The following is a 113108-nucleotide window of genomic DNA, read 5'->3' on the forward strand; positions in this document are numbered from 1 at the left end:
TCAAGGCGATCGCCGAACGCAGCATGGCCGACCTCCTCGCGCAGGTGAGCGCTGCCGTGGCGGATGCCGACACCCCGCGGGCCGCGCTCATCGAGGGCGGCTCCGCCTACGTGCGCTTCGCGGTCGAGCATCCGCACGCCTTCGACGCCGTCTACGACCCCACGGTCTGCGTTCCCGGATCGCCCACGGCCACCATGGCACCGCTCATCGACGGCCTCGAGGGGGCGCTCGCCGCGGCTGCCGCTTCGGCCGGCCTCGACCGACCGACCGATGTCGTGGCGCTGTGGGGACTGATCCACGGACTCGGCACCCTCGCCGCCGCCGGGCACTTCCCCCTCGACGACGCCCTCGCCGCGTACGTCGCATCGCTCGACCGGCTGCTCGCCTCGGTCTGAGCATCCGCTCGGGCGATCCGAACCTGGGAAGCCGTCAAAGGACTCTTCCACTCGATGCACAGGCGGGGTTTCGTAGCATTCTCGGATGCCCTATTCCGCCCACCGACCGGGTCGCTTCGACTCGCAGGGTCGGATCATCGTGGACGGCGACCCGAACGCCACCACCGATGACCTCGACTTCCTGCGCGAGTACGAGCCCACAGGATCCGAGTCCGAGCCGTTCATCGGCGTCACGAGCACGCGCCCCGCGGTGCCCGACACGACTGCCGAACCGGTCTCGGAGCCGGATGCCTCCGCCGACGCCGCACCGCCCGTGAAGCCGCCGCGCGAGCCGCGCGTGCGCAAGCCCCGCCGGCCCCGCGCCCCGCGCACGCCCGGCTCGCGCCTGCGGCAGCTCGCCATCCTCGGCGGCGCGGAGGGCGAGATCCTCGACCGCGTGCCCGGCGAGACGCCCCGCTTCGTGCAGATGTTCTTCGTGCTCGCCGGCACCGCACTGGTCTCGGCGATCTCGATGCTGTTCGCGCTGACCACCGGTGTGCAGGCCGCGATCTGGTTGGCCGTGCCGCTCGCGCTCGTATGGGCGCTCATCATCTTCAACCTCGACCGGTTCCTCACCTCGACCATGGCGTCGACCAAGAACGTGTGGCGGCTCATCGGCCTCGCGATCCCGCGTGTGATCATGGCCGCGATCATCGGCTTCGTCGTCGCCGAACCGCTCGTGCTGCAGATCTTCCACAACGACATCGCCCGCGAGGTCGCCGCGACCAACATCACGCAGTCGCAGTCCGACCAGGAGGCGCTCGAGTCCGGTCCCGAGAAGATCGCGCTCGACGCCGCCACCGCCAAGGTCGCCGAACTCGAGAACCAGGCCGCGACCGGCATCGTGGCAGGAACCGATTCGGCCTCGGCATCCGAATCCGCCGCGCAGTCGACGGTCGACGACCTCACCGCCAAGCTCGCCGAGCAGCAGGGCGTCATCGATCAGGCGCGCATCCTCTACCAGTGCGAGCTCACGGGTGAGGGCGCCGGAACCGTGCCCGGCTGCACCGGCGTGAACGGCGAGGGCGCGAGCTCCGACGCCGCCGAGGCGCAGCTCGCGCAGGCTCAGCAGACGTACGACGGCCTCGCCGAGCAGCTGCGCGTCGCGAACGAAGAGCTCGCCGCCGCCGGCACCGCCGCCAAGGCGAACACCTCGACGTCCGAGACCCAGAACCGCCAGCTCGCGCAGGACCAGCTGCCGTCGGCCCGTACCAGCTACGACCAGGCGCTCGCCGCGTACAACGCGCGGGCGGATGCCGTGGCCCAGGGCAACGCGGGAGCCACCGGTCTGCTCAGCCAGATCAGCGGGCTGAACCGGCTCAGCGAGAAGGAGCCGACGATCCTGTGGGCGCACATCCTCATCGCCGCGCTGTTCTTCATGATCGAGCTGCTCCCCGTGCTGGTGAAGGTGCTCACGAGCTACGGCGAGCCGAGCCTGTACGAGAAGGCCGCGGCGATCCGCAAGCAGGTGGCGCTCGACCGGGTGACCGCCGAGGGCTTCCGCGACCGCGCGGCGATCGTGACGGCGCCGGCGTCTCAGGTGGCGACTCCGGCGAGCTGAGTCTGCGGCATCCGTTCGTGGCGGGTGCGCGGGTGCGTTCCTGCCGCACCCGCGCTCGCCGCACGCATGTCGACGAGCTCGCGGACTGTGGTCGCCCCGAGAGCGGGCGACGTGCGTGCTGCCTCGACCAGCGATCGGATGAGCGCCACGGTCGAGGGGGCGCTTCGCCAGACCGACCCGGTCGCCGCCGCCTCGATGAGGGCGAGCGGATGCTGCAGCGCCGCCTCGTGCTGACGAGCGTCGTCGGCGAGCCATTCGATGAGCTCGTTGATGGTCCAATCGGGACTGATTGGCCCATATGTTGTGCGTTCGGTGGCGAATGGCGTGTCCATTGGTCCAGACTCGGTTCTCATGGGCGTCGAAGACAGTGCCAATGTGCGACCAGTGGACCAGCGATCGGGCAGTGGGCCGATCACCGGTGGTGCATCCGTGACGTTGGTGCGCGCGGGCGAAGTCTCGTCGGAGGGGCTCTCGGCGCGACTCGGTCGCTGGACCCACGGAGACGGCACGCTCGCGGCCCGACTGTCGCGGGGGATCGCCGACCTGATCGCCGACGGTGAGCTGCGCCCGGGCGACCGTCTGCCGGCCGAGCGCGCGCTCGCTGCTGCGAGCATGGTCTCGCGGGGCACTGTCGTGTCGGCCTATGCAGACCTCGCCGAGAACGGGCTGGTCGAACGGCGGCAGGGGAGCGGCACGCGCATCGCCGGAGTAGGGGCTCCGGTCGCCTCGCGTCAACGGCCGGGTCGGGGTGAAGCGCTGTTCTCAGCGCTTCCCAACGCGATCGATCTGCTGCGCACGGTTCCGCAGATCCCCGCGCTCGCGATGCAGCTGATCCGCGACCATCAACCGCGACTCGACCTCGCGCTGCTGCCCGAGACCGATCCCGCCGGGCTCCCCGTGCTGCGCGAGCTGATCGCCGACATGTACCGGGCGGAGGGCACGCCCACGACGCCCGAGCAGATCCTCGTGACGCACGGCGCGCAGCAAGCGATCAGCCTGGTCGTGAACGCCCTCGTCGAGCCGGGCGACGTGGTGCTCGCCGAAGAGGTCACCTGGCCGGGCGTGACCGACTCGGTGGGGCTGCGGGGCGGATCGGTGCACGGCATCCCGATGGGTCCCGACGGGCTCGACGTCGACGCGCTCGAGGTGGCGATCGCGCGGCTGCGACCGGCGCTGATCGCTGTGAACCCGCACCACCAGAATCCGACGGGTACGCGCCTTCCCGCCGCGGCCCGTCATCGGGTCGCCGAACTCGCTGCGCAGTACGGGGTTCCCGTGATCGAGGATCGCGTGGTCGCGGGCATCTCGTTCGACGGCGTCGTGCCGCCGTCGCTCGCGGCCGAGCGCCCCGATGCTCCGGTGATCGTGGTCGAGTCCGTCTCGAAGTGGGCATGGGCGGGCCTGCGGATTGGCTGGTTGCGCGCCGACCCCGTGCTCGTGCGCCGCCTTCGTGGGGCGCGGCAGCTCGCCGACCAGTCGACGAGCGTTCCCGCGCAGCTCATCGCGCTCGACCTCATCGCTCGCGCCGACGACCTGCGTCGCGAGAACAGCCGTGTGCACCAGCAGAGACTCCGGCTGCTCGAACGGTTGATGGCCGAGCACCTGCCCGAGTGGACGTACGACACGCCTCGCGGTGGCCTCTCGCTGTGGGCGGCGCTGCCGACGGGATCGGCCGCCGTCTTCGCCCGAGTCGCCGCGACGCATGGTGTCTCGATCGCGGGGAGCGCTGCGTTCGCGGCATCCGTCTCCCCTGACGACCACATCCGCATTCCCTACACGGCGACCGACGACATGCTCGCCGAGGGGGTGCGCCGGCTCGGCGCCGCCTGGACGGAGTACCGCAGGGAAGGCCTCTCGGCCGTCTGAGGCGGGGCGACCCGAGACCGGTCACGGAATCCGACCCCCGGTGTCCGTGACCGGCGCTAGCGTGGAAGCATGGTCAACTATCGCTACCTCGGCAACAGCGGTCTCAAGGTCTCTGAGATCACCTACGGCAACTGGGTCACCCACGCCTCGCAGGTCGGAGACGACGCCGCCGTCAAAACCGTGCACGCCGCCCTCGACGCCGGCATCACCACCTTCGACACCGCCGACACCTACGCCAACACGGCCGCAGAGGTCGTGCTCGGCAAGGCGCTCGAAGGTCAGCGCCGTGAGGGCCTCGAGATCTTCACCAAGGTCTATTTTCCGACCGGCCCAAAGGGCGCGAACGACACCGGCCTGAGCCGCAAGCACATCCTCGAGTCGATCAACGGCTCGCTGCAGCGACTCGGCACCGACTACGTCGACCTGTACCAGGCGCACCGCTTCGACTACGAGACGCCCCTCGAAGAGACCTTCCAGGCCTTCGCCGACGTCGTCCGCCAGGGCAAGGCGCTCTACATCGGCGTCTCGGAGTGGACCGCCGAGCAGCTGCGCGAGGGCCACGCGCTCGCGAAGCAGCTCGGCATCCAGCTCATCTCGAACCAGCCCCAGTACTCCATGCTGTGGCGCGTCATCGAGGGCAAGGTCGTTCCGGCGTCCGAAGAACTCGGCATCTCGCAGATCGTCTGGTCGCCGATGGCGCAGGGCGTGCTCAGCGGCAAGTACCTCCCCGGCCAGCCGGTGCCCGAGGGCTCGCGTGCGACCGACCCGCACAGCGGCGCCGACTTCATCAAGAGCTTCCTGCAAGACGACATCCTCACGGCCGTGCAGCGCCTGAAGCCGATCGCCGCCGATGCCGGCCTCTCCATGCCGCAGCTCGCCATCGCGTGGGTGCTGCAGAACCCGAACATCGCCGCGGCGCTGGTCGGAGCATCCCGTCCCGAGCAGCTCGCCGAGACTGTCAAGGCCTCGGGTGTGAAGCTCGACGCCGACACGATGACCGCGATCGACGAAGCCCTCGGCGGGGCGGTCAACCGCGACGCCGAGCACACGTACTCGGTGAGCCCGAAGACGCGTCTGGTCTGAGGCGCGGTCTTCTGCACGAAGCCCCCTGTCGCGTGATGCGGCAGGGGGCTCTTCTGTGTGCGGGGGCGGTGCGGGGGCTCGGTGTGTGGATGAGTCGGCGTGCTTCCTCGTTCGGGAGGAGATCCTCATTCGGGAGGATCGATCCGGGGGATTCGTCCTCCCCTCTGCGGATCTCCTCCCGAATGCCGCCGGCCCCTAGGCGAGGGTGATGTCGACCTGGATCTCGGCGGCCAGCTTCTCGAGGTCGGTGCGCAGTGCATCGAGATCGGCGGATGCCGGAACCGTCGCCGTGACCGTCGACTCGAACAGGCGTCCTCCGGCCATCGCGGCGTCGCGGGTCTCGGTCGCCATGCCGGTGATGCTGAGGGCGTGGGCGCTGAGCACACCCGAGATCTCGTGCACGATGCCGGCGCGGTCGTTGCCCAGCACCGAGAGAGAGATCGAGTTCGCGTCGGGGCGGGGCGCAGCATCCGATCCGGTGTGGATCGTGACCGTGAGCAGGCCCGTGAGCGCGCGCAGCGCGGCCTGCAGCTCGGCGACCCGGTCGGCGGCGACCGAGACCTCGATGACACCGGCGAAGGTGCCGGCGAGTTCGGAGAGGCGGCTGTTCTCCCAGTTGCCTCCGTGCGCGTCGACGGCATCGGCGACAGCGGCGACCAGGCCGGGGCGATCAGCGCCCGCGACGGTGAGGATCAGAGTAGTCATGCGGCCAGCGTAGCCCGCAGTGCTCTGCACGGCCGGGCGCGGGCCCAACTCAGGAAGAACGGATGCCGCGGCCCCCGAAACCGGCCGAATCGGCCGCTCTCGGCCGGTTTGTCCTGAGTTGTGGACAGGGTGCCGGGGTGTGCGCCTGCATAACTCCTCAAGAACGACCGATTCGGGCGCGAAACAGAGCGCTACGGCGTGATCGGGGCCGGATTTGAGGAGTTATGAACGGCGAGGCGAGGAGACGCGGGCCCTTCGACAGGCTCAGGAACCGACCGGGCTACTCGACCCAGAGGCCGGTCTCGAGGAACCCGTCGAGGCGGGCGCGGTGCGGGGCGAGGTCCCACCCCTGCTGCGCCACCCAGTCGTCGGAGTAGTACGTGCCGGCGTAGCGCACGCCGCTGTCGCAGATGAGCGTCACGACGCTGCCGGTCTCGCCGGCCGCGCGCATGCGGGCGATCAGCTGGAACGCCCCGTACAGGTTGGTGCCGGTCGACCCGCCCGCCCAGTGCAGCGTGCGCTCGCGCAGCATCCGGATCGCGGCGATCGACCCGGCGTCGGGCACCCGGATCATCTCGTCGATCACACTCGGCACGAACGACGGCTCGACGCGGGGGCGGCCGATGCCCTCGATGCGGCTCGGGCGCCCGGCCGGGGCATCCGGTGTTCCCGCCCATCCGTCGTAGAACGCCGAACCTTCGGGGTCGACGACCGCGATCTGCGTCTCGTGGCGGCGGTAGCGCACGTAGCGGCCGAACGTGGCGCTGGTGCCACCGGTGCCCGCGCCGACGACGATCCAGCGGGGGATCGGATGCCTCTCCTGGGCGAGCTGGCTGAACACGCTCTCGGCGATGTTGTTGTTGCCGCGCCAGTCGGTCGCGCGCTCGGCGAACGTGAACTGGTCGAGGTAGTGGCCGTGGCAGTCGCCGGCGAGGCGTCGGGCTTCGGGCGACATGTCTTCGGCGCGGTCGACGAAGTGGCAGGTGCCGCCGTAGAACTCGATGAGGTCGATCTTCTCCTGCACCGTCGAGCGCGGCACGACCGTGACGAACGGCAGCCCGAGCATCCGCGCGAAGTACGCCTCGGAGACGGCCGTCGATCCGCTCGACGACTCGACCAGCGTCGTGTCGCCGCGGATGTGCCCGTTGACGAGTCCGTAGAGGATCAGCGAGCGGGCGAGGCGGTGCTTGAGGGAGCCGGTCGGATGCACCGACTCGTCTTTCAGGTAGAGATCGATGCCCCACTCCGCCGGAAGCGGGAAGACGTGCAGATGGGTGTCGGCACTGCGGTTGGCGTCGGCCTCCAGCAGGGCGATCGCGTTGCTGGTCCAGGAGTCCACGGTTCGAGCGTACCCGGGGGCCACCGACCCCCGTCACCCGTCACGGTCACTCGGTCGTGTAACCGCCCTCGCCGGTGTCTCCGTCGTAGGTGAAGGTGCGATCGGAGAGCTTGATCGACACGCTCGTGCCGAGGGGTTCTCCGGCGAGCAGCCGCCGCTCGAGCTCGTCGGCCCGCTCGAGGTAGTCGGAGGTGTCGCCGCCGAACGAGGCCGCGAGCTTCATGTCGGTCATCAGGTAGAAGTACGCGGCCAGCGCGGTCTTGTTGAACTCGGTCTCAGGAAGCTTCGTCCACAGCGATCCGTCGTCGCGAGCCGCCTTGTACTCTTCGATCTTGCCCTGCAGGGTCGATTCGACCGAGTCGCCACCGAAGGGGTTGTCGTTCGAGTCGTCGGGCGCGGTCGTCTCCTCGGGCTCGTCCTGCGAGGGGGCGCTGGGCGCACTCGACGGGACAGGGGCGATGGTCTCGGGGCGGTTGCTCTGCGCGAGGAAGAACCCGACCGCCACGACCAGCACCAGCCCGATCAGGACGGCGCCGGCGATGATGCCGATGGTCAGTCCGGCGCGCGACCGGCGCGGGGCCGGCGGCATGGGGTAGCCGGTACCAGTGCCGCCGGGCTGCGGGTAGCCGCCGGGTTGCGGGTACGCACCGGGTTCGGGGTACGCGCCGGGTTCAGGGTACGCGCCGGGTTGGGGGTAGCCCGGGGTCGACGGTGCGGAGGCGGATGCCGGATACGACGGTGCCGCCGGGTACGAGGGGGCCGCCTGGTACGACGGAGACGCCTCGTGCGGAGCGGACGCCTCGTACGGAGCCGATGCCTGGTGCGGCGCGGATGCCTGGTAGGGCGCCGATCCTTCGTACGGCGCCGACGCCTGGTACGGAGCCGATGCCTGGTGCGGGGGCGCGGCCTGGTACGCGGCCGGGGGTTGCTGCGGTGCCGCCGCCGGAGGGGCGGGATACGCGGGCGGTGCCGGAGGCGCCTGGTAGGCGGCCGACGGGCGGTAGTCGGCGACCGGCTGATAGGCGGCGGGCGGCTGGTACTGTGCCGGCCGGTATCCCGGAGGCAGCGGTGCGCCCGCGGGGAGCGTCTGCTCGGCCGCCGACGAGCCGACGGGCGGCGCGAGGTGCGGCGTCGCCGGGCTCGGCGGCGCGTCGGGGGCAGGGGGCGCGGGGGCGACCACCTGCTCCTCGGGCACGTTCGCGGCGGGTGCGATCCCGCCGGACTCGTCGGTACCGGAGGTGATGTCGTCGTGGCCCGTGCTCATGGTGTAACTCGCTTGCTGCCGGCGAGGGTGATGCCCGCGCGGCCGTCGATGTGCAGGAGGGATGCTTGGGACTGCTCCTGCTGCAGTTGGAATTCGAAGCGTGAACGGTCGCCACGATGGTACGCGACGAAGTACTCGATGGGGGTGCCGTCGTCGGTGCGGCTCACGCTGCGCAGACGCAGCAGGGCGGACCCGGCGCTCACACCGAGGTGCTGCGCCTGCTCATGCGTCGCGACCGTCGCCTCGGCCGAGCGCACTCCGTGTGTCGCGATGATGTCGTTGTCGGCGAGCAACCGGTAGAGCGATGCTTCGGACAGGTCGACGCCGAGGGTGACGCTGCCGACGGCATCCGGCATCCACGTCGTCGACAGCGACCAGGGCTCCTCGTCGACGTGCCGCAGGCGTTCGAGAACGACGACCGGCGCTCCGACCGGGATGTCGAGGGCCAGCGCGATCTCTTCATCGGCGACCGTGCGCTCGTGGCGCAGCACGTCGCTGTGCACGTGACCGCCGCGGCGCTCGACGTCGTCGTACAGGCCGACGAGCGTGTGCACCAGGCTCTCGCTCGTGCGGGGGCGGGAGACGAACGTGCCCTTGCCCTTGACGCGTTCGACGAGTCCCTCGTGCTCGAGCTGCGCGAGCGCCTGCCGCACGACGGTGCGCGAGACGCCGTAGCGCTCGCAGAGTCCGTGCTCTCCGGGGAGCGGATCGCCCGGCTGCAGCCCCTCGCGGGCGATGCCGTCGATGATCAGCTGGCGCAGCTGGTCGTACATCGGCGCCGCGGAGTGGCGGTCGATCGCATCGGGGAGCACGGCGGACATGTTAGTACGCCACTCCCGCATGGAGGATGACGTTGGCGTACGGGGTGAACTCGCCCGACCGCACGAACGCGCGCGCTCCGTGCGTGAGCTTCTTGAACTCGACGTGCGGCACGAGCTCGATATCGAAGCCCATGCCGGCGAAGCGCTCACGCAGCGCCTCGAGCACCTCGGGACTCTTCTCGGCGACCTCGGCCGAGACCGTCGCGCCCTCGACGACGAGCTCGGCGAGCACCGTGTCGAGCACGTCGAGGAACGCCGGTGCGCCGGGCCGGTAGGCGAGGTCGATGCGCTCGGATGCCGGAGGGATCGGCAGGCCTGCATCCGTGACGACGATCAGGTCGGTGTGCCCCGTCTCGCTGATCACGCGCGAGAGGGCGGGATTGATGGTGGTCGACGTCTTGCGCATGAGGGCTCCGGTCTCTCGATGGACGGCTCGGTGGGCGAGTCGGTTCGCGGTCAGCTCGCGGGCAGTGCGGCTTCGCGCCGGGCGAGGAAGTCGTCGACCTCGGCGCGCAGCGGCAGGCTCGGCGACGCACCCTGCTTGGTCACGGTCAGTGCTCCGGCGGCGGTCGCCAGGCGCACGGCGTCGGCGAGCGACAGGCCGTTCGCGAGGGCCGCGCCGAGATAGCCGGCGTAGGCGTCGCCGGCGGCGGTGGTGTCGACGGCCTCGACGGGGAACGGGGGGATGACGGATGCTCCGTCGGCGGTGACCACGCACGAGCCCTGGCCGGCGAGCGTGATGACGGCCGCGCCGACGCCCTGGGCGAGGAACCAGCGACCGGCGAGTTCGGCGGATGCGGCATCCGTCACCTCGATGCCGCTGATCAGCGTCGCCTCGGTCTCGTTCGGGGTGACGATGTCGATGTTCCCCCACACCTCGGGGGGAAGGGGTGCGGCGGGCGCGGGATCGAGGATCACGGTCATGCCGTGCTCGCGGCCGCGCGCGGTGATGTGGGCGGTGAGCGCCGACGGCGTCTCGAGCTGGGTGAGCAGCACCGACGTCGTGGGGGCGAGTGCGGCGAGGGCCGCATCGATCTGCTCGGTGCTGAGCGCCGCGTTGGCGAGCGGCACCATGACGATGTCGTTCTGTGCCGAGGCGTCGACGCGGATGTGCGCGATGCCGGTCGGGCCGGGCACGGTGCGCAGGTGCGCGAGATCGACGCCGGCTTCGCTGAGCCCCGCGATGACGAGGTCGTGGAAGAGGTCGTCGCCGACGCAGCCGACGAAGCTGGTGCGGGCGCCCGAGCGGCCGGCCGCGACCGCCTGGTTCGCTCCCTTGCCGCCGAGCATCAGGGTGAACTGATCGCCGAGGATCGTCTCGCCGCGTGCGGGGAGCCGCTGCGAGAAGGTGGTCACATCGGCGGTGACGCTGCCGACGATGACGACGCCGGTACGGTCTGCGGGCTGTTCGAGGGGCATGTCACTCCTGGTCGTCGTCGACGGCGGTGTACGCGCGCCCGATGTCTTTGACATTCATCGGCGGCTGTCATTACATTAGCCGAAGCCCAACCTGTAACGACAGGTTGCCCTGCAAGGAGCCCCGATGACTGCGATCGCCCCCCGCCTGTACGTCGACAGCGCCGACGTCGACCGGGTCTCCCGGCTCCTCGCCGCCGGCGTCGTGCACGGCGTCACGACCAACCCGACGATCCTCGAGCGGGGCGGCCGCACCGCCGCCGAGATCCCCGATCTTTACGCGCGCTGGGAGTCCGAAGGCGCCGGCGAGATCTTCTTCCAGACCTGGGGCGGCGACACCGCCTCGTTCCTGCGCAACGCCGAGGGCATCCGCGCGCTGGGTGACCGGGTGGCCGTGAAGGTGCCCGCCACGGCCGACGGCTTCGCCGCAGCATCCGCCCTCGTGCGCGACGGCGCCACCGTTCTCGTCACCGCCGTCTACTCCGTCGCGCAGGCGCTGGCCTGCGCGAGCATCGGCGCGCACTACATCGCGCCGTACCTCGGACGCATGCGCGATGCCGGGATCGACGGCGACACCGTGATCGCCCGCATGCAGGAGGTCTGCGCCGGCAGCGGGTCGAACGTGCTCGCGGCGAGCCTGCGCTCGGCCGACGACATCACGGGCCTCCGCCTCGCGGGCGTGCCCTACTTCACCGCCGCGCCCGACGTGATCGACCAGGTGCTCTTCAACGAGGTCAGCGACAGCTCGGCCGCCGAGTTCGACGCCGCGATGGTGCGCCTCGGGGCGTGACGGCCCCCGAAGCAAATGCTCAGGCCGAGGCGGCCTGACGCAGCCAGCGCTCGACGCCCGCGATGTGCGCCGTGGCGAGAGAGGTGGCCAGGGCGGAGTCGTGCTGGGCGACGGCATCCGCGATGGCCCGATGCTCGGAGAGGGTGCGCTCGACCGCGTTCGCCTCGGTGAGTCCGCGCCAGACCCGGGCGCGCACCGTCTGGCTGCCCAGGTGCTCGATGAGGCTCGCGAGGTAGGCATTGCCCGCCATGCCGACGATCTCGCGGTGGAAGCGGATGTCGTGCTCGACGAGCTCCTCGATCGTGACCGAGGCGTCGACGCTCTCGACCTCGAGGGTGAGCCGAGCCAGGTCGTCGTCGGTGCTGAGCGTGGCCGCGAGGCCGGTCGCCTGGGATTCGAGCATCCGCCGCACGGCGAAGATCTCGAGCATCGAATCGTCGTCGTGCATGTCGACGACGAACGACATCGCCTCGAGCAGCAGGTGCGGTTCGAGGCTGGTGACGTAGGTGCCGTCGCCGCGCCGCACATCGAGCACGCGGATGACCTCGAGCGCCTTCACAGCCTCGCGCATCGAGTTGCGCGAGAGGCCGAGGCGCTCGGACAGCTCCTTCTCCGGGGGGAGTCGATCGCCGGGGGAGAGCTCTCCCGACACGATCATCGCCTTGATCTTCTCGATCGCCTCATCCGTCACAGCCATGGCGTCATCCTAGCCATTGATCGGATGTCTGAGGCAGGATGGTCGCATGCGCGTCCTCGATTCACACCTGCACCTGTGGGACAACGAAGTCCTCGCCTACACCTGGCTGGACGGGCCGCTGGCCTTCCGCTTCGCCGACCTCGAACTCGAGCATGCGCGCCTGGGCGGCGCGGCGAGAGAGACGGCGACCGGCGAGACCGCGAGCGACGAGAACGCGATCGACGAGACGGCGATCTTCGTGCAGGCCGAGACCGTCGAAGACGACTTCCTCGCCGAGGTGGAGTGGGTCGAGACGATGGCCTCCGCCCTCGGCATCGTCGGGATCGTGGCCGGCGCGCGGCTCGACCGCGGCGTCGACACGATCACGCACCTCGACGAACTCGCTGCGCATCCGCTCGTGGTCGGCGTGCGCCACAACCTGCAGGGCGAACCCGACGGGCTCGCGGTGTCGACCGCGTTCGTGACCGGCGCCCGCGAGGTCGCCGCCCGCGGATGGACCTTCGACGCCTGCGTGCGCGCCGACCAGCTGTCCGACGTCGCGCGCCTCGCCGGGGCGATCCCCGACCTCCGGCTCTTGCTCGACCACCTGGGCAAGCCTGCCGTCGGCACGGCATCCGCTCCGCTGCTTCCGTCGGCGGAATGGCTGCGCGACGTCGGCGAGCTGGCGCGGCATCCGCTCGCGTTCTGCAAGCTGTCGGGTCTGCCCGGAGAAGCCGGCGGCGACTGGACCGCGGCGCAGTTCGAGCCGTTCCTCGACGCGGCGGCCGACGCCTTCGGCATCGAGCGACTGATGTGGGGGAGCGACTGGCCGGTGTCGGTGATCGGTCCGGCGGAGGAGGGCGACCCGCACGCCCCCGCCGACGGCTCCGACACCTACCAGCCGACGGCGCGCACGCGGTGGGCGGATGCGGTGATCGCCTGGGCGCGGGATCGCGGACACGACGTCGATGCGCTGCTGTGGGCGAATGTCGAGAGCTTCTACCGCCTGGGCGCCCCGCACGCGATCGCTGTCGAACCCCCGCGCCGGAAGGGCTTCTTCGACCGGTTGTTCGGCGGGTAGGTGGTGCGTTCCGGTCGCAAAAGAACCCGGAATGGAAGCTTCATTCCGGTACTTTTCGAGACCGGAGCCGCGGTGAAGGCGTCAGCGGTTGAGCGCGACCTTGATCCGTGCGGCCAGCCGTTCGGGGTTTGCGAAGAGGGCGGAGGTCACTTCGATGACCGTCCACCCGGCGGCTCGCAGGGCGGCGATCCTTTCGACATCCTCCGCGTAGCGAGTGGCGTGCACGAGCCCGTGGTACTCGATCGCGACCTTCTTCTCGGGATACGCGAGATCCACGCACGCGATGAATCGATCGTCTTCGTAGACGTCGTGATTCAGGGTGGGTTCGGGCAGGCCGCGTAACACGATGTGGCACCGCACGGCAGATTCGCGGGGTGACCAGGAGTCCTCGCGGATCAGATCGATGGCTTCGCGAAGACGACGGATGCCGATGCGACGTCCTGCGTCGATGGCTGAGCGGAGTTCGGCAGGTGTGGTGAGCGGGGCTGCGCCCGCATTCGGGCGACCGTATCCCGCACGCCAGACGCGGCAGAAATAGTCACCGAGCGCCACGAGGTCGATCAGGGGCAGCGATCCGAGGCTGGCCCAGGTCGCTGCGGGTGTTGTCGCGGGCACTCCGTGAACTCGGGTGAGGGTGGTCGTCCGCGGCTGTGCCCGATGCGCCGAGACGCCCTGCGTTCGCACCAGCGGTGCGGGTGCCAGAGTGCTCACGTGCACCGCCAGCTCGTCGGCGCGCGCGATGCGGTCGTCGACTCGACTCAAGGGCAGCGGCGCGTGCCAGAGCGCGGCGGCCGTCTCGTGCGAGAAGAACTGCCCGGTGCGAAGGCGAAGGGCGTAGAGCCGTGCGGCGTCGCGTCGAGCGACGGCTTGGTGTTCATACGGGTCAGTGGTTGTGACGGCATCCGCGATTCCGACGGACCGAAGTCCGTGGAAGGGCGTCGTCAGGTCGCCACGGCTCAGCCGCCCGCGACTCACACCTGCATTTCGCGCCTGAGACACGGGGAAGGCAACGCCGAGCTCGGGGGGCAGTGGTCGTGGACGGCGCATCACGGCACTCTTCCACGCCGCGATCATCCGTGGCGGAGTTCTCCACAACCGAGTCCTGTCGTGCGTGTGAACTCGGCTCCGGTCGCGAAAAAGCCCGGTATTCGTGTGCAATACCGGGACTTTTCGCGCCCGGAATGCAGTCCGGCGGCTACTCGGCGCGGCTACTCGGCGCGCAGGCGCAGCTGCGCCATGCCGCCGTCGACCTCGATGAACGTGCCGGTCGTCGACCCCGAGGCGGGCGAGACCAGGTAGGCGACGGCGCCGGCGACCTCGTCTGGGCTGACCAGGCGGCCGTGCGGCTGGCGGGCGGCGAGAGCGGCGCGCTCGGCGGCCGGGTCGGATGCCGAGTCGAGCAGTCGCCCGACCCAGGGGGTGTCGGCGGTGCCGGGGTTGACGGCGTTCACGCGGATGCCTTCGCGCAGGTGATCCGCGGCCATCGCCCGGGTGAGGGCCGAGACGGCGCCCTTCGAGGCGCTGTAGAGCGCGCGCTGCGGCAGGCCGGTCGTCGAGGCGATGGATGCCGTGTTGCAGACCGCCGCCGACGGCGACTCGCGCAGCCAGGGCAGTGCCGCCGAGGTCACGCGGGCGATGCCGGTCACGTTGACGGAGAGCACGCGGGCCCACTCGGCGTCGTCGTTCGCCGCGATGTCGCCCTGGGCGCCGATGCCGGCATTGTTGACGACGATGTCGATGCGTCCGAACTTCTCGGCGACCGCGGCGATCGCGGCGTCGACGCTCGCGCGATCCGAGATGTCGGCCGTGAACGCGGCGAAACGCTCGTCGGCGCCCGACGTGTCACGGTCGAGCACGGCGATCTGCGCACCGTCGGCGTGCAGGCGCTGCGCGATCGCCGCGCCGATGCCCGCCGCTCCGCCGGTGACGATCGCGACGAGATCGTGCAGGGGTCCGGTCATTTCTGTGCCTCCCAGGCCACGAATTCCTGACGCTGGTGTCCCAGTCCGTCGATCTCGACCTCGACGACGTCGCCGGGCGCGATGTAGGGGTACTTGCCCGACAGGGCGACGCCCTGCGGGGTTCCGGTGAGGATGAGGTCGCCGGGCTCGAGCGTCACGTACTGCGAGAGGTGGTGCACGATCACCTCGACCGAGAAGATCATGTCGCTGGTGTTCGAGTCCTGTCGCGGCTCGCCGTTGACGAAGCTGCGCAGGCCCAGGGCGTGATGGTCGACCTCATCGGGGGTGACGAGCCAGGGCCCGGTCGGGTTGAAGCCCGGGGCGATCTTGCCCTTCGACCACTGGCCGCCCGAGACCTCCATCTGGAATGCGCGCTCGGAGACGTCGTTGGCCAGCACGAAACCGGCGACGTGGGCGAGCGACTCGTCGGGGGAGTCGAGGTATGAGGCGCGGGCGCCGATCACGATGCCGAGCTCGACCTCCCAGTCGGTCTTCTCGCTGCCGCGCGGAATCGTGACGGTGTCGTTCGGGCCGACCACGGTGTTGGGCGTCTTGAGGAAGATGATCGGGATCGTCGGCGGCTCGGAGCCGGACTCGGCGGCGTGGGCGGCGTAGTTCATGCCGATGCAGATGACGGCGCTGGGCCGCGCGATGGGGGCCCCGATGCGGAGGGATGCGGCATCCTCGAGCTCCGGGAGCTCGCCCGCATCGCGGGCGGCGGTGACGCGGGCGGCGAAATCGCTGTCGAGGAAGTCACCGTTGACATCCGATGTCACGGGGCGGAGGTCGAGGTATCGATCGCCCTCGATGAGGACGGGGATCTCACTCCCTGGGGTGCCGAGCCGCGCGAACTTCATGATTCTCCTGATCCGTCGGTGGGTCGCCCTGCGACGACGTGTCTCGTTGACAGTATAGACATCGGATGTTTACACTCCAAGAGATCTGCATGGTCTTCTTCCATGCCCGAGAGGAACCGAACCAGTGAGCCGCATCGTCGCACTCGACACCACCGACATCCGCTTCCCCACGTCGCTCAGCCTCGACGGTTCCGACGCGATGAACCCCGACCCCGACTACTCGGCCGCCTACGTCATCGTGCGCACCGACGCCGACGACGACATCGAGGGCCACGCGTTCGTCTTCACGATCGGCCGCGGCAACGATGTGCAGGTCGCGGCGATCGACGCGCTCGCCGGACACCTCGTCGGGCGGGAGATCGAACCGCTCCTCGACGACATGGGCGGCACGTTCCGCGAGATCATCGGCGACTCGCAACTGCGCTGGCTCGGACCCGAGAAGGGCGTCATGCACATGGCGATCGGCGCCGCCATCAACGCGCTGTGGGACATCAAGGCCAAGCGCGCAGGCCTGCCCCTGTGGCAGCTGCTCTCCCGCATGAGCCCGGAAGAGCTCGTCGACCTCGTCGACTTCCGCTACCTCACCAACGCCCTCACCCGCGATGACGCCCTCGAGATCTTCCGCGCGGCCGAGCCCGGCCGCATCGAACGCGAACGCGAACTGCTCGCCACCGGCTACCCCGGATACACGACCAGCCCCGGATGGCTCGGCTACTCCGACGAGAAGCTCGAGCGGCTCGCCCGCGAGGCCATGGCCGACGGCTTCACGCAGATCAAGCTCAAGGTCGGAGCCGACCTCGACGACGACATCCGCCGCTTCCGCAAGGCGCGCGAGGTGTGTGGCCCCGACTTCCCCATCGCGATCGACGCCAACCAGCGGTGGGAGGTGTCGGAGGCGATCGAATGGGTGAACGCGCTCGCCGAATTCAACCCCGCCTGGATCGAAGAACCCACCAGTCCCGACGACATCCTCGGCCACGCCGAGATCGCCCGCGGCGTGGCCCCGATCCGGGTCGCCACCGGCGAGCACGCGCAGAACCGCATGATCTTCAAGCAGCTGCTGCAGGCCGAGGCGATCTCGGTCATGCAGATCGACGCCGTGCGCGTCGCCGGCGTCAACGAGAACATCGCCAACCTGCTGCTCGCCGCCAAGTTCGGTGTGCCGGTCTGCCCGCACGCCGGCGGCGTCGGCCTCTGCGAAGCCGTGCAGCACCTGTCGATGTTCGACTTCGTCGCCATCACCGGCACCCGCGAGGGCCGCATGATCGAGTTCGTCGACCACCTGCACGAGCACTTCGTCGTGCCCACCGACATCGAGGGCGGCTCGTACATGGCGCCGACGGCGCCCGGCTCGGGCATGGAGATGAAGGCCGACAGCATCCGCACCTACACGTGGACGGGCGAGCATGTCGTCGCCTGAGCGCGTGGCGACCCTCTCCGACATCCCCCCGCTCGGGTACGGAGCGGCGAACGTCGGCAACCTCTTCCGCGAACTCAGCGATGACGAGGCCTGGGCAGTGCTGGATGCCGCGTGGGACGGCGGCATCCGCTACTTCGACACCGCCCCGCACTACGGGCTCGGCCTGTCGGAGCGACGCCTCGGGGCGTTCCTGCAGACCAAGCCCCGCGACGAGTTCGTGCTGTCGACGAAGGTCGGGCGGCTGCTGCGGCCGAATCCGGAATACGCCGGCGGCCTCGACACGGCAAACGACTTCCACGTGCCCGACGACCTGCAGCGGGTGTGGGACTTCTCGGCCGACGGCATCAGGGCCAGCCTCGACGAGTCGCGCGAGCGCCTCGGCATCGAGCGCATCGACCTGCTGTACCTGCACGACCCCGAGCGGCACGACCTCGACCTCGCGCTCGCCGAGGCTCTGCCCGCCATGGAGAAGCTGCGTGCCGACGGCGAGGTGACGGCGATCGGCATCGGATCGATGGTGTCGGATGCCCTGGCCGCCGCCGTGCGCTCGGCCGACCTCGACCTCGTGATGGTCGCCGGCCGGTACACGCTGCTCGAGCAGCCCGCGGCTACCGAGGTGCTGCCGGGATGCCGGGAGACCGGCACGGGGATCGTCGCGGCATCCGTCTTCAACTCCGGCCTGCTCGCCGTCAGCGAGCCGCGCCGCGACGGACGCTACGAGTACGGGCAGCTGCCCGACGAGCTGTGGGACCGTCTCGTGCGCATCGCCGCCGTCTGCGCAGACCACGGGGTGCCGCTGCCCGCCGCGGCGATCCAGTATCCGCTGCAGGCATCCGAAGTGCGATCGGTCGTCGTGGGTGGCAGTCGCGCGGCGCAGCTGCAGCAGAACACCGAATACGCGGCGCTGGCGATCCCGTCGGCGCTGTGGCGGAACCTGGCGGACGAGGGACTCATCCCCGCTGTCTGACCGCCGGTCACCCGATCGAGAGGAGCATCCGTGCTCGAAGGCATCCATCCCCTGCTCACCGGAGAGCTGCTGCTGCACCTCGACCGGATGGGTCACTCCGACGCCGTGGTCATCGCCGACGCGCACTTCCCGGCCTGGGGACTGGGCGCGCGCGTGATCGACCTGCCCGGAACGACCACCCCCGAGGTCGTCGCCGCGATCCGTACGGTGCTGCCGCTCGACGATGCGCCCGGGATCGACCTGATGGACTCGGCCGACGGCGAAGTGCTCGACGTGCAGCGCGAGCTCATGGCCGCGGCCGGAACGGTGCTCGAGACGACCCGGTTCGTCGAGCGCTTCGCCTACTACGAGGTCGCGGCGTCGGCATACCTGATGGTGCGCACGGGCGAGACCCGCAAGTACGGCAACGCACTGCTGCGCAAGGGCGTAGTCGGGCACGCCTCAGCGTGACGCAGCACCGGTTTCAGCGCCCGACGGTCGACTCGCGCACGATGAGTTCGGCGGCGAAGGGCGTCATCGCGGGTGGCGCAGCGGCAGGGTCGGCGAGCTGCTGCAGCAGAGCGGCCCCAGCCGCGCGCCCGATCTCGTAGCCGGGCTGCCGCACGCTCGTGAGCGGCACCACGCTCTGGTGAGCCTGGTCGACGTCGTCGAACCCGACGAGCGCGATGTCGTCGGGAACGCGGATGCCGTGGCGCACGAGCTGCGTGAGCACGCCGAGCGCCACCATATCGTTCGCGGCGAAGATCGCATCGGGGCGGTCCGCGGGCGCCAGGGCGGCGATGCGGGCGCCGGCCTCCATGCCGTCTTCGGTCGCGAGGTGCGGCACGTCGAGCACCTCGACCGTCGCGGTGCTGTCGGCGACCGCGGCTCGGAGTCCGGCGAGCCGGTCGTTCGACTGGCTGACGGCGGGATTGCCGAGGAACAGGATGCGTCGTCGCCCGATCGACAGTAGGTGCTCTCCGGCGAGCCGTCCTCCGCCGGTGTCGTCGAAGAGCACCGAGGCGACCTTCGTCGACGCCGGGATGGGGCCGACGACCACCGAGCGGATGCCGCGATCGGCGAGTTGTTCGAGCCGGGGCACGACGTCATCGAGCGGGTAGATGATGATGCCCTGCACGCGGTGCGCTTCGAACATGTCGATGTTGCGGCGCTCCTGCGCGCCGTCGCGGTTGCTGTTGCTGAAGAAGAGCGACCAGCCGCCCTCGCGGGTGACGTCTTCGACGCCGCGCGACAGTTCGTGGAAGTAGGGGAGCCAGGCGTCGAGCAGGATGAGGGCGAGGGCCTTGCTCGACCCCGCGCGCAACTGCCGCGCGGATTCGTTCGGCACGTACCCCAGGCGTTCGATCGCGTCGCGCACCCGCTCGCGGCTGGAATCTCCCAGTACGTGCGGGTGGTTGAGGTAGTTCGACACCGTCGACGACGAGACACCGGCGAGGGCGGCGACATCTTTGACGCTCGCGGGCATCGATCCTCCGTGATCTGGTCCGGCGTCGTGCGAGCCGGAAAGGTGGGATCAGCGTAGCCGACGTTATTGGCACGTTACAAGAAAGTTCTTGACAGCGATCCGGTACGCCGCATAGCGTGACCTGCACATCGACTTGGCACGTGCCAATCGGTGCGGGCGACGGTGCCGCACACCCGCCTCCGAGGGATCACATGAACATCGGTTGTCACGGGCTCGTCTGGACCGGGAACTTCGATGCCGACGGCATCCGTCTGTCGGTCGAGAAGACGAAGGCTGCCGGCTTCGACCTGATCGAGTTCCCTCTCATGGATCCGTTCTCGTTCGACGTCTCGGCCGCGAAGGATGCTCTCGAAGAGCACGACCTCGCCGTGAGCGCCTCGCTCGGACTGTCGGAGGCGACGGACGTCACCAGCTCCGACCCCGCGATCGTCGCGGCGGGCGAAGCCCTCCTTCTTCGTGCGGTCGACGTGCTCGCCGACCTCGGCGGCACGCACTTCTGCGGCGTGATCTACAGCGCCATGAAGAAGTACATGGAGCCGGTCACCGCCGAGGGACTCGAGAGCAGCCGCCGGGCGATCGCGAAGGTCGCCGACCACGCCGCCGAGCGGGGAGTGTCGGTCGCGCTCGAGGTCGTCAACCGCTACGAGACGAACGTGCTCAACACGGCGCGCCAGGCCATCGACTTCGTGGGTCGCATCGATCGCCCGAACCTCGGCATCCACCTCGACACGTACCACATGAACATCGAGGAGTCGGATATGTTCGCGCCGGTCCTCGACGCCGCTCCGCAGCTGCAGTACGTGCACATCGGCGAGAGCCACCGTGGGTACCTGGGTACCGGCTCGGTCGATTTCGACACCTTCTTCAAGGCGTTGGGCCGTATCGGCTACGACGGTCCGATCGTGTTCGAGTCGTTCTCGTCGGCCGTCGTCGCCCCGGACTTGAGTCGGATGCTCGGCATCTGGCGCAACCTGTGGACCGACAATGTCGAACTCGGCGCGCACGCGAACGCGTTCATCCGCGACAAGCTCGTCGCGGTCGATTCGATCCGGCTGCACTAGCCCGCAGGGGCGCCGGAAGGATGCCGGCGGGAAGCTGTGGCCAAGATGTTATTACAGGTCTTCCCATCCGGTTCCTCCTTAGATACATTTAGATACAACTTGCGCGGGAGACTGCGGAACGACAGAATTGATCCGATGTTTAACCCTCGGGTCGAACAGCAGTGATTCAGGACCTTCAAGGAAGCAGGTGAGACACGTGAGTGATCCCATTCTCAAAGTAGAGGGCATCAGCAAGGGATTCCCCGGTGTCCAGGCGCTCAAGGACGTGCACCTCGACGTGCGCAGCGGCGAGGTCCTCGTGCTCGTCGGAGAGAACGGCGCCGGCAAGTCCACGCTCATGAAGATCCTCTCCGGGATCTACACCAAGGACGAGGGCACCATCTCGTTCGAGGGGCAGGAAGTCGAGCTGACCAGCCCGCTCCAGGCGCAGGAGCTCGGCATCACGATCATCCACCAGGAACTCAACCTGATGCCCGATCTGACCGTCGCGCAGAACATCTTCGTCGGTCGTGAGCCCACCACGGGCCCCTTCCTGTCGGAGCGCAAGCTCAACGCGCAGACCGCCGAACTGCTGCAGCGCCTGGGCATCCGCCTCAACCCGCGCCAGCTCGTCGGCGAACTCACGGTCGCCGAGCAGCAGATGGTCGAGATCGCCAAGGCACTCTCGTTCAACGCCAAGGTCCTCATCATGGACGAGCCGACATCGGCGCTCACCGACTCCGAGGTCGAGACGCTGTTCGTGCTGATCGAGCAGCTCAAGGCATCCGGCACCGGCATCGTCTACATCTCGCACCGCATGGACGAACTGCGCCGCCTCGCCGACCGCGTCACCGTGCTCCGCGACGGCGCATACATCGGATCACTCGAGAAGTCCGAGGTCAGCGTCCCGAAGATCATCGAGATGATGGTCGGCCGCCCGATCGACGAGGGCACCCGCCCTTCGGCACGTGAGCACCTGAACGACCCGGTGGTGCTCGACGTGCAGGATCTGTCGACCAAGGCCCTGCTCAAAGACGTCTCGTTCCAGCTGCACAAGGGCGAGATCCTCGGCTTCGCCGGCCTCATGGGTGCCGGTCGCACCGAGACCGCCCGCGCGATCATCGGCGCAGACCCCAGCGACGGCGGCACGGTCACCATCTCCGGTCGGTCGGCACGGATCAGCCAGCCCGCGGATGCCGTCAAGCACGGTGTCGGCTACCTCTCCGAGGACCGCAAGCTGCTCGGTCTCATGCTCGAACAGGACGTCACCTTCAACACGGTGCTCGCCTCGCTCGGCTCCTACGCCAACGCGATCGGTTGGATGGGCGACAGCAAGGCGAAGAACCGCACCAAGGAGTACGTGCAGCAGCTGCGGGTCAAGACGCCCTCGGTCAACCAGGTCGTCAAGCTGCTCTCGGGCGGCAACCAGCAGAAGGTCGTCATCGCCCGGTGGCTGATGCGCGACTGCGACATCCTCATCTTCGACGAGCCGACCCGAGGAATCGACGTCGGCGCCAAGGAAGAGATCTACCGCCTGATGCAGCAGCTCGCTGACCAGGGAAAGTCCATCATCGTCATCTCATCGGAGCTCCCCGAGATCCTCCGTGTCGCGAACCGCATCGCGGTCTTCGCGAACGGCCGGATCACCGGGACGCTCCGCAACGAGGAAGCCAGCCAGGAGAAGATCATGCAACTCGCAGCCCACGGGGAGGAAGACTGATGAGCACCCCACAGCAGCCCGGATCGTCGACGACGACGATCATCCAGACCGCAGTGAGTGAGAACACCGACAAGCGCGACTTCGGGGGATTCCTCAAGCGTCAGGTGCAGCAGTCACTGGCGTTCGGCACGCTCGTCGTGCTGTTCATCTTCTTCTCGGTCGCCAACTCGAACTTCCTCACCTGGAGCAACGTCTCGGGCATCCTGCTCTCGACCGCGGTGATCGGCATCCTCGCCCTCGGCACCACGTTCGTGATCATCACCGGCGGCATCGACCTGTCGCTCGGCACCGGCATGGCGCTCTGCTCGGTCATGACCGGTGTGTTCATCACCAACATGGGACTCCCGGTGATCGTCGGCGTGATCGGCGGCATCGTCACCGGTGTGCTGATGGGCCTCATCAACGGTCTCAACATCGCGTTCCTGCGTCTGCCCCCGTTCATCGCGACCCTCGCGATGATGATGATCGCCGGCGGTCTCGCCCTCGTGATCTCGGGCGTCGCGCCGATCTACTTCTCGTCGTCCGCACCGGACTTCAAGCAGATCGCCCTCGGCACGCTCATCCCGGGCCTGCCGAACGCCGTGCTCATCACGCTGGTGCTCGCGATCGTCGCGTACCTCGTGCTGTCGAAGACGCTGCTCGGCCGCTACACGTTCGCGATCGGCTCCAACGAAGAGGCCACCCGCCTCTCGGGCGTCAACACGCGGCGCTGGACGATCTTCGTCTACATGTTCGCTGGTGCCTTCACCGGGATCGCGGGCGTCATCATCGCCTCCCGTCTCGACTCGGCCCAGCCGCAGATCGGCACCGGATACGAGCTGCAGGCCATCGCGGCCGTGATCATCGGCGGCACCTCGCTGCTCGGCGGACGCGGCTCGATTCTGGGCACCGTGATCGGCGCGCTGATCATGAGCGTGCTCGTCAACGGCCTGCGCATCATGTCGATCCAGTCCGAATGGCAGAACATCGTCGTCGGCGTCGTGATCCTGATCGCGGTGTTCTTCGACTCGCTGCGCAACCGTTCGCGCACCTGACCTCGGAGGCGGCGACCGTGCCCGCCGCCCTCCGATCGGCGAACCCGGCCGATACCTGCGGAGCGATCCGCGCCGGCACACAGCACCAAGAGAATCCCTCGTCGACCCTGGTCGACGGCCCACCACAAACAACGGAGTTTCCATGAAGTTCGGCAAGAAGACCGCATTCGCGGCACTCATCGCCACTGCGGCGATCGTCGTCGCAGGGTGCTCGAGCAACACCGGTGGCGACGCCGGCGGCGACGATGCAGGCAGCGGCGACGAAATGTACATCGCCCTCGTCTCGAAGGGCTTCCAGCACCAGTTCTGGCAGGCCGTCAAGAAGGGCGCAGAAGACAAGGCTGCCGAGCTCGGCGTCAAGATCACGTTCGAAGGCCCCGCGGCCGAGACCGAGGTCGACGCCCAGCTGCAGATGCTGCAGACCGCCATCGACAAGAAGCCGGCCGCCATCGCGTACGCCGCGCTCGACCCCGAGGCCTGCGTCCCGTACCTCGACAAGGCCAAGGCCGCCGACATCCCGGTCGTCTACTTCGACGCTCCGTGCGACGGCGACGTGGGCCTGAGCCTCTCGGCCACCGACAGCAAGGTCGCCGGTGCACTGGCGGCCGAGCACATGGCCGAGCTCATCGGCGGCAAGGGCGAGGTCGCCATCGTCGGCCATTCGCAGATCAACTCGACCGGTGTCGAGCGTCGTGACGGCTTCGTCGACAAGATCGAGGCGGACTACCCCGACATCGAGATCGTCGACATCCAGTACGGTGACGGCGACCACCTGAAGTCGGCCGACATCGCCAAGGCCATGATCGCGGCGCACCCCGACCTCAAGGGCATCTACGGCACCAACGAGGGTTCGGCGATCGGCGTCGTGAACGCGGTCAACGAGCTCGGCCTCGAAAAGGGCAAGCTCACGATCATCGGCTTCGACTCCGGTGCGGCCCAGATCAACGCGATCAAGGACGGCACGATGGCCGGCGCCATCACGCAGGACCCGATCGGCATCGGCGCGCAGGTCGTTCAGGCCGCGTTCGACGCCGCCAACGGCGACACGGTCGAGAAGTTCTACGACACCGGTTCGTACTGGTACGACAAGGAGAACCTGGAAGACCCGAAGATCGCTGCAGTCCTCTACGAGTGATCTGCGTGATCGGGTCCCGGTGACCGGATCGGATCTGATCTGATCGAATCGAGAAGCCCCTCACCTTCGGGTGGGGGGCTTCTTGCTGTGTCACGGCGTCCGTCGAAGGGGCCCCGGGCATCAAGAAGGCCCGGTGTCCGAGGGGGCACACCGGGCCTTCTCCCGACCGGAGTGAGGGGGTGCTCCGGTCGGTCCGCGCGTCAGAGACGGCGGAGGAATGTGAGCTGCGACGAGGGCTCGACGATCAGCTCCTGCAGCGCCGCGTTGAACGGTACCCCGGCGGGCGCGGCGATGTGCGCCTCGAATGCGGCGCGGTCGCGGTACACCTCGTAGACGAAGAACCGGTCGGGGTCGTCGACCAGTCGCGTCGCGTCGAAGACGACGTTGCCCTCTTCGGCGCGCACGACCTCGGCGAAGAAGCGCAGCATCTCGGCGACGCGATCGCCCTCGCCGGGACGCGCGGTGAACGTGGCGTGCAGGATGGTCGGCTCGGTCATGCGGGCTCCTCGGGGAGATCGGCGGTGGGCGCTCGGCGCGCGAGGTCGAGCAGGCGTGCGGGGTTGGCGACGAGCATCCGTTCGACGGCGTCGTCTCCGACGAGCTCGCGCAGACGCGGCACGTAGCGGTCGCCCAGGTAGGCGAGTCCCGGCATCCCGCCGTAGGCGATGTACCGGGTGCGGCGGGCGACGTCGCCGCCCAGCACGATGCGGTCGCCGGCGCCGCGGTCGACGACCGCGGCGGTCAGCGCGAGCAGCTCGGCGTCCGACCGGGTGCGCGGGCGCGCCATGCCGTCGTAGCCGAGGTACGCGCCGCGTTCGGCGAGAGACGTGTGCAGCCCCGGATCGGGATCACGATCGGCGTGCGCGAGCACGACGCGGTCGGATGCCACGCCCTCGGCCGCGAGCAGATCGAGCACCTCGTGGGCGGCCGTGCAGAACTCGAGGTGCACCATGATCGCGGCACCGGTCTCGCGGTGGGCGGCGGCGAGGGCGTCGAGCGTGGTGCGTTCGAAGTCGCTGATGCGCCAGTAGTCGATGCCGCCCTTGAGCATGCCGGCGCGCACGGCCGCGCCGTCGGGCGCGGTGGCCAGCGGGGGTTCGGGTGAGGCGAACACCAGGGCGTCGTCTGCCGGCATCCCCTCGGCGATGTCGTGCACGAAGAACCGGGTGAGGCGGTCGGTACTCCATTCGCGGATCGGATGCTCCGCCGCATAGTGCGCCTCGCGGTGCCGCCCGGTCGTGGCGACGACGCGAAGTCCGGTCGCCGCGCTGATGCGGGCGACCGCCTCGGGGTCGCGTCCGATGCCGAAGGGGGTGGCGTCGACCATCGCGGCGAATCCGCTGTCGCGCAGCAGCGCCGCCTCGTCGCCGGAGCGCGCCTCGTCGTCGAGTTCGTCGCCGGGCAGCAGCGGACTCACCTGGAACAGGTGCTCGTGGTAGTTCGTCGCCCCGAGCAGCGCCGGGTCGATGTCGCCGAGGACGGTGCGGATCATCGCCGTGCGAACTCCGCGGCCTCGGCGAGCCGTTCCACGATCTCGGGGGTCAGGTCGAGCTCGAAGACGTCGGCGACGACCTGCGACCAGCCGTGGATGAAGTACCGCCAGCCGTCGACCACGTGCAGCGAGCGCTCGGCCTCCTGTGCGCGGGCCTGGTGCAGGAACTCCAACGAGCCGCGGTAGTTGAACTCCCACACGTAGGCATTCGCGGGGAAGACGATGTCATCGGGCAGGGGAGAGCCGGGGCGGTCCTTGCCGAGGCCGGTCGCGTTCACGATGACCGAGCCGGCGGGCGCGGCGGCCACGAGCGCGGCCGCTTCCTGCGGGGTGTCGGTGCGTACGTACCGGATGAGTCCTTCGGGGGTGCCGTGCTGCGCGTGAACCGCTTCGAGGTGCTCCAGCGCGTCGTCGGTGCGGGCCGTCACGGTGACGCGGGCCGGGGCATCCGCTCGTTCGGCGAGGGCCCAGCTGAGGGCCGTGCCCGATCCGCCGGCGCCGAGGATGACGACCTCCGCACCCGTGCGGGCGAAGTGATCGGCGGGCAGGAAGTCGTTCAGCGCGAGGTCGACCGTGATCGGGTCCTTCGCGCGGCCGATGAGCCGGTCGCCGCGCTTCGAGATGCTCGAGATCTCGCTGCACGAGACTGCGAACGGGTCGAGCTCGTCGAACAGGTCGGATGCAGCGGCGAACACGTTCATCTTGTGCGTCGTGACGAGGGCGCCGCGGTGGTTCGGGTCGTCGCGGATCTGCTCGACCATCGCGACGTACTGGGCGGGCGTGGCATCCATCGGCAGGTCGTGGCCGACGAGTTCGCGGGTCGGGAGGCCCAGCACGTCGGCCCAGCGCGGGAAGACCTGCATGATCGACGACGAGCCGGTGCTCACGCCGACGAAGCCCATGTACCCGGCGGTGTCTTTGCCGGTGTCTTTGCCGGTGTCTTTGGCGGTGCCTGCGGTAGCGGTGCCGCCGGTGTCTGCCGTGTCGACGGCGGGGGAAGTGGTCATCGCGGTCTCCTAGCGAGCGTTCACGGGGTGGCGGGGGTCGGCGCCCTTGAGTACGGCGATCACGTCGTCGAGCGAGAGCGAACCCATGTTGTCGACCGCCTGGGTCGTCTGCGCACCCAGGTGCGGGGTGACGATCACCCGGTCGGCGAGGGTGTCGGCCAGCAGCGGGCTGTCTTTCGCGGCGGTGTCGCCGTCGAGGGTGTCGGCGGCGTATCCGGCGAGGATGCCGTCGTGCAGGGCCTCGGCGACGGCGGCCTCGTCGATCAGGTCGCCGCGGGCGGTGTTGACGATGATGCTGCCGCGGGGCATGTGGGTGAGGCGCGTCGCGTCGACGAGCAGCTGCCCGCCCGGGGCGTGCAGCGACACCACGTCGGCCGTCTCGAAGAGGGCGTCGAGGTCGACGGGCTCGGCGCCGTTCGCGCGCACCGTCTCGGCGGACAGGAACGGATCGGCGGCGAGGATGCGGCAGCCGAATCCGCTCAGGCGCTTCGCGACGCCCTGGCCGATACGGCCGAAGCCGACGATCCCGACGGTCGCCGCTCCCAGTTCGCGGCCGCGGCGCACGCCCCAGTCGCCGTCGCGCACCCGGCGGTCGCCGTCGGGCACGAACCGCAGGGCGGCGAGCATCAGGCCGATCGCGTGGTCGGCGACGGCATCCGCATTCGCACCGGGTGTGTTCGAGACGGGGATGCCGCGGTGACGGGCCGCGTCGAGATCGACGGACTCGGTGCCCACGCCGTAGCGCGCGATGATCCGCAGCTTCGGCGCGGCGGCCAGGTGCTCCTCGGTGATGGGGCCGGTGCCGGCGATCCAGGCATCCGCGCCGTGCAGCAGCACGCGCAGCTCGTCGAGGTCGTGGTGCGCCGGGCCGCGCAGGATGCGATGCCCCGCGATGGCCGCGCGCTCGACGAGGTCGAGGTCGCCGTCGGAGAAGGAGCGACTGGTGACGAGGATGACGCCCATCAGCTGCTCGTTCCGGCGGCGGGGCGAGCGGCGGCGGGAGCGGCGGCGGCGGGGCGTCCGGCGAACCAGGGCGCGAGGGCCGTGTACGCGTCGGTGAACCGGGCGTGGCGCTCGGCGTACACCGCGTGGCGGGTGGGGTCAGGGGCGAACTCGGCGGTGACCTCGCTGAGCGCGCGGGCCGCCGAGAACTCGGCGAGTCCCAGGCCGACCGCTCCGGTGACCGCGGCGCCGAGGCTGTTCGCCTCTTCGACGATCGTGCGTCGGCGCACGGGCACGCCCCACACGTCGGCGAGCACCGACAGGTAGACGTCGCTCTGGGCGCCGCCGCCGACCGCGTCGATGCGGTCGATCGTCGCGCCCGAGGCGCGGAACGCCTCGATGCAGGTGAGCAGGTTGAACGCCGTGCCCTCGAGCACCGACCGCACGAGGTGCGCCCGCGTGTGGTGGCGGGCGAGTCCCACGAAGGCGCCGCGGGCGTCGGGATCCCAGAGGGGAGAGCGCTCGCCCAGCAGGTAGGGCAGGAAGTAGAGGTCGTCGGTGTCGACGTCGGCGGATGCCTCGGCCGTCAGGCGCCCCGTATCGGGGTGGGCAGGGTCGGGCGAGAGGGCTTCGGCGATCCACTGCACGGATGCTCCGCCCGCCTGCATCGTGGCGGTGGGCACGAACGAGCCCGGCACCACGTTGTCGAAGGTGAACGTGCGCATCGCGGGGTCGTGCAGCGGAGCATCCGCCGCGAACGAGATCCACGACGAGGTTCCCAGGCACACGTAGGCGCCGTCTTCCGGCGCGACCACGCCCGAACCGACGGCGGCGAGCGGGCCGTCGCCGCCTCCCATGACCACGCGCACACCCGTGTGCAGGCCGAGGGCGTCGGCTGCGGCATCCGTCAGCGATCCCGCGATCGCGGTGGAGTCGAGGATCTCGGGGAACAGCGCCGGATCGAGGCGAGCCGCCTGCAGCACCTCGGTCGACCAGGAGCCGGTGCGCTGGTCGTAGGCGTTGGTGCCCGAGGCATCGGAGCGGTCGGTGGCGAGGCGGCCGGTGAGGCGCAGCACGATGAAGTCCTTCGCGATGCAGAACCGGCGCACCCGCGCCCACACGTCGGGCTCGTTGTCGCGCACCCACATGATCTTCTCGACCGAGTAGGTGGGATTCAGGCGGTGGCCCAGGATGCCGTAGGCGTGCTCGGCGCCGAGGGCCTGTTCGAGTTCGCGCTGCTGCGCGCCCGAGCGGGTGTCGGCCCAGATGATCGCGGGGCGTGCGGGCTCGCCGTCGGCGTCGAGCAGCACGGCGCCCATCATCTGCCCGCCGACGACGAGGCCGGCCACGTCGGACGGTTTCGTCTCGGTCTTCGCGAGCAGGGTGCGCGTGGCTTCGACGACGGCGTTCCACCAGTCGTTCGGGTTCTGTTCGGCGATGCCGCCCGCGGCGAAGTGCGCCGGGTAGGGCACCGTCACCGACGAGACGAGGCGGCCGTCGTCGTGATGCAGGGAGGCTTTGTTCCCCGTGGTGCCGAGGTCGTGGGCGATGAGCATGATCGGGTCAGGCCGAGGGGGTCGGCGTCGTTGCGGTCGACGTCGGGGTTGTTTCTGAGGTCGTTGCCGGGGTCGTTGTCGGGGTCGTTGTCGGGGTTGTCGCGTAGGGGCGCAGGTCGACGGTGGCTGCCGTGCCGTCGGTGGCTGCCGTGTCGTCGGTGGCGCTCGGGGTGGCGCGGTAGGCGCGGGATCCCATGCCGTTCTCGAGCACCCAGCCGTAGTCGTGGCCGGCGCCGCCGGGGTAGACCGCGAGGAATGCGTAGGGCTCGTCGCCGGTGTTGACCGAGCGGTGCGCCCAGCCCGGCGGGATGTAGCCGATGGTGCCGGGGAGCATGTCGAGCCATTCGGTGCGCTCGCCGTCGAACATGAGCAGTCCGCCGCGGCCCTTGAGGGCGAGGTAGATCTCGCCCTGGTGGTTCGGGTGCTGGTGGCCCTTGGTCATCCAGAGTTCGCCGGAGGTGTCGCCGGGCATGATCGTGGTGATCGACTGGGGGAGTTCGCGGTCGATCTCGGGGACCGGCGAGCTGACGACGCTGTAGACGACCGGGTTGTCGCCCTCGGCTGCGGTCTTCCATGCGTCGTGGTCGAGGAAGAGGCCCTCGAGGTCCGACATCCGCCGCGTGAGCGTGGGGCCCTCGGGGGAGAGGGTCAGCTTCTCGGCATCGAAGGCGATGGCCATCGGCGAGATCGGCGGAGTGTGGAACGCGGGCATGGGTGCTCCTTGTCGCGGTGTGCGTCGTTGCACAGGCGCGAGAACCGCAACCTGTAATAACAAGTGAGCATACCTGTTATGACAGGTTCGCGTCCAGTATCGGGTGCGCATCCGCGCGAGAGAAGGTGCGCGGGAGAGCGGTGGGGGTGGGGGCGTGATTCATGCGGCCCGGTGCAGCGCGCGGCTGCGCCGCCCGTCGGATGCTCCTGTGGATAACTCGAACGTGGGAGCTCATATTCGGGCTACTTTGTGGCGGTGATCTCGAGACTGACCCGTGCCGTGCCCATGCTGCTGCTCGCCCTGGCGGCGACCACGATGAGCGGATGCGCTCCCGAACCCCAGCCCAGCCCGACGCCGACCCCCGCATTCGCGTCGGAAGAAGAAGCCTTCGCCGCGGCGGAAGAGGTCTATCGGGCGTATAACGAGGCGGGGAACGCGCGAATCGCCGGCGAGTCAACACCGGATCCGCAGGACTATCTGATTGGTGAGGCGCTGGAGGCCGACATGGAAGGCCTCAGGTTCTTGAGCGAGCAGGGACTTCGCTTGACCGGCGAGGGGGTCCTCGCCGCCTTCAGCGGGATCGACGTCATGGACGCTGAAGGCAGTGTCACGATCACCGCGCTAGTTTGCCTAGATGGCACCGCCATCCACGTGCTCGACGCAGGAGGAATTGACGCGACGCCAGAAGGCAGGGAGGAGATCGTCGCTCAGGTTGTGACATTTATCGGGAGTCAAGCCGAGATGCAGATCGCGAAGGAGTCTGCGGCGGCGGCCGAGCAATGCTGATCGGACGAACTGCCGCAGTCACCTTTGCGCTGGCGCTGCAACTAGCTCTTCCCGCGACTCCCGCAATTGCTTCGTCCCAGGACTGTTCAGCGGCGATCAAGCTCGCAGGCCTTTGCTCATCGAACAACGGAACCTCCGTCACCGTCTCGAGCGACCGCTCGACACCTCAATCTCCTGGCCGGTCCGCGGGGCCGTCGAACCCCGGAGGATCGGGCTCGCCTGCTACCGCGGGACCGACTGCAGAAGAGCGGGAGCGCGCCGGAAGTGCGACGTGCGTCGTCGCGCATCTCGGAGACGGCAGCTACTGCAACCTCCGATTCCCCGCCGATGCCCCGACTCCGACGACTGCTGCGGCGCCCGCCGCGGCTCCTGCTGTCACGATCACGGACCTCGCCAGTTTCTCTCCGGCGACCGCGACGGCGACGGGCGAACCCTCGAATCTTGGAGTCGCCGGTCTGCCGATGAACTTCGTGGCGTCGGCATCCGCCCATGTGCGCACGGGGACGCTCTTCGGTGCTCCGATCAGTGTGCGTTTCACGCCGGTCGGTTTCGACTTCCGCTATGGCGATGGCGGCACGGCCAACCTGTCTACCGGCGGCAGCACCTGGACCACGCTCGGTCAGGCGCAGTTCACGCCCACTGCCACGAGTCACGTGTATCGCGACCGCGGCACGTACGACGCTGACGTCACCGTGCGCTATACGGCCGAAATCGATGTCGGAGCCGGCTGGATACCCATTGATGGGGAGCTGTCGGTTCCCGGCCCCACGCAACAGATCCGCATCTACGAAGCCCACACGGCCCTCGTCGAGTACACCTGCTCCGAACGTCCGACGGCGAGGGGCTGCTGACCAGCGGAAGGCGGTCATTGCGGAGGACGCGGAATGGATCAGCGCGGAGGGCGCCGGCCGCCATCACGATGCGGGCCGCCCTCACGATGCGGGCTCGGCTGTGGTGATGGCGGTCGGGGGGGGGGGGGGGGCGGCGGTAGTCGTCTCGGTGAGGCTCGCGGGCCCGGTCGCGATGGCGGTCTTCGTCTCGGACCCGGGGGTGGCATTCTTGATCTCGGTCGCGAGGGCAGCGGTGGTTTCGGGGAGGGCCTGATCTAGGTCTAGGTCTAGGTCTAGGTCTAGGTCTAGGTCTAGGTCTAGGTCTAGGTCTAGGTCTAGGTCTAGGTCTAGGTCTAGGTCTAGGTCTAGGCCTCGGCGGTTGTGGCGATCGGGTGAGGCGGTGGGGCTCGGCGGGACCGGGCTCGATGCGTAGAGCCGCCTCGGAGGCCATGCAGCCCAGCCCAGCCCAGCCCAGCCCAGCCCAGCCCAGCCCAGTCCAGTCCAGTCCAACGCAGCCCGGCCAGGCCCGGGTGCCTGACGCTGCCCAGCCAGTTCGGCCCGGTTCGGGGTGCACCGGGCTGCTCCTCACGTTCGGCTCACGACCCGGACGCGCTCTCGCGAACCCGACTGCCTTGCGGGTCGTGGTTGTCGCCATCGTCGGTGGGGGTCCCACCAGGCGGGGCCGCGGACTTGGGGTGTCCCGTTCTGCATGCGGATTTCCCACCCGGAGGTGTCGAGGGTGCGGTGGTGGTGCCAGCACAACGCGACACCGTTGTCGGTGGACGTGGGGCCACCGCGGGCGTGCTCTTCGACGTGGTGGATCTCGCACCACGCGGCGGGAACGTGGCACCCGGGGATGAGGCACTCCTGGTCGCGGAGGGCGATCGCACGGCGTTGGGGTGTGGTGAAGATCCGGTCGCTGGTGCCGATGCCGATGATCCTGCCCTCGGGGTCGAACAACACCCGCTGGATGCTGCCGCCGCAGGCGGTGTGGCGGGAGGTGGCGATCGAGACGGGGGTGTCGATGCCGTCGACGTGTGCCCATCCGCGCCCGGTGGCGTAGTCCTCGGCCGTCACGGAGACGATGAGTGTGGGTGCGGCGCCGCCGAGACGGGGCGTGTCGTCGTGGCGTGCGGCGATCGCGAGGGCTGCGGCGAGGGCGTCGTGCTGTTTCTGTGGACGGGTGCGGGTGTCGATCATCTGCCCGGGGTCACCGCTGGGCAAGAGCGCGTGGTCGGCACGAGACGCGGAAACACTTTCATCGAGCGCGTCGTCAACCGCGTGACTGTGCGCGTCGACCGCGTCTCCAACGACGTGACCGTAAGCATCGAGCGCGTCTCCATCGCCAACCGCACCCCGGTGCCCCTCCCCGTGACCATCGGAGGGCATGAATCGCACGCCGGGCAGGGGTGGCCCGTCGACTTTGGGGTTGAGGTACGCGTCCAAGATGCGCTGCAACTGTCCGGCCGCTTCGGGGAGCAGTGCACCACGAATCGGGATGACTCCATCTTTCGCGCGCCCGAGCGTGATCCCGCGGGCGCGCATCGCGCGCTCGTGCGCGGGCTCTGCACCGTCGGGGTCGAGATACGCGACGATCGCCTGCGCGAGGAACCGGAGATCCTCGGGCGTTGCCGGGGGAGCGGCGTCGCCCTCGCGGGCTTCGGGAGCGTCTGCGTCCGCAGCGTCGACCGCGGCCAGCCCGCGTGCATACCCGGCCAGTTCCGCATCGGCCGCCCACCGGTCCGCGGCCCCGACCCGGGGTCCTGCCTGTTCGATCGGTGTCGTCGCGGCCAACAACCCCGCGACCCCGATCGCCCCGCCCAGCATCGCTTCCCGCAGCGCGGGCCACCGCGCAGGCAAGGGGGCCCCGGTGGTGAACTCCACATCGCGGTGCACGATCTTCGCCGCTTTCACGATTCGCGCGGCCCCGGCGGTATCGGTGCGCAGTATGCGTTGGAGGAGGTCGTTCGTGGTGCGGCATCCGAATCCTGCCGCGAACGTCACCTCTCCAGGCCCCGCCGGCCGCGAATCGACGGATGCGACCGTCTCGACGATCACCGCATCGACGCGCCGCTGCACCTCACCCGCAACGCGAAGGACCCGCATCGCCTCGGCATCCGACACTCCCGCAAACCCCACCGACGCCCCGTCAACGCGCAGCAGCAGATCGAGGTCGGCGACGACTCGATCCAGCACATCCGCGGCGTTCTTCATACCCCGAAGTCAACCCGCAACCACCGACATTCCGACCCGCAAACCCCAGATCAGAAAAGATATCCCCACAAACCGTGGACAACCCCGAAACGACCCCCACCCGTGCAGGACAGGTCCAACCACGCGCCCGACGAACACCTACGAACCCACACGAACTCGCGCACCCGACGAACCCTGACGAACCCAGGCGAACCCCCGACGAATCCGGCACCCCCCACGAGCGCCGTCGGCCCCCGCGAACCCGACGAACGCCTACGCACCCGATGAGCCCCACGCACCCGACGAACGCTCGCCGATCGCACGAACGAACGGGCAACCAAAACGAACGCGCGAACGAACGAACCCGCGAACGAACGCCCCCGCGAACGAACGCCCTCGCTCTACCCCTCCGCCTGCCGGGCGCGATACGCGGCGACGGCGTTGCGATTCGCGCACGCCGTCGAGCAGTACCTCTTCGACCGATTGCGGCTCAGGTCGAGCGCGATCGCCTCGCAGGTGTCGTCGTCGCAGATCGACAGACGCGAACCTTCGTCTTGCCGGATCACATCGATCAGCGCCATGGCCGTCTCGATGAGCACGCGCTCGGCGAGGGGGCGCTCGTCGCCGACGGCGTGCAGGTGCCAGTCGGTGTCGCCGTGGCGCACGAGCTGCGCGTCGAGTCGGGTCTCGGTGAGCACGGAGTTGACCCGCGTGGCCATCTCGTCGCGCGGGGCGAGCAGCAGCCCGCGCAGCCGCGGCCGGATGGCGCGCAGATCTGCGAGCTCGGCGTCATCGCGGTCGATCCGCCCGGTGTAGGGGAACTCCTCGAGGAACTCCCGCTCGTCATCGAGTGTGGAGAGGGTATCCGGATGCTCGGCCGAATTGACGAGCCAGACGGATGCCTGCAGAGCATCCGCCGTGTCATCGGTGAAGATCATGTTGACATCTTACATCGCACGCGAGTAGCGTCACACCCCATGAGCACTGTGACCGATGACGTGCGCACGGCGCGGGGTGTGAAGCTGGGCCTTCCGCTCGCGATCGGCGCCGCCTTCGCCTTCGGCATGTCGGGCGGCTGGGCGCGCGGGCTCATCGACCCGGGCTGGACTCCGGGCGCCGCCGTCACCGCCCGCATCTGGGTCGCCGCCCTCGTGCTGCTGATCCCGACGATCCTCTCTCTGCGCGGGCGCTGGGGGCTGCTGCGCCGCAACGCCGGCATGATCGCCGCCTACGGACTCCTCGCCGTCACCGCCACGCAACTCTTCTACTTCCAGGCCGTTGCCGTGATGGACGTCGGCATCGCCCTGCTCATCGAATACACCGCGCCGGTCGCGGTGATCCTCTGGCTCTGGATCCGCCGCGGCGAGAAGCCCAGCCGCCGCAGCATCCTGGGCGCGATCATCGCGTTCGTAGGCCTCGTGCTCATGCTCGACGTCGTGACCGGCGCCGCCGTGAACGTGCCGGGCGTGCTCTGGGCACTCGGCGCCATGGTCGGCGCGGCGACGTACTTCGTGCTCTCGGCCAAGGCCGACACCGGTCTGCCACCCCTCGCCCTCGCCGGCAGCGGGCTTCTGCTCGGTGCCCTCGGCCTCACGATCGCCGGCGCGATCGGCGTGCTCCCGCTCGCCTGGACCACCGACGACATCGCCTACCGCTTCGGCAGCGTGCCCTGGTTCGTGCCGGTGCTCGCGATGGGCGTGCTCGCGACGGGGCTCGCCTACGTGCTCGGCATCGCCTCGACGCGGATGCTCGGATCCCGCCTCGCCTCGTTCGTCGCCCTCGCCGAGGTTGTCGCCGCACTGCTGTTCGGCTGGCTGCTGCTCGGCCAGTTGCCCGATCTGTTGCAGGCGCTCGGTGGTGCGCTCGTGCTCGCCGGCGTGATCGTCGTGAAACTCGGCGAGCCCGCGCCGCCGGAGTTCGTCGAGCCGGTGCCTGAACGGTCGTAGGTCCTTCGTCTCGCTGCGCTCGCTCGGGAACCGGTGAGTGCGAGAGCTGCGCTCGCTCAGGAACCGGTGAGTGCGAGAGCTGCGCTCGCTCAGGAACCAAGACGTCTGTGCATACGAACGGATGCTCAAACTCAACCCAAGGCCCGAAACTCGGCACTTGTGTATACACTCGAACCATGACCCTCTCCGTCGAGCGCACTGCGGGCGACCGCGCCTACGCCGCCCTGCTCGACGGCATCCAATCGGGAACCCTCCCCGCGGGCACCGTGCTGGGCGAGGTCGAACAGGCCGCCCGCCTCGGCGTGAGCCGCACGCCGCTGCGCGAGGCCCTGCGCCGCCTGGCCGCCGATGGACTCGTCGTGCAGCAGTCGCCGCGCGTCACCGTGGTCGCCGATCTCGATGCCGACGATATCCGCGAGCTCTTCGAGATCCGTCGAGCGCTCGAAGAGACATCCGCCCGCCTCGCCGCCACCCGCGGAGACGCCGCCGCCTTCGCCGCCCTCGCCGACGAGTTCTCGCGCGTCGACCTCGAAGCCGGCGAGGGCCGTGACGCCTACTACGCCCTGATCGCCCGCTTCGATGCCGCCCTCGACGGGGCCGTCGCCAACGACTACATCGCCTCGGCGCTACGCACCGTGCGCACCCATCTCGTGCGCGTGCGGCGGATGGCCCGCGACAAGCCGGCCCGGCTCGCCGCATCCGCCGCCGAGCACCGCACCATCGCCGAGGCGCTCGGCGCCCGCGACGGCGACCTCGCCGCGCACGCCACGCACGTGCACCTGCACAATGCGCTCACCAGCATCCTCGACTCCCTCCCCGACCCGGAAACAGACAGTGAAGGACGATCATGACCGTCACCCACCACGTCCGCGTGCACCGCAGCGACGAGAACCTCGCCCGTGAAGACCAGCTCGCCTGGAAGATCGCCGAGGTCGCCGCCGACCCGGTAGAGGTCGAACAGCCCGTCGTCGACATGATCATCAACCGCATCATCGACAACGCCTCGGTGGCCGCGGCATCCCTCACCCGCGCCCCGATCAACGCGGCGCGCGCACAGGCCTTCAGCCACCCCGTCTCGACCGGCGGTGTCGGCGCGAACCTGTTCGGTGCAGCCCTCGACCGTCGTACCAGCCCCGAGTGGGCGGCCTGGGCGAACGGCGTCGCCGTGCGCGAGCTCGACTACCACGACACGTTCCTCGCGGCGGAGTACTCGCACCCGGGCGACAACATCCCGCCGATCCTCGCGGTCGCACAGCACGTCGGCGCCGACGGGCGGGCGCTGGTGCGCGGCATCGCGACCGGCTACGAGGTTCAGATGGATCTGGTGCGAGCGATCTGCCTGCACAAGCACAAGATCGACCACGTCGCCCACCTCGGCCCGTCGGCCGCAGCCGGCATCGGCACCCTCCTCGGACTCGACGTCGAGACCATCTACCAGGCCGTCGGGCAGGGGTTGCACACCACCACCGCCACGCGGCAGAGCCGCAAGGGCGAGATCTCGACCTGGAAGGCGCACGCCCCGGCTTTCGCGGGCAAGATGGCCGTCGAGGCGGTCGACCGCGCGATGCGCGGACAGACCAGCCCCGCCCCCATCTACGAGGGCGAAGACGGCGTGATCGCGTGGATGCTCGACGGCAAGGATGCCGCGTACGAGGTGCCGCTGCCCGCCCCGGGCGAGGCGAAGCGCGCCATTCTCGACTCGTACACGAAGGAGCACTCGGCTGAGTACCAGGCCCAGGCGTGGATCGACCTGGCCCGCAAGCTCGGCACCGAGAACCCGGCGCTGCGCGACCCCGCCAACATCGCGTCGATCGTGCTGCACACCAGCCACCACACGCACTACGTGATCGGCTCGGGCGCGAACGACCCGCAGAAGTACGACCCGACGGCGTCGCGCGAGACGCTCGATCACTCGATCCCCTACATCTTCGCGGTGGCGCTGCAGGACGGCGGGTGGCACCACGTCGACTCCTACGCCCCCGAGCGCGCGGGCAGGGAAGACACCGTCGCCCTGTGGCACAAGATCACCACGGCGGAAGATGCCGAATGGACGCGCCGCTACCACTCCGAAGACCCCGATGTGAAGGCGTTCGGCGGTCGCGTCGAGTTCCACCTGACCGATGGTTCGACCGTCGTCGATGAGATCGCCGTCGCCGACGCGCATCCGCTCGGTGCCCGTCCGTTCGCCCGCGACAACTACATCGCGAAGTTCCGTCTGCTGGCCGAGCCCGTGCTCGAGCCCGCCGAGATCGAGCGCTTCCTCGCCCTCGTGCAGCGGCTGCCCGAGCTCACCGCCGACGAGGTCGGCGAGCTGTCGATCATCGCGAAGCCGGGTCTGCTCGACGCCGCACCGTCGCCTGCGGGGCTGTTCTGATGGGTTGGGGCCGCGCGTGCCCCCGCACAACTTCGGAGTTCGAGGCCGACACGCCGCGCTCAGCATCCGATCTCCGGCGTGCCGGAGCGAATCTCCGAAGTTGTGCTCGGCAGCCGAAGGCGAAGGGGACGAACTGATGCTGTACTCCACGACCACGCCCGCCGAGAAGCGGCGGATCTTCCGCGAGCGCCTCGCGAGCGGCGAACTGCTGCGGTTCCCCGGCGCGTTCAACCCGCTGAGCGCGCGCCTCATCGAGCAGAAGGGCTTCGACGGCGTCTACATCTCGGGCGCTGTGCTCTCGGCCGACCTCGGACTCCCCGACATCGGCCTCACGACCCTGACCGAGGTCGCCGGGCGGGCGAAGCAGATCGCCCGCATGACCGAGCTGCCCGCGATCGTCGACGCCGACACCGGCTTCGGCGAGCCGATGAACGTGGCCCGCACCATTCAGGAGCTCGAGGATGCGGGCCTCGCCGGCACCCACATCGAGGACCAGATCAACCCCAAGCGGTGCGGTCACCTCGACGGCAAGAGCGTCGTCGACGAGAACACGGCGATCAAGCGCATCCGCGCCGCCGCCGATGCTCGCCGCGACGAGAACTTCCTCATCATGGCGCGCACCGACATCCGCGCGATCGAGGGGCTGGATGCCGCGATCGATCGGGCGAAGGCGCTGGTGGATGCCGGGGCCGACGCGATCTTCCCCGAGGCGATGCGCGACCTGGCCGAATTCGAGGCGATGGCGAACGCGCTCGACGTGCCGATCCTCGCCAACATGACCGAGTTCGGCAAGAGCGAGCTCTTCTCGACGTCGCAGCTGCAGAGCGCCGGCGTGAACATCGTCATCTGGCCGGTGTCGCTTCTGCGCACCGCGATGGGCGCGGCGGGCCGTGCGCTCGATACGCTGAACGACGAGGGGCATCTGACCTCGAAGCTCGGCGAGATGCAGCACCGCGCCGACCTCTACGAACTGATCGACTACGAGTCGTACAACCACTTCGACTCGGGCGTCTTCAACTTCACCATCACGAAGGAGTGACCATGACCGAGCCGGACATCAAGAAGGGCCTCGCGGGCGTCGTCGTCGACACGACCTCGATCTCGAAGGTCAATCCCGAGACCAACAGCCTGCTCTACCGCGGGTATCCGGTGCAGGAGCTCGCGGCGACGCAGTCGTTCGAAGCCGTCGCCTACCTGCTGTGGAACGGCGAGCTGCCCACGCCTGAAGAGCTGGCGGCGTTCCGCGTCGAGGAACGCGCGCACCGCGCGCTCGCCGACAACGTGAAGGCGGCCATCGACCTCGTTCCCGTGACCGCGCACCCGATGGACGAGGTGCGCACGGCCGTCAGCCTCATCGGGGCATCGGATGCCGGTGCGGGAGGTTCGGTGCTCGATGCGGGCGGCAGCCCGGAGGAGAACCTCGAGCGCAGCATCCGCCTGTTCGCCGCACTGCCGGCGATCGTGGCCTACGGTCAGCGCCGCCGCCGCGGGCAGGAGATCATCGCACCGCGCGACGACCTCGACTACTCCGCGAACTTCCTCTGGATGACGTTCGGAGAACTGCCGGATCCGGTGGTGGTCGACGCGTTCAACCGCTCGATGATCCTGTACGCGGAGCACTCCTTCAACGCCTCGACGTTCACCGCTCGCGTGATCACGTCGACGCTCAGCGACCTGTACTCGGCGGTCGTCGGGGCGATCGGCGCCCTCAAGGGCCCGTTGCACGGAGGAGCGAACGAGGCCGTGCTGCACATCTTCGACGACATCGGTTCGGCCGAGAACGTCAAGCCGTGGCTCGACAAGGCGCTCGCCGAGAAGCGCAAGATCATGGGCTTCGGCCACCGCGTGTACAAGAAGGGCGACTCGCGGGTGCCGACCATGAAGGCGGCCCTCGACACGCTCGTCGAGCACTACGGTCGCGACGATGTCGCCGATCTCTACTCGGCGCTCGAATCGGAGTTCGTCGCACGCAAGGGCATCTACCCGAACCTCGACTACCCCTCGGGCCCCGCGTACAACCTGATCGGCTTCGACACCCTCACCTTCACGCCGCTGTTCGTCGCGGCGCGGGTCACCGGGTGGACGGCCCACGTGATCGAGCAGGCCGGGGCGAACGCCCTGATCCGCCCGCTGTCGGAGTACGTCGGACCCGATGAGAGGCACGTCGCGGTCTGAGCATCCGCTCACGCGCGGAAGGCTGGGCCCTTCGATGAGTCGAGGGACCCAGCCTTCTGCGCAACGGCGGATGCCGTCAGCCGATGTTCTCGACGGCGGCGCGGGCGCGCGACCCGGCCTGTGAGGCGGTGCCGTCGTTGCCCTCCATGGTGCTGCGGAGCACGGTGATGATGGTGCGCACCTCGTCGGCGGCGCGCTTCCACCGGATCTCCTTGCTCTGGTACTCGTCGGAGACGCCGTCGGCCGAGTAGTCGGACATGGCGTTCTGCACGGCCTTGTCGCGGTCGGCGATCAGGCTCTCGAGCAGCCCGGCGACGCGGTTGAATTCTCCCTGCACCTCTTGCGAGGCGGCGACGCTGTAGGCGCGGCGGTCTTCATGTGCCATCTGTGGTTCTCCTCGTCGTCTCAGCGGGATCCGCCGAAGCGGGCGGCGTCGAACGCGGCCCCGCTCTCGGCGCTGCGGGTCTGGTCGACCATCTCGGATTCGCCCTCGCGGAAGGCGCGGTCCATGCCCGAGATGCCGCCGAGCACCGCGGCCAGCGAGCCGTTCAGTTCGGCCGCGACCTCGTCGGTGCGGTTCTTGAAGCTGTCGAATGCGGCCTTCGCCGCGCCCGCGTGCACCTGCATCAGGGGATCGGCGGCGACCACGAGCTGCTTCACGAGCGCTCCGAGATCGTCGCTCGAGCCTGACGTCTGCTTCGTGAGGACGCTCAGCGTCTCTGCCCCCATGTCGAATTTCATGCCGGTCATCCCTTTCTTCACGGCCGTCGTCTCGCGTCTGCGAGCCCTCGCCACCCTGTGGGCGAGATGAGCGTAACAGCCGGATCGGACGCCGGAGAAGGGTTTATCCACAGCACGCAAAAGTATCCTGATATGCCATAAATGAGGACACTATGATCTCTTTCGAGGGAGCACGCGACGGTGCTCGGAGGAGGGGATGATGGCGAGCGCCGAGGCAGTTTCGGGCACGGTGGATGCCTTCGTCTTCAGCGTGCGCGCCGAGCCGCGAGCCCGCGCCATCGCCGCCGCGATCGACGTCGTCGTGATCGGTGGAGCGGCCGGAGCATCCGCCGTCGCCCTCTCCCGCGGCGCGGCACCGATCGGTCTGCTCCTGCTGCTGTGCGCGCTCGCCGCGGGCGTCGGCACGGCCGCGTCGCTGGCGATCACGGGGCGCTCGCTCGGCGCGCTCGCCACCGGCACCCGAACCGTCGAACGATCGACCGGCGCCCCACCCGGAGCCCGCCTGGTCGCCGATCTCCTCGCCGGCGTGCTCGTCGCGTGCGACATCCGGCGCGGGCGCGACCCGATCGCCCCCGCCATCGCGCCGTTCCACTTCCCGCAGCGTGCCTCGACCGAGAACACCCCCACCCACGCGCCGAAGAACGCGGTCGCGCTGCTCGACTCCGGGCAGCGTCTTCCCTTCGCGCGGGCGCTCGTGATCGGCCGCAATCCGATGACCGATGCCCGAGGCGATCAGCGGTTCTCGTGGCCAGACCTCTCGCGCACCCTGTCGAAGACGCACGCACGACTCACGTGGGACGGGCGCGACGTGTGGGCGACCGACCTCGGCTCGGCCAACGGTTCCGCGCTGCAGGTGGGCGGCGAGCTCGTGGCGCTCGCATCCTTCGTGCCGAGGCGGATGCCGGCCGACGCGGTGCTCTGGCTCGGAGACCGCAGCATCACGATCGCGGGCGCCCCGGAGCATCCTGCCTCCGACGTGCACGAGCCCCGGGGAGGAGCGGATGCCTGACCTCCGCGATCGCACGCTGATCGAAGAGGCGCGCACGCAGCGCATGCGACACGGATCCGCCCTGCTGCACGGGCGCATCGACGAGCGGCGCACGGTCAACGACAACGTCGGCCGCTTCGTCGGATCACTCATCGTCGCGGCTCTCGCGTGCGCGATCTGCGTCGGCATCTCGTTCGTCACCGACCTGCTCGAGAGGCAGGCCGCCGAGAAGCAGGCGCAGCAGAACGCGTTCGTCGTCTCCTTCACCGAGGAGCGCGCATGAGCGAGTACACCCGTCTGACCGTGCGCGGAACAGCCCGTCGCGCGGAGATCGCCGTGTCGAGCGACGACCCTCTCGGCGCCGTGCTGCCGCAGTTGATCGATGCCCTGCGCGAGCCCGGGGGTGCCGCGGCCCGTCCGCTCGCTCTTCTGACCTCGGTCGGGGAGCCACTCGATCTCGAGCGATCGGCGCGGGAGATGGGTCTCGTCGACGGCTCGGCGCTGCGTCTGCTGCCGTTCGATTCCGCACCGCCGCCCCCGCTCGTCATCGACGTGGTCGATGTGGTCGCCGAAGAGCTGGGGGTGCGTCGCGACCGGTGGGACGGCCGGGCGCGCGGTGCGGTGACCGGTGCGCTGATCGCACTGGCGGCGGCGACGGCATCGGCGGCGCTGCCGCTGGGGGCGGATGCGGGCCTCGTCGCACGCCTGTCGCTTTTCGGGCTCCTGCTGGCCGGGGCGATCGGATTCGGCCTCGGCGGTGCCCGGCGCCCTGCCGTCGCCTTCGCGGTCGCCGCCGCGGGTGCTGCCGTGCCCGCGGCGGTGCACGCCGCGGTGGTCGTCGCGGTGCACACCGCGATGGTCGTCGGCGACCGGTCGGGCGACACGGTGACGGCCGGCACTGCCGCGATGGGGACTGCGGTGGCGACGGTGGTGACGGCGGTCGCACTCGCCGAGGCGGTGGTGCTGATGCTGGGGGTCGGCGTCGCGCAGCGGTCGCGGGGTGCGCTGGTGGGAGGTGCGCTGGGGATCGCGCTGCCCGCACTGCTGTTGCTGTCGAGTACCTGCGGCGTGCCGCCGGTGCGCAGCGCGGCGGTGGTGGGGGTGCTCGCCGTGCTGCTGGTCGGGCTCGTGCCGTGGATCGCCCTGTCGGCGTCCGGGCTGACGGGACTCGACCATCGGGCGGCAGGCCAGGGTGATGTGCGCAGGTCCGCGGCGCTGGGGATCGTGGACGACGCGTACCGCACTCTGACCGGGAGCGTGGCGGCGCTCGCGGTCGGTGCGACGATCTGCGGGGCGCTGCTCTCGACGGCGGGGACCGTCTGGAGCACGTTGCTCGCCGTCGCGCTGGCTGCCGTACTGGTGCTGCGATCGCGGGCGTTTCCGCTGCGCTCGCAGGGGCTGCTGCTGTGGGGAGCAGCGGTCACGATCGTGGTGTGCGGCGCGGCGTCGGCACTCGGCCGGGGCGGGTCGGATGGGGGGATGCTGACCGCCGCCGTGCTCGTGGGCGGCACGGCGGCCGTGGCGGGGATGGCGCGACCGCGCGCGCATCAACGGGCGCGTCTGCGCGCGCTCGGCGACCTGCTCGAGGCGATCGTGGTCGTGGCGCTGCTGCCGCTCGTCGTCGGGGTGTTCGGCATCTATGCCGACCTGCTCGCGCTGTTCGGCGGTGGCGCGTGACGGCGGTCGACGCCCGCGGAGTGCCGGGAGCGCTGTTCGGGAGCATCGCCGGCGTCGGCGCACGCCTCGTCTCGTGGGACGACGCGATCCGGCGACCGGTCGGCGCCGTGCACCGCATCGGGTTCGTACAGCTCGTGGCCGGGGTCGGTGCGACGACGCTGGCGGCCGAGGTCGTGCGGGTGGTCGCCGCGCGCCGAACCGGTCCGCTGCTCGCGATCGATCTGTCGGACGATGGCGGGCTGGCGAACCGCCTCGGCGTCGACGAGGCAGCGGTGCGGGGCGACGGCCGCGCCGTGCGCACCAGTGCGGATGCCGCCGCATCTCTGCAGCGCATCGCGGCGAGTACCTGGGGTGCTCGGCCGTCGGATGCCGCGGCGCACCCCGTAGCCGCCTGGGCGCAGCAGGTCGCGCCCGTGATGCGCTTCCACGAACTGCTCGTCGCGGACTTCGGCCCCCGCGATCCGCAGGGCGACCTGGCGGGTGCGGCCGCACTGTGCGACGTGGTCTGCCTCGTCGCCCCCGCGGAGCGCGGTGCGGGGGAGCGGGCGCGCGTCCTCGCGGAGGCGATCACCGAGATGCCGGAGCATCCGCGTGCGGTGGTCGCCCTGGTCGACGCGGGGCGGGCATCGCGGCGCGTGCCCGCGGTGATCGCCGCGCAGACCGCGCACCCCGTGATCCTGATCCCGCACGATGCGGGGCTGCGCAGCGGTGGCCCGGCGCGGGGGCTGCGCGCACGGCAGGCGATCCTGCATCTCACGAGCCTGCTCGTGGGGGAGTCGACGCCGCCGGAGTCCGGGGCATGACCCAGACGATCGTGCACCGACCCGCCCGCACCTCGAGCCCGCCGGAGGCGCCCGAGACCGTCGTGCTCACCCCGCCACCCGCCAGCAACGATGCGGCCGCCGGCTTCCCGTTGCAGTCGGTGCTCCCCATCGTCGGAAGCCTGTCGTCGATCACGATGATGGTGCTTCTGCGCGGCAATCCGATGTTCGTCGTGATCGGTGCCGTCATCCTCGTCGTCGCGCTCGTCGGCGGCGTCGGCATGCTCTTCACGACGCGGGGCAACGCGGTGCGCCAGCGTCGCCTCCAGCGCGAACGCTATCTCGACCATCTCGAGCAGATGCGCACCGCTCTGCGCGAGCGGGCCGCCCGCACGAGAGAGTCGGCGCTGCGGCGGCATCCGTCGCCTGCGGCACTGATCGAGATCGGTCACGATCCGGCGCGACGGTGGGAATGCCGCCCGACGGATGCGGACTTCCTCGTGGTGCGCGTCGGCACCGGCGATCTCGCGATGCTGCCGATCGTGCTTCCCGAGGAGTCGAATCCGGTCCAGCCGTACGACCCCATCATGAAGGCCGCCGCGGAGCGTCTGGTGCGCGCGGGCGGGGTCGTGCAGGGCATGCCGGCGACCATCGACCTCTCCGCGGGCGGCCAGTACGCGATCGTCGGAGACCGCGCCGCCGCGCTGCAGGTCGCTCGGGGCCTGTCGGCGCAGATCGCGACCTTCCACTCTCCCGACGAGGTGCATCTCGCGGCGGTGGTTCCGGCATCCGCTCGTCGGGAATGGAGAGGGTTCGACCTGCTTCCGCACGTCAACGCTCCCCGCCGCGACGCCGGCCGACCGCTCGCACGACGCATCGCGCCGACCCTCGACGCGCTGCTCGCGGCGATCGGCCCCGAGCTGCGCGATCGGGTGGCGGCCACCACGGCGGCACGGCGGGCAGGGCGCCGCACCCTCCCGGTGCGACTCGTGCTCTTCGTCGACGAGGGCGCCGGCCACGCGACCCCGCTTCCCGCGTGGGATTCGCTTCTCGGCACCGCAGACCTCGGCATCACGGTCGTGCACATCGTCGACGATCGGGTGAAGGAGCCGGGAGCGACCGTCGGACGCATCGTGATCGGGGCCGAGGGGATCGCGATCGAGGGGGTCGCGACGGTCGCGTCGGTGCAGGGAGTGAGTGTGCAGGGAGTGGGTGTGCATGGAGTGGTGGCGGATGCCGTCGCGCCCGCCCTGCTCGAGACCATCGCGCGTCCGCTCGCCGCGCTGCGCATCACGCGGGCGACCGCCACCGAGGCGGCGGATGCCGGGGCGCTCGATCTGTCGGAGATGCTCGGGGTCGGCGATCTGGCCACGATCGACACGCGTCGGGCCTGGCGGCCCCGCGCGCCCGCCGACTTCCTGCGCGTGCCGATCGGCGTCGACGACGCGGGCGGGGCGGTGCTGCTCGATCTGAAGGAGTCGGCCCAGCTGGGGATGGGCCCGCACGGGATCTGCATCGGCGCGACCGGATCGGGCAAGAGCGAGCTGCTGCGCACGCTCGTGCTCGGTCTTGCGGCGACGCACGGGCCCGACGACCTCAGCATGATCCTCGTCGACTACAAGGGAGGGGCGGCGTTCGCGCCGTTCACGCGTCTGCCGCACGTGGCCGGCATCATCGACAACCTCGCCGACGATCCGCAGCTCACCGAGCGGGCGAGAGCGAGCATCCAGGGCGAGGTCGTACGGCGGCAGCGCCTGCTCAAGAGCGCCGACAACTCGGCGTCGATCACGCAGTACCGTCAGCTGCGTGAGACGCGCGGCGACCTCCCGCCGTTGCCGCACCTGTTCCTCGTGATCGACGAGTTCGGCGAGCTGCTCACCGCGGAGCCCGAGTTCGTCGACCTCCTGCTCACGATCGGTCGGATCGGCCGCTCGATCGGCGTGCACCTGCTGCTGTCGAGTCAGCGCATCGAAGCCGGAAAGCTGCGGGGACTCGAGACCTACCTCTCGTACCGCATCGGCATGCGCACCTTCTCGGCGGCCGAGAGTTCGATGGTGCTCGACAGTGCGGATGCGTTCCACCTTCCCGCGATTCCCGGATACGCCTATCTGAAGGTCGACACGTCGGTGTACACGCGACTGCGGGCGGGGTACGTCTCCGGGGCGCTGGCAGACACCGACGACCGGAGTGCGGATGCCGGTGACGACGGTCCGCGACTGCACGTCATCTCGGGCTACGACACCGCGCCCGAGATCGCCGCCGGTTTCGATGGCGGAGAGGAGCGGACGTACGCCGTCGCCCCGCGACCCGAACGCACGCTCGTCGACGCGGTCGTGGAACGCCTGGCGCGCGGGTCGCACCGTACGCGTCCGGTGTGGCTCGCTCCGCTGCCGGATCGCCTCACCCTCGGGGCCGTGCTGCCGTCGAGCGCCGAGGGAGATTCCCCGGATGCCGTCGAGGGCCTGCGCATCCCCCTCGGACTCCTCGACGAACCGGCGCATCAGCGGCAGCATCCGTGGGTGCTCGACCTCGCCCGCTCGGGAGGCCACGTCACCGTGCTCGGTGCTCCGCAGTCGGGCCGGTCGACGTTCCTGCGCACCCTGACGGCATCCGTCGCCTTCACCCGCACGCCCCGCCAGGTGAGCATCTACGCGCTGGACCTCACCGGCGGAGGGCTCGCGCGCGTCGAGGGCTTCCCGCACGTCGGCGACGTCGCGACCCGTGGGCACCGCGAGCGTGCGGGACGGATGCTCGAAGAGCTCGACGCGATGCTCGACATGCGCGAGCGCGTGTTCCGGACGGAGGGTATCGACTCGGTCGACGAGATGCGCCGACGGCATGCCGCGGGGTTGCTCCCGCAGCTCCCGTCGGCCGACATCGTGCTGCTCGTCGACGGCTACGGGGCCCTGCGCTCCGACTTCGACGAACTCGATGAACCGCTGAATCGGCTGCTGGAACGCGGTGGGGGCTACGGCATCCACGTGGTTCTCACGATGACGCGCTGGAACGAACTGCGCGGCACCCAGCAGAGCCTCATCGGCACCCGCGTCGAGCTGCGACTGAACGATCCGAGCGAGTCGCAGGTGTCGCGCAAGCTCTCGGCGACGCTGCGCACCGACGAGCCGGGGCGCGTGCTGACCGACGGATCGGAGTTCGCGCAGATCGCGTTGCCGGTGCTCGAGGAGCACGAGACCTTGGGCATCGGAGACGCGCTCGAGGTGCAGGCCCGACAGGTGGCCGAGGCCTGGGCAGGGCCCGGGGCCACCCCCATCCGCCTGCTGCCGGAAGAGCTGCGCCCCGCCGACCTGACGCATTCGGGCCCGGTGCCTGCGGGGGTTCCGCTCGGTCTGCGTCAGGACACGATGGCCGAGCTGACGCTCGATCTCGCGCGCAACGATCCGCACCTGCTCGTTCTGGGCGACAACGGCTGCGGCAAGACGACGGTGCTGCGCGGGGTCATCGCCGGAGCACTCGCACAGCACACGCCCGACGAGCTGGTCATCGCACTCATGGACGTGCGGGGCGAGCTCGTCGACCGCGTGCCCGAGCCCTATCTCGGCGGGCATGCCGGTTCGGCATCGCTCGCTCGACAGCTCGCCGAGTCGATCGCCGCGGAACTCGCGAAGAGGCAAGCGGCGAAGTCCGGGGGCCCGCGCATCCTGGTGATCGTCGACGACTTCGATGTGCTCGCCGCCGGCGGCACCGAACCGCTTCGGCCGCTGCTGCCCTATCTCGCATCCGCGCGCGATCTCGGACTGAACGTGGTGCTCACGCGTCCGGTGCTCGGGGCATCCCGCGCCATGTTCGACGCCTCACTGCAGGCGCTGCGCGACACCGGTGGATCGACGCTGATCATGAGCGGCGACCGCGCCGAGGGAGCGCTGCTGCCCAAGGTCTTCGCGGAGCAAATGGTGCCCGGCCGCGGCCGGTTCGTGCGCCGCGGCACCGGTGCGACCCTCGTGCAGGTGGCGAAGTTCGAGTAGGTGGGGCGTCGAGCTGCTCGCCGGGGTGCCTTGCGGGGGTGCCACATGCAGGGAGAAAGTACACGTGCAGGGCGGATGCGGCGGATGCTCCCGGCAGGTGTAAATCCTCCCTGCAGGTGACGCGTTGCCCCTGGCGTAAGGGGGAGAAATCGCGGCGTGGTCTGCGGAATCCGTCGCCGGGCCGGTCTTGAGCGGCGGGAAGCGAAGGGTCGCATCGGCATGCCAATATGCCACGCATGACTACACTATGCTACCCGAGTGACTGAACACGAGACACCGGAGAACCCGCCGCAGACCGGGCCCGCGACGCCGAACGAACAGCCCGAGACCGCAGCCTCGGAGGCCGGCGAGCAGGCCGCCCCGCCGACCATCCCGGCCGCGCAGCCCGCCTCGCTCGAGGAGTCCGCCTCGTCCGAGGAGCCCGCCTCGTCCGAAGACGGGGCGCCGGGATATCCGGTCATCCCGCCCGCACTGGCCGATCCGCTGCAGACCCTTTCGGCGCCGAACACGGCGGGATTCTTTCCCGGCGGGCATCAGCTTCCGCAGGGAGTGCCCCAGCCGACGCCGTTCGATCCCGACCGCGGATACGCGCCGGGCCCCGTGCCAGCTCCGAGCCCGCTCGATCCGGCGCTCGCGCCCGGCCCGCTTCCCGAGCAGACCCCTGACGGCTTCGGCCCGAACAAGAAGCTGCCGACGGGGGCGCTGATCGGCGTCATCGCCGGAGGGATCATCGCGGCCCTCGTGCTGGCGGCGGTGATCATCATCCCGCTCGCGAATCGCGGCGGGGGAGCGAGTGGCGACTCCTCGGCTCCGGAGTCCTCGACGCCGGAGGAGTTCGTCGAGGGATACCTGAACGCCGTCGCCGAGGGTGACGCCGATGCGGCGATCACGTACCTCGACACCTCCTCCTACAGCACGGATCTCCTTACCGATGAGGTGCTGAAGTCATCGCTCGAGCTCGGGCCCATCGACGACATCGAGGTGGGCGAGGCGACGGCGGGCGACTACACCCACGTCATCGTGCCGGCCACGTTCACGATCGGCGGCGAGGAGGTGACGCGCGAGTTCGAGATGTATCAGAGCGAGTACAACGGTGACATCACGATGTACAACGGAGCGGCCCGGGTGGCGAACTTCGGTTTCGGCGACATCGGTCTGACGGTCAACGGGGTGGAGGTGCCCGACGATGCCCTGGTATTCCCGGGAACGTACGAGCTCAACACCGCCCTCGAGGAGTTCACGATCGAGGGGGAAACGACGCTCGTGTTCGCCGATGAGAAGAGCGAGGAGGCGTTGCTCTACCTCCGCCCCGAGCTGAGCGACGCGGGTGTAGCGGCGTATCGCGAACTCGTGACGACCTCGCTGCGCGAGTGCCTGGCGATGAAGACGCTGAGTACGCCGTGCGGACTGGACGTCACCAGTGTCGAGCATGACGGCTACGTCGCCGTCGACGGCACGGTGACGCGCGTTTTGAGCACGCAGGGTGAAACGGCGCTCGCCGGCCTCACGGGTAAGGTCGTCGACCGAGCGGTCGTCTCGAAGTTCGGGACCCTCAGCGTCGACATGACGCTCGAGGGGCAGAACGCGGCCGGGCAGCGGAGTCAGATCAAGGTGTCCTGGGGTGCGCAGACGCTCTGGGGGTCGCAGATGCTCGCTCCGAAGGTCGACTTCGCCGCCGAGACCCCGACGGTCGTCTGGGAGTAGTCCCCGGCATCCGCCGTCCCGCAGCGCTCAGGCCGCGAAAAGGCCCGGTATCCACTTCGGATACCGGGCCTTTTCGCGACGGGAACCGTCGACCGGTGCAGGCTCAGGCGCGCGTCACCTCGAGCTCGATGACCGACCACGACAGCGGCGGCAGCGTCGCGCGCACGGCGCCCTCCACGACCTCGGCGCCCGCGAGCGGCACCATGTGCACGGTGTCGGGAGCCGTCTCGAGGTTGGCGGTGCGGCGGTCGCCGCCCTCGGGGATCGTGAGGGTCTCGGCCTGCCGCACGTGCAGATCGCCCAGCCCGTGCAGGTCGATGGTCAGATCGTTCGCCTCGGTGAGCGAGCGGTTCGCGACGAACACGACCACGCGTCCGGTCTGCTCGTCCCAGGTGGCGGCCGCATCGACCGAGTCGACGCCGCCGTAGCGCTTCGTCTCGATCTGCGAGGCCGAGACCGCGAGGCGCAGGATGCGTCCCTTCGCGAGCCGCGCCATGCGCTCGAACGGCCAGAAGCTGGTCTGGCGCCAGGCCGGACCGTTCTCCTCCGAGCGGATCGGTGCGATCACGTTCACGAGCTGCGCCTGGTTGGCGATGCGCACGCGGTCGCCGTGCCGCAGCAGGCTGTTGAGCAGGGTACCCACGACGACGGCATCCGTCACCGAGTAGGTGTCTTCGATGAGTCGCGGATGCTCCCGCCACCCGGCCGCGGCCACCTCGGCGGCCTCGTGGTCGTTGTAGCGCACCTGGTCCCACACGTTCCACTCGTCGAACGAGATGTCGACCTGCTTGGTGTGCTTGCCCGAGGCCTTGACCGCGTCGACGGTGGCGATGACGCCATCGATGAAGCCGTCCATGTCGACCGATTCCGCGAGGAACGACTCGGTGTCGCCGTCGTGCTCCTGGTAGTAGGCGTGCATCGAGACGAAGTCGACCTCGTCGTACGCGTGGGTGAGCACGGTGTGCTCCCACGAACCGAACGTGGGCATCGACCGGCTCGACGAACCGACCGCGACGAGCTCGATGGTGGGGTCGACGAGCTTCATGGCCTTCGCCGACTCCTGAGCCAGGCGCCCGTACTCGGCTGCCGTCTTGCCGCCGATCTGCCAGGGACCGTCGAGCTCGTTGCCCAGGCACCACAGCTTGATGTCGAAGGGCTGCTCGGCACCGTTCTTGCGGCGAAGGTCAGACCAGTACGTGCCGCCGGGGTGGTTGGCGTACTCGACGAGCGCCCGGGCCTCTTCGACGCCACGGGTGCCGAGGTTGATGGCCTCCATGACCTCGACGTCGGCCTCTTTCGCCCAGTCCATGAACTCGTGCAGTCCGAAGGCGTTGGTCTCGATCGTGTGCCAGGCGCCGTCAATGCGCACCGGACGCTCGTCGACCGGGCCGACGCCGTCTTCCCAGCGGTATCCCGAGACGAAGTTGCCGCCCGGGTAGCGCACGACCGTCGGGCCCATCTCCTTCACCAGGGCGAGCACGTCCTGACGGAAGCCGCGCTCATCGGCCTGCGGGTGCCCCGGCTCGTAGATGCCGGTGTACACGCAGCGCCCCATGTGCTCGACGAACGACCCGAAGAGCCTCCGGGGGACGTCGGCGATGGTGAAGTCGCGGTCGATGGTGATGCGGGCGTGAGACATTGCTCTCCTTGATTGCGCCGGTGGATGCTGCGGGGTGGATGCTGCGGGGTGAATGCTGCGGGGTGGGATGCCAGAGCGGGGGTCACTGACCGCCGAAGCCGCTCGTCGCGACTCCCTTGACGATCTGCTTCTGGAAGATGAGGAACACGACGATGAGCGGCAGTGCGGCCAGCACCGCCTGGGCCATGACCTGCGCGTACTGCACGCCGTAGGCGCTGATCACGGTCTGCAGTCCGACCGGCAGCGTCATGAGCGTGGTGTCGTTGATGACGAGGAACGGCCAGAGGAAGTTGTTCCAGGCGCCGATGAACACGAAGATCGCGACGGAGGCGAGGATCGGCCGCGACAGGGGCAGCACGATCGACCAGAACACGCGCAGGCGACTGGCGCCGTCGACGCGCGCCGCCTCTTCGAGTTCGATCGGCACCGCGTCGAAGAATCGCTTCAAGATGAACACCATCGCGGGCGCCACGACCTGCGGCAGGATCAGGCCCCAGTGGGTGTCGATCAGGTTGAAGGCGAGCATCTCGTAGAACAGCGGGATGATCAGCACCTGCGGGGGCACGACGATCGAGGCGATGATCACCACGAACAGCCACTTGCGACCCGTGAAGTCCAACCGCGAGAACGCATAGGCGGCGAGGGCCGAGATCGTGAGAGTGATGAGGGTGACCGCGAGGGCGGTCCACAGGCTGTTCCACGCCCAGATGTAGACGTTGCCCTGCGAGAGGATCGCGACGAATGCCTCGATGGTGGGGCCGGTCGCGCCGATCCATCCGGGGTCGCCGGATGCGGCATCCGTCTCGGTCTTGAACGCGGTCGCGACCGCCCAGAGGAACGGCAGCAGCCAACCGATCGCAAGCAGCGCGAGCACCACGAAGGCGGCGACGCGCAGCGGCGAGAACGCCTTCTGGCCGGGCAGCTTCGGACGAACGGTGCGGCGGTTCTTCGGAACGGTGAGGGTGCGGGTGTGGTCGTCGTTCGGGGCGCCCGTGGGCACGAGGGTGGTGGAGGACATCACTGCTCCTTCTTGCGACGCGTGATCAGAGCCTGCGCGACGCCGATGATGACGATGAGGGCGAAGAAGACGTACGAGATGGCGGCCGAGTAGCCGAACCGGTAGCTCACGAAGCCGGCTTCGTAGATGTACTGCACGATCGAGCGGGTGGTGTCGCTCGCGACGCCGCCGAGCATCTGGTACGCCTGGTCGAACAGCTTGAGCGAGGCGAGGATCTGCAGGATGAGGATCAGCACGGTCGCAGGTCCCAGCTGCGGAAGCGTGATCGACCAGAACTGACGCCATGCGCCCGCCCCGTCGAGCGAGGCCGCCTCGTACTGCTGCGGCGGGATGTTCTGCATCGCGGCCAGGTAGAGCAGGAAGTTGAATCCGACCGTCCACCACACGGTGGCGATGACGATCGAGAGCATGTTCGTCTCGGGGTTCTGCAGCCAGGCGAGCGGTTCGAGCCCGAAGAACTTGAGGATGTTGTTGGCCGCACCGATCTGCGGATTGAAGATCCACACCCAGATCTGCGAGATCACGGTCGAGGCGAGCAGGTATGGCATGAAGAACGACAGCCGCCAGAGCCACTGACCGGGAAGGCCGCGGTCGACGAGCGCCGCCATGAGCAGCGCGATCACGATGAGGGGAACGGTCGACAACAGGGTGAACCAGACGGTGTTGCCCATCGACTGCCACATGATCGGGTCGGTGAGGGCTTCGGCGTAGTTCGCGAATCCGACGAAGCCGCCGCCGGCCCCGGTGAGCGACTGATCGGTGAAGCTGAGGTAGATACCGTGGATGATCGGCCAGGCGAGGAAGAGCACGAACGCGATCAGGAACGGGGCGAGGAACGCCCAGCTGATCAGCTGCTCACGGGAGCCGCTGCGCCGGGGGCGGAAATCGGATGCTCCGCCGGTGACGATGGCGCGCGTGGTGGTGGCGGTGGCGGTCATGGCTTCCACGTCCCCTCGGGGTCGGCGGGGTTGGGTTGGCGCAGGAGCGTGTTGACGCGTGCTTCGAAGCGGTCGATCGCGGCTGCCGGGTCGGCGCCCGAGAGCAGCACGTTCTGCACGGCGGCGCCGAACTCGCCCTGGAAGCTCGAGCCGGAGCCGGTGAACCAGGCGGTGGGGTCGTAGACGACGTTGTCGGCGGCCGAGGCGTAGTGCGCCTGCGGCACGAGGTCGTCGTAGGCGGGGGAGGAGGTGACCGGGAGGTAGGCGGGGATGTGCCCGGCCTCGGCCCAGTCGAACGAGCCCTTGAGCATCTCGGCCACGAAGCGATAGACGAGGTCGCGGCGGGCGTCGTCGGCGTTCGCCTGGTGCGGCAGCACGAACGAGTGCGAGTCGGCGTAGACCGCCGGCGTGCCGTAGAGCGTCGGGATGGTGGTCGCGTCGAACGGAAGGTTCGCCGCCTGCATCGTACGCAGCTCCCACACGCCGGTCATGAGCATGCCGCTCTTGCCGGTCGCGAACTCCGCGATCGCCCCGCCGTAGTCGGCCCGTGCCGCGGCGATCTCGCCGTCGAGCAGGGTCTGCATGAGGGTGAGGGCCTCGACCGCGGCATCCTTGTCGATCACGGCCTTGCCGCCGACCGGAAGCTCGATCTCGAGGCCGTGCTGCGCGTAGAGGCCGTAGAAGAGGCGCCACATCTGCGCGCCGTCGCCGAGGTACCCGTACGAGAGGGCATGCCCGCTGGCCGAGCCGCCGACCTGACGCAGCTGGTCGAGGAACTCCTCGGGCGACGAGGTCTGCTGCAGTTTGCCGTCGGAGTCGAGGACTCCCGCTGCATCGCAGATGTCGGTGTTGAACATCAGCACGAACGGGTGCGCGTCGAGGGCGACGCTGTACAACCGGTCGCCGACGAAGCCCTTCTCCCAGATGGGTCCGGGGAAGGTCGAGCGGTCGACGCCGAGCTCGGCGAGACGGTCGACGTCCCACGTGTCGAGCAGCCCGCCGGGCGCCCAGCCGTTCACGCGGGTGGCGTGCATGATCGCGACGTCGGGGGCGCGGCCGCCGGCGCCCGCCATGGCGAGCTTCGTGTAGTACGGGGTGCCCCAGGCGAGCACGGTGGGGCGGATGCGGTAGTCGGACTGCGCGGCGTTGACCCCGTCGAGCAGCGCCGACATGGTCACGCCGTCGCCGCCCGAGAGCAGATGCCAGAACTGCAGGGTCTCGGTGCGCGAGCTCAGCGGAGAGCCCGGAGCGCACCCGGCGAGAAGCGCCGCGCCGGCGGCGAGTGAGGCGGCAGTGAGGAACTGCCTTCGGGACAGATCGAGCGGGGGCGTCATCGTCACTCCTTCGTGACCGTGGGCGAATGCCCCATCATTACATCGATGTAATCGGGAGCGCAAGCATTCGATCCAGGTGGATGCTTCGCCCCTCAGGGCGTGTAGCCGAGGGGTGTCGCGCCGGTGCTGGCGCGCTCGAGCAGTTGGTGCGACAGCGTCAGCGCACGCGGGGGAGCGGTGCGATCGTCCATGCGGCTCTCGAGCAACCCGAGGGCGGCGACCGCGAACGCCCGGCGGTCGAAGGCGATGGTCGTGAGCGAGGGCGAGGTGAACTTCGAGAACTCCACGTCGTCGAACCCCGTGACGATCACGTCCTCCGGCACCCGCACCCCGCGGTCGTGCAGCGTGTGCAGCGCGCCGAGCGCGAGGGAGTCGGTGAAGGCGACGATCGCATCGAACGCGACGCCGCGGTCGAACAGCGTGCGCACGGCATCCGCTCCGCCCGCCATCTCCCACGGCAGGCGATTCACCTCGAGGCGCGGATCGCGGGCGATGCCCGCCTCGCGCAGTGCGTCGTGCACGCCCTCGAGGCGCAGCCGGCTCGTGGCGGTCGCGATCGAGGGGTCGTCGTCGGCGCCCACCACGGCGATGCGGCGGGCGCCGCGCGAGAGCACGTGCCGGGTGGAATCGGCCGCGGCGCGGCGACTGTCGATGCGCACGTGGTCGGCCCGGTTCTGCTCGACCTCGCCGATCACCACGAGCGGCGGCAGCCGGTCGGCATAGCGCAGCACGCTGTCTTCGAGGCGGATCGGGTTGAGGATCAGCCCGTCGACGAGGTGGGCGCGGGCGCGCGAGACGAGTTCCTTCTCGCGGTCGGGATCGGATGCCGTCTCTTCGATCTGCACCGCGAGCCCGCGGGCGTGCGCGGCCTCGACGACGCGATGAACCAGCTCGGCCGAGAACGCGGTGGCGAGGTCGGGGAGGGCGACGGCGATGATGCCCGAGCGACCCTTGCGCAGACCGCGGGCGCTGAGGTTCGGCACGAAATCGAGCTGCGCCATCGCAGCCTCGACCTTGGCGCGGGTGTTTTCGTTCACCGGGACCGTGCCCGTGACGACGTTCGAGACGGTCTTCGTCGACACGCCCGCGAGAGCGGCGACATCCTTCATCGTCGCGCGGGGCGGCGGCATGGTCGTCATGCGGTCAGCCTAGTCGCGCGTCTGCGCGCCGGCGTCTGATCGCTCGGTGGAATACAACGATGTAGAACGGCGAGGTCTGGCTATGCTGGCGCGATGGGAATCGAACGCAACTGGGCGGGCAACCTCGAATACCGGGCGTCGACGGTGACGCATCCGGCCTCGATCGACGAGCTGCGGCGACTTCTCGCACACGACGGACCGATGCGGATGCTCGGTTCGCGCCACTGCTTCAACGACATCGCCGACACCGACGGTCAACTCGTGGCCCTCGACCGGCTGCCCGTGGTCTTCGAGGTGAACGAGGCACGCGACGCCGTGCGCGTCTCGGGCGGCCTGCGATACGGCGACCTCGCGCCGCTGCTCGCCGCCGAAGGGCTCGCGCTCGCCAACCTCGCCTCGTTGCCGCACATCTCGATCGCCGGGGCCGTCGCCACCGGAACCCACGGCTCCGGCGACGCGATCGGCTCGCTCGCGAGCGCCGTGCGCGCCCTCACGATCCTCACGCCCTCCGGCGAGACGCGGCATCTCGTGCGGGGTGACGACGACTTCGACGGTGCCGTCGTGAGCCTCGGCGCCCTCGGTGCGGTCGTCGATCTCACGCTCGACGTCGAGCCCACCTACGACGTCGCCCAACACGTGTTCGAGCATCCGTCGTGGGAGGCGATCCTCGCTGATCTCGACGCGGTCACCGGCGTCGGCACCAGCGTCAGCATCTTCTCGACCTGGCAGCGCACCGACATCGCCGACCAGATCTGGGTCAAGCAGCGCGTGCCCGAGGCGCACGAGGCCGCCCGGGAATCGCTGTTCGCGAGCCTGGGCGCCGAGGCCGCGGTGAGCAAGCGGCATCCGATCCTGGGCGTCGACCCCGTCGCGTGCACCGAGCAGCTCGGCGTCGCCGGCCCCTGGTTCGAACGTCTCGCGCACTTCAAGCTCGAGTTCACGCCCTCGGCCGGCGCCGAGATCCAGAGCGAATACCTCGTGCCCCGGGCCGACGCCGTCGCGGCGATCCAGGCCGTGCGGGGCCTCGCCGGGCAGATCGCGCCGCTGCTGCTGGTCAGCGAGATCCGCACGATGAAGGCCGACGATCTGTGGCTCAGTTCGTCGTACGGGACGGATGCCGTCGGCATCCACTTCACCTGGAAACCCGACGAGGCCGCCGTGCGCGCGTTCCTGCCCACGCTCGAGGCGGCCCTGCCGCCCACGGCGCGCCCGCACTGGGGGAAGGTGTTCACGCTCGACCCCGCCGAGGTGCGCGAGCGCTATCCCCGCTTCGACGACTTCGCGGCGCTCGCCGCCCGGTTTGACCCCGAGCGGCGACTCGTCAACGGGTTCCTGGAGCGGTTCGGGTTGTAGGCGTTCGCGGGGCGGGCCTTCGACCGACTCTTGCCTTCCGGAAACTGTTACCGGTAACATCCAGGCAGGAGCAACCGCCGTTCCCCTCACGCGCCGTCATGGAACCGTGTGACGAGCGGTTCCCGGCATCTCAAGGAGGAGAGCGCATGGACATCTTCGGAGCAACCCCAGACCGTCGACGAGACCGGCACGCGCCCGGTCGTCGATCCGGTGCGCGACCCGACCCTCGCGACTGAGGCGCTCGGCTCCCACCCCACCCCCGAACCCACGAGGAGGCCGGCGCCCGCTCCGCGGTGATCCGCCGCGGTGAGGTCGTTCGCGGCCGCATTCCACCCCCGTCGCCCGAGGTCCAGGTTCCTCGGTGCTCGCCCGTCGGCGCGCACCGATGCGTTCGTGCGCCCTCATGCGATCGAATCGCAAGGAGATACGCAGTGAAACCACGTCAGAGATCCACCGATCGTTCTCGGGCTCGATCAGCCCCTCGGGCCACGGCCGTGCTCGGCATCGCCGCGCTCGTCGCCTCGACGGTCACGGCCGTCGGCATGGGCGGCGCGGCGCAGGCGGCGCCCACGGCCATCGTCGAGAACGGCACCTTCGAGACAGGCATCACGGGATGGTCGACCCCTCTCGGAGGCACGCTCTCGCAGAGTGCCGACGCCAAGACCGGGACGAAGTCTCTCGCCATCAGCGGTCGCACGTCGTTCCAGTCGGGACCGACCGCGACCGTCACCGGGTTGCTCAGCACAGACACGACGTACGACCTGAACCTCTCGCTGAAGTTCGACACCGGGCGCGCCACGCAGAACTTCAACGTGGTGCTCTGCACCGCGTCTCGCAGCCAGTGCGACGTCGTCGCCTCGACCACCGCCACAGCCGGCGCGTGGTCGACCATCGAGAAGACGTTCACGCCGCTGTCGTCGAGCTACGACCTGATGTTCATCGAGACGCCCTGGAACACCGACGTGCAGTCGTTCGTCATCGATGACGTCTCGCTCACGGCCGACAGCGGTCCCTCGACGTCGACGGAACCCCCGGCGGTTCCCGGGAACCTCTTGCCCGACGGCCGGTTCGTCTCCGACCTGACGGGCTGGAGCAACCCGCGCGGTGGCACCCTGGCCCTGAGCCCGGATGCCGCGAGCGGTGCGAACTCCCTGCAGGTGAGCGGGCGCGAGAACACCCAGTCGGGTCCCTTCGCGAGCGTCACCGGCAAGATCGAGCTCGGAGCGTCGTATCGCGTCACCGGCAAGCTCAAGTACGACGAGGGCGCGGCATCCCAGCAGTTCAACTTCACCTTCTGCCCGGCAAACTTCAACGGATGCGCCGACTACGGCCACACGTTCACGAAGGGTGAGTGGGGCACGTTCTCGCAGGAGTTCACGGCGGAAGCGCGCCACGCGGCGGCGGACTGGTTCTTCGTCGAGACCCCCTGGGGATCGACCGCACTGCAGGACTTCGCGATCGACGAGGTCTCTCTCGTCAAGATCGCGGATGCTCCCGCCGGGCCGGAGTTCACGAGCCTCGAGAAGGTGCAGACGAAGCCGATCGGCGACCACAACCCGCTCGTCGGGCACAAGTTCGGCGCCGACCCGCACCACCTCATCTACAACGGTCGGCTCTACATCTACTCGACAGACGACACGCAGCAGTACGACCTCAACACGAAGGACGCCAACGGTCTGCCGACGCAGTCGAACGGCTACGGCGGGATCACGCGACTGAACGTGATGTCGACGAGCGACATGGTCAACTGGGTCGATCACGGCACCGTGCCCATCGCCCGTGAGGGCGGCGCCGCCCCGTGGGCGCGCAACTCCTGGGCGCCCGCGGCGATCGAGAAGGACGGCAAGGTCTACCTGTACTTCTGCGACAGTGGAACCGGAACCGCCGTGGTCGTCGGAGGCTCGCCTCTCGGACCGTGGGAAGACCCGCTCGGCAAGAAGATCATCCCCGACACGGTGTCGCGCGACTACATCGCCGGCGGCGGATTCCCCGCGGGCATGTGGCTCTTCGACCCCGAGGTCTTCATCGATGACGACGGTCAGGGCTACCTCTACTTCGGTGGCAACTCGCAGATCGGCACCTCGCCGAACGTGCAGGGCCCGCAGAACCCGAAGTCGACCCGCGTCGTCAAGCTGAAGGACGACATGGTCACCCTCGACGGCGACCCGGTCGAGATCGATGCCCCCGGCATGTTCGAAGCGTCGAGCATGTTCAAGCGCGACGGCAAGTACTACTACTCGTACTCGTCGAACTTCCAGGTGAACGAGGCGCCAGGGCTGTACCCGTCGCGCGGCGCGATCGCGTACATGATGACCGACGACCCGATGAAGCTGAAGGCGCCGGAGTACGCAGGCGTCGCGTTCGTCAACCAGGGCACGTTCTTCGGCGCGGGCAATGGCGGCAACAACCACTCCGACATGTTCACGTACAAGGGCGAGACCTACTTCACCTACCACGCGCAGACGCGCGGGGCGGCGTGGGCCGCGGCTCTCGGCACCCCCGGCGCGACGCAGGGGTATCGTTCCGTGCACATCGACAAGCTCGACTTCAACGCCGATGGAACGATCAAGCCGATCACCGGTACGCGCGGGGGAGTGGATCAGGTCGAGAGCTTCGACCCGTACCGCACCTTCGAGGCCGAGACGCTGGCATGGCAGCTCGGCATCACCACGGCGTCGACGGACACGGCGTCTGTCGAGTTCGCCGAGCACAACGGCGGCGGCAACATGGTGCTGTCGGGTGTCGATGACGGCGACTTCGCCGGCATCTCCGGTGTCGACTTCGGCGCGGGTGCGAAGACGGTCTCCGCCACGGTGAAGCCGCTCGTCGAGGGCGGATCGATCCAGGTGCGTCTGGACGACGTCGACGGCCAGGTCGTCGCCGAGATCCCGGTCGACGGCACGGTCGGCGAGTGGACGCAGGTCACCGCCGAGGTCACGGGAGCGACCGGAGAGCACGACCTGTTCTTCGTGTTCGCCGCGCCCGAGGGTGCCGAAGCCGAGACCGACCTCTTCGAGATCGACAACTGGTCGTTCGCCGGAGAGGGCGAGGGGCCGGGCGCGGAGCTCGCAGCGCAGCTCTCGCGCACCGAGGTTCCCGCCGGTGGTTCCGTCACGGTGACGGCGACCGGCGTGACATCGGCCGAGGTCGAGATCGGCATCGAGAGCACCTACCGTGCGCTCGCGACCGTGGCCGTGGTCGACGGCCGGATCGAGGCGACCGTGGTCGTTCCCGCCGACGCCGAGGCCGGTGCCCACCACATCGTGCTCCGCGACGGCGATACCGAGCTGGCGCGACTGCCGCTCACGGTGACGCGCGCGGCGAGCGGCGGTGGCGGCTCGGTCGACGGGGGTGGTTCCTCGGGTGCCGGCGGAGGCGCCCTGGCCGACACCGGCGGTGACATGGCAGCGACCATGAACGCGGTCTGGCTGGCGCTGCTGCTGCTCGGGGCGGGATCGGGGCTGTGGATGCTCCGGCGACGCCGGCAGTCGCAGCGGGCGGTCAGCGTGGAATGACGGAGGTCGGCGTCTTCATGAGCTGACCGCGATGTCGGTCCGCTCCCTCCTCGCCTGGGCGGGGAGGGGGTGGACCGGCATCCGCATCATTGCGCCACCGGTCTTGTTCTCGGTAACATCGCCTCCAGGCGCGGCCGACGGAGGTGGGTATGGTGAACGTCGGTTCGGACAAACCCAATATCCGGCAGGTCGCGACGATCGCGGGTGTGTCGCACATGACCGTGTCACGCGTGCTCAACGACCACCCGAACATCAAACCCGATACCCGTCGCCGAGTGCTCGAGGCGATCGAAGAGCTCGACTATCGCCCGAATCTCGTCGCCCGCGCACTCGCGACGCAGCGTTCGAGGCGCATCGGTGTGCTCGTCGAGAGCTCTGTCGCCTTCGGGCCCTCGAGCATCCTCCGCGCCGTGGAGCTCGCGGCCCGCGCCGCCGACTATTCGGTCACCCAGATCGCCCTGCACGAGGGCGATGGCACCACGCCGCAGGACGCCGTCGAGAACCTGATCACTCAGGGTGTCGATGCGCTGTGCGTCATCGCGCCCCGATCGTCGTCGGTCGCCGCCCTGCGCCGGGTCGCCATCAACGTGCCCATGCTCGTGGTCAAGGCCGATGCCGACCCGACCTTCTTGACCGTCTCGATCGACCAGCATGCGGGCACCACGCTCGTGGTCGATCATCTCGTCGCGCTCGGTCACCGAGACATCCTGCACATCTCCGGCCCTCTCGACTGGCTCGACGCCCGTGCGCGAGAGCGCGCCTTCCACACCCGGGCGAAATCCTGGGGCATCCGCGAACGGCCGATCGTCGTGGGCGACTGGACGGCCGACTTCGCCTACGACTTCGCGATGGGACTCCACAAGCTCCCCGAATACACGGCAGTCTTCGCGGCGAACGACGACATGGCCATCGGCCTGATCCACGGCCTGCACGACAAGGGCTTCGAGGTGCCGAAGGATCTCAGCGTCGTCGGTTTCGACGACGTGCCCCTCGCCCGCCACTTCCTGCCGCCGCTCACGACCGTCCGACAGGACTTCCACGCGCTCGGCGGAGCGGTCGTCGAGATGCTGCGGGCAGCGATCGAGGAACGCGAGATCCCGGCTCTCACGCGCATCCAGACCGAGCTCGTGCCCCGGGCATCCACCGGTCCGCCTCGGGAGGTGCGCTGATGACCGCGCCCGACCGGCAGCCGCTGGTCGAGCTGTCGGGCATCACGGTCGACTTCCCGGGAGTCCGCGCGCTCGAGGACGTCGATTTCCGCCTCTTCCCCGGAGAGGTGCACGCGCTGATGGGCGAGAACGGTGCGGGAAAGTCGACGCTCATCGCGGTGCTCACCGGCACCTGCATCCCCGTCGCCGGGAGCCTGACCGTCGCGGGAGTGCCGCGTCGGTTCTCCGGCGTCGCCGACAGCCGAGCCGCGGGTATCGCGACGGTCTTCCAGGAGACCCAGCTGAGCCCGAACCTCAGCGTCGGCGAGAACGTCATGCTCGGCCGCGAGCGTCGTGGGCGGTTCGGTATCGACTGGCGACGCACACGGGTGGATGCCGCAGCTGCACTCGCGCGTCTGGGCCTCGACGACCTCGACCCGAAGACTCCGCTGGCTCTGCTCTCGCCGGCGCAGAAGCAGCTCGTCGCCCTCGCCCGATCGGTGGTCGACGATCCGACGGTGCTCGTGCTCGACGAGCCGACCTCGAGCCTCGACCAGGCCGAGGTGGCCACGCTCATGCGCGTCATCCGCGGCCTGCGCGAACGCGGAGTGGCGATCCTGTTCGTCTCGCACTTCCTCGAACAGGCGTTCGCGATCAGCGACCGCATGACGGTGCTGCGCGGCGGCCGGCTCATCTCGGAGCACGCCACGCGCGACCTCGAACGTGCCGACCTCATCTCGCAGATGCTCGGCAAGGACATCGAGAGCCTGCGGGCCCTCAAGTCGGAGCGCAAGGCGCACCACTACGCCACCGACGGCGAGCCGGCGATCCAGGCATCCGACCTCGGGCGCCGCGGCGAGATGGGGTGCACCGACATCGAGGTGCAGCGCGGCGAGATCGTCGGGTTCGCGGGGCTCCGCGGCTCGGGGCGCACCGAACTCGCGAGCCTGATGGGCGGACTCGTGCGCGCCGACAGCGGCGAGCTGTGGATCGACGGGCAGCGGGTGGACCTGCGCAGCCCCTCGGTCGCGTTGCGCCACCGGATCGCGATGTCGACCGAAAGTCGCCGCTCGCAGGGGATCATCGCCGAGCTCACCGCGCGGGAGAACATCGTTCTGTCGTTGCAGGCGTTGCGGGGCTGGTCTCGCCCCCTGTCGCCCGCAGAGTCGGCGGAACTCATCGACACCTATGTCGAGGCGCTGCACCTCGACCCCGCCGACATGGATCGCCCGGTCGGTGTGCTCTCGGGAGGGACGCAGCAGAAGGTGCTGCTGGCCCGCGCCCTGGCCACCCGACCGCATGTGCTCATCCTCGACGAGCCCACCCGCGGGATCGACATCGCGGCGAAGCTCGAGATCCAACGGCGCGTCAGCCAGCTCGCTGCGAGCGGCGTCGCGGTCGTCTTCATCTCGTCGGAGTTGGAAGAGGTGGTGCGGTTGAGCGATCGGATCATCGTGTTGAAGGACCGCGAGAAGATCGGCGAACTCAGCAACGGGCCGGGTGTCACCGTCGACACCGTCGTCGAGATGATCGCTGCCGACTTCGAATCCGGGGGTTATGTGTCCGGTAACACGATGGGTGCCGCCGAGAAAGCCTGATTTTCAAGAAGACGTTGTGTTCCATCGATTGTTCCCGGTAACATCGCCACCAGGACGCCCGATACGACGTCCTGCAATCACCAGGGACCATGTCGGTCTCGACGGTTCGCCGGGTCGGTCCCGGCTTCTCAAAGAGGAGAGAACATGTTCGCGAAGAAGCGCATCCGCACCGCGCTCGGTCTGGCCGCAGCAGGAATGCTCGCGATCGGACTCACGGCCTGCGCCGGTGGAGGATCGGATGCCGGAGGAGACACCGGCGGCGATTCCGGAGAGCTCACGACCGTCGGCTTCGTCGCCGTCGGCCCCGAGGGCGCATGGCGGGAGGCGAACGAGGCCAACATCCAGGACACCTTCACCGAGGAAGCCGGATTCGACCTCAAGTACGCGCCCGCCACCAACCTCGACCAGAAGTCGCAGATCGACGCATTCACGTCGTTCGTCGACGCGGGCGTCGACGTGATCCTGCTCTCGGCCACCGAGGCATCCGGCTGGGAGGACTCGCTCAAGCGTGCGCAGGAGGCGGAGATCCCCGTGATCCTGCTCGACCGCGGCGTCGAGCCCGACGACACCAGCCTGTACGTCACACGTATCGCGCCCGACAACGTCGAGGTCGCCAAGGAGGTCGGTGCGTGGGCCGCAGCGACCTTCCCCGACGGCGGCAACTACGTCGTGCTCGAGGGTCCGGCGGGCGTCGGCGTCGTGAACGAGCGCAACGAGGGCTTCGACGAGGGCCTCGGCGACTCGTCGCTCACGAAGCTCGACGCGCAGACCGCCAACTGGTCTGCCGAAGAGGGCAAGAGCGTCTTCGAGACCATGCTCAAGGCGAACAACAACGACATCCAGCTCGTGTTCGCACAGAACGACGAGATGGGTCTCGGGGCCGCACAGGCGGCCGAAGAGGCCGGGCTCGTCGTGGGCAAGGACGTGCAGATCGCCACGATCGACGGCACGAAGAACGCCATGCAGGCGCTCGCCGACGGTCAGCTGAGCTACGTGCACGAGTACAACCCTCTCTTCGGTGAGACGGCTCTCGACGTCGTGAAGAAGACGCTCGCCGGCGAAGAGGTCGAGTCGTACATCGTGGTCCCCAGCGAGGCATTCGACTCGGCAGAGGCAGCGAAGGCCGTTCTGGCCGACCGTAAGTACTGATCACCGGAGCCGGCGCAGCAGCCGGATCCAGGCTCGGGTGGTGCAGCAGCTGCAGCACCACCCGAGCGCACCTCGGACTGAGAGACAGAGATGAACGAAGAACTGCCCATCGTCGAGATGCGCGGGATCTCGATCGAGTTCCCCGGCGTCAAAGCCCTCGACGGCGTCGACTTCCGCCTGTTCCCCGGTGAGGTGCATGCCCTGATGGGCGAGAACGGCGCCGGCAAGTCGACGCTGATCAAAGCGCTGACCGGCGTCTACTCGATCGACTCCGGGTCGATCGTCGTCGCCGGACGCGAGCGCAGCTTCGCCGGTACCGGCGATGCGCAGGCCGCGGGCATCTCGACGGTCTACCAGGAGGTGAACCTGGCACCCAACCTCTCGATCGGCGAGAACGTGATGCTCGGTCACGAGGTGCGCGGGCTGTTCGACATCAACTGGCGGGCGACGCATCGCGCCGCGACCGACGCGCTCGCCCGTCTCGGGCTCGAGCATCTCGATACCCATAAGCCCCTCTCCACCCTGTCGATCGCCGTGCAGCAGCTCGTCGCGATCAGTCGCGCGATGGCCGTCAAGGCCAAGGTGCTGATCCTCGACGAGCCGACGTCGAGCCTCGACGCCGCCGAGGTCGAGAACCTCTTCACGGTCATCCGCTCTCTGCGCGACCAGGGCGTCGCGATCCTCTTCGTCTCGCACTTCCTCGACCAGATCTATGCGATCAGCGACCGACTCACGGTGCTGCGCAACGGACGGTACGAAGGCGAGTTCATGACTCGCGAGCTCGACCGTCACGCCCTCATCTCCACCATGATCGGCAAAGACCTCGACACGCTGAAGTCGCTCGGCGGCAATCGTCGGGTCGAACCCCGCGACCCCGACGAGAAGCCGTTCCTCGCCGCTACCGGCATCGCACGTCGCGGTGCGGTCGAGCAGACCGACATCGAGGTGCGCCGCGGCGAGATCGTCGGCTTCGCGGGTCTGCTCGGTGCCGGCCGCACCGAACTCGCTCGTCTGCTCTACGCCGCCGATCGCGCCGACGAGGGGCGCATGGAGATCGATGGCGAGCGCGCCGATCTCAAATCGCCGTCGGATGCTCTCGCTCGCCGCATCGCGTTCTCCACCGAGAACCGCCGCGACGAGGGCATCATCGGCGACCTGACCGTTCGCGAGAACATCATCCTCGCCGTGCAGGCCAAGCGCGGCTGGGCGCGGCCGATGCCGCGCAAGGAGCAGGACGCTCTCGTCGAGAAGTACATCGACGCGCTCAACGTGCGCCCGGCCGACCCCAACCGCATGATCAAGAACCTCTCGGGCGGCAACCAGCAGAAGGTGCTCCTCGGCCGCTGGCTCGCCACGGAGCCGGAGCTGTTGATCCTCGACGAACCCACGCGCGGGATCGACATCGGCGCCAAGGCCGAGATCCAGGAGACCGTGGCGAAGCTCGCCGAAGAGGGCGTGGGCGTCGTGTTCATCTCCTCCGAACTCGAGGAGGTGGTGCGGCTCTCGGAGCGCATCATCGTGATCAAGGACCACCGCAAGATCGGCGAGCTGCAGAACGGTCCCGACGTGACCGCGCAGGAGATCGTCGACATCATCGCCGCTCACGGCGTCGACGCGGCAGCGGAGACGCTCGACGACGCCGAAGGGTCGCTCGTCGATCCTGTCCCCTCGACCGACAAGGAAGGCGCGCGATGACCTCCGCAGCCGGCACGTCCCTCTGGCGTGACCTGATCCACAAACCCTTCTTCTGGGGGATCGTCGCGATCCTCGCGCTCCTGGCGTTGAACGTGATCAAGGACCCCACCTACCTCGCCCTGTCGATCAACCCGAACAACGGCAACCTGGTCGGGAACGTCATCGACATCCTGCGCCAGGCCGCACCGGTGATGATGATCGCCGTCGGAATGTCGTTGGTGATCGCCACCGGTGGCATCGACCTCTCGGTGGGGTCGCTGATGGCGGTCTCCGGTGCCGTGTCGATGGAGTTCCTGCGCGCGGCCGGCGAATCCGAGTCCGTGGGTGTCGCCTTCGCCGCCGTGGGTCTCGCGCTCCTGGTCACCGCCATCCTCGGAGCGGTGAACGGTGTGCTGGTCGCCTACGTGGGGCTGCAACCGTTCATCGCGACGCTCGTGCTGATGCTCGCCGGGCGCGGCATCGCCAAGGTGATCACCGGAGGGCAGAACACCTCGGCCACCAACGCGCCGTTCCGCTGGATCGCGAACGGCTACGTCATCGGCATCCCGGTGGTGTTCATCCTCGCGGTGCTGCTCGTCATCGCCGTCGGCCTCGTCGTCAGGCGCAGTGCCCTCGGGCTCATGATCGAGGCGATCGGCATCAACCCCAAGGCCAGCCGCATGGCCGGCATCAAGCCGGCGGGCCTGCTGCTGACCGCCTACGTGCTCAGCGGCATCCTCGCCGGTATCGCGGGCATCATGTCGGTCGGCAGCGTGATGACCGTCGACATCTCGCGCACCGGATATCAGCTCGAGCTCGATGCCATCCTCGCGGTGGTCATCGGCGGCGCCTCCCTCGCCGGCGGCAAGTTCTCGCTCAGCGGTGCCTTCGTCGGCGCCCTGCTGATCGCGACGCTCGACAAGACCGTGCTCTACCTCGGCGTCTCGTCGTCGGCCACCCCGGCGTTCAAGGCGATCGTGATCGTCCTGCTGTGCCTGCTGCAGTCCGAGCGCGTGCGCAGTTGGTTCCGCACTCGGCGGAAGGCGCGCCCCGCAGGCCCCGTTGCAGAGACCATCAAAGAGGAGGTGACGGCATGACCGTCCTGACCGCGACCCCCACGCAGCACGAGCCCGCCGACCTTCTGGCGCGGGTGCGCCGCATGATCGGCGCCAACCCCTCGGTGCTCCCGACGATCGCATCCGTGGTCATCTTCGTCGCGATGGTCGTCTACGGCGAGATCGCCTACGGGCGCATCGTGCAGTTCAACACGCTGTCGAACCTGCTGATCAACAACGCGCACCTCATCGTGCTGGCCGTCGCCCTGACGTTCGTGATCATCACCGGCGGTATCGACCTCTCGGTCGGCTCGATCATCGCCTTCTCGTCGGTGGCGGGGGTGATGCTGGCGAACGCCGGATGGAATCCACTCGCGGTCATCGTCGCGATGATCGGCGCCGGCGCGGCGTTCGGCGTCGTCTCCGGGGTGCTGATCAGGTATTTCAACGTGCAACCCTTCATCGCCACACTCGCCATGATGTTCCTCGGTCGTGGTCTGGCCTCGCTCCTCAGTACGACGCCGGAGCGCCTCGACGAGGACTCGCCGATCCGCTGGCTCGGAGCGCAGCTGAAGGTGATCGATGGTCCCAAGGTGAACGACCTCGTCATCACACCGGGCGTGATCATCGCGGCCGTCGTCGTGCTGGTGGCGTTCTTCGTGCTGCACCGCACGCGCACCGGACGCACCGTCTACGCGATCGGCGGTTCCGAGAACTCCGCCCTGCTCATGGGTCTTCCGGTGCGGCGCACGAAGGTGCTCGTGTACGTGATCAGCGGCGCCCTCGCGGGGCTCGCCGCCGTGCTCTACACGGCACGCATCGGTACGGCGCAGAACATCACCGGCATCGGCTGGGAGCTCGATGCCATCGCCGCGGCGGTCATCGGCGGCACGGTGCTCACCGGTGCCTACGGGTACGTGCTCGGCTCGGTGATCGGGGCGCTCGTGCTGGGGCTGATGACGGTGCTCATCACCCGTGACGGCGGGATCCCCCCGGAGATGACGACGATCATCACCGGCGGCATCCTGCTGGTCTTCGTGCTGCTGCAGCGGGCGGTGACTCGCAAGAAGGAGTAGCGGGGGCGGGGCCTGCCTAGCAAACGAAGGATGGTCGCGGCAAGGGATATCGCTGCGGCTCCTGCGAGGGTTAGAAAGGCATCATGCAGTTGATCAACTACGCCGGAGACGAGTACCTGACGGGTGACGCTATCGCCAGTGCGCTGCTGGCCTACAGCCGTGCGCTGGGCGATGGCGAGCGGGCGGAGATCGTCGAGATCCCGGTGCGCGAGGGTGACGGCTCCGTCGTCACGGCGAAGTTCCTGATCGGTCCCGCGAGCCAGATTGTCTCGAAAGCGGTGAACGACGGCGGGTCCGAGCTCGAGGATCCGGAACTCGTGGAACGGCTGCTCCGTTTGGCTCGCGCCGTCGAATCTCCCGAGGGCGCTCAGCTCGACCTCTCCGGTGACGAGTCCTACGAGATCCGCTAGCTCGACTCGGCGTCGGCCTTCGTCCCGCTGCGCGGTTCGGGAGACGAGCGCGGCGACGACACGAAGGGCGCCCCGCCCCTCCCGCCCCTCAGATCGTCGGCACCCAGACCCGCATGGTCGAGGGGCCGCGACGGGCCCAGTCGTGGTACGCCACGAGGGGGGTCTCGACGACGTCGCCCGTCGAGCGATGAAGCACTGGCAGCACCACACGCCCGTCGCTCTCGACCGGGTCGCCGGCGACGACGGCATCGCCGATGTCTGACCCGAAGTCGACCGATTCGAGCGCCAGCACCTCGGGTCCGCGCTCGATGGCGACGCTTCCGCGCACGGCATCGACCATCGGATGCGGCGCCGTTGCGCGCACCGTGAGCGGCAGCACCAGTTCGACGATGTCGCCGGCCCGGAATGCGCGCGCGACCTCGACGGTGCCCGGGGCGGCCGGATGCTCCGCCAGCCCGTCGCCCGAGTGCACCCGCAGCACGGCATCCGTCGCCCACGCCGGAACGCGCAGGCTCAGGGTGAACGCGGCATCGTCGACGATCGTGACGCGGATGCTGCCATCGACCGGGTAGCCCGTCTCGATGTCGAGCGCGACGACTCGCCCGTCGGGCAGGGTCGTGCGCACCGACGCGGGCGCGTACTGGTGCAGCTGCACGCCATCGTCGTCGGCCGTGGCGAGGTAGGCGGCGAGGCTCGCGAACGTGCGGGCGACGTTGGGCGGGCAGCACGAGACCTCGAACCACGGTGCCCGCAGCGACGACGAGGCGCGCTTCGAGGTGCCGTCGGGATCGGCGGGGACGCCGGGCACCCGCTGGTGCAGGGTATTCGCGTAGTAGAAGCCCCGGCCATCGGAGGCGGGTGAGGTCGCGACGACGTTGAACAGGGTGCGTTCGATGAGGTCGGCGTGCCGCGCCTCGCCGGTCGCGAGCAGCAGGCGCCATGAGAACATGATCGAGCCGATGCCCGCGCACGTCTCGGAGTAGGCGCGGTCCGGCGGCAACTCCCAGTCGTCGCCGAACGCTTCGTCCTGGTGGTGCGAGCCCTGCCCGCCGGTCACGTAGGTGCGGCGTTCGACCGTGCGATCCCACTGGGCGCGCAGCGCGTCGAGCAGCGCGGTGTCTCCGCCCTCGACCGCGACATCCGTCGCGCCCGACGCGAGGTAGTTCGCCCGCACGGCGTGCCCGCGCAGGGCCTCGGCGTCTCGCACCGGCACGTCGTCCTGGAAGTACTCCTGCCCCCACTCGATCTCGCGCAGCGAGCCGTGCCCGTGCCGCTCGACGAAGAGGGCGGCCTGAGCGATGAAGCGTGGTTCGTCGAGCGCCCTGCCGAGCTCGGCGAGACCGACCTCGACCTCGGCGTGCCCGCAGATCGCGTCGCGCCCCGCAGGGCCGAACTCCCGGCAGACCAGCTCGGCTGCGCGTCGGGCGACCTCGACGAGGCCGTCGTCGGCATCGGGTCGGGTGCGGTGCCGGGCGACCGCCGCCTGGAAGAGGTGCCCCAGGCAGTACAGCTCGTGCCCCCACTCCAGATCCGACCAGCGCGGCGCCTGCCCAGGCCGCCCGAACATCGTGTTCAGATAGCCGTCCGGCTCCTGGGCGGCGGCGACGCGGGTGACGACCCGACGGAACCGCTGCTCGAGAGGGGCATCGGCCGCGGCATCCGTTCGGGAGATCTCCCACGCGAGCGCCTCGAGGTACTTGTACACTTCGGAGTCCGCGAACTCCCGGCCCCGACGGCCCTCCGGCAGCGTGCCGGCGACCGCGAGGTCGTAGTTGGGCAGCCACCCCTCGCTCTCGAGACGGGACTCGATGTGCGCGAGGGTCGCCTCGCCGTTGATGGCCTGACGGTCGCCCCAGAATCCTCCGGTGATGCGCACCTCGTCGAGGCCGAGGGGGCGTAGACGCCCGCGGGTGGGTACGACCGGTGCGGCCGGTGCAGTGGTGTCGGACATGGTCATCCCTTGAAGGCGCCCGACATGAAGCCGCGCACGTAGTGTCGTTGGAGGATCAGGAACAGCAGGATGCAGGGCAGTGCGAGCACGACGACCCCGGCCTCGGTGGCGCCGTAGTCGACGACGCCCTGCACCTGGCCGCGCAGGTTCGCCACCGCGAGAGGCAGCGTCATGCGGTTGGTGTCGTTGATGAGGATCAGCGGCGCCATGAAGTCGTTCCATGCGGTGAGGAAGGCGAACAGGCCCACGGTCACCAGGCCCGGCTTCACCGCGGGGAGCAGCACCCGCCACAGGGCGCCCCAGCTGGAGCATCCGTCGACCATCGCCGCTTCGTCCATCTCTTTCGGGATCGACTCGAACGAGATGCGCATCATGAACATCGAGAACGGCAGCTGGAACATCGTGATCACCAGCGCCACCCCGACGAGCGAGTTCTGCAGGCCGACGGCGTTGAGGATCACGTACAGCGGGATCAGCAGGGTCGCGTACGGCACCATCAGGATCGCGAGCGTCAGCAGGAACAGCGCGTTCTTGCCGGGGAACGAGAACCGGGCGAACGCGTAGCCGCCGAGCAGCGAGATGAACAGGGTCAGCGCGACGGTGAGCACCGAGACGAACAGCGAGTTGCCGAGGTAGACCCAGATGCCGGCCTGGTACTCGCCGAGGGCGGCGTAGTTGCCGAAGCCCCATCCGTCGGTCTGGCTGGTGCCCGCCATCGGGCTGACCGACGAGACGCCGGTCCAGATGAGCGGATAGAGGAAGATCACCGCGAGAGCGGTGGTGAAGACCCAGTAGGGGATGCCGTAGACCACGCGGGCGGCCTTCGACCGGTACCGCGGGGCGGTGGGCTGATGCGCCGGAGCGACGATCGTGCGGGTGAGTGTCTGAGACATGGTCGGCTCTCGATTCAGTTCTCATCCGGACGCCGGAAGGCGCGCAGCTGGAAGACGTTGATGACGATGAGGGCGAGCAGCACGATCACCGAGAGCGCGCCGGCGATGCCGAGGCTGTTCTGCCCCTGGAAGGCCACGTTGTAGATGAGCTGCACGACGGTCATGGTGCTGTTGTCGGGTCCACCCTTGGTGAGGATGTAGAACTGCTCGAAGGCCAGCAGCGACCCCGTCACGCACATCACGGTCGTGAGCGCGAAGGTCGGCTTGAGCAACGGCACGGTGATGTAGCGGAAGGTGTGCCAGCGGCCGGCGCCGTCGATGCGCGCGGCCTCGTAGACGTCGTCGGGGATGCCCTGCAGGCCCACGAGCATCAGCAGCATGTAAAAGCCGGCGTAGCGCCAGACGATCAGGAAGATGGTCGACCACAGCGCCCCTTCGGGGGTGCCGAGGAACGTGATGCCCCACGACTTCATCAGCCCGGCGAACGGGCCGGCGATGGGGGAGTACAGCACGTAGAAGAGGAGCGAGGCGGATGCCAGGCCCAGCGCGCTTGGGATGAGGAACGCCGTGCGCAGGAAGCCCTTCCAGCGCGTCGACTCCTGCACCAGCAGGGCGAGCCCGAGACCCAGGCCGATCAGGATCACGGTCGTGATGACGGTGTACAGCAGGGTGAAGCGTATGGAGTCCCAGAACAGGCGGTGGGTGACCGCATCCACGTAGTTCTCCGGGAAATTCGGGCCGCGGTTGCCGCTGAGCAGCGGCCAGTCCGATCCCGACATCTGCAGCACCAGCACCAGCGGCACCACGAACAGCAGGGCGACGAAGGTCGCCGTCGGGGCGGCGTACAGCCAGCCCTGCACCGGGCCGCCGAATCCGGTGCGCGACCGGCGGCGGCGCAGCGGGGTTGCGGTCGAAGTCATCACAGTCTCTTTCGATGGGGTCGGACGAGGCGGGTGGGGTGGGGCGGCCTTTCGGGCCGCCCCACCGCGCATCACCGGGGGATCACTGCGAGAGGATCGCGGTGATCTCCTCGTTGTCGGCCGGCACTGCGTCGTCGCCGTTCAGCACCGCGTTGCGCACGAGCGTGAGCCACGGGCTTCCGGGAGCATTGAACGCCTGCTGGAAGTTGAGCGAGAAGGGCGTCTTCCCATCGGCGGCGACCTCGTTGATCGTCACCAGGCGCGGGTCGGCGGCGGCGTACTCGTTGTCGGCGAGATCGGTGCGCGAGACGGCATTGCCGTCCTTCGCGAGCACCTCGACCTGCGCCTCCTCCGACATCATCCACTGCAGGAAGTTCCACGCCTGAGCCGACTGCTTCGAGTCCTTCGAGACGCCGATGCCGTCGCCGCCCACGAACGTCGAGGCGCCACCGTCGACACCCGGGATGCCGGCCACGCCCGCGTCGAACTCGAGCGAGGGGAGCAGCGTCGCGGGGAACGGCATGAGGCCGACCTTGCCCTCGCTGAACGCGGCGGTCCAGGTGGGTCCGGCCTCGTCCGTCGACGACGGGAGTACGGCCCCGGCATCCTGCAGTCCGGTCCACGTGTCGTAGACCGCCTGTGCGGCGTCGCCGTCGAGCAGCGATTCGGTGCCGTCCTCGTTCATGACCTCTTCACCGGATGCCCAGATCGAGGGGAACCAGGTGAAGACGAGGCATCCGCCGCAGTTGAGGCCGGTGGCGGTGCCGTAGGTGTCGGGCTTGTCGAGCGCCTGGATGGCGAGCGCGGCGTCGGAGAACTCCTCGAGGGTGGCGGGGGCCTTCTCGGGGTCGAGGCCGGCCTCGGCGAAGAGCTCCTTGTTCCAGAACAGCATCGACAGGTCGAGGGCGAACGGCAGTACGTGCTCCTTGCCGTCGAGGGTGCCGGCCGAGAGGTGGCCCTGGTTGATCTCGTCCTTGTAATCGAGGCCGTCGATCTGCTCGGAGATGTCCTGGAAGAGGCCCTGCTCGACCCAGTTGGGCACGTAGACGATGTCGGCGGCGAAGAGGTCGGGGAGGCCTCCGGAGCCGGCGGCGGCGCCGACCTTGGCGACGTAGTCGTCGTTGGGGACGACCGTGAGCTCGACCTGGTTCTCGTGCGAGGCGTTGTACGCGTCGACGAGCAGGTTGGCCTGATGCTCGATGGGGGCACGCGTCCAGAGCGTCAGCGTGGAGCCGTCGTCGATGCCCTCGGCGGGGATGTCCTCGGCGGGGCCGGCATCGGGCGTGTTCGCGGCGCATGCCGCCAGGGGAGTGACGAGCAGGCCGGTGACGGCGAGCGCGGTGACCGTGCGGCGGAATGCACGGCGTCGGGTGGTGTGCATGGGATTGCCTCCAGGACTCTTCGGTGAGTGGATGCTGTCGTCGGGCGACGGCGGTGTCGAGCTGAGGGGCGGTTTCGAAAACTCCGAAACCCCTTTCGAAAAGGTATATCGTGAATGATGCGCAGCGGTCAAGGATCGTTCCGATAACCTTTCAGCAATGTTCAGGGGGCGTGATGGCAGGGAATGAATCAGTGGGAAGGGCGTCGACGCTCAGCGACGTCGCCCGTCTCGCCGGAGTGTCGATCGCGACGGCATCCAAAGCGCTCAACGACCGCGGCGACGTCGCCGCCGCGACCCGCGCCCGAGTACTCGCCGCCGCCGAAGAGATCTCCTTCACCCCCAACGCCATGGCCCGCGGCCTGCTCGCCGGTCGCACCGGCACCGTCGGCCTGCTCACGAGCGACCTCGAAGGCCGCTTCATGATCCCGATCCTCATGGGCGCCGAAGACGCCTTCGGCGCCGGCCGCATCAACGTGTTCCTCTGCGACGCCCGGGGCGACGCCATCCGCGAGCAGCACCACCTGAAGGAACTGCTCAGTCGCCGCGTCGACGGCATCATCGTCGTGGGGCGGCAGACCGACCCGCGCCCCTCGCTCGGGCAGGACATCCCCGTGCCCGTCGTCTACGCGTACGCGCCCTCCGACGACCCCCGCGACCTGTCGCTCACCCCCGACAACTACGCCGGCGGACGCCTCGCCATCGAGCATCTGCTCGCCTGCGGACGCCGACGCATCGCGCACATCTCGGGCGAACCCTCGTACGCCGCCGCCCAAGACCGCCTCGCCGGAGCCAGGGCGGCGCTCGCCGAAGCCGGGCTCGAACTCGTCGGCGAACCCATGCTCTCGGAATGGACCGAGCACTGGGGGCGCGACGCCGGCGCGCTGCTGCTGCAGCGGCATCCCGACATCGATGCGATCTTCTGCGGATCCGACCAGATCGCCCGCGGGGTGCTCGACTCGGCCCGCGACCTGGGGCGTTCGGTGCCCGACGACCTCGCCGTCATCGGGTACGACAACTGGGAGGTGCTCGCCACCAACGCCCGTCCCGAGCTCACCAGCATCGACGCCAACCTGCAGCAGCTGGGGCGACAGGCCGCGCAGCGCGTGTTCGATGCGATCGACGGCGTCGACATCGGAGAGGGCTCGCACCACCTGCCGGTGCGCCTCGTCATCCGCGGCTCGACCATCGCCCGGCGGTAGCGCGTGGGGCTTGCCCGTCGCGCGTCAGGCCTCGTCGCGCCAGGAGTGCTGCGGCTCGAAGCCCAGCACGCGCCGCGCCTTGTCGATCGACAGCAGCGTCTCGTTCGCGCCGACCTCGCGCGTGACCGGCACCCCGGGGAAGACCTCGGCGATCAGCTCGGCGTTCGGGCGCGACATCACGGTGTCGGCGGCGGCGATGATGAACCGGTCGAATCCGGGAGCGGCGACCTCGAGTGCGCGCTGCACGGCCTGGGCGCCGTCGCGGGCGTCGATATAGCCCCACAGGTTCCATTTGCGCAGCGTCGCGTCGGCGTCGAACGCGGGGAAGGCGGTGTAGTCCTCGGGGTCCATCACGTTCGAGAACCGCAGGGCCGTGATCGACATCTCGGGGTGCCAGCGCACGATCTCGGTCGCCAGCTGCTCTTCGAGCGTCTTCACCAGCGAGTACACCGACTCGGGGCGGGCCGGGTACTCCTCGTCGACGGGGATGTAGGGCGGCGGCACGTCGAACGGCAGGCCGAGCACGGTCTCGCTCGACGCGTAGACGATGCGGCGGATGCCGAGGCGCACCGCCGCCCAGAACACGTTGAACGTGGCCGGCATGTTGTTGTGGAACGTGGCGACGTCGGTGCGGATGCCGGGAGCGGGGATCGCGCCGAGATGCACGACCGCGTCGATGCCGTCGTGCCGGTCGCCGACCGCGGTGAACGCGTCGATCACCTGGCCGTAGTCCGTCAGGTCGACCTGCACGAAGTCCGGGCCGCGCACCCCCGTGACGTCCATCCCGATGACCTCGTACCCGTTCGCCCGGAGTTCCCTCGCGACGACGCGGCCGAGCTTGCCCGATGATCCGGTGAGAGCGATGCGCATGTCACTACAGTGCCACGGCATCCGTCCCCCGGTCTGCCCGTTGACTTTCAGCGCGCGAGCCAGCGGCGCAGGCGACGCGTCACCCACGGCAGCACGAGGTACGCCATGATCGGCGTGAGCACGAGCGTCGTCACCAGCACGCGCACCCAGATCGGGAAGGCATCCCATCCCGGCACCGGCGACATCGCGTAGGTGAAGGCGAGATTCACCGGGAAGAACCCGAGCCAGATCGACACGGCCTGCTTCCAGCGGGGCGGGGCGCTGTTGCCCACGGTCACCTCGGCCGTGCCCTCGGCCGTCTGCACGGTGATGGTGCCGGTCGTCGGCTCGTCGAACCAGCCCTCGATGCCGGTGCGGCGCCGCGAGCGCTCACTGCGCACGAACCCCTCGCCCATCGACAGCCACCAGCCCCGTTCGCCGGACTGCTCCCACGCGACCAGCGTCGGCTCGTCCGCGAAGCGGTAGAGCATGTGCCAGACGTTGGTCTCATCGCCCGACCTCACCCACCCCGACCCGAGGAATCCCGGGTACTTGTTGGCGAGGTTCACGCCGGTCTGCACCCACGCGGTCGCCTCGGCGACGCGCTCGGGGTCGACCTCGCGGCGGATGGACACGGTGATGGGATCGCTGGACATGGTGGGGTCCTCGGAGAACGGGCGGCCCGGGTTGCGGGCCCGCCGGGAAAGCGGATGCGCCGGGGTTCTGGCGCATCGTCGATTGTATTCGCGGCGTGTGACGGGCGGGTTACGGCGGCGGGAGCGCGCCTCCGGCGCAGAATGGACGCATGAGCACACGCAACGAAGCGGTTCTGGTCGACATCGTCCGCACCCCGGTGGGTCGCGGCAAGCCCGGTGGGTCGCTGTCGGGAGTGCACCCGGTCGACCTCGCCGCCGGCGTGCTGCAGGCTGTGCTCGAGCGCACCGGCCTCGACTCGCGTCAGATCGACGACGTGCTGCTCGGCTGTGTGAGCCAGGTGGGCGAGCAGTCGATGAACATCGGCCGTCAGGCGGTGCTCGCCGCCGGGTTCGACGAGAGCGTGCCCGCGGCGACGATCGACCGGCAGTGCGGGTCGAGCCAGCAGGCGGTGCACATCGCGGCGCAGGGCATCATGGCCGGCGCCTACGACATCGTGATCGCGGGCGGCGTCGAGTCGATGAGCCGGGTGCCGCTCGGGTCATCGGCCGCCGGTGGCTCCCCGATCTCGCCCCGGCTGCGGGCCCGCTATCCCGAGGGGTTGGTGAACCAGGGCGTGTCGGCAGAGCTGATCGCTCAGCGCTGGAACCTCGACCGCGACGCACTCGATGCGTACGCTGCCGAGTCGCACCGGCGGGCGGCGGATGCCTGGGCCACGGGCTTCTTCGATCGCACGGTGGTCGGGGTCGACGAGGCTCCGGATGCCGTCACCGACGAGACCGTGCGGCCCGGCACCACCGCCGAAGGTCTCGCGGGCCTGAATCCGGCGTTCCGCACGGATGCCCTCGCCGCGCGCTTCCCGGATCTCGACTGGCGCATCACGCCGGGCAACTCCTCACCGTTGACCGACGGGGCGTCGGCCGCCGTGCTGATGAGCGCCGAGAGGGCCGCATCGCTCGGGCTGGTTCCGCGCGCCCGCATCCATTCCTTCGCCGTCGTCGGCGACGACCCGCTGATGATGCTGACGGGCCCGATTCCCGCGACCCGACGCATCCTGCAGCAGACCGGGCTCACGGTCGACGACCTCGATGCGTATGAGGTGAACGAGGCATTCGCGTCGGTGCCGCTGGCCTGGGCGGCCGAACTCGGCGCCGACCCGGCAAAGCTCAACCCGCGCGGCGGGGCGATCGCGCTCGGGCACGCGCTCGGCTCGTCGGGCACGCGCCTGCTCGGCACTCTCGTCGATCAGCTCGATGCGGTGGGCGGCCGCTACGGTCTGCAGACGATGTGCGAGGGCGGTGGCATGGCCAACGCGATGATTGTGGAGCGGTTGTAATCCCGGGAGCAAAAGGAGAGACCCCCGCCGACCCGATTTCGGCGGGGGTCCGGGAGCGCGAGGCGCTCACCGTGGCGCGGAATCCTGTGACTACCCGATCCGGTCTGAGGCGATCCGCGCACCTGCAGTTGTAGTTCGCCGAGATGACGCGGCGGTGAACGCCGCCTCAACATCCGTCGCTGCCCGACGCGCGGTGGATCGGTGCGAAATGTCACTTCTCGGCGCTCATTTCGAGCATTTCCCACCGATCGACCCGGGCTCGCACCCCCGCGACTGCGCATATACAAGGACGCCCTAGTAAATACGCGGATGCCGAAGTAAACTCGCGATGTGCCAATGACGGCACGAAGGGACGTCGCAAAATGACTCGTACCATCCCGCACTTCGTGGGCGGATCGCACCTCACCCCCGACGGGGGACGCTTCGCCGACGTGTTCGACCCAAGCTCCGGAGCCGTGCAGGCCCGCGTGCCGCTCGCCTCGGCCGACGAGGTGCGCGCCGTGATCGCGAACGCCGAGGCCGCCCAGCAGCAGTGGGCAGCGACCAACCCGCAGAAGCGCGCCCGCGTGCTGCTGCGTTTCCTCGACCTGGTGCAGCGCGACCTGCAGTCGCTCGCCGAGCTGCTCGCGAGCGAGCACGGCAAGACGGTCGACGATGCGAAGGGTGACATCCAGCGAGGCATCGAGGTCATCGAGTTCTCGGCCGGCGCGCCCCACCTGCTTAAAGGGGAGTACTCCACGGGCGCCGGCGCGGGCATCGACGTCTACTCGATGCGCCAGCCGCTCGGAGTCGTCGCCGCGATCACCCCGTTCAACTTCCCCGCGATGATCCCGCTGTGGAAGGCGGGTCCCGCGCTCGCCGCCGGCAACGCGGTGGTGCTCAAGCCCAGCGAGCGCGACCCCTCGGTGCCCGTGCGTCTCGCCGAGCTGTTCCTCGAGGCGGGGCTCCCGGCCGGCGTGCTCAACGTCGTGCACGGTGACAAAGAGGCGGTCGACACGCTGCTCACCGATGACCGCATCCGTGCCGTCGGGTTCGTCGGCTCGACCCCGATCGCCGAGTACATCTACGCGACGGCTGCTGCGCACGGCAAGCGCGCCCAGTGCTTCGGCGGGGCGAAGAACCACATGATCGTGATGCCCGATGCCGACCTCGACCAGGCGGTCGACGCCCTGATCGGCGCCGGCTACGGCTCGGCGGGCGAGCGCTGCATGGCCATCTCGGTGGCGGTGCCGGTGGGGCAGGAGACGGCGGATGCTCTCGCCACCAAGCTCACCGAACGCGTCGCTCAGCTGCGTGTCGGCCCGTCGCTGGCGCCCGACGTCGACTACGGACCGCTCGTGACGCGCGCCGCGGTCGAGAAGGTCGAGGGGTACATCCAGCAGGGCATCGACGAGGGCGCGACGCTGCTCGCCGACGGCCGCGGGTTCGCGGTCGACGGCTTCGAGAACGGCTTCTACCTCGGACCGACCCTGTTCGACCACGTCACCACCGACATGGCGATCTACCGCGAGGAGATCTTCGGGCCGGTGCTCGTGATCGCCCGCGCCGCCGACTACGAGGAGGCGCTGCGCATGGCCTCCGAGCACGAGTACGGCAACGGCGTCGCGATCTTCACGCGCGACGGCGATGCGGCCCGCGACTTCGCCGCCCGCGTCGAGGTGGGCATGGTCGGCGTGAACGTGCCGATCCCCGTGCCGATCGCGTATTACACGTTCGGCGGATGGAAGCGCAGCGGGTTCGGCGACCTCAACCAGCACGGTGCCGACGCCTTCCGCTTCTACACGAAGACCAAGACCGTGACGAGCCGCTGGCCCTCCGGGATCAAGGATGGCGCGAGCTTCGTCATCCCGACCATGCACTGACCAGGCCACGAGCCGAAGGAGTCGATGATGACCATGACCGACGTCACCACCACCACTGCCGAAGAGCGCGAGGCGATCCTCGAAGCGGTGCGCGAGTACGCCGACGCCGAGCTCGCCCCGCACGCGCTGGAGCGCGACGAGAAGCACATCTTCCCGCGCGAGTCGCTCGGCCGGGGCGGCGAGCTGGGCCTCGGGGGCATCTATGTGCGCGAGGAATCCGGCGGCACGGGCCTGAGCCGCGCCGACACGGTCGCGATCTTCGAAGAGCTGGCCAAGGCCGACCCGGCGGTCGCGGCGTACATCTCGATCCACAACATGGTCGCGTGGATGATCGACACCTACGGCACCGACGACCAGATCGCCCGGTGGATGCCCGACCTCGCGGTCATGGCGCAGTTCGGTGGCTATTGCCTCACCGAGCCGGGGGCGGGATCGGATGCCGCGAACATCGCCACGACCGCGGTACGCGACGGCGACGACTACGTTCTGACCGGCGTGAAGCAATTCATCTCCGGCGCCGGCGAGGCCGCGGTGTACGTGGTGATGGCGCGCACCGGCGGACCGGGTGCGGGCGGCATCAGCGCGATCCTCGTGCCGGGTGACGCCGACGGGCTCAGCTTCGGAGCGCTGGAGAAGAAGATGGGGTGGCACGCCCAGCCCACGCGACAGGTGATCTTCGACGGGGTGCGGGTGCCGGCATCCGCTCTTCTCGGCGAGGAGGGCCGCGGGTTCGCGATCGCGATGTCGGCCCTCAACGGCGGCCGTCTCAATATCGCCGCGTGTTCGCTGGGCGGCGCGCAGTGGGCGCTCGACCGGGCCGTGCAGTACGTGCACGAGCGGGTCGCGTTCGGCGAGCCGCTGGCCGAGAAGCAGTCGATCCTGTTCCAGATCGCCGACATGCGCACCGACCTGCAGGCGGCTCGCCTCATGGTGCGAGACGGTGCGGAGGCGGTCGATGCGAAGGCGCCGGACGCCACGATGCGCTGCGCGATGGCCAAGCGCTTCGCGACCGACGCGGGCTTCGACGTCGCCAACCGCGCGCTGCAGCTGCACGGCGGCTACGGCTACCTGCAGGACTACGGCATCGAGAAGGTCGTGCGCGACCTGCGGGTGCACCAGATCCTCGAGGGCACGAACGAGATCATGCGGCTGATCGTCGGGCGCGAGATGCTGCGCCCCGCAGAATCCGCATCGATGCGGAGCGCCTCATGACCACGTCGTCGAAACAGGTCGTTGCCTTCCTCGGCCTCGGCCACATGGGGCTGCCGATGGCGATCAATCTCGTGAAGGCCGGGCACGAGGTGCACGGCTTCGACCCGATGCCCGCCGCGATCGAGGCGGCGCGCACCGCGGGCATCCCGGTGGCTGCGAGCGGAGCGGATGCCGTCGTCGACGCCGACGTCGTCATCACGATGTTCCCCGCCGGACGCCACGTGATCGACGCGTACCGCACCGAACTGCTCGCCGCCGCGCGCCCGAACACGCTGTTCATCGAGTCGTCGACCATCGCGGTCGACGAGGCCCGCGCCGCGCACGCCCTCGCGCTCGCCGCCGGGCACCGCAACATCGATGCCCCCGTCTCGGGCGGGGTCGTCGGAGCCGAGAACGGCACGCTCGCGTTCATGGTCGGCGCTCTCGACGAGGACTACGCGGCAGCCCTCCCGCTGCTGGAGGCGATGGGCAAGCGCATCGTGCACTGCGGTGGCCCCGGCCTCGGGCAGGCCGCGAAGGTCTGCAACAACATGGTGCTCGCGGTGTCGCAAATCGCCGTCGCCGAGGCGTTCGTGCTGGGGGAGCGCCTCGGACTCGAGCACCAGGCGCTGTTCGACGTGGTGTCACAGGCATCCGGTCAGTGCTGGTCGATCACGACCAACTGCCCCGTGCCGGGTCCCGTGCCCACGAGTCCCGCGAACCGCGACTACCAGCCGGGCTTCGCCGGAGCGCTCATGGCCAAAGACCTGGGGCTCGCGCTCACGGCGATCGAGCAGACGTCGACGGATGCCCGCATGGGTCGGCTCGCCCAGGAGATCTACGCGGCGTACGCCGCGGGCGACGGCGCCGGCCGCGACTTCTCCGGCATCATCACCGATATCCGCGCCGGCGAGTGACCCCGCTTTCGAATCGCTCGAATGGCGCCATCCAGGGCGGATCTGCAGCAAAGTGAGCGATTCGAAAGCCGGGACGGGGAGACTGGACAGCGACACGACACGACACGAGGGAGACACACCATGACCGAGTACGAGACGATCCTGGTCGAGCAGCGCGGACGGGTCGGGTGGATCACCCTCAACCGCCCGCAGGCGCTGAACGCCCTGAACGGGAAGGTGTCCGAAGAGGTCACCGCGGCCGCCGTCGCGTTCGACGCCGATGAGGGCGTGGGGGCGATCGTGGTCACCGGCTCCGAGAAGGCGTTCGCCGCCGGCGCCGACATCAAGGAGATGGAGGGCATGTCGTCGGCGGAGATGCTCGCCACCGACCACTTCGGTGCGTGGACCGACTTCGCCGCCGTGCGCACGCCCGTGATCGCCGCGGTCGCCGGCTTCGCCCTGGGCGGCGGGTGCGAGCTGGCGATGATGTGCGACATCATCCTCGCCGCCGACACCGCCAAGTTCGGGCAGCCCGAGATCAACCTCGGAGTCATCCCCGGCATGGGCGGCACGCAGCGCCTCATCCGCGCGGTCGGGTACTACAAGGCCGCCGAGCTGGTGCTCTCGGGCCGCATCATCGACGCGGTCGAGGCCGAGCGCATCGGTCTCGCCTCGCGGGTGGTGCCGGCATCCGATCTGCTGGCCGAGGCGACGACCCTGGCCGAGACCATCGCCTCGAAGTCGCTGCCCTCGCTCTACGCCGCGAAGGCCGCGCTCGACACCGCGATGGAGACGTCGCTCGCCGATGGCCTCGCGCACGAGAAGCAGGCGTTCGCGCTGCTCTTCGACACTGAGGACCAGAAGGAGGGCATGGCGGCGTTCCGCGAGAAGCGGCAGCCCGACTTCCGGAACCGCTGAGTCGTGGCGCACAACTCCTCAAAGATGCGGCAGTTTCGCCGCGGATCGCCGGTTTCGCGACCGACTGTCGGGTTCTTGAGGAGTTATGAAGGGCTGGCGACCGTCTCAGCCCTGCAGCGCCTCGATGACCTTCGCGATGCGCCGCTCGCGCGTGGCATCCTGCTTGGCTTCGGCGACCGAGCGGGCGTGCTCCTTGCGGGCCGAGTAGGCGAGCGCGTCGAAGGCGGTGCGCAGGGCCGGATCGGCGTCGAGCGCGGCGGCGAGCTCGGCGGGCACCTCGACCGTGCGCTCGCCCGCGTCGAGCCGGATCACGGCGTCGACCTCCTGGTCGATCTCGACGCCCAGTTCGGCGCGCACGGCCTTGCTGAAGCCGATCATGTTCTGGCCTCCCATGCGCGCGAGACGCAGACGGGCGGTGCGGTCGCCGATCGTGACGGCGACCGGGAACGCCTTGCCCGCGCCGAACGATTCGACCTGCGCGTCGGTGAGGACGATCGCGGCGGCGGGTCCCCGGCCTGCGAGAACGGTGTGGATGCGCAGTTCACTCATGCCGAGAGGATACGCCGCCCTCACCGCTGTTCGAGTTCCGCCACGAGTACGCGGTTTCTCTCGGCGATCACGCCGCGCATGTACCGCCGCATGAACAGCCGGTCGACCGCGCGCCCGATCGGTCCGCAGGGCGAGCGGAATGTGACGACGTCGCGCATGAGTGTGCCCCGCGGATGCTCCGCGAAGGTGTGCACGTGCAGGAACGCGGCGAAGGGCCCGGAGATCTGCCGGTCGCGGAATCCGTGGGGCGCGTCGATGGAGAACACCACCGACCGCAGTCGGAACGGGATGCCGAAGTGCCGCGCGCGCCACGTCGCGGTCGAGCCCTCGGTGAACACGCCCCCGGCGGGCGCCTCGACCATCGTCTCGCCGTGCGCGGCCATCGACCGCACGTGCAGCTCGGGATCGAGGGATGCCGCGAACACCGCCGCGACGGGTGCGGCGATCACGGTCTCGAGCACGAACTGCGCCATGTCAGAGGGGCTCCGGCGCAGGACGCGGATCGGTGAAGTCACCGGCATCCTTGCGCAGGCGCGCGACGATCGCGACGAGTTCTTCGGCGTCTGCGCCATCGACTCCGGGGTGCGCGAACACGTCGGCGTTGAGGGCGGTCGTCGCGCGTTCGACGAGATCGCGTCCCGAGGGGGTGAGCGCGAGCAGGGCGGCGCGCCCGTCGTGCGGATGCGGCTCGCGCACGATCAGTCCGTCGCGCACGAGGCGCTCGGCGGTGCTGGTCACCGTCGTCGCGTGCACCTGCAGGCGGGCGACGACGCTCGACAGGGGCAGGCGTCCTTCGCGGCTGAACGCGAGCAGTCGCAGCACCTCGTAGCGCGCGAAGCTCAGCGCGAAGGGCTTGAGTGCGGCGTCGACGCGCGCGAGCAAAAGCTGTTGAGCGCGCATGACCGAGGTGACGAGCGCCATGCCGTCGGCGGCGTCCGCCCATCCGTGCGCGAGCCACTGCCGCTTCGCCTCGGCGAGCGGATCGACGGGCAACGGGCGGGGTCGGACCACGCCTCTACGGTACCTGCCGTGTGCGTCGCTGAGCGGATGCCGCGAGCGGTGGTTCCCAGTTTCATCAGAGGTGGCACGCAGTGCCGCAGGGCTAGAATCGAATCAGTCGTGAGGAGCAATCGATGAAGATCTTCGTCCTGGTCAAAGAGGTGCCAGACACCTATGGCGACCGCAAGCTGAATCTCGAGACCGGCCTCGCCGATCGAGCCGCCGGAGACGTGGTGCTCGACGAGATCACCGAGCGTGCGCTCGAAGTGGCGCTGAGCCACGCCGACAAGAACGAGGGCACCGAAGTGGTCGCCCTCTCGATGGCCCCCGAGGGGTCGACGGCCACGGTGCGGCGCGCGCTCGCGATCGGTGCGGCATCCGCCGTGCACGTCGCCGACGAGCAGCTCGCCGGTGCCGATCTCGGACTCACCGCCGAGGTGCTGGCCGCCGCGATCCGCCGTGCGGCTCCCGACCTCGTCATCACCGGCAACCTGTCGACCGACGGCTCGGGCGGGGTGATCCCGGCGATGCTCGCCGAACATCTCGGCTGGGCGCAGGCGACGGCCCTCACGACGGTCGAGATCGGGGCGGATGCCGTCACCGGCACCCGCGCGAGCGACTTCGGGTCACAGTCGGTCACCGCGCCGCTCCCCGCCGTGATCTCGATCACCGAGGCGCTGCCGGATGCCCGGTTCCCCAACTTCAAGGGCATCATGGCCGCGAAGAAGAAGCCGGTCGAGCAGCTCACGCTGGCCGACCTCGATGTCTCGGCCGATCCCGGTGCGGCTCCGCGCACGATCATGACGTCCGTCGCCGAGAAGCCCCCGCGCGCCGCGGGCGTGAAGATCACCGATGAGGGCGATGCCGCGCAGCAGCTCGTCGACTACCTCGTTCAGAACAGGCTGGTGTGACATGGGCTACCCCGAGAACCCGATCCTCGTGCTCGTCGACGTCGACCCCGCGGGCAACCCCGCCAGCAGCACCGCCGCCCTGATCGGTGCCGCTTCGACGATCGGTGCGCCCGTCGCGCTCGTCGTCGGCGGCTCGGACGAGACGGCCTCCGCGGTCGCCGCGCTCGGAGCATCCGTCGTCCTGACCGCCGATGCCGATGCCGCCGCCCTCACCGTGCCCGTGGTCGATGCGCTGCACGCCGCGTTCGAGCGCGTGCAGCCCGACGCGGTGCTGGTGTCGAACTCGATCGCCGGGCGCGATGCCGCCGCGCGCCTCGCCGTGCGCACGAAAAGCGCCCTCTCGGTCGATGCGGTCGGCGTCTCGCGCGATGACGAGGGCGTCGTCGCCCACCACTCCGTCTACGGCGGGGCCTACCTCGTCGACTCCGCGCCCACCTACGGCGCACCGGTCATCACGGTGCGCCAGGGCGCGGTCGACGCCCGTAGCGAAGCCGTCGCTTCGCCGGTCGTCGAGGCGCTGGAGGCCACCGGTTCCGGTGCGGTCGCGGCATCCGTCGGCGCTGTCGAAGCGGTCGAGGTGGCATCGTCGCGGCCCGAGCTGCGCGGCGCGACCCGGGTCGTCTCGGGCGGTCGCGGACTCGCCTCGAAGGAGAAGTTCGTACTCGTCGAAGAGCTCGCCGATGCCCTCGGTGCCGCGGTCGGCGCCTCGCGTGCCGCCGTCGATGCCGGATACATCCCGCAGTCGCACCAGGTCGGCCAGACCGGCGTCTCGGTGTCGCCGCAGCTGTACGTCGCACTCGGCATCTCGGGGGCGATCCAGCACCGCGCCGGCATGCAGACCTCGAAGACGATCGTCGCGATCAATAAAGACGGCGAAGCCCCGATCTTCGACGTCGCCGATTTCGGTATCGTCGGCGATCTGTTCACGGTCGTTCCGCAGATCATCGCCGCCCTCGACGCCCGGAAGTAGGGGAGTTCATGGTCGCTGAGGCACAGGAGGGGCGGATGCTGCGCCGCGGTCTGCCGCGCGTGCCCGGCGGTGAGCCCTGGCCCCCTGCGGGTGCGGGCGGGGAGCTGCCCTCGACGGGCTCAGGGGCCGAGGCCCTTGCAGAGGCCGAGGTTCTCACGTCGGCCTCCGCGCGGGAAGCGGCCTCCGCGCAGCAGCCGGGCGTCGCGCAGGAGCGGGTCGCTGAGGCTGTCGAAGCGTCCCCCCACGAGTCGCCCGCAGCATCGAGCATCCGCCGCGGCCTGCCGCGCACTCCGGGCGGCGAGCCGTGGCCGCCGGTCGGCGCTGCTCCTGATGTGCCGGACCCTACGACGAGCTCAGGGACCCAGATTCCCGCGGCCGCAGGCCCTTCGGCAGGGCCAGGAACCCCGGTGGCGGAGCCTCGCGCTGAGCAGAACTGGGTCGCTGAGCCCGTCGAAGCGTCCCCCTCCGAGACTCCCGTCGCCTCCGGCATCCGCCGCGGTCTGCCGCGCACTCCGGGTGGCGAGCCCTGGCCGCCGGCCGGGACTGCTCCTGTCGTCACGGGCCCTTCGGTTGTGCCCGGCCCTTCGACGAGCTCAGCGACCCAGATCGGCTCAGGGGTTCAGGAGTTGGTCGCTGAGCCTGTGGAAGCGTCCCCGCCCGCGACCCTCGAACCCGCCCTCGAACCAGTCGCCACCACGACCCCGCGCACGCCCACGGCCTGGAACGGCCGCGCGCCCCGCCACATCACGCTGCCCGCAGCATCCGCTCGCCCCCGCCCGACCTGGACGCAGGGCATCGCCGTGCTGTTCGGCGCGGCAGCCCTCGGTGTTCTCGCCGCGGCCGCAGTGGCGTTCGTGCGCACGCTGCTGAGCTTCCCGTTCATGCAGGACTTCCTCGCGGCGTTCCCGGGCGAGTACGTGTCGCCGATCGCCGTCGAGCCGGGCTTCGCGCCGTGGATCGGGTGGCAGCACTTCTTCAACGTGTTCCTGATGGTGCTGATCATCCGCTCGGGCCTGCGCGTGCGCACCGAGAAGCGGCCGACCGTGTTCTGGTCGCCGCGCAACAACCCCAAGGGCAAGATCAGCCTGACGCTGTGGTTCCACCAGGCGCTCGACATCCTGTGGCTCGTGAACGGCGTGATCTTCGTGGTGCTGCTGATCGTGACCGGCCACTGGGTGCGCATCGTGCCGACGAGCTGGGACGTCTTCCCGAATGCGCTCTCGGCGGCCCTGCAGTACGTGTCGTTCGACTGGCCGCACGAGAACGGCTGGAACAACTACAACAGCCTGCAGCAGCTCGCCTACTTCGTGACGGTGTTCATCGCCGCCCCGTTGGCCGCGATCACCGGGTTCCGCATGTCGGGCATGTGGCCCAAGAAGGCCGAGCGCCTGTCGAAGGCGTACCCGGTGGAGTGGGCGCGGGCCCTGCACTTCCCGATCATGCTGTACTTCGTGGCGTTCATCATCGCCCACGTCGCGCTCGTGATGCTGACCGGATTCCTGCGCAACCTGAACCACATGTACGCCTCGCAGGACGCGGCGACGTGGACGGGCTTCTGGGTGTTCATCGTGTCGCTCGTCGTGATCATCGGCGCCTGGGTGGCCGCTCGGCCTCTCGTGCTCGCGCCGATCGCGAAGGCCTTCGGGCAGGTGTCGGGGCGCTGAGGCGTTCACAACTCCTCGAGAACCGTCCGGACACATAGAATCGGCCCCGCATGCAGAGCATCCGGGGCCGATTCTGAGGAATTGCGAGGTGCGATCAGCGCACGAAGCGCACCTCGGTGAGCGTCTCGCCGAGGAACGGCTCGGTGTGGCTGGCGCCGTCGAGCGTGAAGCCGTTGCGCGTGTAGAAGCGGTGCGCGCGGGGGTTGTCCTCGGCGACCCACAGGTACAGCGGCTCGTCCTTCTCGACGGCGGCGTCGAACAGCTTCTGGCCGATGCCGGTGCCGTGCAGCGCGTCGAGCAGGTAGATGAAGTAGAGCTCGCGGAATGCCGGGGCATCCTTGTCGCGGGCGGGGCCGGAACCGGCGAAGCCGACGATCTCCCCGTCGACGAGCGCGGCGTTCATGGTGAAGTCCGGGCCCTGCGAGGCCCAGTGCGTCCATAGCTCGGCCATGCGGCGGGGCGAGACCCGCTCGAGGGCGGCCTTGCTGATCAGGTGGTCGTAGGTCTCGTGCCAGCACTGCGCGTGCACACGACCGAGGGCTTCCGCATCGACATCACGGACCGGACGGACAATGACTTCTGGCTGGGCTTCGGCGCTCATGATCGTGACTCTACGCGCGGCATCCGTGAAGCGGAAATCGAGTGGATGCTCCCCACAAGCCGTTCTGTGCTGCTGGAGGATTCCGACAACGATGTTCGCAGATCATGCGCCGATGGATACGATCGATCCTCGTGAACGTGATCTGGCGCACCCTCCTCGTGATCCTCCGTGCCCGCCGCCGCGTGCGGCGCGGCAAGACGCTCGATCCGACGGCGGTGGGGAGTATCCGTCTGACCACGCTGCCGACCGACATCGACATCCTGCGCCACATGAACAACGGCCGGTACCTGTCGCTGTTCGATCTGGGGCGGTGGGATCTGCTCATCCGCACCGGGCTGTTCGATGCGATGAAGGACAACGGCTGGTACGCGGTCGTGTCGAGCGAGACCGTCACGTTCCGCAAGTCGCTCGAGCTCTGGCAGAGGTTCGAGGTGCAGTCGCGGTTCATCGGCCATGACGAGAAGGCGCTGTTCATGGAGCACCGCGCGGTCGTCGACGGCGAGATCTATGCGCGGGCCATCGTGCGGGCGCGGATGCTGCGCCGCTCGGGTGGCACCGTGAAGAACGAGGAGCTGTTCGCCGCGGTCGGCAAGCCCGAGGGCGTGCCCGAGATCGATGCGTGGGTGCACGATTGGGCCGCGGCATCCGCCCTGCCGCCCGTGCGGCAGTCGGCCCCGAGCGTCTGGAACTGACGGGCCTCGACACCCGGGTTGAACCCGCCGTAGGGTGAGGGTTCGTCTTCGCATCTCCGACGATGCGCGGTCGCGGAGGGGGATCATGACCGAGCGGAGCGAGCGCACCGGACAGACGCGACGCGAGCGGACGCCGGTGGCGACGATGCTCGTGATGGTGCTCGCCGCGATCTTCGGCATCGCCTGGGTCGTGGGTGGCGTGTTCGCGATCGGAGCGCTCGGTCTGCCCGTGGCGGTCTGGATCGGACTCACCGTGCTCGGACTCCTCGTCAACGTCGCGGTCGTCATCGGCATCGTCCGCCGTGCGACGTGGGCGCAGTGGCTCGTGGCCATGCAGGCGCTCGTGCTCATCGTGTGCCTGGCCGTGCAGCCCGTGGACTGGGGCATCGGGGGGATTCTGGCCGTCGCCGTGCAGTGCGTACTGCTCGTGGTCCCTGCGTCGAACCGGTGGTTCCGGGGCGCTCCGTCCCGCACGGCTTCGGAGATCGTCGCGCGACACCCCGGGTGAGGCATCCGTCCGACGGCGAGTCGGCTCGGATCTCCGAAGTTGTGCGAGAAAGCCCGACGCGGCGCCCCGAAACCCGCGCCACGACGGGCGAGGCAGCGGGCCGAGACCCCGCCGCCGTCCTAGTGTGGGAACCATGGCAGAGTCGTCGTCTCCCGAATCGGATGCTGCGGCATCCGCCCCGATCGCCGAACAGGCCGTCGAACTCGCCCGTCGCTGGGTGATCGAGGCCGCAGCGGCCGACGTCGACCCGGCAGCCGCGCGTCTCGCCGGCGTGCTGCAAGACGCGAACGGGCTGCCCTTCACGCTCGGCTTCGTCGACGGCGTGATGCGGCCCGAGAGTCTCGGGGCCGCGGCTTCGCGCCTGCACCGGATCGCGCCGATCGTGCCCGAGTTCCTGCCCTGGTACGTGCGTGGCGCCGTCAAGCTCGGCGGGGGCATGGCCCCGATCCTGCCGTCGCCCGTCGTGCCCATCGCGCGGCGCGTGCTGCGCGACATGGTCGGGCATCTCGTGGTCGATGCCCGCCCCGCCAAGCTCGGCCCCGCGATCGCGAAGATCCGCGAGTCGGGCGCCCGCCTCAACCTCAACCTGCTCGGCGAGGCGGTGCTCGGTGAGACCGAGGCGCAGCGCCGGCTCGACGGCATCCACGATCTGATCCGGCGCCCCGATGTCGACTACGTATCGGTGAAGGTCTCGGCCGTCGTCAGCCACATCTCGATGTGGGCGTTCGACGAGGTCGTCGCCCAGGTCGTCGAGAGGTTGATGCCGCTGTACCTGACGGCGTCCTCCGACCAGACCTTCATCAACCTCGACATGGAGGAGTACCGCGACCTCGATCTGACGATCGCGGTGTTCACGCGCATCCTCGAGGATCCGCGTCTGCAGAACCTGCGCGCGGGCATCGTGCTGCAGGCGTACCTGCCCGATGCGCTCCCCGCGCTGCAGGAGCTGACGGCGTGGGCGCAGGACCGCGTCGACCGTGGAGGCGTTCCCATCAAGGTGCGGCTCGTCAAGGGGGCGAACCTCGCGATGGAGCGGGTCGAGGCGACGATGCACGGGTGGGAGCCCGCGACCTACGACACCAAGCTCGACACCGATGCCAACTACCTGCGCTGCCTCGACTGGGCGCTGCAGCCCGGTCACACCTCGGCCGTGCACCTCGGCATCGCCGGGCACAACCTCTTCGGCATCGCCTACGCCTGGCTGCTGGCGGGGGAGCGCGGCGTGCGCGAGCAGGTCGAGTTCGAGATGCTGCTCGGCATGGCTCAGGGGCAGGTGCAGGCCGTCGCGCGCGAGGTCGGCCCCGTGCTGCTGTACGTGCCGGTGGTGGCGCCCGCCGAGTTCGACGTGGCGATCAGCTACCTCGTGCGGCGGTTGGAGGAGAACGCGTCGAGCGACAACTTCCTCTCGGCGGCGTTCCAGCTCGGCGACGACGAGACGCTGTTCCAGCGTGAACAGAACCGGTTCCTCGCCGCGCTCGACCGCTCCACCGACACGACGCTCTGGCGGGGGCCGCGCCGCACCCAGGATCGCCTGGCGCCGATGCACGAATCCGTGCGCCCGATCTTCGCCGACCCGCAGCCCGAGACCGATCTGACCAAGGCCGTTCTCGGCATCTCGCGCGGATCGTCCGGGTTCGACGGATTCGACGGCGAACCGTTCCTCGAGACGGCGGTGTATTCGCCGCGCGAACTCGTCGACGAGACCTCCGGCGCTCCCGGGTTCACCAACGCCGTCGACAGCGACCCCGCCCTCCCCGCGAACCGCGAGTGGGCCCGCGACGTGCGTGCGCGCATCCCCGGGTCGACGGCCGGGTTCGAGACCCTGTCCGCGGCGCGCGTCGACGAGGCATCCGATCTCGAACGCATCGTGCGACGGGTGCAGGATGCTGCGCCCCGCTGGGGCACGCGCCCCGCCGCCGAACGGGCCGAGGTGCTGCTGCGCGCGGCCGCCGCGCTCGAATCGCGGCGCGGCGAACTGATCGAGGTCGCGGCATCCGAGACCGGCAAGGTGTTCGCCGAGGCCGACGTCGAGGTCAGCGAGGCCGTCGACTTCGCCCGCTATTACGCGGCCAAGGCGCGCGAGCTCGACGCGATCTCGGGCGCGGCGTTCGTGCCGGCATCCGTCACCGTCGTCACCCCTCCGTGGAACTTCCCGATCGCGATCCCCGCGGGTGGTGTGCTGGCCGCGCTCGCCGCTGGGTCGGGCGTCGTCTTCAAGCCGGCCCCGCAGGCGCGGCGCTGTGCGGCGGTCGTCGCCGAGGCGCTGTGGCAGGCGGGCATCCCGCGCGATGTGCTCGCGCTCGTCGACATCGAAGAAGGCGATCTCGGGCAGCAGCTCATCACGCACGAGGCCGTCGATCGCGTGATCCTGACCGGCTCGTGGGACACCGCCGCCCTGTTCCGCTCGTGGCGCCCCGACCTGCCCCTGCTCGCCGAGACCAGCGGCAAGAACGCCATGATCATCACCCCCTCGGCCGATCTCGACCTGGCTGTCGCCGACCTGGTCAAGAGCGCCTTCGGGCATGCGGGGCAGAAGTGCTCGGCCGCGTCGCTCGCGATCCTCGTCGGGCCGGTCGGTCGCTCGCAGCGCTTCGCACGGCAGCTGTCGGATGCCGTGCGCTCACTGCACGTCGGCTGGCCCACGGACCCGCTCGCCGAGGTCGGCCCGGTGATCGAGAAGCCCCAGGGCAAGCTCGCCTGGGCGCTCTCGCAGCTCGAGGGCGATGAGAAGTGGTTGATCGAGCCGGCGCTCGCCCCCGGCGACGACGGACGTGGGCGCCTGTGGCGTCCGGGTGTGCGCGTCGGCGTGCGGGCCGGATCGCGGTTCCACCTCGAGGAGTTCTTCGGACCCGTGCTCGGCGTCATGTACGCGACGACGCTGGCTGCGGCCATCGAACTGCAGAACGCCGTCGACTACGGCCTGACCGCGGGCCTGCACACGCAGGACCCCGACGACCTCGCCCTCTGGCTCGACCGCGTGCAGGCCGGAAACCTCTACGTCAACCGCGGCATCACCGGCGCGATCGTGCAGCGCCAGCCGTTCGGCGGATGGAAGCGCTCGTCGGTCGGACCCGGCACCAAGGCGGGCGGTCCGAACTACCTGATCGGCCTAGGGTCGTGGCGCTCGCGACCCGGCTCGACGCCGTCGAGCACGCTGCACCTGCGCGGCCTCGATTCGCGCATCACCGCGCTCATCGAGTCGGCGCAGCCGTCGCTGAGCTTCGACACTTTCGAGTGGTTGCGGCGCTCCGCCCTGTCGGACGCCCTGGCCTGGGACCGCGAGTTCGGCCAGGTGCGCGACGTGTCGCACCTGGGGGTCGAGCGCAATCTCTTCCGATACCGCCCGCTGCCCGTCGAGCTGCGTGCCACGGCGGATGCTCCGCTGCAGGAGGTGCTGCGCACGGTGCTCGCCGCGGTGCGCGCCGGCGCGCGGTTCGTGCTGTCGGTGTCGGCGGGGCTCCCGGCCGAGGTGCGGCACGCGCTCGGCGACCTCGACGCGGCGGTGTTCCTCGAGAGCGACGACGAGTGGCTGGCACGGGTGGGGCGCTCGCGCTCGCGCTCGGAAGCGGAAGCGGATGCCGAGGGCGAGGTGGTGTCCGCGCCGCGGGCCTCGCGCATCCGCCTGATCGGTTCACGCGCCGGGGTGGCGGCGCTTCGCGCGGCGCTGGCGCGCGCCGTCGACGGCGACCCGGATGTCGCCGTGTACGACGGCGAAGTGACCTCGGCCGGCCGTCTCGAGCTGCTGCCCTTCGTGCACGAGCAGGCGATCTCGATCACCGCGCACCGCTTCGGCAACCCCGACCCGGTCTTCGCCGAGGTGATCTAGGGGCTGGGTCGCTCGCGACGCGTCGTGTGGGGCGGAGATCTCGCCGTTGGGCGGAGACTCTCGCCTCATTTCTCCGCCCAACAGGGAGTTCTCCGCCCGACGCGGAGTGATGACGATGTAAAAGATTCTTGACACACACTCGGGCTGGGCATACTCTCGTGTCAAGAATCTTTTACATGGAGGTGTGTCGTGGTCTACGAAGAACGCAACGCCTGGTCGGGACTCATCATCAGCCTGATCGTCATCCCGGCGTACGTCATCGTCGTGCTGCAGCAGGCGACGGGGAGGTCGATCGAGAGCGTCGACTGGTTCCCCCTCATGCTCTGGGCCATCGGCCTCGGCATCGTCGTCACCATTGCCGTCAGCATCGTGTGGGGCCTGATCGCGCACCGCCGCGACCCCGACAGCACCGGCCGCTCCGACATCCGCGACCGCGACATCAGCCGCCTGGGCGGTCGGGTCGAACAGGCGTTCCTCGTGATCGCCGGGCTCGGGGTGATCGTGCTCTGCGCGGTCGGCGCCGACGTGTTCTGGATCGCGAACACGATGTTCCTGGGCTTCGCGGTCTCGGCCATCGTCGGGGGCATCGCCCGCGTCATCGCCTACCGTCGGGGGCTCGTCTGATGGTGAAGCCCACACTCGTCTCGAACAGCATCCGCACCCACCGCGAGGCCGCCGGCCTCACCCAGGCCGAACTCGCCCGCACCATCGGCGTCACCCGGCAGACCCTGATCGCGATCGAACAGCAGAAGTATTCGCCGACGCTCGAGCTCGCTTTCCAGATCGCCCGCGCGTTCGGAGTCGGGCTCGACGAGCTCTTCCAGTACCCGGAGGATTGACATGACCGAGAAGCGGTTCCTGAGCGAGCGCAGCGAGACGCAGGGCGCGACGATGCCCGCCTGGCGCAACGAGACCTACGGCCCGGCATCCGGATTCCGACGGCAGCAGATCGCCGTCCGGACACCCGGTCCCGGCGAAGTGCTTCTGCGGGTGCACGCGACGGCGCTCAATGCGGGCGACGTGCGCCTCATGCTCGGCGACCCGCTGCTCGTGCGGCCGATCTTCGGGCTCACGAAGCCGAAGAATCCGGTGCGGGGGATGGATGTCGCGGGAACGATCGTGGCCGTGGGAGACGGGGTGGCGGATGCCTCGCCCGGCGACGAGGTCGTGGTCGAGCTGCCCGGCGGCGGCGGGCTCGCCGAGTACGCGGTCGCCCCGGCCGCGCGTCTCGTCGTGCGCCCGGTCGAGGTTTCGGTCGCGCAGGCCGCATGCCTCCCGATCGCGGGCGGCACGGCCTGGCAGGCGCTCGACGCGGCACGCATCGCCCCCGCCGAGCAGCCGCAGCGCGTGCTGATCATCGGAGCATCCGGGGGAGTGGGCACGTTTGCCGTGCAGCTCGCCGCCCTGCGCGGCGCCGAGATCTGGGCCACGTGCGGCGAGCGCAACCGGGCGCTCGTCGAGGAGCTCGGAGCCGCGCGCGTGCTCGACCACCGCACGGCGCCCCTCGCCGGCCTGCCCGCTGCGCACTTCGATGCGGTGATCGACATCGCCGGCGGCATCCCGCTGCGCGCGCTGCAGCGTCTCGTGCGCGACGGCGGCACGGTCGTGCTCGTGACGGGTGACGGCGGGCACGTGCTCGGCCCGATCCCGCGGATGCTGAAAGCCGCCGTGCTCTCGGTCGGCTCGCGCCGCCGCATCCGCTCGCTCGCCGCTACCCCGAAGCCCGCCGTCGTGCGCGAACTGCTCGCGCTCGTCGCCGCGGGTTCGTTGCGGTCGGTGATCGAGCGCGAGTATCCCTTCGCCGAGGCATCCGCCGCCCTCGCCCACGTCGAGGCCGGGCATACGGTCGGCAAGGTCGTCGTGCTCGGCGCTCCCTGAGTCCTGGATCTCGCGCCGGGCGAATGACACAATGTGCGCAATGTGCCCGAGTCGCATCTTGCACCACCCGTCGCGACGGAGACCTCGACTCGGCAAGGGTGTGACGACCCTGCCGAAGCGATGCAGGAGGAAGCAAGATGACGCAAGCAACCGGGTTTGAACGGGTCTCGCAGATCCAGGATGAGATCCTCGCCTTCACGTGGGAGCAGGTCGCCGATCGGGTCGACAAGTTCTACGTACTTGGCAAGGTCACCGATGACGACGAAGGCCGGATCACGATGACCAAAGGCAACATGATCTTCGGTGTCTTGAACACTGAAGTGTTGAACAACTCCGAGGTGCTCTCCAAGGACGAGTTCAGAGCGAATTCTGCCTTCATCCTCCCTCGAATCAGCGAGCTGCACGATCTGCTCATCCGTCTGCAGGGCAAATCCCCCGTGCGGTTCCGCTGGTCTGTCGATACGAAGACGCGCCAGGTCGAGAGTGACTGGACGTACTACGACGACCTCGCCCCGGAAGAGAAGAAGGACGATTTCTGGGAATTCTGGAAGGGCGACTCCGCCTGGCGAGATCAGCTGAAGGCGGAACTCGCCGACCAGTAAGAGCGCGAGGGGTCACAACACGCCGCATCGGATGCTGTCGCCGCGGCGTGTCTTGACCCCTCAGGTTCCGCGAAGCGTCCGAAACAGGAATCCCCCGCTCTGGTGCCCCACAGCCCGCGGATGACAGAATGAATGCGGCGTGCCCGAGTCGCATCTTCCCCGCCGACTCCGAGTGAGCGAGCGGGTCGAAGGACCGCCGGGCCCCTGGACAGCGTCCGCCGCACCCGTTTCATACGAGGAGCATCCATGTCGACGCCTGAGACTGCCGTGGCATCCGCACCCGCGCGCACCGCGCACCACCGCCGTTACCTGATGTGCAAGCCGGAGCACTTCACGGTCAACTACTCGATCAACCCCTGGATGGAGCCGTCGAACCCGACCGACACCGCCAAGGCCGTCGCGCAGTGGCAGAAGCTGTACGACCTCTACCTCGAGCTCGGTCACGAGGTCGAGCTCATCGAACCGCTCGCGGGCTACCCCGACATGGTCTACACGGCCAACGGCGGCTTCCTGATCGACGGTCGCGCCTACGTGCCCAAGTTCCGCTTCGTCGAGCGCCAGGGCGAGGCTCCCGCTTTCGCCGACTGGTTCCGCGGCGCCGGCTACGACACCGTCATCCCCGAAGAGGTCAACGAGGGCGAGGGCGACTTCCTGCTCGTCGGCGACGTGATCCTCGCCGGCACCGGCTTCCGCTCCACCGGCGACAGCCACCGCGAGGTCGGCGAGGTCTTCGGCCGCGAGGTCGTCTCGCTCACCCTCACCGACCCGCGTTTCTACCACCTCGACACGGCGATCGCCGTGCTCGACCCGGTGCAGGGTGCCGAGAACGGCGGCCCGGAGCGCGCCAACATCGCGTACCTCCCCGGCGCGTTCGACGACGCCAGCCGCGCGATCCTCGAGGAGCGCTTCCCCGACGCGATCCTCGTCTCGGATGAAGACGGCTCGGTCTTCGGCCTCAACTCGGCCAGCGACGGATACAACGTCGTCATCTCGCCGCGCGCGAAGGACTTCGAGAAGCAGCTGCGCGAGCGCGGCTACAACCCGATCATGGTCGACCTGTCCGAGCTGCTGCTCGGCGGCGGCGGAATCAAGTGCTGCACGCTCGAACTGCGCGGTGCCCAGTGACGTCGGTCGACGCTTCGACGGGCTCAGCGACCCCGGTGGGCTCGGCGGCCGAGCTGACCACCGAGCCGCACGTCGCGCACAACTATCACCCGCTGCCGGTGAACATCGCCCGCGGTGAGGGAGCGTGGCTGACGGATGTCGAGGGCAAGCGCTACCTCGACCTGCTCGCGGCCTACTCGGCCGTGAACTTCGGCCACCGGCATCCGGCGATCGTCGCCGCTCTCACCGAGCAGCTCGGTCGCGTGACGCTGATCAGCCGGGCGTTCCAGAGCGATCGCCTCGAGCCGTTCGCCGCGGCGCTCGCGAAGCTGGCCGGCAAAGAGATGGTGCTGCCGATGAACACCGGCGCCGAGGCCGTCGAGACCGGCATCAAGGTCGCGCGCGCCTGGGGCTACCGAGTCAAGGGCATCGCCGAGGGTCGTGCGCGCATCATCGTCGCGGCCGGCAACTTCCACGGCCGCACGACCACGATCGTCAGCTTCAGCGACGATGAGTCCGCCCGCGACGACTTCGGGCCGTACACGCCCGGATTCGACGTGGTGCCCTTCGGGGATGCGGATGCCATCGCCGCCGCGATCACGGAAGACACCGCCGCCGTGCTCGTCGAGCCCATCCAGGGTGAGGCCGGCGTCGTCATTCCGCCGGAGGGGTACCTGCGCCGCATCCGCGAGATCTGCGACGAGAAGAACGTGCTGTTCATCGCCGACGAGATCCAGGCCGGCCTCGGCCGTGTGGGCGAGACGTTCGCGTGCGACCGCGAAGAGGTCGTGCCCGACCTGTACCTGCTGGGCAAGGCCCTCGGTGGCGGCATCCTTCCGGTGTCGGCCGTCGTCGGCAACGCCGACGTGCTCGGGGTCATCCGCCCCGGCGAGCACGGGTCGACCTTCGGCGGCAACCCGCTCGCGGCAGCCGTCGGGCTGCGCGTGGTCGAGATGCTCGAATCGGGCGAGTTCCAGGAGCGCGCCCGCGCCCTCGGCGCCCACCTCTCCACCGCCCTCGAACCGCTCATCGGCCACGGCGTCACGGCCGTTCGCATCGCAGGACTATGGGCCGGCGTCGACATCGATCCCGCGAAGGGCACCGGTCGCGAGATCGCCGAGAAGCTCCTCGACCGCGGCGTGCTCGTGAAGGACACGCACGGCCAGACGATCCGCATCGCCCCGCCGATCGTGATCCGCGCGACAGAGCTCGACTGGGCCGTCGAACAGCTCCGGGTGGTTCTGGGCGCGTAGCGCCGCAGCATCCGTTCCCCCTCCCCGACATCGTTAGGCTGTCGACGGAGGGGGAGCACATGACCTATCAGCAGAATCCGGAGGAGGTCGCGGCGGGAGCACCGGCGTGGCAGATGCCGGAACCGCAGTCGCGGCCGACATCCGGGGGCATCCGCGGTTTCGTCTGGGCCGTCTGGCCCTGGATGAACTGGGTGCTGCCGGTGCTCTTCGTCGTGCACGGGTTCCTCGGCGCGGGCGGCTGGGGCACCCTTATCCTGCTGACCACCTCGCCGATCTTCCTGCCCGCGATGGGCTTGCTCGGCGCGCTGCCACGGTTCGTCCTGCGCAAGCGCGGTCACCGGACGGCCCCGGGCCCTCTTGTCTGGCTGCTCTTCGTGAACTGGTGGGGTTGGGTCACCGTGACGCTCACGATGCAGGATGCCGGCGACTCCGGTCCGCCGCTGTCTCTGCTGCGCGAGACGCTGACCGTGCCCCTCGCGCGCGACTACGAGATGTTCCTGTTCTTCGGCGCGATCGCTGCCGCGGTGCTGGCGTGGAGCGCGGTGCTCCTGATCGCGATCTTCGTGCGGCCGCCGCGCGCACCGGCTGCCTCGAGCCGCGACGCCTGGGCGACCGTGTCGTGGATCGCGGCGTTCGCGGTACCGGCGCTGGTCGTCGCGAGCGTGCTCGTCGGCGTGCAGGTGACCGCGCAGCAGCGCGATGCGGCGGGTGACACGCTGGCCGAGATCGCCGCGATGCCCCTCGCCGACCAGGTGCAGCGCGCTGAAGAGAACTACGCGCTCACGCAGGAGCGCCTCTCGGCCGTGCGCGAGCTGATCTCCGACGACGGCTGGCGCATCCGCAAGGAGGACGGCGAGCAAGTGGGCTTCTCCGGGTTCGGCTCGACATCGTACGAATGCATGACGGCGGATGCTGCGTGCTACACGATCGAGGTCGGCTTCCAGCTGGCGAGCACGCCTGAGGACTTCGACGACGAGGACGCGGAGTTCCTGGACCGACTCGAGGCGCTCGGCTGGGAGCAGACGACGCGCCAGAACCAATGGACCGACGCGCAGGGCTTCATGCTCGACCTGTGGTCGATGGCGTCCGACGACAGCCTGACGGTCGAGATCAACAGCCCCGAGTGGTGGGGGGACGACTCCGATCTGCGCGGGGAGCTCCCTGAGCCCGACGACGCGGATGCCGACCGGGTCTACCGATTCGACGAGTGGCCGCCGCTGGACTGACAGCGCCGAACCACCCCTTCACGCGCGAGACACCCCCTTGTGGACCGTGCGAGAAGGGGATGACTCGCACTCAAGGGGGTGTCTCAGGCGCCACGGGGGATGGCGCGCACGCTCGCGCGGTGGGGACTACGCGGGCGGGTCATTGGGGTCGAGGGTCTTCAGGGAGTCCTCCTCGGCCGCGTTGTCGGCGTGCAACTGCTCTTCGGTGGTCTCGTGCCCGCCGAGCGGAGCGTCGTCCCGATCGGGGCCGGCATCGCCCTGGATCGCTCCGCGCGGGGAGTCTCCGTGCGAGCTGTCGCCCTGCAGCGCGCCGCCCTGGGCTGCGCCCTGATTGCCGTGCTCGTCGTCGGGGAGGTCTTCATCGGCGTCGCCCTGGATCGCTCCCCGCGGCGAGTCGCCGTGCGAGCTGTCGCCCTGGAGCGCGCCGCCCTGGCCGCTCTCCGGAACACCCACGTCGGGGGCGCCTTCGGCCGGGTCCTGTGCGTGCGGGGTCTGTTCCGTGTTGGTGTCCATGGGCCGAAGCTACGCCCGCCCCCGGCATCCGAAGACCCCATTGACAAGCCGCCGCCGACCGCACTCAGTGCCGACCCGCCCGCCCTCTCCCCGCCCTCTCCCCGGTGCGGGATCAATATGTCACGCCTCGCGGCCCGGGAACGTGACATATCGATCCCGCACCAAAGGGGAGGAGGGAAGAGGGGAGGAGAGGAGGGAGGAGGGGAGGGAACCGCGCGGGCTACTCGCGCGGGCGACGGATCGGCGTCGTCACGGCGGCCTCGTCGCTGAACTCCACCGGGTCGACCTCGTCGATGATGCTGAGGGGCCGCGTCTCGTCGAGCGTCAGCAGGAACCGACGGTTCTCGTCGCGGTGCAGGCGCCCCGAGGTGAACACCCAGATCGCGCCGATCGCGCACGCCACGAGTCCCGCGGTGCCGCCGAGCATGATCGCGGTGCGGGGCCCGAAGGCATCCGCCACCCATCCGGCGATCGGGGCTCCGACCGGCGTCGAACCCATGATCACGGCCATGTAGAGGGCGAGCACGCGACCCCGCAGGGCGGGCGCCGTGGTCATCTGCACGTACCCGTTGGCGGTGGTGAGCAGCGTCACGATCATGAATCCGGTGAACATCAGCGAGATGCCGTAGGTGAGGTAGGTGGGCATCGCCGCCGACACGAACGCCGCGATGCCGAACCCTCCCGCCGCGAGGATCACGACCCGCACCCGGGCCCGGTCGCGTCGGGCGGCGAGCAGCGCGCCCACGAGAGACCCGATCGCGAGGATCGACGAGAGCACTCCGTAGCCGTCGGCGCCCGTGCCGAACTCGATCGCCATGGTCGACGCGAAGATCGGGAAGTTCATGCCGAACGCACCGATCAGGAACACCGTCACGAACACGACCCGCAGGTCGCTGCGGCCCCACACGTACCGGAATCCTGCCGCGAGCCCGCCGCGCCCACGGTTCTTCGGGCGCTTCGCGAGCAGCTTCTGCTGCAGCAGCAGCAGCGCGAGCAGCATGGCGAGGAAGGTCGCCGCGTTTACGATGAACACCCAGCCCGACCCGATCGCGACGATCAGCAGGCCACCCACGGCGGGGCCGATCATGCGTGCGAGGTTGAACGAGGCGGAGTTGAGCGCGACGGCGTTGGAGGTGTCGGATGACGTCACCATGTCGGACACGAAGGCCTGGCGAGCCGGGGCGTCGAAGGCGTTGACGACGCCGAAGCCGAGGGCGAAGCCGAACATCATCGGCAGGGTCATCACACCGTTGAGCAGCAGCACGCCGACTGCGATGGCGAGCAGCAGCAGCAGGGCCTGCGTGGTGAGCAGGATGCGGCGGCGATCGAACCTGTCGGCCACCCAGCCGGTGAGGCTGACGAGCACGAGCGGCGGGCCGAACTGCAGCGCCATCGTGACGCCCATGGCGGTGGCGTCGTTGTCGGTGAGCTCGGTGAGCACGACCCAGTCCTGAGCGGTGGCCTGCATCCAGCCGCCGATGTTCGAGACGAGGGCCCCGGCGAACCAGATGCGGTAGTTGATGTTCGCGAACGAACGGAACATCGCGCTCATCGGTCGGTCACCCGTCGCATCAGGATGCTGGCTTCTCGCAGCGTCGTGAGCTCGTCTTCGGTGAAGTCGAGCTCGGCGAGCATGTCGGCCAGCAGCACGTCGCGCTGACGGATGGTCTCGACCACGATGTCGGAGCCGGCGTCGGTGATGTCGACCTGCACGCGTCGCCGGTCGTCTTCGTCGGGGGTGCGCACGACGTAGCCCTGCTCTTCGAGGCCGTTGATGGTGTTCGTCATCGAGGGGGCGGCCACGCGCTCGCGCTCGGCGAGGGTCGAGATGGTGCGGCGTCCGTACATGCGCAGGTCGGCGAGCACGGCGAGCTGTCCGTCGCTCATCGAGTCGGCGGCGCGCACGCTGCGCAGGCGTCGGGCGAGGCGGAACGTCGCCATGCGGAGGTCCGTGGCGGTGAGGTGGAGGGAGTCGTCAGGCGCAGTCATTACTTAGTTAGTCTATCTAAGTATTCTGCGCACGGCATCCCGACCGGCAGGATAGAGGGGTGACTCGAACCCTCGCTCTCGAAATGGCCGTGCAGGATCCCGCCGGAGTGCGCATCGCCGGCGACGTCGGAGCCGCCCGCGTCGAGCTCGCGACCGCCCTCGCCCTGGGCGGGCTCACCCCGTCGCCCGCCACGCTCGAACTCTCGATCGAGGCGGCCCGCGCGGCCGGCGTCGAGGTGCACGTGCTCGTGCGCCCGCGCGGCGGCGACTTCCACTACAGCGACGACGAGATCGCGATCACCGAACGCGACATCCGCCGCGTGCTCGAAGCCGGCGCCGACGGGGTCGTGATCGGCGCGCTCGACGCCCAGGGTCGACTCGACGTCGACGTCATGACCCGGTTGCGCGACGCGGCGGGCGGAGCATCCGTCACCCTGCACCGCGCCATCGACGTCTCGCCCGACCCCCTGGCGACCCTCGACACCGCCCTCGCGCTCGGGCTTCACCGCGTGCTCACCTCGGGCGGAGCATCCGCCGCGATCGACGGCATCGACACCCTGCGCGCCCTCGTCGCCGCCGCCGACGGACGCATCGAGATCATGGCAGGCAGCGGAGTGGATGCCGCGAACGTCGCCGCGCTCGCCGCGACCGGCATCGACGCCGTGCACTTCTCGGCCAAGCGCAGCGTGATCGCCGCGAGCGGCGTGCGCATGGGCTCGGCCTCCGACGGCGTCGGCGGCTACGAGGTCACCGACCGCGACACCGCATTCGCGGTGCGTGACGCACTGGGTCTCTGAAAGTCCGCTTCATCGGTAGGCTCGCACCGTGACGGATACGCGAGAATTCACGGATGCCGACGGCATCGCCATCGTCTACGACGTTCACCCGGCGACCACGACGCCCCGCGGTGTCGTGCAACTGCTGCACGGCGTGGGCGAGCACGCGGGGCGCTACGGCGCCCTGATCGGTGCGCTCACCGGGGCCGGATTCCACGTCTACGCCGACGACCATCGCGGTCACGGGCGCACGGGCATCCGCCAGCACGGCGGGCCCGCGAAGCTCGGGCGCCTGGGCAAAGGCGGGCTGCACGCCGCGAAGGATGCCGTGTGGCAGCTCACCGAGATCATCCACGACGAGAACCCCGACCTGCCGCTCGTGCTGCTCGGGCATTCGTGGGGGTCGTTCCTCGCGCAGATGCTGGTGAACGAGCATCCGGAAGCGTGGGATGCCGTCATCCTCTCGGGCTCCGCGCTGCGGATGCCCGGATCGCTGAATGCCGCACCCCTCAACGCGCGCTGGGCCGGGCCCGACGCGACCGGCTACGAATGGCTCAGTCGCGACCCGAACGTCTGGGCCGCGTTCGCCGCCGACCCGCTCACCACGGGCGAGCCGCTGCTGAAGCTCTTCGGTCCGATCGAGGCGGCGAAGCTCTATGGACGCCCGAAGAAGGATCTGGGCGCCGACATCCCGATGCTGCTGCTCGTCGGTCGCGACGACCCGGTGGGCGGTCCGATCAGCGTGCACAAGCTCGCCGAGGAGTACCGCACCCGCAGCGGCCTCACCGACGTCACGACGCTGGTCTACCCCGACGCCCGGCACGAGATCTTCGCCGAGCTGCAGCAGGCCGAGGTGCGCGCCGACGTGCTGTCCTGGCTCGACGCGCACATTCCCGCGCGCTGACCGTCGCCATCCCGTCCGCCTCCTGCAAGCCCGCTGCGGGATCGATATGTCACGTCCCCGGGGCCGTTGGTGTGACATATCGATCCCGCACCGAGGGTTCGAGGTGTCAGGAACGACGCCCGCCACTCATGTCGCCGGATGACGTCGGGTGAAGGTGTGTGACACCGGCCCGGCGGATGCTGTGGGCCCGCCGTAGATTCAGGGCATTATTCCGCGGGCATCCGGGGGAGACGTGCCCCCGCGCGATTCTCCTCGAAACGGGAGGAGCGTCCGATGAGCTTCGAGAGCGACTGGCACGACTGGCACGCCGAGCGCGAGCGCGCCGCCGGAGCCGAGTACGGCCCTGCCGCGCTCGAGTCGACCAACTGGCTCATCAGCGAGCCCGCCGCGGTCGAGGGCGTCCCCGGACTCTGGGCGGTCAACGGCGACGGCGGCATCCGCGGCAGCGAGCTCGGTGTCGCCGGTGCCACCGTCACGCTCCGTCGCGGCGATGCGCTGCGTCTCGGCCGACGAGAGCTCCGGGTCTTCCCCCGGCGCGAGCACACCGCGCTGCGGGTCTTCAATCCGTCGCGCCCGCAACGCGAGCGCTTCAGTGCGATCGACACCTACCGGCCCGATCCGGCCTGGCGTCTCGCCGCGACGTTCGAGCCGGCATCCGACGAGTCGATCATCATCGTCGCGATCGACGGCGATCGGCATGACGCGCCCGTGGCCGGCCGCCTGCACTTCGAGATCCGCGGGGTGCCGCACGAGCTCACCGTGACGCGGTCGGTGAAGGGCGGCCTCGGGGCGGTGTTCGGCGATGGGACCAACGGGGTCGAGACGTTCCCGTTCCGGTTCCTCGAGATCGACGAGCCCGCCGACGACGGCGCCGCGGTCGTCGACTTCAACCGTGCGTATCTGCCGCCGTACGCGTTCTCCGACCAGTACGTGTGCCCGCTCCCGCCGCTCGGCAATCGCTATTCGGCGCCGATCCGGGCCAGCGAGCGCGCGGTGGTGCTCGGGCGCTGACCCTTCGTCTCGCTTCGCCCGCTCAGGGACCGGGTGCATTGCTCGCTCAGCGATCCAGGGGCCGACGGAACTTGGGTCCCTGAGCCTGTCGAAGGGCCGCTCCGCACAACATCGACTGCGACCAACAACCCCGTGCGGTCGTAGGCTGGGGAGGTGCACGGAGAATACAAGGTCCCAGGGGGAAAGCTCGTCGTCGTCGACCTCGAGGTCGAAGACGGTCGCATCGCGCAGTTCCGGTTGGCGGGTGACTTCTTCCTCGAGCCCGATACGGCGCTCGATGCGATCAACGCAGCGGTGAACGGACTCCCGGTCGAGACGGATGCTTCGGCGATCGCCGCCGTCGTGCGCGCTGCTCTTCCCGAGGGCGCCCAGCTGCTCGGCTTCACGCCCGAGGCCGTCGGCACCACGGTGCGCCGGGCGCTCGTGACGGCACCGGGCTGGAGCGACTTCGACTGGGAGATCGTGCACGACAAGGCCGTGTCTCCGCGCATGAACCTCGCGCTCGACGAGGTGCTCACCTCCCGCGTGGGCGAGGGGCGCCGACGCCCCACCCTGCGCATCTGGGAGTGGGACGGCTCCGCCGTGGTCATCGGTTCGTTCCAGTCGTACCGCAACGAGGTCGATCCCGAGGGCGCCGAGCGCCACGGCTTCGAGGTCGTGCGCCGCATCTCCGGCGGCGGCGCGATGCTCATCCCCCAGGGGCAGATCATCACGTACTCGCTGTACGTTCCGGCATCCCTCGTGCAGGGCATGACGTTCGCCGACTCGTACGCGTTCCTCGACGACTGGGTGCTGCAGGCGCTGCGCTCGCTGGGCATCGACGCGGTCTACCAGCCGCTCAACGACATCGCGAGCCCCTCGGGCAAGATCGGCGGGGCCGCCCAGAAGCGCCTCGCCAACGGCGGGGTGCTGCACCACGCCTCGCTCTCGTACGACCTCGACGGTCAGGTGATGACCGAGGTGCTGCGCATCGGCCGCGAGAAGCTGAGCGACAAGGGCACCACCTCGGCGGCGAAGCGCGTCGACCCGCTGCGCACCCAGACGGGTCTGACCCGTGAAGAGATCATCGACCGCTTCATCGCGACGTTCCGTTCGCTCACCGGCGCCGAAGACGGCACCGTCACCGACGACGAGATCGCGGCGGCCGAGGCTCTGGTGGAGTCGAAGTTCTCCACCGACGCATGGCTGCATCGGGTTCCGTGACCGCGTCCGACTCCGACGAACCCGCTGCCGTCCCGGCGGAACGACAGGGCGGCGTCTCGATCATCGAGGGCGATAACCTGGCCGCGGCGCGGGCGCTGCCCTCGGGGGCGTTCACGCTCGTGTACCTCGACCCGCCGTTCAACACGGGGCGGGCGCAGGAGCGGCAGATCGTCACGGCCCGGCGCACGCGCACAACTCCTCAAGAATCGGATGCGGTTGACGATGACTCCGCGTCGCCACGGGATTCGGGACCCGAGGCCGCCGCAGATCTGAGGAGTTATGACGCCGCGGATGCGGAGACCCCGGCCGCTGAGATCCCGCCAACTGAGATCCCGCCAACCGAGATCCGTCACGGGTTCCACGGGCACCAGTACGAGCGGGTGCGCGGCATGCTGCGCACCTACGACGACCGTTTCGACGACTACGGCGACTTCCTCATGCCGCGTCTCGAAGAGGCCTGGCGGCTGCTGGCCGACGACGGCACCCTGTACCTGCACCTCGACTACCGTGAGGCCCACTACGCCAAGGTCATGCTCGACGCGGTGTTCGGGCGCGACTCGTTCCTCAACGAGCTGATCTGGGCGTACGACTACGGCGCGAAGTCGCGCAGCCGCTGGCCCACCAAGCACGACACGATCCTCGTGTACGTGAAGAATCCGCGGGCGTACTTCTTCGACTCCGACGAGGTCGATCGCGAGCCGTACATGGCCCCGGGTCTCGTGACGCCCGAGAAGGCCGCGCGCGGCAAGCTCCCCACCGATGTCTGGTGGCACACGATCGTGCCGACGACCGGCCGCGAGAAGACCGGCTATCCCACGCAGAAGCCCGAGGGTATTCTGCGGCGCATCATCCGGGCATCCAGCCGTCCCGGCGATCGGGTGCTCGACCTCTTCGCGGGTAGCGGCACGACCGGCGCGGTCGCCTCGGCGCTGGGGCGCGAGAGCGTGCTGATCGACGACAACCCGGAGGCGATCCGGGTGATGCGGGAGCGGATGCCCCACGCCGACGTCACTCGTATCGGCTGAGCCGCCGGCCGCGGAGGCGCTCAGGCGATGTAGATCTTGCGCAGCGTCTCGGTGACGGTCCAGACCGTGCGTTGGCCCTCGGCCAGGCGCACGACCGATCCCGGACCGACGTCGAGGTCGGGCAGGTCCCGGTCGTCGAACGCGATGCGCGCCCGGCCCGAGAGCACGACGAACACCTCGTCGGACTCGGTATCGGATGCCGTGCCCGGCGTCATCTCCCAGATGCCGACCTCGGTGCCGCCCAGCGTCGCGAGGGCATGCACGGCGGTCGTCGGGCCGCCCGAAACGACGTCGGCCGCGGGCAACGGTTCGTGCACGAGCGCGAGGGTGGCAGCATCCGCCGCCGTTCCGGGCGCGAGCTCGCTCACGAATCGAATCCCATGCCGAGCGCGTCGAGGGTCTTGAGGAAAAGGTTGCGCTTGCCGTCGTTGTGATCGGCGCGGTCCATCGCGGCGCGCACGAGGTTGATGCCGACCGACGCCGCGGGCTCGGGCGGGAACGGCACCGGGCGCTGTTGCACCATCTTCAGAGCGGTGCGCTCGGTCTCGCTGCCGGCGAGCTTGTCGAGCATGACATCGGCCGCGAAGCGCGCGGCCCCGACGCCGAGGCCGGTGAACCCGGTGGCGTAGGTGACGCGGCCCTTGCGGGCGGTGCCGAAGAACGCGCAGAAGCGGCTCGACGAGTCGATCGCCCCGGCCCAGCGGTGCGTGAAGCGCAGACCCTCGAGCTGCGGGAACGTGGTGAAGAAGTGCGAGGCGAGGCGGCGGTGGCTCTCGATGCGGTCCTCGTATTCGGGGCGCACCTTGCCGCCGTAGTGGTAGACGGCGTCGTATCCGCCGAACAGGATGCGGTTGTCTGCCGTGAGCCGGTAGTAGTGGAACTGGTTCGCGCTGTCGGCGAGGCCCTGACGGTTCTTCCACCCGATCGAGGCGAGCTGCTCGTCGCTGAGGGGTTCGGTCATCAGCACGTAGTCGTACACCGGCACCGTCATGAGGCGGTTGCGCTTGAGGAGCGAGGGGAAGACGTTCGTGGCGAGGGCGACGGCATCCGCGGTCACCCGGCCGTCTTTCGCCTCGACCGTGATCGGGCCCGACCCGTCGCCGAGGATGTCCTGCACCAGCGTGTGCTCGTAGATCTGCACCCCGAGGTCGGTGGCGACGCGGGCGAGTTCGAGGCCGAGCTTGGCGGGGTGCACGAGCGCGCTGCTGTCGCGCTCCCAGAGCCCTGCGAGGAACGTGGGCGAGTGCACCTCGGCTTGCACGGCCTCCTGATCGAGGAAGCCCTCTTCTTCGCGCAGCCACTCGACCTGGTGGGGTTCGACGGCGACGGCGAGCTGGCCGGTGCGTTCGAACTCGGCATCCATGTCGTACCGGGCGATGGTGTCGGCGATGCCGTCGAGGTTCTCCATCCCCAGACGCTCGAGCTGGTCGATCTCGTCGGGCCAGCGGTTCACGCCGTTCTCGTGCCCGTGGGTGATGCTCGCCTCGCAGAAGCCGCCGTTGCGGCCCGAGGCCGCCCACGCCACGCGCGATGCCTCGATCAGCACGACGCTGCGCTCGGGGTCGCGCTCCTTCGCACGGATGGCGGTCCAGAGTCCGGCGTATCCGCCACCGACGATCGCGAGGTCGGCCTTCACGGCGCCGGTGAGCGCCGGGTACTCGGTGCGCTGCACGTCATCGAGCCAGAACACGGCGAAAGAGGTGTCGCGCAGGGACTCGTCGATGACGGAGGTCTGCGGGCGACGGCGTTCGAAGACGGTGGTTCCCATGGTCTCTCCTGTGGTCGTTCGCGTGCGTGCGGGGTGACGAGCGTGCGTCAGCGTGTTCCCCAGTTATAGAGGTCTTTGTACAGCCCTGCATAGAGCAAGGTCTCGGTGTGCACGATGCCGGGGATGGTGCGGATGCGTGTGGCGATGAGGTCGAGCAGATCGGCGTCGCTCTCGCACACGGCCTCGACGAGGATGTCGAAGCTGCCGAACGTGACGACCACGTAGGCGAGTTCGGAGATCTCGGTGAGCTGTTCGGCGATGGTGCGCGGGTCGCCGGTGACGCGGATGCCGATCATCGACATGCGGTGGAACCCGAGCTGCATCGGATCGGTGACGGCGACGATCTGGATGATGCCCGCCTCGGTCATCCGCTGCACGCGCTGGCGGGTGGCGGCCTCGCTGAGTCCGACTTCGCGGCCGATCTCGGCGTAGGGGCGGCGTCCGTCTTCTTGCAGGAGTTCGACGATGCGCTTCGAGATGTCATCGAGCGCCGGCTGCATCTTCGTGGCCATATGTCGATATTGACAGGCGGATGCTTCTCCTGCAACTGATTCGGTTGTCCAATCACGCAGGATCTTCCGATTTCGAATGCACCGCGCTACTGTGTCTGCATGCGCACAGAGACGTTGCAGAACTTCATCGGCGGTCGCCCCGTACCCGTGCACGGCGCAGGCGATCTGCCGCTCATCGATCCCGCGACAGAAGAGGAGTACGGTCGGCTCCCGATCTCGGATCGCAGTGACGTCGATGCCGCCTACGCCGCGGCATCCGCTGCCTTCCCGATCTGGCGCGACACCACGCCCGCCGACCGCCAGCTCGCGCTCTTCCGCATCGCCGACGAGATGGAGGCGCGCGCCGAGCAGTTCGCCGACCTCGAATCGCAGGACACCGGCAAGCCGCGCGCCAGCCTGGTCGCCGACGAGATCATGCAGTCCGTCGACCAGCTGCGCTTCTTCGCGGGGGCCGCCCGCAGCCTCGAGGGGCGTTCCGCCGGGGAGTACCTCGCCGGGCACACCTCGTTCGTGCGGCGCGAGCCGATCGGCGTGATCGGCCAGGTCACCCCCTGGAACTACCCCCTGAACATGGCGATCTGGAAGATCGCACCGGCGCTCGCCGCGGGCAACACCGTCGTGCTCAAGCCCGCCGAGACCACGCCGCTGTCGACGCTGCTGCTCGCCGAGATCGTGGCGCTGCACACCCCGGCCGGGGTCTTGAACGTGGTGCTGGGCGACCGCGAGACCGGGGTGGCGCTGGTGGAGCATCCGACACCGCAGATGGTCGCGATCACCGGATCGGTGCGCGCCGGCATGGCCGTCGCCCGCTCTGCCGCCAACGACGTCAAGCGCGTGCACCTCGAACTCGGCGGCAAGGCGCCGGCGATCGTCTTCGCGGATGCCTCGATCGAGAAGGCCGTCGAGGGCATCGTCACGGGCGCGTTCTTCAACGCCGGGCAGGACTGCACCGCGGCGACGCGGGTGCTGGTGCACGAATCGCGACACGACGAACTGGTGGCGGCGCTTGTTGCACGGGCGGAATCGGATGCTCGCACCGGCGGGCCGCGCGAAGGAGGCGTGCTGTACGGGCCGTTGAACAGTGCCGCGCAGTTGGCGCAGGTGTCGGGATTCATCGAGCGGCTGCCCGCCCACGCGACCGTCGAGACCGGCGGGGCTCGGCAGGGCGAAGTCGGGTACTTCTGGCCGGCGACGATCGTGTCGGGACTGCGTCAAGACGACGAGGTCGTGCAGGGCGAGGTGTTCGGTCCGGTGCTCACGGTGCAGTCGTTCTCGTCCGACGAGGAGGCGCTGGCGATGGCGAACGATGTGCCGTTCGCGCTCGCCTCGTCGGTGTGGACCACCGATCATTCACGGGCGATGCGGTTCTCGCGCGACCTCGACTTCGGGTGCGTGTGGATCAACACCCACATCCCGTTCGTGTCGGACATGCCCCACGGCGGCTTCAAGCACTCGGGGTACGGCAAAGACCTCTCGCAGTACGGCTTCGACGACTACACGCGCATCAAGCACGTGATGAGCGCGCTCGACTGAGCGACATCCGGTTCCTGAGCGAGCGGAGCGAGACGAAGGGGGCGCAGAACCGGGAAGAAGGCCCGCCGCTGGGGGCGGTGTGCCGCCGCACGAGTACGACACGAAGTGTCGCCCAGGGTCCACCGATATGCCATGCTCGTGGAGACCGACCCGGGGGGATCGCCCACACCATGACCAGACCACTCGCAGGCCCGCAGACCCTGCTGCGCACACTGAACGGTCGAGCGATCCTCGAATCGCTCGCCCGCAGCGGTGCGCAGACCCGCACCGAACTCATGGATGCGACGGGCCTCTCGCGCACGGCCGTCACCCAGGTGCTGCGCATGCTCGACGGCGCCGGTGCGATCGCCGAAGCCGGAGTCGACCGCCGCGCACGCGGCCCGGCGGCCGGACGCGTGACCCTGCACCCGCAGCTCGGGTTCGCCGCCGCGGTGCACGTCGACCACCGCGCCGCGCACGTCGTGCTCGTCGATGCGGCCGGTGTCGTGCGAGCCGAGCAGCACGGTGACTTCCCGCTGAACGGCGACCGTGTTGCCCACATCGCCGCGTTCGTCGAGGCCTGCCGCCGTGACGCCACCGGCACCGTGCACCTCGCCGTCGTGGGAGTGCCGGGTATCGTCACCTCCGACGGCAGCATCCGCGACGATCAGGGTCCCGACGGCGGCGCGTTCCGCACCACGCTCGCCGAGCGCCTCGGTTGCCCGGTGCGCGTCGAGAACGATGTGAACCTCGCGGCGTTGGCCGAACTCACCGCCGGCGTCGGTGCCGAGATGTCGAGCTTCTCGCTGCTGCTCCTCGACGACGGACTCGGCGCGGGCACCGTGATCGACGGTGCGCTGCACCGCGGCCACGGCGGGGTCGCCGGCGAGATCATGTACCTGCCGCAGTCGCCGCTGCCTGTCGGCGCCCCGCTCGTCAACGATCAGGTCGTCGCCGATCTTGCGCTGGGCCTGGGCCTCGATCAGGATGCTCCGCTCGCCACGCACCTCGACGCCGCGGAACAGGGCGACGATGCCTCGGGTCAGATCGTCGCCGAGATCGGCAAGCGCATCGCCCTGGCGGCGGGGAGCATCGGGCTGGTGATCGACCCCGAGGTCTTCATCCTGAGTGGCCATGCCGCGCACCCCGCGCTGGTCGAGGCGATCCATCGCGTCGCCGAGGAGTATGCGCCCCGGCTGCCGCTGCGCTTCATCGTCTCGTCGTTCGGGCCCGAGGCGCCGCTCGTCGGGGCGGTCGGCGAAGCGGCATCCGCCCTGCGCGCCACACTGTTCACCCGCATCCTCACGCCGCTCGACAAGTCCGCGCGCTGACCCGCCCGCACCCCCCGCAGTACTCGACACCCCCCGACAGGACCGATCATGACCGCACCCGCAGAGCTCACCGAACGTCTGGGCCTCGCACCCGGTGCCCGCGCGATCATCCTCAACGCCGACGACTTCGGCATGTGCCACGCGGCCAACACGGCCATCGTCGAACTGCTCGATGCCGGGCAC

105 protein-coding genes (2 of these 105 running past the window's edge) are annotated in these 113108 nt (G+C 69.4%); 62 read left to right on the forward strand and 43 right to left on the reverse strand.

What is annotated here, in order from left to right:
• Together ACIOSY_RS06980 and ACIOSY_RS06985 are read left to right on the forward strand one after the other, a co-directional pair.
• Window positions 1-395, forward strand: the 3' portion of a protein-coding gene (locus tag ACIOSY_RS06980; RefSeq protein WP_400851152.1) for a TetR/AcrR family transcriptional regulator. 178 nt of this gene lie to the left of the window's left edge; only the last 395 of its 573 coding nucleotides appear in the window; its start codon lies off the left edge, out of view; its stop codon occupies window positions 393-395.
• Between the two features lie 85 nt (window positions 396-480).
• The gene (locus tag ACIOSY_RS06985) at window positions 481-1995 is read left to right on the forward strand and encodes a DUF4407 domain-containing protein (protein ID WP_400851155.1); all 1515 of its coding nucleotides are present in this window, start codon (window positions 481-483) and stop codon (window positions 1993-1995) included.
• Here ACIOSY_RS06985 and ACIOSY_RS06990 read toward each other — a convergent pair.
• Entirely contained in the window at window positions 1971-2327 is a 357-nt protein-coding gene (locus ACIOSY_RS06990; RefSeq protein ID WP_400851158.1) for a hypothetical protein, read from the reverse strand. The two genes, ACIOSY_RS06985 and ACIOSY_RS06990, sit on opposite strands and share 25 nt — an antisense overlap.
• A gap of 97 nt (window positions 2328-2424) precedes the next feature.
• Between ACIOSY_RS06990 and ACIOSY_RS06995 the strand changes: the two genes are divergently transcribed.
• Both ACIOSY_RS06995 and ACIOSY_RS07000 read left to right on the forward strand, forming a co-directional pair.
• Window positions 2425-3861, forward strand: coding sequence for a PLP-dependent aminotransferase family protein (locus tag ACIOSY_RS06995; RefSeq protein ID WP_400851161.1), 1437 nt, complete (start codon window positions 2425-2427; stop codon window positions 3859-3861).
• 69 nt (window positions 3862-3930) lie between these two features.
• Window positions 3931-4944 carry an aldo/keto reductase family protein gene (locus tag ACIOSY_RS07000; protein WP_400851164.1) on the forward strand — a complete coding sequence of 338 codons (1014 nt, stop codon included), beginning with the start codon at window positions 3931-3933 and terminating at the stop codon, window positions 4942-4944.
• Between the two features lie 195 nt (window positions 4945-5139).
• Here the strand turns inward: ACIOSY_RS07000 and ACIOSY_RS07005 are convergent, their stop codons facing one another.
• From ACIOSY_RS07005 to ACIOSY_RS07030, 6 genes are all read right to left on the reverse strand, one after another.
• A complete protein-coding gene (locus ACIOSY_RS07005) occupies window positions 5140-5649 on the reverse strand; it encodes a glycine cleavage system protein R (RefSeq protein WP_400851167.1) in 510 nt (169 codons plus the stop codon).
• Window positions 5650-5929: 280 nt separating this feature from the next.
• On the reverse strand, window positions 5930-6988 hold the full coding sequence (locus ACIOSY_RS07010; protein ID WP_400851170.1) for a PLP-dependent cysteine synthase family protein: 1059 nt from the start codon (window positions 6986-6988) through the stop codon (window positions 5930-5932).
• Window positions 6989-7034: 46 nt separating this feature from the next.
• A complete protein-coding gene (locus ACIOSY_RS07015; protein WP_400851173.1) occupies window positions 7035-8252 on the reverse strand; it encodes a hypothetical protein in 1218 nt (405 codons plus the stop codon).
• Window positions 8249-9073 (reverse strand): GntR family transcriptional regulator, encoded by an 825-nt coding sequence (locus ACIOSY_RS07020; RefSeq protein WP_400851176.1) that lies wholly within the window; start codon window positions 9071-9073, stop codon window positions 8249-8251. Before ACIOSY_RS07020 ends, ACIOSY_RS07015 begins: the two co-directional genes overlap by 4 nt.
• A 1-nt stretch (window position 9074) precedes the next feature.
• Window positions 9075-9479: a D-ribose pyranase gene (rbsD, locus tag ACIOSY_RS07025; protein ID WP_400851179.1), complete on the reverse strand. Its 405-nt coding sequence runs from the start codon at window positions 9477-9479 to the stop codon at window positions 9075-9077.
• A gap of 50 nt (window positions 9480-9529) precedes the next feature.
• Window positions 9530-10492: a ribokinase gene (locus ACIOSY_RS07030; protein WP_400851182.1), complete on the reverse strand. Its 963-nt coding sequence runs from the start codon at window positions 10490-10492 to the stop codon at window positions 9530-9532.
• A 124-nt stretch (window positions 10493-10616) separates the two neighbouring features.
• Between ACIOSY_RS07030 and ACIOSY_RS07035 the strand changes: the two genes are divergently transcribed.
• On the forward strand, window positions 10617-11279 hold the full coding sequence (locus ACIOSY_RS07035) for a transaldolase family protein (protein ID WP_400851185.1): 663 nt from the start codon (window positions 10617-10619) through the stop codon (window positions 11277-11279).
• A gap of 19 nt (window positions 11280-11298) precedes the next feature.
• Here ACIOSY_RS07035 and ACIOSY_RS07040 read toward each other — a convergent pair whose 3' ends face one another.
• Window positions 11299-11976 (reverse strand): FadR/GntR family transcriptional regulator, encoded by a 678-nt coding sequence (locus ACIOSY_RS07040; protein WP_400851188.1) that lies wholly within the window; start codon window positions 11974-11976, stop codon window positions 11299-11301.
• Window positions 11977-12022: 46 nt separating this feature from the next.
• On the opposite strand from ACIOSY_RS07040, the gene ACIOSY_RS07045 reads away from it, so the two are divergent.
• Window positions 12023-13036 (forward strand): amidohydrolase family protein, encoded by a 1014-nt coding sequence (locus ACIOSY_RS07045; RefSeq protein ID WP_400851191.1) that lies wholly within the window; start codon window positions 12023-12025, stop codon window positions 13034-13036.
• A gap of 81 nt (window positions 13037-13117) precedes the next feature.
• On the opposite strand, the gene ACIOSY_RS07050 is transcribed toward ACIOSY_RS07045, so the two are convergent.
• The 3 genes from ACIOSY_RS07050 to ACIOSY_RS07060 form a co-directional block, all read right to left on the reverse strand.
• Complete coding sequence (locus ACIOSY_RS07050; protein WP_400851194.1) at window positions 13118-14011, reverse strand: DUF559 domain-containing protein; 894 nt, start codon at window positions 14009-14011, stop codon at window positions 13118-13120.
• 233 nt (window positions 14012-14244) lie between these two features.
• Complete coding sequence (locus ACIOSY_RS07055) at window positions 14245-14997, reverse strand: SDR family NAD(P)-dependent oxidoreductase (RefSeq protein ID WP_400851197.1); 753 nt, start codon at window positions 14995-14997, stop codon at window positions 14245-14247.
• Window positions 14994-15854, reverse strand: coding sequence for a fumarylacetoacetate hydrolase family protein (locus ACIOSY_RS07060; protein WP_400851200.1), 861 nt, complete (start codon window positions 15852-15854; stop codon window positions 14994-14996). The genes ACIOSY_RS07055 and ACIOSY_RS07060 overlap by 4 nt, the downstream gene beginning before the upstream one ends.
• Before the next feature lie 124 nt (window positions 15855-15978).
• On the opposite strand from ACIOSY_RS07060, the gene ACIOSY_RS07065 reads away from it, so the two are divergent.
• From ACIOSY_RS07065 to ACIOSY_RS07075, 3 genes are read left to right on the forward strand one after another with little or no spacing between them, the layout of a single operon-like run.
• Window positions 15979-17274, forward strand: a complete 1296-nt coding sequence (locus ACIOSY_RS07065; protein WP_400851203.1) for an L-fuconate dehydratase — start codon at window positions 15979-15981, stop codon at window positions 17272-17274.
• Window positions 17261-18241, forward strand: coding sequence for an aldo/keto reductase (locus tag ACIOSY_RS07070; RefSeq protein ID WP_400851206.1), 981 nt, complete (start codon window positions 17261-17263; stop codon window positions 18239-18241). Before ACIOSY_RS07065 ends, ACIOSY_RS07070 begins: the two co-directional genes overlap by 14 nt.
• A gap of 30 nt (window positions 18242-18271) precedes the next feature.
• Window positions 18272-18691 (forward strand): RbsD/FucU family protein, encoded by a 420-nt coding sequence (locus ACIOSY_RS07075; protein WP_400851208.1) that lies wholly within the window; start codon window positions 18272-18274, stop codon window positions 18689-18691.
• A 13-nt stretch (window positions 18692-18704) separates the two neighbouring features.
• Here the strand turns inward: ACIOSY_RS07075 and ACIOSY_RS07080 are convergent, their stop codons facing one another.
• Complete coding sequence (locus ACIOSY_RS07080) at window positions 18705-19706, reverse strand: LacI family DNA-binding transcriptional regulator (RefSeq protein WP_400851210.1); 1002 nt, start codon at window positions 19704-19706, stop codon at window positions 18705-18707.
• A 191-nt stretch (window positions 19707-19897) separates the two neighbouring features.
• Between ACIOSY_RS07080 and ACIOSY_RS07085 the strand changes: the two genes are divergently transcribed.
• The 4 genes from ACIOSY_RS07085 to ACIOSY_RS07100 all read left to right on the forward strand — a co-directional run bounded on the left by ACIOSY_RS07085 (window position 19898) and on the right by ACIOSY_RS07100 (window position 24635).
• Window positions 19898-20767: a sugar phosphate isomerase/epimerase family protein gene (locus tag ACIOSY_RS07085; RefSeq protein ID WP_400851213.1), complete on the forward strand. Its 870-nt coding sequence runs from the start codon at window positions 19898-19900 to the stop codon at window positions 20765-20767.
• Window positions 20768-20963: 196 nt separating this feature from the next.
• On the forward strand, window positions 20964-22466 hold the full coding sequence (locus tag ACIOSY_RS07090; RefSeq protein WP_400851216.1) for a sugar ABC transporter ATP-binding protein: 1503 nt from the start codon (window positions 20964-20966) through the stop codon (window positions 22464-22466).
• Complete coding sequence (locus ACIOSY_RS07095) at window positions 22466-23500, forward strand: ABC transporter permease (protein WP_400851219.1); 1035 nt, start codon at window positions 22466-22468, stop codon at window positions 23498-23500. Before ACIOSY_RS07090 ends, ACIOSY_RS07095 begins: the two co-directional genes overlap by 1 nt.
• Before the next feature lie 142 nt (window positions 23501-23642).
• Window positions 23643-24635 (forward strand): ABC transporter substrate-binding protein, encoded by a 993-nt coding sequence (locus ACIOSY_RS07100; RefSeq protein ID WP_400851222.1) that lies wholly within the window; start codon window positions 23643-23645, stop codon window positions 24633-24635.
• A 200-nt stretch (window positions 24636-24835) separates the two neighbouring features.
• Here the strand turns inward: ACIOSY_RS07100 and ACIOSY_RS07105 are convergent, their stop codons facing one another.
• From ACIOSY_RS07105 to ACIOSY_RS07130, 6 genes are read right to left on the reverse strand one after another with little or no spacing between them, the layout of a single operon-like run.
• On the reverse strand, window positions 24836-25132 hold the full coding sequence (locus tag ACIOSY_RS07105; protein WP_400851225.1) for a putative quinol monooxygenase: 297 nt from the start codon (window positions 25130-25132) through the stop codon (window positions 24836-24838).
• A complete protein-coding gene (locus tag ACIOSY_RS07110) occupies window positions 25129-26127 on the reverse strand; it encodes a phosphotriesterase (RefSeq protein ID WP_400851228.1) in 999 nt (332 codons plus the stop codon). Before ACIOSY_RS07110 ends, ACIOSY_RS07105 begins: the two co-directional genes overlap by 4 nt.
• Window positions 26124-27134: a shikimate dehydrogenase family protein gene (locus ACIOSY_RS07115; RefSeq protein ID WP_400851231.1), complete on the reverse strand. Its 1011-nt coding sequence runs from the start codon at window positions 27132-27134 to the stop codon at window positions 26124-26126. The genes ACIOSY_RS07110 and ACIOSY_RS07115 overlap by 4 nt, the downstream gene beginning before the upstream one ends.
• 9 nt (window positions 27135-27143) lie before the next feature.
• Window positions 27144-28097, reverse strand: coding sequence for a phosphoglycerate dehydrogenase (locus tag ACIOSY_RS07120; protein WP_400851234.1), 954 nt, complete (start codon window positions 28095-28097; stop codon window positions 27144-27146).
• Window positions 28097-29632, reverse strand: coding sequence for a xylulokinase (xylB, locus tag ACIOSY_RS07125; RefSeq protein WP_400851237.1), 1536 nt, complete (start codon window positions 29630-29632; stop codon window positions 28097-28099). Before xylB ends, ACIOSY_RS07120 begins: the two co-directional genes overlap by 1 nt.
• Before the next feature lie 7 nt (window positions 29633-29639).
• On the reverse strand, window positions 29640-30344 hold the full coding sequence (locus tag ACIOSY_RS07130; protein ID WP_400851240.1) for a glucose-6-phosphate isomerase family protein: 705 nt from the start codon (window positions 30342-30344) through the stop codon (window positions 29640-29642).
• Window positions 30345-30623: 279 nt separating this feature from the next.
• On the opposite strand from ACIOSY_RS07130, the gene ACIOSY_RS07135 reads away from it, so the two are divergent.
• Both ACIOSY_RS07135 and ACIOSY_RS07140 read left to right on the forward strand, forming a co-directional pair.
• Window positions 30624-31130, forward strand: coding sequence for a hypothetical protein (locus ACIOSY_RS07135; RefSeq protein ID WP_400851243.1), 507 nt, complete (start codon window positions 30624-30626; stop codon window positions 31128-31130).
• 461 nt (window positions 31131-31591) lie between these two features.
• Window positions 31592-31981, forward strand: a complete 390-nt coding sequence (locus tag ACIOSY_RS07140) for a hypothetical protein (RefSeq protein WP_400851245.1) — start codon at window positions 31592-31594, stop codon at window positions 31979-31981.
• Between the two features lie 564 nt (window positions 31982-32545).
• Here ACIOSY_RS07140 and ACIOSY_RS07145 read toward each other — a convergent pair.
• Both ACIOSY_RS07145 and ACIOSY_RS07150 read right to left on the reverse strand, forming a co-directional pair.
• Entirely contained in the window at window positions 32546-34174 is a 1629-nt protein-coding gene (locus tag ACIOSY_RS07145) for a DUF222 domain-containing protein (protein WP_400851248.1), read from the reverse strand.
• A gap of 380 nt (window positions 34175-34554) precedes the next feature.
• Window positions 34555-35091 carry a CGNR zinc finger domain-containing protein gene (locus ACIOSY_RS07150; protein WP_400851251.1) on the reverse strand — a complete coding sequence of 179 codons (537 nt, stop codon included), beginning with the start codon at window positions 35089-35091 and terminating at the stop codon, window positions 34555-34557.
• A 39-nt stretch (window positions 35092-35130) separates the two neighbouring features.
• Between ACIOSY_RS07150 and ACIOSY_RS07155 the strand changes: the two genes are divergently transcribed.
• The 5 genes from ACIOSY_RS07155 (at window position 35131) to ACIOSY_RS07175 (ending at window position 40648) form a co-directional block, all read left to right on the forward strand.
• A complete protein-coding gene (locus tag ACIOSY_RS07155) occupies window positions 35131-36099 on the forward strand; it encodes an EamA family transporter (RefSeq protein ID WP_400851254.1) in 969 nt (322 codons plus the stop codon).
• Window positions 36100-36275: 176 nt separating this feature from the next.
• Window positions 36276-36950 (forward strand): GntR family transcriptional regulator, encoded by a 675-nt coding sequence (locus tag ACIOSY_RS07160; RefSeq protein ID WP_400851257.1) that lies wholly within the window; start codon window positions 36276-36278, stop codon window positions 36948-36950.
• Window positions 36947-38473: an MmgE/PrpD family protein gene (locus ACIOSY_RS07165; RefSeq protein WP_400851260.1), complete on the forward strand. Its 1527-nt coding sequence runs from the start codon at window positions 36947-36949 to the stop codon at window positions 38471-38473. Before ACIOSY_RS07160 ends, ACIOSY_RS07165 begins: the two co-directional genes overlap by 4 nt.
• A 136-nt stretch (window positions 38474-38609) precedes the next feature.
• Window positions 38610-39512, forward strand: coding sequence for a methylisocitrate lyase (gene prpB / locus ACIOSY_RS07170; protein ID WP_400851263.1), 903 nt, complete (start codon window positions 38610-38612; stop codon window positions 39510-39512).
• Window positions 39513-39514: 2 nt separating this feature from the next.
• Complete coding sequence (locus ACIOSY_RS07175) at window positions 39515-40648, forward strand: bifunctional 2-methylcitrate synthase/citrate synthase (RefSeq protein ID WP_400851266.1); 1134 nt, start codon at window positions 39515-39517, stop codon at window positions 40646-40648.
• Window positions 40649-40724: 76 nt separating this feature from the next.
• Here ACIOSY_RS07175 and ACIOSY_RS07180 read toward each other — a convergent pair whose 3' ends face one another.
• Window positions 40725-41033 (reverse strand): pore-forming ESAT-6 family protein, encoded by a 309-nt coding sequence (locus tag ACIOSY_RS07180; protein ID WP_400851269.1) that lies wholly within the window; start codon window positions 41031-41033, stop codon window positions 40725-40727.
• Window positions 41034-41053: 20 nt separating this feature from the next.
• Window positions 41054-41398 (reverse strand): hypothetical protein, encoded by a 345-nt coding sequence (locus ACIOSY_RS07185; RefSeq protein ID WP_400851271.1) that lies wholly within the window; start codon window positions 41396-41398, stop codon window positions 41054-41056.
• Window positions 41399-41588: 190 nt separating this feature from the next.
• Here ACIOSY_RS07185 and ACIOSY_RS07190 point away from each other — a divergent pair, with 190 nt between their 5' ends.
• The 6 genes from ACIOSY_RS07190 to ACIOSY_RS07215 all read left to right on the forward strand — a co-directional run bounded on the left by ACIOSY_RS07190 (window position 41589) and on the right by ACIOSY_RS07215 (window position 50502).
• Window positions 41589-42398, forward strand: a complete 810-nt coding sequence (locus tag ACIOSY_RS07190; protein ID WP_400851273.1) for an FHA domain-containing protein — start codon at window positions 41589-41591, stop codon at window positions 42396-42398.
• Entirely contained in the window at window positions 42391-42660 is a 270-nt protein-coding gene (locus ACIOSY_RS07195) for a hypothetical protein (RefSeq protein WP_400851276.1), read from the forward strand. The genes ACIOSY_RS07190 and ACIOSY_RS07195 overlap by 8 nt, the downstream gene beginning before the upstream one ends.
• Window positions 42657-44054 (forward strand): EsaB/YukD family protein, encoded by a 1398-nt coding sequence (locus ACIOSY_RS07200; RefSeq protein ID WP_400851279.1) that lies wholly within the window; start codon window positions 42657-42659, stop codon window positions 44052-44054. The genes ACIOSY_RS07195 and ACIOSY_RS07200 overlap by 4 nt, the downstream gene beginning before the upstream one ends.
• Window positions 44051-44857, forward strand: a complete 807-nt coding sequence (locus ACIOSY_RS07205) for a hypothetical protein (RefSeq protein ID WP_400851282.1) — start codon at window positions 44051-44053, stop codon at window positions 44855-44857. The genes ACIOSY_RS07200 and ACIOSY_RS07205 overlap by 4 nt, the downstream gene beginning before the upstream one ends.
• Window positions 44854-48798, forward strand: coding sequence for a type VII secretion protein EccCa (eccCa, locus tag ACIOSY_RS07210; RefSeq protein WP_400851285.1), 3945 nt, complete (start codon window positions 44854-44856; stop codon window positions 48796-48798). Before ACIOSY_RS07205 ends, eccCa begins: the two co-directional genes overlap by 4 nt.
• Window positions 48799-49056: 258 nt before the next feature.
• Window positions 49057-50502, forward strand: a complete 1446-nt coding sequence (locus tag ACIOSY_RS07215) for a hypothetical protein (RefSeq protein WP_400851288.1) — start codon at window positions 49057-49059, stop codon at window positions 50500-50502.
• A 103-nt stretch (window positions 50503-50605) separates the two neighbouring features.
• Here ACIOSY_RS07215 and ACIOSY_RS07220 read toward each other — a convergent pair whose 3' ends face one another.
• From ACIOSY_RS07220 to ACIOSY_RS07240, 5 genes are all read right to left on the reverse strand, one after another.
• A complete protein-coding gene (locus tag ACIOSY_RS07220; protein ID WP_400851291.1) occupies window positions 50606-52141 on the reverse strand; it encodes an alpha-N-arabinofuranosidase in 1536 nt (511 codons plus the stop codon).
• A gap of 82 nt (window positions 52142-52223) precedes the next feature.
• Window positions 52224-53159 (reverse strand): carbohydrate ABC transporter permease, encoded by a 936-nt coding sequence (locus tag ACIOSY_RS07225; protein WP_400851294.1) that lies wholly within the window; start codon window positions 53157-53159, stop codon window positions 52224-52226.
• Window positions 53159-54097, reverse strand: a complete 939-nt coding sequence (locus ACIOSY_RS07230) for a carbohydrate ABC transporter permease (RefSeq protein WP_400851297.1) — start codon at window positions 54095-54097, stop codon at window positions 53159-53161. Before ACIOSY_RS07230 ends, ACIOSY_RS07225 begins: the two co-directional genes overlap by 1 nt.
• Window positions 54094-55431 carry an extracellular solute-binding protein gene (locus ACIOSY_RS07235; RefSeq protein ID WP_400851300.1) on the reverse strand — a complete coding sequence of 446 codons (1338 nt, stop codon included), beginning with the start codon at window positions 55429-55431 and terminating at the stop codon, window positions 54094-54096. The genes ACIOSY_RS07230 and ACIOSY_RS07235 overlap by 4 nt, the downstream gene beginning before the upstream one ends.
• A gap of 92 nt (window positions 55432-55523) precedes the next feature.
• A complete protein-coding gene (locus ACIOSY_RS07240) occupies window positions 55524-56570 on the reverse strand; it encodes a LacI family DNA-binding transcriptional regulator (RefSeq protein ID WP_400851304.1) in 1047 nt (348 codons plus the stop codon).
• 93 nt (window positions 56571-56663) lie between these two features.
• Between ACIOSY_RS07240 and ACIOSY_RS07245 the strand changes: the two genes are divergently transcribed.
• The 9 genes from ACIOSY_RS07245 (at window position 56664) to ACIOSY_RS07285 (ending at window position 69548) form a co-directional block, all read left to right on the forward strand.
• On the forward strand, window positions 56664-57923 hold the full coding sequence (locus ACIOSY_RS07245; RefSeq protein WP_400851307.1) for a D-arabinono-1,4-lactone oxidase: 1260 nt from the start codon (window positions 56664-56666) through the stop codon (window positions 57921-57923).
• Window positions 57924-58417: 494 nt separating this feature from the next.
• Window positions 58418-61438 carry a carbohydrate binding domain-containing protein gene (locus ACIOSY_RS07250; protein WP_400851310.1) on the forward strand — a complete coding sequence of 1007 codons (3021 nt, stop codon included), beginning with the start codon at window positions 58418-58420 and terminating at the stop codon, window positions 61436-61438.
• Between the two features lie 149 nt (window positions 61439-61587).
• Complete coding sequence (locus tag ACIOSY_RS07255) at window positions 61588-62607, forward strand: LacI family DNA-binding transcriptional regulator (protein WP_400851313.1); 1020 nt, start codon at window positions 61588-61590, stop codon at window positions 62605-62607.
• Window positions 62607-64184, forward strand: a complete 1578-nt coding sequence (locus tag ACIOSY_RS07260; RefSeq protein ID WP_400851316.1) for a sugar ABC transporter ATP-binding protein — start codon at window positions 62607-62609, stop codon at window positions 64182-64184. Before ACIOSY_RS07255 ends, ACIOSY_RS07260 begins: the two co-directional genes overlap by 1 nt.
• A 144-nt stretch (window positions 64185-64328) precedes the next feature.
• Window positions 64329-65333 (forward strand): substrate-binding domain-containing protein, encoded by a 1005-nt coding sequence (locus ACIOSY_RS07265; protein WP_400851319.1) that lies wholly within the window; start codon window positions 64329-64331, stop codon window positions 65331-65333.
• Between the two features lie 90 nt (window positions 65334-65423).
• Window positions 65424-67028 carry a sugar ABC transporter ATP-binding protein gene (locus ACIOSY_RS07270; protein ID WP_400851322.1) on the forward strand — a complete coding sequence of 535 codons (1605 nt, stop codon included), beginning with the start codon at window positions 65424-65426 and terminating at the stop codon, window positions 67026-67028.
• Window positions 67025-68104: an ABC transporter permease gene (locus tag ACIOSY_RS07275; protein WP_400851325.1), complete on the forward strand. Its 1080-nt coding sequence runs from the start codon at window positions 67025-67027 to the stop codon at window positions 68102-68104. The genes ACIOSY_RS07270 and ACIOSY_RS07275 overlap by 4 nt, the downstream gene beginning before the upstream one ends.
• Window positions 68101-69138, forward strand: coding sequence for an ABC transporter permease (locus tag ACIOSY_RS07280; protein ID WP_400851327.1), 1038 nt, complete (start codon window positions 68101-68103; stop codon window positions 69136-69138). Before ACIOSY_RS07275 ends, ACIOSY_RS07280 begins: the two co-directional genes overlap by 4 nt.
• 83 nt (window positions 69139-69221) lie before the next feature.
• On the forward strand, window positions 69222-69548 hold the full coding sequence (locus tag ACIOSY_RS07285; protein WP_400851330.1) for a hypothetical protein: 327 nt from the start codon (window positions 69222-69224) through the stop codon (window positions 69546-69548).
• Between the two features lie 88 nt (window positions 69549-69636).
• Here ACIOSY_RS07285 and ACIOSY_RS07290 read toward each other — a convergent pair whose 3' ends face one another.
• The 4 genes from ACIOSY_RS07290 to ACIOSY_RS07305 form a co-directional block, all read right to left on the reverse strand.
• A complete protein-coding gene (locus tag ACIOSY_RS07290; protein ID WP_400851333.1) occupies window positions 69637-71505 on the reverse strand; it encodes a glycoside hydrolase family 127 protein in 1869 nt (622 codons plus the stop codon).
• On the reverse strand, window positions 71502-72392 hold the full coding sequence (locus ACIOSY_RS07295; RefSeq protein ID WP_400851336.1) for a carbohydrate ABC transporter permease: 891 nt from the start codon (window positions 72390-72392) through the stop codon (window positions 71502-71504). The genes ACIOSY_RS07290 and ACIOSY_RS07295 overlap by 4 nt, the downstream gene beginning before the upstream one ends.
• A 14-nt stretch (window positions 72393-72406) precedes the next feature.
• Window positions 72407-73312: a carbohydrate ABC transporter permease gene (locus ACIOSY_RS07300; protein ID WP_400851339.1), complete on the reverse strand. Its 906-nt coding sequence runs from the start codon at window positions 73310-73312 to the stop codon at window positions 72407-72409.
• A gap of 82 nt (window positions 73313-73394) precedes the next feature.
• Complete coding sequence (locus ACIOSY_RS07305; protein ID WP_400851342.1) at window positions 73395-74693, reverse strand: ABC transporter substrate-binding protein; 1299 nt, start codon at window positions 74691-74693, stop codon at window positions 73395-73397.
• 173 nt (window positions 74694-74866) lie between these two features.
• Here ACIOSY_RS07305 and ACIOSY_RS07310 point away from each other — a divergent pair, with 173 nt between their 5' ends.
• The gene (locus ACIOSY_RS07310; RefSeq protein WP_400851345.1) at window positions 74867-75892 is read left to right on the forward strand and encodes a LacI family DNA-binding transcriptional regulator; all 1026 of its coding nucleotides are present in this window, start codon (window positions 74867-74869) and stop codon (window positions 75890-75892) included.
• A gap of 24 nt (window positions 75893-75916) precedes the next feature.
• Here ACIOSY_RS07310 and ACIOSY_RS07315 read toward each other — a convergent pair whose 3' ends face one another.
• Window positions 75917-76762, reverse strand: a complete 846-nt coding sequence (locus ACIOSY_RS07315; protein ID WP_400851348.1) for an NAD-dependent epimerase/dehydratase family protein — start codon at window positions 76760-76762, stop codon at window positions 75917-75919.
• Between the two features lie 47 nt (window positions 76763-76809).
• Entirely contained in the window at window positions 76810-77397 is a 588-nt protein-coding gene (locus tag ACIOSY_RS07320; protein ID WP_400851351.1) for an antibiotic biosynthesis monooxygenase, read from the reverse strand.
• A 149-nt stretch (window positions 77398-77546) separates the two neighbouring features.
• Between ACIOSY_RS07320 and ACIOSY_RS07325 the strand changes: the two genes are divergently transcribed.
• The 5 genes from ACIOSY_RS07325 to ACIOSY_RS07345 all read left to right on the forward strand — a co-directional run bounded on the left by ACIOSY_RS07325 (window position 77547) and on the right by ACIOSY_RS07345 (window position 83598).
• On the forward strand, window positions 77547-78731 hold the full coding sequence (locus ACIOSY_RS07325; protein WP_400851354.1) for a thiolase family protein: 1185 nt from the start codon (window positions 77547-77549) through the stop codon (window positions 78729-78731).
• Window positions 78732-79093: 362 nt separating this feature from the next.
• Window positions 79094-80593 carry a CoA-acylating methylmalonate-semialdehyde dehydrogenase gene (locus ACIOSY_RS07330; RefSeq protein ID WP_400851357.1) on the forward strand — a complete coding sequence of 500 codons (1500 nt, stop codon included), beginning with the start codon at window positions 79094-79096 and terminating at the stop codon, window positions 80591-80593.
• A gap of 27 nt (window positions 80594-80620) precedes the next feature.
• Window positions 80621-81805, forward strand: a complete 1185-nt coding sequence (locus ACIOSY_RS07335) for an acyl-CoA dehydrogenase family protein (RefSeq protein WP_400851360.1) — start codon at window positions 80621-80623, stop codon at window positions 81803-81805.
• Window positions 81802-82701, forward strand: coding sequence for a 3-hydroxyisobutyrate dehydrogenase (mmsB, locus tag ACIOSY_RS07340; protein WP_400851363.1), 900 nt, complete (start codon window positions 81802-81804; stop codon window positions 82699-82701). Before ACIOSY_RS07335 ends, mmsB begins: the two co-directional genes overlap by 4 nt.
• A gap of 120 nt (window positions 82702-82821) precedes the next feature.
• Window positions 82822-83598: an enoyl-CoA hydratase-related protein gene (locus tag ACIOSY_RS07345; RefSeq protein ID WP_400851366.1), complete on the forward strand. Its 777-nt coding sequence runs from the start codon at window positions 82822-82824 to the stop codon at window positions 83596-83598.
• A 105-nt stretch (window positions 83599-83703) separates the two neighbouring features.
• Here the strand turns inward: ACIOSY_RS07345 and ACIOSY_RS07350 are convergent, their stop codons facing one another.
• From ACIOSY_RS07350 to ACIOSY_RS07360, 3 genes are read right to left on the reverse strand one after another with little or no spacing between them, the layout of a single operon-like run.
• A complete protein-coding gene (locus ACIOSY_RS07350) occupies window positions 83704-84147 on the reverse strand; it encodes a YdeI/OmpD-associated family protein (RefSeq protein ID WP_400851369.1) in 444 nt (147 codons plus the stop codon).
• Between the two features lie 20 nt (window positions 84148-84167).
• Window positions 84168-84662, reverse strand: coding sequence for an SRPBCC family protein (locus ACIOSY_RS07355; protein WP_400851372.1), 495 nt, complete (start codon window positions 84660-84662; stop codon window positions 84168-84170).
• Window positions 84622-85158 carry a MarR family winged helix-turn-helix transcriptional regulator gene (locus tag ACIOSY_RS07360; RefSeq protein WP_400851376.1) on the reverse strand — a complete coding sequence of 179 codons (537 nt, stop codon included), beginning with the start codon at window positions 85156-85158 and terminating at the stop codon, window positions 84622-84624. Before ACIOSY_RS07360 ends, ACIOSY_RS07355 begins: the two co-directional genes overlap by 41 nt.
• Window positions 85159-85280: 122 nt before the next feature.
• Here ACIOSY_RS07360 and ACIOSY_RS07365 point away from each other — a divergent pair, with 122 nt between their 5' ends.
• The 3 genes from ACIOSY_RS07365 to ACIOSY_RS07375 are packed head-to-tail and all read left to right on the forward strand — an operon-like array spanning window position 85281 to window position 88691.
• A complete protein-coding gene (locus tag ACIOSY_RS07365; RefSeq protein WP_400851379.1) occupies window positions 85281-86057 on the forward strand; it encodes an electron transfer flavoprotein subunit beta/FixA family protein in 777 nt (258 codons plus the stop codon).
• Between the two features lies 1 nt (window position 86058).
• Entirely contained in the window at window positions 86059-87027 is a 969-nt protein-coding gene (locus tag ACIOSY_RS07370; protein ID WP_400851382.1) for an electron transfer flavoprotein subunit alpha/FixB family protein, read from the forward strand.
• Between the two features lie 8 nt (window positions 87028-87035).
• On the forward strand, window positions 87036-88691 hold the full coding sequence (locus ACIOSY_RS07375; protein ID WP_400851385.1) for a cytochrome b/b6 domain-containing protein: 1656 nt from the start codon (window positions 87036-87038) through the stop codon (window positions 88689-88691).
• A gap of 94 nt (window positions 88692-88785) precedes the next feature.
• Here the strand turns inward: ACIOSY_RS07375 and ACIOSY_RS07380 are convergent, their stop codons facing one another.
• Window positions 88786-89292, reverse strand: a complete 507-nt coding sequence (locus ACIOSY_RS07380; protein WP_400851388.1) for a GNAT family N-acetyltransferase — start codon at window positions 89290-89292, stop codon at window positions 88786-88788.
• A gap of 131 nt (window positions 89293-89423) precedes the next feature.
• Here ACIOSY_RS07380 and ACIOSY_RS07385 point away from each other — a divergent pair, with 131 nt between their 5' ends.
• The 10 genes from ACIOSY_RS07385 (at window position 89424) to ACIOSY_RS07430 (ending at window position 100381) form a co-directional block, all read left to right on the forward strand.
• Window positions 89424-89984 carry an acyl-CoA thioesterase gene (locus tag ACIOSY_RS07385; RefSeq protein ID WP_400851391.1) on the forward strand — a complete coding sequence of 187 codons (561 nt, stop codon included), beginning with the start codon at window positions 89424-89426 and terminating at the stop codon, window positions 89982-89984.
• 85 nt (window positions 89985-90069) lie between these two features.
• Complete coding sequence (locus ACIOSY_RS07390) at window positions 90070-90492, forward strand: hypothetical protein (protein WP_400851394.1); 423 nt, start codon at window positions 90070-90072, stop codon at window positions 90490-90492.
• A gap of 133 nt (window positions 90493-90625) precedes the next feature.
• A complete protein-coding gene (locus tag ACIOSY_RS07395; protein ID WP_400851397.1) occupies window positions 90626-94318 on the forward strand; it encodes a proline dehydrogenase family protein in 3693 nt (1230 codons plus the stop codon).
• A 189-nt stretch (window positions 94319-94507) separates the two neighbouring features.
• Window positions 94508-94942 (forward strand): hypothetical protein, encoded by a 435-nt coding sequence (locus ACIOSY_RS07400; protein ID WP_400851400.1) that lies wholly within the window; start codon window positions 94508-94510, stop codon window positions 94940-94942.
• Window positions 94942-95157, forward strand: a complete 216-nt coding sequence (locus ACIOSY_RS07405) for a helix-turn-helix transcriptional regulator (RefSeq protein ID WP_400851403.1) — start codon at window positions 94942-94944, stop codon at window positions 95155-95157. The genes ACIOSY_RS07400 and ACIOSY_RS07405 overlap by 1 nt, the downstream gene beginning before the upstream one ends.
• Before the next feature lies 1 nt (window position 95158).
• Entirely contained in the window at window positions 95159-96196 is a 1038-nt protein-coding gene (locus tag ACIOSY_RS07410) for an NAD(P)-dependent alcohol dehydrogenase (protein ID WP_400851406.1), read from the forward strand.
• A 137-nt stretch (window positions 96197-96333) separates the two neighbouring features.
• The gene (locus tag ACIOSY_RS07415) at window positions 96334-96798 is read left to right on the forward strand and encodes a hypothetical protein (protein WP_400851409.1); all 465 of its coding nucleotides are present in this window, start codon (window positions 96334-96336) and stop codon (window positions 96796-96798) included.
• 246 nt (window positions 96799-97044) lie between these two features.
• Window positions 97045-97923, forward strand: a complete 879-nt coding sequence (ddaH, locus tag ACIOSY_RS07420) for a dimethylargininase (protein ID WP_400851412.1) — start codon at window positions 97045-97047, stop codon at window positions 97921-97923.
• A 35-nt stretch (window positions 97924-97958) separates the two neighbouring features.
• On the forward strand, window positions 97959-99155 hold the full coding sequence (gene rocD / locus ACIOSY_RS07425) for an ornithine--oxo-acid transaminase (protein ID WP_400852622.1): 1197 nt from the start codon (window positions 97959-97961) through the stop codon (window positions 99153-99155).
• A 59-nt stretch (window positions 99156-99214) separates the two neighbouring features.
• On the forward strand, window positions 99215-100381 hold the full coding sequence (locus ACIOSY_RS07430; protein WP_400851415.1) for a hypothetical protein: 1167 nt from the start codon (window positions 99215-99217) through the stop codon (window positions 100379-100381).
• Between the two features lie 126 nt (window positions 100382-100507).
• On the opposite strand, the gene ACIOSY_RS07435 is transcribed toward ACIOSY_RS07430, so the two are convergent.
• From ACIOSY_RS07435 to ACIOSY_RS07445, 3 genes are all read right to left on the reverse strand, one after another.
• A complete protein-coding gene (locus ACIOSY_RS07435) occupies window positions 100508-100894 on the reverse strand; it encodes a hypothetical protein (protein WP_400851418.1) in 387 nt (128 codons plus the stop codon).
• Between the two features lie 220 nt (window positions 100895-101114).
• A complete protein-coding gene (locus ACIOSY_RS07440; protein WP_400851421.1) occupies window positions 101115-102437 on the reverse strand; it encodes an MFS transporter in 1323 nt (440 codons plus the stop codon).
• Between the two features lie 5 nt (window positions 102438-102442).
• Window positions 102443-102883, reverse strand: coding sequence for a MarR family winged helix-turn-helix transcriptional regulator (locus ACIOSY_RS07445; RefSeq protein WP_400851424.1), 441 nt, complete (start codon window positions 102881-102883; stop codon window positions 102443-102445).
• 59 nt (window positions 102884-102942) lie between these two features.
• Between ACIOSY_RS07445 and ACIOSY_RS07450 the strand changes: the two genes are divergently transcribed.
• From ACIOSY_RS07450 to ACIOSY_RS07470, 5 genes are all read left to right on the forward strand, one after another.
• A complete protein-coding gene (locus ACIOSY_RS07450) occupies window positions 102943-103680 on the forward strand; it encodes a copper homeostasis protein CutC (protein WP_400851427.1) in 738 nt (245 codons plus the stop codon).
• Between the two features lie 28 nt (window positions 103681-103708).
• Window positions 103709-104563 carry an alpha/beta fold hydrolase gene (locus tag ACIOSY_RS07455; RefSeq protein WP_400851430.1) on the forward strand — a complete coding sequence of 285 codons (855 nt, stop codon included), beginning with the start codon at window positions 103709-103711 and terminating at the stop codon, window positions 104561-104563.
• Between the two features lie 273 nt (window positions 104564-104836).
• The gene (locus tag ACIOSY_RS07460) at window positions 104837-105574 is read left to right on the forward strand and encodes a DUF1684 domain-containing protein (RefSeq protein ID WP_400851433.1); all 738 of its coding nucleotides are present in this window, start codon (window positions 104837-104839) and stop codon (window positions 105572-105574) included.
• Between the two features lie 153 nt (window positions 105575-105727).
• Entirely contained in the window at window positions 105728-106777 is a 1050-nt protein-coding gene (locus tag ACIOSY_RS07465) for a biotin/lipoate A/B protein ligase family protein (RefSeq protein ID WP_400851435.1), read from the forward strand.
• Entirely contained in the window at window positions 106756-107802 is a 1047-nt protein-coding gene (locus ACIOSY_RS07470) for a DNA-methyltransferase (protein ID WP_400851438.1), read from the forward strand. The genes ACIOSY_RS07465 and ACIOSY_RS07470 overlap by 22 nt, the downstream gene beginning before the upstream one ends.
• A 20-nt stretch (window positions 107803-107822) precedes the next feature.
• On the opposite strand, the gene ACIOSY_RS07475 is transcribed toward ACIOSY_RS07470, so the two are convergent.
• From ACIOSY_RS07475 to ACIOSY_RS07485, 3 genes are read right to left on the reverse strand one after another with little or no spacing between them, the layout of a single operon-like run.
• Complete coding sequence (locus tag ACIOSY_RS07475; protein WP_400851441.1) at window positions 107823-108170, reverse strand: cupin domain-containing protein; 348 nt, start codon at window positions 108168-108170, stop codon at window positions 107823-107825.
• A complete protein-coding gene (locus ACIOSY_RS07480) occupies window positions 108167-109570 on the reverse strand; it encodes an NAD(P)/FAD-dependent oxidoreductase (protein ID WP_400851444.1) in 1404 nt (467 codons plus the stop codon). The genes ACIOSY_RS07475 and ACIOSY_RS07480 overlap by 4 nt, the downstream gene beginning before the upstream one ends.
• Before the next feature lie 47 nt (window positions 109571-109617).
• Window positions 109618-110082 carry an Lrp/AsnC family transcriptional regulator gene (locus ACIOSY_RS07485; protein ID WP_400851447.1) on the reverse strand — a complete coding sequence of 155 codons (465 nt, stop codon included), beginning with the start codon at window positions 110080-110082 and terminating at the stop codon, window positions 109618-109620.
• A 99-nt stretch (window positions 110083-110181) separates the two neighbouring features.
• Between ACIOSY_RS07485 and ACIOSY_RS07490 the strand changes: the two genes are divergently transcribed.
• From ACIOSY_RS07490 to ACIOSY_RS07500, 3 genes are all read left to right on the forward strand, one after another.
• Window positions 110182-111615, forward strand: coding sequence for a gamma-aminobutyraldehyde dehydrogenase (locus ACIOSY_RS07490; RefSeq protein WP_400851450.1), 1434 nt, complete (start codon window positions 110182-110184; stop codon window positions 111613-111615).
• 170 nt (window positions 111616-111785) lie between these two features.
• Complete coding sequence (locus tag ACIOSY_RS07495) at window positions 111786-112925, forward strand: ROK family protein (RefSeq protein WP_400851453.1); 1140 nt, start codon at window positions 111786-111788, stop codon at window positions 112923-112925.
• A gap of 48 nt (window positions 112926-112973) precedes the next feature.
• Window positions 112974-113108: the 5' portion of a polysaccharide deacetylase family protein gene (locus tag ACIOSY_RS07500; protein WP_400851456.1), read on the forward strand. Its footprint extends 792 nt past the window's final position; only the first 135 of its 927 coding nucleotides appear in the window; the start codon lies at window positions 112974-112976; its stop codon lies beyond the right edge, outside the window.

Source organism: Microbacterium sp. NPDC087665 (assembly GCF_044743285.1).
Taxonomy (GTDB): domain Bacteria; phylum Actinomycetota; class Actinomycetes; order Actinomycetales; family Microbacteriaceae; genus Microbacterium.

Coding starts and splice junctions, on each gene's coding strand:
- ACIOSY_RS06985 (WP_400851155.1), top strand. CDS start 481: ATGCCCTATTCCGCCCACCGACCGGGTCGCTTCGACTCGCAGGGTCGG.
- ACIOSY_RS06990 (WP_400851158.1), bottom strand. CDS start 2,327: ATGGACACGCCATTCGCCACCGAACGCACAACATATGGGCCAATCAGT.
- ACIOSY_RS07000 (WP_400851164.1), top strand. CDS start 3,931: ATGGTCAACTATCGCTACCTCGGCAACAGCGGTCTCAAGGTCTCTGAG.
- ACIOSY_RS07005 (WP_400851167.1), bottom strand. CDS start 5,649: ATGACTACTCTGATCCTCACCGTCGCGGGCGCTGATCGCCCCGGCCTG.
- ACIOSY_RS07015 (WP_400851173.1), bottom strand. CDS start 8,252: ATGAGCACGGGCCACGACGACATCACCTCCGGTACCGACGAGTCCGGC.
- ACIOSY_RS07020 (WP_400851176.1), bottom strand. CDS start 9,073: ATGTCCGCCGTGCTCCCCGATGCGATCGACCGCCACTCCGCGGCGCCG.
- rbsD (WP_400851179.1), bottom strand. CDS start 9,479: ATGCGCAAGACGTCGACCACCATCAATCCCGCCCTCTCGCGCGTGATC.
- ACIOSY_RS07030 (WP_400851182.1), bottom strand. CDS start 10,492: ATGCCCCTCGAACAGCCCGCAGACCGTACCGGCGTCGTCATCGTCGGC.
- ACIOSY_RS07035 (WP_400851185.1), top strand. CDS start 10,617: ATGACTGCGATCGCCCCCCGCCTGTACGTCGACAGCGCCGACGTCGAC.
- ACIOSY_RS07040 (WP_400851188.1), bottom strand. CDS start 11,976: ATGGCTGTGACGGATGAGGCGATCGAGAAGATCAAGGCGATGATCGTG.
- ACIOSY_RS07045 (WP_400851191.1), top strand. CDS start 12,023: ATGCGCGTCCTCGATTCACACCTGCACCTGTGGGACAACGAAGTCCTC.
- ACIOSY_RS07055 (WP_400851197.1), bottom strand. CDS start 14,997: ATGACCGGACCCCTGCACGATCTCGTCGCGATCGTCACCGGCGGAGCG.
- ACIOSY_RS07060 (WP_400851200.1), bottom strand. CDS start 15,854: ATGAAGTTCGCGCGGCTCGGCACCCCAGGGAGTGAGATCCCCGTCCTC.
- ACIOSY_RS07070 (WP_400851206.1), top strand. CDS start 17,261: ATGTCGTCGCCTGAGCGCGTGGCGACCCTCTCCGACATCCCCCCGCTC.
- ACIOSY_RS07080 (WP_400851210.1), bottom strand. CDS start 19,706: ATGCCCGCGAGCGTCAAAGATGTCGCCGCCCTCGCCGGTGTCTCGTCG.
- ACIOSY_RS07085 (WP_400851213.1), top strand. CDS start 19,898: ATGAACATCGGTTGTCACGGGCTCGTCTGGACCGGGAACTTCGATGCC.
- ACIOSY_RS07095 (WP_400851219.1), top strand. CDS start 22,466: ATGAGCACCCCACAGCAGCCCGGATCGTCGACGACGACGATCATCCAG.
- ACIOSY_RS07100 (WP_400851222.1), top strand. CDS start 23,643: ATGAAGTTCGGCAAGAAGACCGCATTCGCGGCACTCATCGCCACTGCG.
- ACIOSY_RS07105 (WP_400851225.1), bottom strand. CDS start 25,132: ATGACCGAGCCGACCATCCTGCACGCCACGTTCACCGCGCGTCCCGGC.
- ACIOSY_RS07110 (WP_400851228.1), bottom strand. CDS start 26,127: ATGATCCGCACCGTCCTCGGCGACATCGACCCGGCGCTGCTCGGGGCG.
- ACIOSY_RS07115 (WP_400851231.1), bottom strand. CDS start 27,134: ATGACCACTTCCCCCGCCGTCGACACGGCAGACACCGGCGGCACCGCT.
- ACIOSY_RS07120 (WP_400851234.1), bottom strand. CDS start 28,097: ATGGGCGTCATCCTCGTCACCAGTCGCTCCTTCTCCGACGGCGACCTC.
- xylB (WP_400851237.1), bottom strand. CDS start 29,632: ATGCTCATCGCCCACGACCTCGGCACCACGGGGAACAAAGCCTCCCTG.
- ACIOSY_RS07130 (WP_400851240.1), bottom strand. CDS start 30,344: ATGCCCGCGTTCCACACTCCGCCGATCTCGCCGATGGCCATCGCCTTC.
- ACIOSY_RS07140 (WP_400851245.1), top strand. CDS start 31,592: ATGAACTTCGTGGCGTCGGCATCCGCCCATGTGCGCACGGGGACGCTC.
- ACIOSY_RS07145 (WP_400851248.1), bottom strand. CDS start 34,174: ATGAAGAACGCCGCGGATGTGCTGGATCGAGTCGTCGCCGACCTCGAT.
- ACIOSY_RS07150 (WP_400851251.1), bottom strand. CDS start 35,091: ATGATCTTCACCGATGACACGGCGGATGCTCTGCAGGCATCCGTCTGG.
- ACIOSY_RS07155 (WP_400851254.1), top strand. CDS start 35,131: ATGAGCACTGTGACCGATGACGTGCGCACGGCGCGGGGTGTGAAGCTG.
- ACIOSY_RS07160 (WP_400851257.1), top strand. CDS start 36,276: ATGACCCTCTCCGTCGAGCGCACTGCGGGCGACCGCGCCTACGCCGCC.
- ACIOSY_RS07165 (WP_400851260.1), top strand. CDS start 36,947: ATGACCGTCACCCACCACGTCCGCGTGCACCGCAGCGACGAGAACCTC.
- prpB (WP_400851263.1), top strand. CDS start 38,610: ATGCTGTACTCCACGACCACGCCCGCCGAGAAGCGGCGGATCTTCCGC.
- ACIOSY_RS07175 (WP_400851266.1), top strand. CDS start 39,515: ATGACCGAGCCGGACATCAAGAAGGGCCTCGCGGGCGTCGTCGTCGAC.
- ACIOSY_RS07180 (WP_400851269.1), bottom strand. CDS start 41,033: ATGGCACATGAAGACCGCCGCGCCTACAGCGTCGCCGCCTCGCAAGAG.
- ACIOSY_RS07185 (WP_400851271.1), bottom strand. CDS start 41,398: ATGACCGGCATGAAATTCGACATGGGGGCAGAGACGCTGAGCGTCCTC.
- ACIOSY_RS07190 (WP_400851273.1), top strand. CDS start 41,589: ATGGCGAGCGCCGAGGCAGTTTCGGGCACGGTGGATGCCTTCGTCTTC.
- ACIOSY_RS07195 (WP_400851276.1), top strand. CDS start 42,391: ATGCCTGACCTCCGCGATCGCACGCTGATCGAAGAGGCGCGCACGCAG.
- ACIOSY_RS07200 (WP_400851279.1), top strand. CDS start 42,657: ATGAGCGAGTACACCCGTCTGACCGTGCGCGGAACAGCCCGTCGCGCG.
- eccCa (WP_400851285.1), top strand. CDS start 44,854: ATGACCCAGACGATCGTGCACCGACCCGCCCGCACCTCGAGCCCGCCG.
- ACIOSY_RS07220 (WP_400851291.1), bottom strand. CDS start 52,141: ATGTCTCACGCCCGCATCACCATCGACCGCGACTTCACCATCGCCGAC.
- ACIOSY_RS07225 (WP_400851294.1), bottom strand. CDS start 53,159: ATGTCCTCCACCACCCTCGTGCCCACGGGCGCCCCGAACGACGACCAC.
- ACIOSY_RS07230 (WP_400851297.1), bottom strand. CDS start 54,097: ATGACCGCCACCGCCACCACCACGCGCGCCATCGTCACCGGCGGAGCA.
- ACIOSY_RS07235 (WP_400851300.1), bottom strand. CDS start 55,431: ATGACGCCCCCGCTCGATCTGTCCCGAAGGCAGTTCCTCACTGCCGCC.
- ACIOSY_RS07240 (WP_400851304.1), bottom strand. CDS start 56,570: ATGACGACCATGCCGCCGCCCCGCGCGACGATGAAGGATGTCGCCGCT.
- ACIOSY_RS07245 (WP_400851307.1), top strand. CDS start 56,664: ATGGGAATCGAACGCAACTGGGCGGGCAACCTCGAATACCGGGCGTCG.
- ACIOSY_RS07255 (WP_400851313.1), top strand. CDS start 61,588: ATGGTGAACGTCGGTTCGGACAAACCCAATATCCGGCAGGTCGCGACG.
- ACIOSY_RS07260 (WP_400851316.1), top strand. CDS start 62,607: ATGACCGCGCCCGACCGGCAGCCGCTGGTCGAGCTGTCGGGCATCACG.
- ACIOSY_RS07265 (WP_400851319.1), top strand. CDS start 64,329: ATGTTCGCGAAGAAGCGCATCCGCACCGCGCTCGGTCTGGCCGCAGCA.
- ACIOSY_RS07270 (WP_400851322.1), top strand. CDS start 65,424: ATGAACGAAGAACTGCCCATCGTCGAGATGCGCGGGATCTCGATCGAG.
- ACIOSY_RS07275 (WP_400851325.1), top strand. CDS start 67,025: ATGACCTCCGCAGCCGGCACGTCCCTCTGGCGTGACCTGATCCACAAA.
- ACIOSY_RS07280 (WP_400851327.1), top strand. CDS start 68,101: ATGACCGTCCTGACCGCGACCCCCACGCAGCACGAGCCCGCCGACCTT.
- ACIOSY_RS07285 (WP_400851330.1), top strand. CDS start 69,222: ATGCAGTTGATCAACTACGCCGGAGACGAGTACCTGACGGGTGACGCT.
- ACIOSY_RS07290 (WP_400851333.1), bottom strand. CDS start 71,505: ATGACCATGTCCGACACCACTGCACCGGCCGCACCGGTCGTACCCACC.
- ACIOSY_RS07295 (WP_400851336.1), bottom strand. CDS start 72,392: ATGTCTCAGACACTCACCCGCACGATCGTCGCTCCGGCGCATCAGCCC.
- ACIOSY_RS07300 (WP_400851339.1), bottom strand. CDS start 73,312: ATGACTTCGACCGCAACCCCGCTGCGCCGCCGCCGGTCGCGCACCGGA.
- ACIOSY_RS07305 (WP_400851342.1), bottom strand. CDS start 74,693: ATGCACACCACCCGACGCCGTGCATTCCGCCGCACGGTCACCGCGCTC.
- ACIOSY_RS07310 (WP_400851345.1), top strand. CDS start 74,867: ATGGCAGGGAATGAATCAGTGGGAAGGGCGTCGACGCTCAGCGACGTC.
- ACIOSY_RS07315 (WP_400851348.1), bottom strand. CDS start 76,762: ATGCGCATCGCTCTCACCGGATCATCGGGCAAGCTCGGCCGCGTCGTC.
- ACIOSY_RS07320 (WP_400851351.1), bottom strand. CDS start 77,397: ATGTCCAGCGATCCCATCACCGTGTCCATCCGCCGCGAGGTCGACCCC.
- ACIOSY_RS07325 (WP_400851354.1), top strand. CDS start 77,547: ATGAGCACACGCAACGAAGCGGTTCTGGTCGACATCGTCCGCACCCCG.
- ACIOSY_RS07330 (WP_400851357.1), top strand. CDS start 79,094: ATGACTCGTACCATCCCGCACTTCGTGGGCGGATCGCACCTCACCCCC.
- ACIOSY_RS07335 (WP_400851360.1), top strand. CDS start 80,621: ATGACCATGACCGACGTCACCACCACCACTGCCGAAGAGCGCGAGGCG.
- mmsB (WP_400851363.1), top strand. CDS start 81,802: ATGACCACGTCGTCGAAACAGGTCGTTGCCTTCCTCGGCCTCGGCCAC.
- ACIOSY_RS07345 (WP_400851366.1), top strand. CDS start 82,822: ATGACCGAGTACGAGACGATCCTGGTCGAGCAGCGCGGACGGGTCGGG.
- ACIOSY_RS07350 (WP_400851369.1), bottom strand. CDS start 84,147: ATGAGTGAACTGCGCATCCACACCGTTCTCGCAGGCCGGGGACCCGCC.
- ACIOSY_RS07365 (WP_400851379.1), top strand. CDS start 85,281: ATGAAGATCTTCGTCCTGGTCAAAGAGGTGCCAGACACCTATGGCGAC.
- ACIOSY_RS07370 (WP_400851382.1), top strand. CDS start 86,059: ATGGGCTACCCCGAGAACCCGATCCTCGTGCTCGTCGACGTCGACCCC.
- ACIOSY_RS07375 (WP_400851385.1), top strand. CDS start 87,036: ATGGTCGCTGAGGCACAGGAGGGGCGGATGCTGCGCCGCGGTCTGCCG.
- ACIOSY_RS07380 (WP_400851388.1), bottom strand. CDS start 89,292: ATGAGCGCCGAAGCCCAGCCAGAAGTCATTGTCCGTCCGGTCCGTGAT.
- ACIOSY_RS07390 (WP_400851394.1), top strand. CDS start 90,070: ATGACCGAGCGGAGCGAGCGCACCGGACAGACGCGACGCGAGCGGACG.
- ACIOSY_RS07395 (WP_400851397.1), top strand. CDS start 90,626: ATGGCAGAGTCGTCGTCTCCCGAATCGGATGCTGCGGCATCCGCCCCG.
- ACIOSY_RS07405 (WP_400851403.1), top strand. CDS start 94,942: ATGGTGAAGCCCACACTCGTCTCGAACAGCATCCGCACCCACCGCGAG.
- ACIOSY_RS07410 (WP_400851406.1), top strand. CDS start 95,159: ATGACCGAGAAGCGGTTCCTGAGCGAGCGCAGCGAGACGCAGGGCGCG.
- ACIOSY_RS07415 (WP_400851409.1), top strand. CDS start 96,334: ATGACGCAAGCAACCGGGTTTGAACGGGTCTCGCAGATCCAGGATGAG.
- ddaH (WP_400851412.1), top strand. CDS start 97,045: ATGTCGACGCCTGAGACTGCCGTGGCATCCGCACCCGCGCGCACCGCG.
- ACIOSY_RS07430 (WP_400851415.1), top strand. CDS start 99,215: ATGACCTATCAGCAGAATCCGGAGGAGGTCGCGGCGGGAGCACCGGCG.
- ACIOSY_RS07435 (WP_400851418.1), bottom strand. CDS start 100,894: ATGGACACCAACACGGAACAGACCCCGCACGCACAGGACCCGGCCGAA.
- ACIOSY_RS07440 (WP_400851421.1), bottom strand. CDS start 102,437: ATGTTCCGTTCGTTCGCGAACATCAACTACCGCATCTGGTTCGCCGGG.
- ACIOSY_RS07445 (WP_400851424.1), bottom strand. CDS start 102,883: ATGACTGCGCCTGACGACTCCCTCCACCTCACCGCCACGGACCTCCGC.
- ACIOSY_RS07460 (WP_400851433.1), top strand. CDS start 104,837: ATGAGCTTCGAGAGCGACTGGCACGACTGGCACGCCGAGCGCGAGCGC.
- ACIOSY_RS07470 (WP_400851438.1), top strand. CDS start 106,756: ATGGCTGCATCGGGTTCCGTGACCGCGTCCGACTCCGACGAACCCGCT.
- ACIOSY_RS07480 (WP_400851444.1), bottom strand. CDS start 109,570: ATGGGAACCACCGTCTTCGAACGCCGTCGCCCGCAGACCTCCGTCATC.
- ACIOSY_RS07485 (WP_400851447.1), bottom strand. CDS start 110,082: ATGGCCACGAAGATGCAGCCGGCGCTCGATGACATCTCGAAGCGCATC.
- ACIOSY_RS07490 (WP_400851450.1), top strand. CDS start 110,182: ATGCGCACAGAGACGTTGCAGAACTTCATCGGCGGTCGCCCCGTACCC.
- ACIOSY_RS07495 (WP_400851453.1), top strand. CDS start 111,786: ATGACCAGACCACTCGCAGGCCCGCAGACCCTGCTGCGCACACTGAAC.